We start from the raw sequence: 115343 nt of genomic DNA, 5'->3' as shown, positions 1-115343 counted from the left end.
ACAAGACTTGGTGGCAATGTGCGTCAACGATCTACTGGTAACTGGTGCGGAGCCTTTATTCTTCCTCGACTACTATGCAACAGGTCATTTAAATGTTGACGTTGCTGCCAATGTCGTGACAGGTATTGGTAAAGGCTGTGAACTTGCAGGATGTGCACTCGTCGGCGGTGAAACAGCTGAAATGCCGGGAATGTACGAAGGTGAAGATTACGACCTTGCAGGTTTTTCAGTCGGTGTGGTTGAACACAGCAAAATTATTGATGGCACCAAAGTGAAAGCAGGCGATGTGCTTATCGGTCTAGCTTCAAGTGGTGCGCATTCAAACGGTTACTCATTGCTTCGCAAAATCATTGATGTCAAAAATATTGACTTAAATACCCAAGTAGACGGCAAATTACTCAGTGAAGTGGTGATGGAACCAACTCGTATTTATGTCAAGCCAGTGCTTGAACTATGCAAACAAGTTGATGTGCATGCGATGGCGCATATCACAGGCGGTGGTCTACCAGGCAACGTACCACGTGTTTTACCAGACGGCTTACGTGCAACGATTGATGAAAGCTCTTGGCAATGGCCTACATTGTTCAAACTTTTACAAGCTGAAGGGCAAGTTGAACAATTTGAAATGTATCGCACCTTTAACTGTGGCGTAGGCATGGTCATCGCTGTGGATGCGACTGATGCCGATAAAACCATTGAGATCTTGAATGCGCAAGGCGAATCTGCATGGGAAATTGGTACGATTGAAGCCGACGCCGCATCAGTTAAAGATGCCGATGAAAAAATCCGTGTGGTCTTTCAATAAAATAAAAAATTGGTATTCGTTTTAAGATGAAACGTATTGCAGTTTTGGTTTCAGGAAGCGGTAGTAACCTGCAAGCCTTAATTGATGCCGAACTTCAAGGGCAACTCGGCAAGGGCAAAATAGTTGGTGTACTAAGCAACAAAGCCAATGCTTATGCGCTGACACGCGCCCAACAAGCCAATATTGATACTGCAATCATTTCCCACAAAAACTTTCCTACTCGGGAAAGTTTTGATCAACAGATGCATCAGCAACTGCTCGATTGGGATGTTGATCTCGTGGTTCTTGCTGGATTTATGCGAATCCTATCCAGTGATTTTGTGAGTCAATGGCAAGGTCGGATGCTGAACATCCACCCTTCCCTACTCCCTCACTATAAAGGCATGCACACCCATCAACGAGTGCTCAACACTGGTGACCGTTTTCACGGTTGCACTGTGCATTTTGTCACTGCAGAACTAGATGCAGGTCAAGCCATCATACAAGCTGTTTTAGAGGTTCGACATTCGGATACAGCTGAATCACTCGCTACTCGCATTCATCCTTTAGAACATCAAATCTATCCGCAAGCCGTACAATGGTTTTGTAACGAACAACTCATTTGGTGTGAAAATCAAGCTTATTTCCAAAACAAACCGTTACAAGTGCAACAAATCTTTTGCAGTTCTGATTAATTTCCCCACAAATTACACATAAATCACCTTAAAATTATGCGTATAAACTCTCATTTTCAATAAATTTAACAACTCTTGACATTCAAGTCTTATTTTTGCACTAATGAGTTTTTATTAAATATATATAAATATCAATTTGATATAAAAAAACATTGGCTTTTTCTACATTTTCCTTAGTTTTTTATGAAAGTTCAGTTATAGTAATTACATGAGTGAAACATCACGAATACATAACTTATAAACTCCTCATTAATATTGGTTTTTATAAGCTATTTTAAGTTTAACTTAGGTCTCATGGATTGATGATAATGAAAATCAAGACTCTCACTGCCGCACTTGCATGTGCACTTCCTGTAACTGGCGCTTTCGCAGCAGCACTAGATCGTTCAGGACAATCAGTTTCTGCTTTCTTGCAACCAAATAACTACGCTGAAGCAAGCATCTCAATCTTAGCCCCAACTGTTGAAGGTCGTGAAGCAGGTACATCTACAACTACGCGCGAAATCGATGACATGGCGAAAGACTATGTCTTTGGTGCAGCAGCAATCAAAGTACAGCCTACCAGTAATTTTTCTTTTGGTATTTTGTATGATCAACCTTTTGGAGCTGATGCAAAATATGAAGGTCAAAATATCTTTGTATCTGACAGCACAAATACCATCTTAGGTGCAGATCAACTTGCTGCTATTGGTGCGGCACGAGTTGAATCTGAATTTAATAATTTAACAGCCGCACAAATTGTTGGTGCTGCATTAAATGCTCAAGGTGTTGACTTAACAAGTGCAGCCGGTCAAGCTCAGTATGCTGCAACATTAGCAGCATATAACGCAGGTGGAGCAACAGCTGATACCATCAATACTGCTGTTCGTGCTGCGATTGCACAACAGGTTGCAGCAGGTATCTCTGGTGTAAATGCTTTATTAGGTACTGGTGCAACTGATGTTAAAGTTAAAACAGAAAACTTAAGCTTCTTGTTTGGTTTCCAACCAACCGAGAACTGGAACTTCTACGCAGGTCCAGTTTTCCAACAACTTGAAGGTCGCGTAAGCCTTCGTGGTCAAGCATATAGCCTATATAATGGCTACGATGCAACAATTGGAAAAGAAAATGGTTGGGGTTGGTTGGCTGGTATGGCTTACCAAATTCCAGAGATCGCTTTAAAAGCATCTGTAACTTATCGCTCAGAAATTGATTACGATGCAAATGTTATTGAGTCAATCCCTACATTGCCTGCATTAGCATTATTAGGTAGCTCAGGTGGTGCTGCAGCAGCAGCAATTGCAGCAGCATCTGGTCAGACTGAAATCACTACACCGCAATCTGTTAACCTTGATCTTCAATCAGGCATCATGGCGAACACTGTTGCATTTGCACAAATTCGTTGGGTAGACTGGTCAAACTTCTCGATTCGTCCATACAAATTTGGTTTAGTATCTGAAGCTGTTGGTCCTTTAGTTGGTCGTCCTGACGGCTTTAATCTTGTTGAATACTCAGAAGATCAAATCTCTGCCAATGTTGGTGTAGGTCGTAAACTGAATGATCTATGGTCAGGTAGCGTTTCAGTTGGCTGGGATAGTGGCGCAGGCAATCCTGTTTCAACTTTAGGCCCTACAGAAGGTTACTGGAATGTGGGTCTAGGTGTTCAATATAGCCCTGCACCTAATTATTTTGTACAAGCTGGTGCAAAATACTTCTGGTTGGGTGATGCTCAAGCACAAACAGGCGCTCAATCTGGCGGTGATGAATACGTCGCTGAGTTTGAAGACAACACTGCGATCGCTTATGGCTTAAAACTCGGTTACCGTTTCTAATCACTTGATTTAGAAAAAACCATAAAAAAGGAGCAATTGAATTGCTCCTTTTTCTTTATACTGTGTCCCATACCAAAAAAATCGTTTTAGTTTGGAATATCACGAGCAGAAACAGAGCGAATCGCTTGCTTTAATGCTTCATAACCATTGAGTGCAGGGAACTGTGGAAATTCTGCAATCACATTATCGGGCGCATCGAATAAGAATCCATGATCTGCTTCACCAAGCATCGTAGTATCGTTATACGAATCCCCTGCTGCAATGATTTTATAGTTCAAAGTATGTAGTGCTTTGACAGATTGACGCTTTGGATCAGCTTGACGCAGTTTGTAATCTGTAATCATGCCTTGATCGTTGACTTCAAGCTTATGACAAAAGATCGTTGGCCAACCCAATTGTTTCATCAATGGATGTGCAAATTCATAAAAAGTATCTGACAGAATGATCAATTGAAAATGGGTACGCACCCATTCCACAAACTCTTTTGCACCTTCGAATGGTCCCATCTCAGCAATCACTTCCTGAATATCATGAATACCGAGATTATGTTCTTTTAAAATATTTAAGCGTTGTGTCATTAACACATCATAGTCAGGAATATCACGTGTGGTGGCTTCTAATTCTTTAATGCCTGTCTTTTTTGCAAAGTTGATCCAAATCTCTGGTACCAAAACGCCTTCAAGGTCTAAACAAACGATTTCCATGTATGCTCCAACGTATACGATGATTAAAAATTTGGCGTTAGTTTAACATTAGTCTGCAAAAATGAGATGTCATTTCGGCGCTTTTCTAGCGTCTTTGATTTGTCTAGGCTTGGCTTTACGTCGGCGTTACTTTGTGTGGTTTTCGCATTTTTCTAGTGTATTGCCTTGAATACTCCTATACTAAGCCTCAATAACACCCTATTGATTATTGCAATTATTTTAGAGAAATTTGCCATGAGTTTAGATTTAGATATCGCACAGATTAATAGCGACTTAAATAATGACGCTGAAAAAATCGTTGAATGGGCACTGAGCCTTGATCAAAAAGCAATTATCACCACCAACTTTCGTCCTTTCGAAGCGGTGATCTTACACATGATCACGCAGCGCAAGCCTGACATTCAAGTGGTGTGGATGGATAATGGTTATAACACCGAAACCACCTATAAATATGTCGATGAAATCAGTAAATTATTGAATTTAAATCTCACCACATATCTACCGAAACGATCTCGTGCACATCGTGAAGCAATTGATGGCGAAGTCCCTGCACTTGATGATCCAAAACATCAAGCATTTACTGCCGAAGTAAAGCTAGAGCCATTCGAGCGTGCTTTATCCGAGCTTGCACCTCAAGTTTGGTTTACTGCATTACGTGCAACGGATACCGCTGTTCGTGCCGAGATGGACGCTGTCAGTATCAATTCAGACGGCTTAATCAAAGTTGCTCCTCTACTCAAATGGACATCAAAAGACCTTTGGGAATATATGCAAAAACACAATTTGCCTGATAATGAAGATTATTTTGACCCAACCAAAGGTGAAGAACACCGTGAATGTGGTTTGCATTTAAGCCACTAAGTTCAGTGAAATAGGTCACAAATTTTGTTTGATGAATTTTCTTACATTAAAAGCCACTTGAAGTGGCTTTTTTTATGGTGAATGGTTGGTCTATCAAGCTTTATTGCTATTCACTTTCAATCTGCCTATGCTAGTATGGATAGGTAAAATGGAATTTACTAATAATTCTTAGGGATAGCTTTTTCAGGATATAAGGCGCATAAGTATGAGACCACTCAATCCTATTGATTTTATTTTTTTGTCTTTAGAAAAAAGGCAACAACCGATGCATGTCGGTGGATTATTTTTATTTAAATTACCAGAGAGTGCGCCAACTAGCTTCATTCACGATATTGTTCAGGACATCCGTCGCTCGAAAGCACCACCTGTTGCACCATTTAATCAAGTTCTCAGCGGTCTATTTTGGGATGTCGATCAAGAGTTCGATCTAGATCATCACTTCCGCCATATTTCATTACCTGCACCAGGTCGTATTCGTGAGCTCTTAACCTATATTTCTCAAGAGCATAGTGCCTTGATTGATCGTGCAAAACCACTGTGGACATGCCATATCATCGAAGGGATCGAAGGCAATCGCTTTGCCATGTATTTTAAAATCCATCATGCGATGATTGATGGTGTGGCAGGTATGCGTTTGATTGAAAAGTCACTTTCCCACTCCCCAACGGAAACTATTGTCCCGCCGTGGAGTGTACGAAATAATCAGCTCAAACGCCCTGAACCAAAACCAGTGAATACGATCAAATCAATTGCGAAATTTGCAAAGTCGCAATTCCAAGCTGCGCCCATCGTATCAAAAGAGCTTTATCAAGCATTCACCAAAGAGCGTGGTAAAAATCCTGATTATGTATCAACGTCTCAAGCGCCAGCGTCGATTTTGAATCAACGTGTCAGTTCATCACGCCGTTTTGCAGCGCAGTCTTTTGAGTTGCAACGCTTCCGCAATATTGCGACGTGCTTACACACCACGATTAATGATGTGGTACTTGCCGTTTGCTCGGGTGCGATTCGATCTTATTTATTGTCCATTAATCAACTACCAAAGCGTCCGTTGATTGCTATGGTACCTGCATCGTTACGTTCTGATGATTCGAATACAGGTAATAGCATCACGATGATTTTGGCGAATCTTGCGACTCACAAAGCCAGCCCGCTTGATCGTATTGCCATCATTCAGCGCAGTATGCAAAATGCCAAAGACCGCTTTAAGCGCATGACAACACAGCAAATCTTCAACTACAGTGCGCTAGTCTATGGCCCTGCCGGTGTGAACATGCTGTCTGGTTTGATGCCAAAGAATCAAGCCTTCAATCTCGTGATTTCCAACGTTCCAGGTCCAAAAGAGCCATTATATTGGAATGGTGCGGTACTCGATGCGCTCTATCCTGTATCTATTGTATTGGATGGTCAGGCGCTCAACATTACCATGACAAGTTACTTAGATAAGCTCGAAGTCGGTTTAACAGCCTGCCGTCAAGCTTTACCAAGTATGCAAAACTTGCTTACTTTGCTTGAAGATGAAATCCAAACTTTCGAGCAGATGTGTCAGATTACCTATCAAGATAACTTAAAAACCACAGCTTGAGGAAAATATCACGCTGTTGAGTTGATATCACCTCTATGCAAAAACGCCAGTGATATTTCACTGGCGTTTTTATTAATTGATAACGTATAGCGTTGAGTTGTTCTACTCTATTTTGATTTTTACTTGTGGGAGTATCCTATTCATAGGAGATGATTAAAAATAGAATCAGCAAAGCATCAAAATAATTATTTACGACAACGTGATAGCAGTTGCGAGCATGCCATTTGAATCATTTCTTTAGTCACACGAACTTCTTCGCCTGACTCAGACACCATATAACAACGATTTACACGAGTAAGTTCAATCGCCGTTGCGCCTGTTTTTAATAGCGTTTTCGTTGCACCCATAGTATTCACCTCATTGGCTTTCAAACTCAACTTTTAAAACACTTAAAAGTTGTTTTGCTGGCTAGATTGACGATGATTACAGTATTGAGGAGCGACGATAAAAAGTAAAACTCCAGTTGTAACAAACAATTATCGCAATTTGTTACAGCTTGGAAGATTATGCTAACTCAAGATGATATCGTACTGCTCTTGAGTGTATAAGTTTTCAACTTGGAACTTGATCACACGATCAATAAAATGCTCCAAATCCGCCACAGCAGAAGCCTCTGAGGTCAATAGGCGATCAATCACCATCGGGTGAGCCACAATGGTATAGGCATGCTGCGATTGGTAAGCTCTTGCAAATCGCATAATTTCTCGAAAGATTTCGTAACATACTGTCTCTGCAGTTTTAACGTAACCACGTCCCTGACAAGTCGGACACGACTCGCAAAGCAGATGTTCCAAAGACTCTCGTGTACGCTTACGAGTCATTTCGACCAAACCAAGCTCAGACACCTGAGTAATCTTCGTCTTGGCATGATCGCGCTCAAGCATCTTTTCAAGAAGACGCATCACTTCATCACGATGCGCCTGCTCTTGCATGTCGATAAAATCAATGATGATAATCCCGCCAAGATTACGCAATCGAAGTTGACGAACGATAATCTGCGTTGCTTCAAGATTGGTTTTAAATACCGTATCTTCGAGAGTACGCCCACCAACATATGAGCCTGTATTGACATCAATGGTGGTCATCGCCTCAGTCTGGTCAATCATCAGATAACCACCAGACTTCAGATCAACACGAGTACGTAGCGCTTTTTGAATATCGTCTTCGACGTTATATAACTCGAACAGTGGTTTTTCACCGGGATAATGGTTTAAACGACCTTGCATGGTCGGTACAAATTTTTCGACGAAGTCTTGAAGTTTGGTAAAAATTTCACGTGAATCCACATAGATTTTATGGGTTTCACTATTGGCAAGGTCACGGATCACTCGTTCAGGCAAAGGCAACTCTTCGAAGATCAGCGCAGTTGCTTCAACTTCTTTTTGATTTTTCTGAATAAATTTCCACAGCTTGGCCAAATATGCCATATCTTGGCTGAGTGCTTGCTCAGTGACGCCTTCAGCCGCTGTCCGTACAATCACACTACCGGGTAGCTGATGTTCTGCTTGTAAACGATCAATCATTTCCCTCAAGCGATCACGCTCAGCTTCCTGTTCGATCTTTTGTGATACACCTGTATGGTTGCCAAAAGGCATAAATACCAAATAGCGTGAAGGAATAGAGAGATCGGTAGTCAGGCGAGCACCCTTTGTCCCGAGCATGTCTTTCATGACTTGGACTAAAACGACTTGTCCAGGGTGTAGCATTTCAAAGATATTTGGTGCAGTTTGCGCACGAGGCCACACCATATCATTAATGTGTAAAAAAGCGGTACGTGACTGCCCAATGTCAACAAATGCAGCTTGCATACCCGGCAGTACACGGACAATTTTGCCATTATAAATATTGCCGACTAAACCACGCTTGGCTGTACGCTCAACAAATAGCTCATTCACCGTGCCATTTTCGATGAGTGCCACACGACACTCCATCGGCGTGATATTAATTAATAACTCTTCCGCCATACCCGACCTAAAACCAAAAATAAAGAATAAAAATTAAAACTGGCAAATCTATAAATATCAGTTAAATATCTTGTTGTACCTTTACCAATAACGCCAAGGTTTCATACAAGGGTAAACCGACCACATTGCTATAACTTCCTTCAATACGAGTCACCCAAGCGCCTGCACGTCCCTGAATCGCATAACCCGCCGCTTTATCTTGTGGCTCACCAGTTTGCCAATATTGGCGCATTTCAGTTTCATCTAATACTTTAAAGTAAACTAAGGTGCTTACCGTGTCATGGAAAATTTTGTATTTATTCGCAATCACTACGGTTGTTTTGACTTGATGACTTCGCCCTGAAAGCAATCGCCACATGCGCAGTGCATCATCTTCGTCGTTCGGCTTGGTCAAAATATGCTGATCAATACCAACCGTGGTATCAGCAGCGATCACGATGGCATCTGGAAATTGATTTAAAATATATTGTGCTTTGGCAATCGCAACACGCTGTACATATTGATCGATGTGTTCGTTTAGGTGTTGTGATTCGTCAATATTTGCAGGATAAATTTCAAACTCGACATTAACTTGTTCTAATAATTCTTTACGTCTTGGCGATGCCGAGGCGAGTATCACACGGCTCGCCATTTCTTTAATCCCCAATACACTACTGGCCACAACAATGAGCTACTCAGCAACGTCTGCCAGTGCCGAACTAGGCTCATTTCATTACCTGTCATCACCAACAGTAACCACATCAAAAGTAGATGGAATGCAACGGCTATGACGGTAATTATCCATAGGTTTGTTTCTGTCATGACACGACGTTCACGTGTAAAAAATCGGGCAAAAAATGCAATCATCACAAAACTCATGGCATTTAAACCTAATGGATACTCCATTAATAAGTCTGTAAAAATACCAACTAAAAAAGCAAACCACACACCACACCACGCAGGCTGACACATCACCCAAAAAAACATGACTAGAAGCATAAACATCGGGCGCCAGCCACTTAAAAAATAAGATACTGGATAAACCATGAACACAGATGCAAGGATCACCGAAATGACAATGGCAATCAGAGGATCACGACTTTGAAAATTTTCTTTCTTAGCGAGTGCCATTCGGCTGCTCCTTCGACAATGCTTGGGAAAACAGCACAACAACATTATGACCGCTCGAAAGCTGCGCCGAAGGTTGAATGGTAATATCTGCAAACTCACTCGAAGACGGCACTTCAATATGTTTCACTTTACCAACCAAATATCCTGCTGGATATCGCTCTCCCAAACCTGAGCTGTAGACAAGGTCGCCGACTTTGACATCTGCACTACTTGGCACATATTGCATGACGAGTTCACTATAATCGCCTTTGCCTGACACAATCGAACGCATTCCAGTACGATCCAAACGCACAGACAGAGAACTATCTTTATCAGAAAGCAGCATCACTCGTGCGCTGTGCGGATAAACTGCAATAATCTGCCCCATAATACCTTGATCATCAAGTACAGTTTGACCTTCTTGCAATTGATCACGGCTACCCTTGTTGATGATAATAATGTGATTCAACGGATTGGAATCGACACCGATAATTTCGGTGATCAACATGCGTCCATCAATAATCAAAGGGGTATCAACCAAACCTCGAAGGCGCGTATTTTCAGCAGAAAGCTCTGAAAGTTTTTGTAAGCGAACTTTGGCTTGATCTAGCTCTGCACGAAGTGCAATATTTTCACGGCGTAAGCTTTGCTCAGATTTAAGCTGCAACTTCATCCATTCGCCTGAAAGTACAGGATAATTTGCCAAAGCATAAATTGGGTAATAGCCTACTTTTAACACATCACGAACTGGCTGAATGACTTGTGGGAATCGCCAATTGACAAAAATAGCAACAAAACAGACAACTAAAGCAAGAATAAATGAACGAACAGACGGTGGTTGTCTAGTTAAAATTGTGTGCACCGTCTATTTCCTTATTTGATCTGTGTTAAAGGTCAGAATTTACTCAATGAATAACATTTCATGGTTTGGATTATCAAAGTATTCGAGCACCTTCCCACCACCACGAGCAACACAAGTCAGTGGATCTTCAGCGACCACTACAGGTAAACCTGTTTCTTGTGCAAGCAATTTATCCAAGTTACGTAGTAGTGCGCCACCACCTGTTAAGACGATACCACGCTCGGCAATGTCTGATGACAACTCAGGTGGAGTTTGCTCAAGCGCTGTTTTCACCGCACTGACAATACTTTGTAGTGGATCAGCAATCGCAGACAATACCTCATCAGAATTCATTGTAAAGGAGCGTGGCACACCTTCTGCAAGATTACGTCCTCGCACTTCAATTTCATCTGCTTTACCATCATTAAATGCCATGCCAACTTCTTTTTTGATCTTCTCGGCAGTGGTTTCACCGATTACACAACCATGCGCTTTACGTGCATAATTGATGATGTGCTCATCAAACATATCACCACCGACACGTAGTGAATCTGCGTATACACAGCCTTGCAATGAGATAATGGCAATTTCAGTTGTACCACCACCAATATCGACCACCATCGAACCACAAGCTTGCTCTACAGGCATACCTGCACCGATCGCCGCAGCCATTGGCTCTTCGATCAAGCGCACTTCTTGCGCACCTGCGTTATAGACCGCTTCACGGATTACACGACGTTCCACCAAAGTTGATTTGCATGGCACACATACTACGACTTTAGGGTGATTTGGTAACAACCCTCTTTCATTCACTTTGGTAATGAACTGATGCAACATAGTTTCAGTAACTTCAATATCTGCAATCACACCATCTTTCATCGGACGGATTGCAGAAATATTGGCAGGCGTACGACCAAGCATTTGCTTTGCATCTTCACCCACAGCCGCCACAATTTTTTGTGAACCACTTTGGCGAATTGCCACCACAGTTGGTTCATTTAAAATAATGCCACGTTCAGGCGCATAGATCAGTGTATTGGCAGTTCCAAGATCAATGGCTAAATTCGGGGAAAACCAGCCAAAAATGCGTTTCATAAAAATCACGAGTGTTCTCTGTGCAATCAGGTGAAGATTCAAGATGGCAACTTTAACGAAATGTAATGATTTGAACAAGTCAATCGCTTATTATAACGCACGATATTTTGAAATTTTTTGATAACGGATCAGGTGAACTCATGTCTGCTGACAATGCAAAACATGCTCAAGAGCTCAATGCCGAAACAGTTTCTGCGATTGCAAACCTTGCTCGCCTTTCGCTAGATGACTCGCAATGCGTTGATTATGCACAAAGTTTAAATAAAATCTTGGATATGATGGAAACCATGAAAGGGATCGATACCGAAGGTGTTGAGCCACTGAAAAGCCCATTCGACCATCCTCAACCATTACGTGACGATGTTGTAAGCGAAAGTAATCATCGTGACCAATATCAGGCTGTTGCACCTGAAACACAAGATGGTTTATATGTTGTACCTCGTGTGATTGAATAAAATCGAACAAATAATCACCAATTAAATCCATTTTTTATATTTTTACTGAATTACAGATTGAATATGTTATGACTGACTTACATCGTTTATCTATTCGAGAACTCTCAGAAGGACTCGCTCAAGCCAAGTTCTCCTCTCGAGAATTGACGCAACATTACCTCAACCGCATCGCAAAAATCGACAACCAAGTTCAATCCTATGTCACCGTGACCACTGAACAAGCACTTGCACAAGCAGATGCAGCCGATGCACTGCGTCAAGCAGGCAATGCAACGACACTGACGGGTATCCCGATTGCGCATAAAGACATCTTTTGTACCCAAGGCATCAAAACCACCGCGGGTTCTAAAATACTGGATAACTTTATCTCGCCGTATGATGCAACCGTCGTTGCGAAAGGCAAAGATGCAGGCTTAGTCACACTGGGCAAAGTCAATATGGATGAGTTCGCTATGGGCTCGACCAGTGAATCCTCATATTTTGGCGCAACCAAAAATCCGTGGGCGCTTGATCGTGTTCCGGGTGGCTCATCAGGTGGTTCGGCGGCGGTGATTGCGGCTGATCTTGCACCATTTGCCACGGGCACAGATACAGGCGGTTCGATTCGTCAGCCTGCGTCATTTTGCGGACTGACAGGTTTAAAACCAACTTATGGGCGTGTTTCTCGTTTTGGCATGATCGCTTATGCATCCTCTCTCGATCAAGGCGGTCCAATGGCACGTTCAGCCGAAGACTGCGCCTATTTGATGAATGTCATGGCTGGACACGATGCCAAAGACTCGACTTCGATGGAAAAATCAGTCGATGATTACGTCGCAAATCTCGATAACACAACTTTAAATGGTTTACGCATCGGTATTCCTAAGCAATATTTTAATGTTGATGGCTTATCCAATGATGTCAAAGTGCGTGTTGAAGAATCATTGAAAAAATTAGAAGAACTTGGCGCAATCTTGGTTGAGATCGACCTCAACATGACTGAAGCCTACGTGCCGACCTACTACCTGATCGCCCCTGCGGAAGCCTCATCCAATCTGTCACGTTATGACGGTGTGCGCTACGGTTATCGCTGTGACGAACCGAAAGACATTCTCGATCTGTACAAACGCTCTCGTTCAGAAGGCTTTGGTGCAGAAGTACAACGCCGTATTTTGATTGGTACTTATGCCCTATCAGCAGGCTACTACGATGCGTACTATGTCAAAGCACAAAAAGTCCGCCGCTTAATTCAACAAGATTTCTTAAAAGCCTTTGAAAGTGTCGATGTGATCGCAGCGCCATCTGCGCCAACCACAGCTTATAAAATCGGTGCGGATTTGACTCCTGTGGAAATGTATCTCGGTGATATTTATACCATTGCAGTGAACTTGGCGGGCTTACCTGCGATCAATGCACCTGTTGGTTTTGATCAAGATCAACTTCCTGTTGGTTTACAGTTGATTGGGAATTATTGGTCAGAGTCACAACTGCTTTCCATCGTTCATCAATATCAACAACACACCGACTTCCACACCCAACGTGCGGCGATTGCTGAGGAGAATGCGTAATGGCGAACAATGCTAAAGCAAACAAGCCGAAATCAAATCTTATTGACGGCTGGGAAGTGGTGATCGGGATTGAGATCCACACGCAACTGGCGACCAATTCTAAAATCTTTTCTGGCTCATCAACTGAGTTTGGTCAAGACCCAAATACCCAAGCAAGCCTTGTCGATTTAGCCATGCCGGGTGTGCTACCTGTACTGAATAAAGAAGTGGTCAATCTCGCCATTCGTTTTGGTTTGGGCATAGATGCGTATATCGACCAAGCCTCTGTGTTTGCTCGTAAAAACTACTTCTACCCTGATTCACCAAAAGGCTATCAAATCAGCCAAATGGACAATCCGATCGTCGGCAAAGGTCACATCGACATTCAGCTTGAAGATGGCACTGTGAAGCGCATTGGCGTGACCCGTGCACATTTGGAAGAAGATGCAGGCAAGTCGATTCACGATGCGATTGATGGTATGTCGGGCATTGACCTCAACCGTGCAGGCACACCGCTACTCGAGATCGTATCAGAACCTGATATGCGCTCGGTGGACGAAGCGGTTGCCTACGTCAAAGCAATTCACACTCTTGTGCGTTGGCTTGGCATCTCAGACGGCAACATGGCAGAAGGCTCATTCCGTGCCGACTGTAACGTGTCGCTACGTCGTCCAAATGAGCCATTTGGAACACGTTGTGAACTGAAAAATATCAACTCGTTCCGCTTCATTGAACAAGCCATCAATGTGGAAATCGAGCGTCAAATGGAAATCTTGGAATACGGCGGTACGATCGACCAAGAAACTCGTTTGTTCGATCCAAACAAAATGGAAACTCGCTCAATGCGTTCCAAAGAGGAAGCCAACGACTACCGTTACTTCCCTGATCCAGACTTGTTGCCTGTGGTAATCGCAGATGCACAAATCGAAGCGATCAAATTGGAAATGCCTGAACTACCTGCGGCACGTCGTGAGCGTTTTGTCAGTGAATTTGGTGTGACGGAATACGATGCGCACGTCTTGACGCTATCACGTGAAATGGCGGACTTCTATGAAGCAGTAGTTGTCTCATCAGGTGGTGCCAAGCAAGGTAAAGTCGCTGCTAACTGGGTGATGGGTGAATTCTCAGGTGCATTGAACAAAGCAGGCTTAGAGCTGAGCGAATCGCCTGTATCTGCCGAGCAACTGGGTGGCATGATTGCACGCATCGTCGATAACACGATCAGCGGTAAGATCGCCAAGCAAGTCTTTGGCTATATGTGGGACGAAGGCAAGACTGCCGATGTGATCATTGCGGAAAAAGGCTTGAAGCAAGAAACAGATACAGGTGCGATCGAAGCGATCATCAAGGAGGTCTTGGCTACCAATGAAAAGATGGTTGAGGAATATAAATCTGGTAAAGAGAAAGCTTTCAACGGTCTGGTTGGTCAAGTGATGAAAGCGTCTAAGGGTAAAGCCAACCCCGCTCAAGTGAATGAATTAATGAAGAAATTGATTGGTTGATCTGATCAGTTTTGAAAAAGAAAACCCGTCTTAAGACGGGTTTTTTCTGTATTCACCAGGAAAATTAGGAGCAATTTTTTTTACTAAATTTTCATCAAAATGATAAATATTCGGTTTTAAATCCTCTCCAAAGCCATCTTGGACAGCAAGTGGAGCAAAAGTATTTTCACTACCATATTTACAAATTAGTGTGCCATTTAACTTCAAAAGTTTTTTTCCTAATTCAGGTCTAAAACAAATGTTCAACTTCTTTCTATCTTGTACCGAGGGATATTCCCAAGCATCTTGAACTTCTTCTGATGGTAAATCAAAGAAATGCTTCGCTATCAATTCAGATGTTCTATAAAAATGCTCTATACCTATACCAACTGGTTTACAAAATTCTTCTGCTAAAAAATCTTCAATTTCTATAAGTCTTAAATCATCACTAAAACTTGTCCCAATGCAAACAGCTTTGATAGGTTTAATATTTTCATAAATCATTAAACAGAAAAAATCATTTTCCTTTAGACGAGTTTCAATTATTGCTGTATCAATATCAAACGCTGTATATAATAAACTTTCTTTTGGTTTGTTTAATCGTTGATAAGAGGTAATTAATTCTTTTGGAGCATTCCAAAAATCATTTACAGATTTCAATTCTGAAATATTAGATTGTGAAAGCTTCCTAACTCTATAAAAGTAACTTCCTACAGGATAGGTACGTAAATGAGGCTGCAATATAAAATGATTATCTATCTCAAGAACTTTATATATTTCATCCATTAACTCTTTATCAGAAAGCTTATGTCTCGGTAAAGATCTAAAGTCTCTAATCTTAACCTTAAGCTCTTTTAAATCTATCTTATCTAAATAATCATTAACTTCTGATTTTATCAAATCTAAATTATTAACCATTATCCACCCTATATTTTAATTAAATCAATTTTAAAAACCCATATATTTCAAAATATTAAATATATCACTCATATAAGAGGTGAAATATCAAAAATCTAATATATAATCTATCAAAAAAGTTCACATTAGAAAAAACTCAATTATCAAAAAAATATCCTCCATCACCAAACTTAAAGACTTAGAACGTCTACAACTTTCAAAGTCATTTTGTATGCTTGACTAGCACCCTCACCCAACCCTCTCCCACAGGGAGAGGGTCAAATCATTACCAATTAAATGCTGTCATAAATTGAATATTGGAAGTTCCCTCTCCTTTTAGGAGAGGGTTAGGTAGAGGTATTTAAAAAATAGCGCTTCATAAAGGATAGCTAAAACCACCTAGCTAATTCCCCAAAATCCGCTAAAATCTCCAAAAAATTTTATTACTTCATCCATAACGAACTTAAAAACTTTAGGACAAAATGAAAACCGCCATCCTCACACTTTCTATCCTTGCCTTACTCAGCGCCACCACATTTGCAGAAACTAGCCCCAATGTTCCCGCTAAAGAAGCCAGCCAAAACTTTAAAGCCGCTGGCTTTGCAAAAACCAAACATGGCTGGGAAGATAACTGTGACACAGGTGAAATCACCACATACAAAGACCTCAATGGTGACGGTTTAAGAGACGCAGTTATTTCAGACTACAGCACCATGTGCTATGGCAACACAGGTGTTGGTTACCATATCGTTGCTCAGCAAAACTATTAAAACAATCATCCTTTATAAAAAAGAAGATGGTAATCCATAAGGCAGATTTAAGACACCTTATCCCCTGCTTTTGCACCACTATCAGGTGACACGACAAAGATAGCTTCGCCATTTCCCGCAGCGAGCACCATGCCATTCGATACACCAAAACGCATCTTACGTGGCGCAAGGTTGGCGACCATCACTACCAATTTCCCTTTCAAATCTTCAGGTGCGTATTGACTACGAATGCCACTAAAGACATTGCGTGGCTCAGCTTCGCCGACATTCAAGGTCAGTTGTAGCAGTTTGTCCGAACCTTCAACGATATTTGCATCCATCACTTCTGCAACACGTAAATCAACTTTGAGAAAATCATCAATTTTGATCTGTTCAGCGTCACCGACAACAGTCTCCGTTTTTTGAGTTGCTGCCTTTTCCGCAGTTTTGGCTTTTTTCTTGTCGGCTTTTGCAGGCTCGGTTGCCGCTAATGAGTCTTTAGAATCATCAACCATTGCCGTCACAGCTTTGGCATCGACACGCTGCATCAACGGTTGGAACTGGGTAATTTCGTGATTGGTCAAAATCGTAGTACGTGAAGCAAAATCAAAACTGTCCAATTTTAAGAAATCTTGTACTTGCTGTGCCAAAGTCGGCAACACTGGCGCAAGATAGACTGCAAGCTGACGGAACAAGTTAATCCCGACTGAGCAGACTTCATGGACTTGCTGTTCTTCACCCTCGATCTTCGCCAAAGCCCACGGCTTTTTCTCATCAATATATTGATTAGCACGATCAGCAAGCGCCATGATCTCACGGATTGCCGCTGAAAATTCACGGTCTTCATAACACTTGGCAATCGAGTCACCTGCATCAATAAAGCTTTGGACTAATCCAGTTTCAGCACAGTTGGCAGATAATGTATTGTCAAAATTGGTGTTGATAAATTTGGCACAGCGACTGGCGATATTGACCACTTTACCAACCAAATCCGAGTTCACTTTTTGGACAAAATCATCCAAATTCAAGTCAGAATCTTCAACTTTATCAGACAGTTTTGAGGCAAAGTAATAACGCAAATATTCAGGATTTAAATGCTGTAAATAGGTTTCTGCTTTGATAAATGTGCCACGAGATTTTGACATCTTCTGCCCATTGACGGTGAGGAAACCATTCACAAATAAACCTGTCGGCGTGCGATAGCCTGCACCGTCCAGCATTGCAGGCCAAAATAGCGCATGGAAATAGACAATGTCTTTACCGATAAAATGATAGACTTCGTTTTGTGAATCTTTTTTCCAGTAGTCGTCAAAATTCAGCTCAGGACGCTTCTGTTTTACATAGTTCTCGAAGCTCGACATATAGCCGATCGGCGCATCCACCCACACATAGAAATATTTGTTTGGCGCATCAGGAATCTCAAAACCAAAGTACGGCGCATCACGAGAAATATCCCAATCGTTCAAACCATTTTCAAACCATTCATCCAGTTTATTGGCGATGGATAGCGGTAAACGCCCTTGGTCACGTGTCCATTTTTGCAAGTAATTTGCAAAGTTTGGCAATTTAAAAAAGTAATGATCTGAAGATTTTTCGACTGGCGTTGCACCGCTTAGCGTCGAATGCGGATTGAGCAGTTCTGTAGCGTTATAAGTTGTACCGCAGACTTCACAGGCGTCACCGTATTGATCTTCAGATTTACATTTTGGGCAAGTGCCTTTGATAAAACGATCTGAGAGGAACATGCCTTTTTCAGGATCGAATAACTGGCTGACTGGACGTACAGCGATATTGCCTGCTTCACGATTTTTCAGATAAATCTCTTGTGAACGAACACGGTTGGTGTCGCTATGGGTCGAGTCGTAATGATCAAAATGCACACCAAAACCATCAAAGTCACGGATATGCTCACGCTGAACATTAGCGATCTGTGCTTCGGGTGTGATGCCGTTAGCTTCGGCACGGAGCATGATCGCTGTGCCGTGTGCATCATCAGCGCAGACGTATGTCACATCGTGTCCCATCGCACGCATCGCACGCACCCAAATATCCGCTTGGATATAACCTAGCAAATGCCCCATGTGAATCGGACCGTTGGCATAGGGTAAAGCATTGGTGACGAGGATTTTACGTGCTGACATAGACCACTCTGTTGGCAGAATTTTGGAGTCGTCCATTCTACTGAGCTATGGTGTGCAAAGCAATTGTTCGGGGGATTTGTTATTTCAAACACATAGACTTTTATTCTACTTTTCAACTTTAATTTGAATTTCCATACCATCAGGTAAATCTAAAATCTGATTTGCAATATTTGCTCTACTACGCATACTTTCTACGGAGCTACAAAGAAATAAATTATCCAAAGAAAACCCACCACCTAATACAAATGGTATTTTGGGTACTAACCGATAAAAGCTTGGAATTACGCCATTTTCAATTTGCCACTGATGTGCAATCTTATAGCCAGTTAAGACATCATATTCAGCCAGGATTAACTCAGCCCAATGCTCCAAGTTGTTTGCAACAAACTCGAAGTCACTTGTTTCAGCATCAAAAAGATAGATTTTGTCGTCCTTTACACAAAATTGATTACCAAAAATATCTTCTGCAAAAAAGCAGATACCATCCAAGTCTTTCTGATATTTGTCTTTCCACAAGTCATTTTTATTCCAATCAATTAAGCCGATTTCTTTTTCACTAGCTATTGAAGGAAATATATGTAAAGCACTTTCAAAAGCATAAAATCCATTTTTAACTTTTAACATCTGATGTATTTCTTGTTCTATTAAATCAGAGAAAATCTCATTTGAGTATTTGTTCATTTCTATTAAGGCATCACTACCAATAGAGATTAATGTATTTAAATATGTCATTTTACGAATGATAATAATACGCTTACCCTAAAGATATAACACGCTTAACGCAAAAAACAGCCTTTCGGCTGTTCTTCTACAACATTTCTTTCAACCATCAGCTTAACGCTGATCGAGCGGCACCCAGTCGATCACCCATGCAGATTTCATATTGAGGCTACTATCCGCTGCGATCTTCTTGCGTGTGGTATCGGCAGCTTCACGGCTTTTCGATGGTCCAACCATGATGCGCACGCCTTTGGTGGTTTTACTTTGTGTGACTTTATAACCTTTAGCTTGGAGCTTGGCAGTCACAGCATCGGCATTGGCTTGGTTGGCAGCCAGTGCCACTTGTACCATCCAGTTTTTATCGCCTTCTTCCAGTAGCTGACGAGCTTTTTCAGCCTCTTTGGCTTTTTTCTCATCTTCGGCCTTACGTTTTGCTTCGGCTTCTTTTTTGGCTTTAGCATCTGCTTCGGCCTTCCGCTTTTCCTCAGCTTCTTGCTTTGCCTTTTCCTCAGCGTCAGCTTTGCGTTTTGCTTCTGCTTCTTTTTTGGCTTTTTCGTCAGCTTCTTTCTTCGCCTTAGCATCTGCTTCTGCTTGCCGTTTATCCGCTTCAGCTTTCTTGGCTTTCTCTACTTCATTGGCTTTGCGTTTTGCTTCGGCATCTTGTTTCAGCTTTTCGACCTCTTTGGCTTTTTGCTCAGCGATCTTGGCTTTTTCATCGGCAGTTTTTTGCGCTGCAGCCAGTTTTGATTGTTCGCTTTCGACCAATTCAGGTGGAATATTGTCTGAGCTTTGCATCTGTGCCTGACGCGATGCAAGTAAGGCGGCATGTTCTTCTGCGGCTTTACGCGCGGCATCGGCTTCTGCTTGTTGTTGCATAGCAAGATATTGCGCTGCCAGTTGCTCTTGTTCTGCAACGGCTTTTTCACGGGCTTTACGTTGTTCTTCGAGTAGACGACGTTCGGTTTCCACATCGACAGCTAAAGGTTGCAAGTCGAATTGCTCACCTGTTGCGCTCGCTTCACCGTTTAGATTTTGTTCAACCCTTTGTTCGACAGGTTGTGTCAATGGTGGACGAGTGTCGTCTTGATGTTGACCTTTTAATAAAATTGCTGCCAATAACACGCCGCCACCAAGCAGCACAACGCCGCCAAATAGACGTTGCTTATTATTCATTGCCATCCACCAAACACTCCCAAACGGCTTCTAAAGTATGAAACGAGCCAAATACCACGATCAATTGATCTGATGTGCGCTGTGCGATCGCCTGCAAAAAGCTCTCCTGCACAGTATCCGCCACGACGACGGACTGATCAAACTGCGCCAAATCCTGTTGTAGCCGTGCAATCGGTGCTGCACGTGCCACATCTAATGGCGCAATATACCACTGATGCACATGATTTGATAATAATTTGATCACACCGACAATGTCTTTATCATCGAGCATAGAAAATACCGCATTTACTCGGCGGATTTCAGGATGTAATTGTAAGTATCGTGTTAATTGTTGTGTTAAAAATTCTGCGCCATGTGGATTGTGTGCCACGTCTAAGATGAGTTGTTGCCCTTGATATTCTCGCAGCTCGAAACGTCCTGCGAGCTTCGCCTGCACTAAACCCTGTGCAATCGCATCTTGGGAAATATTTAAACCCGATTGCAAAACCGCCATGATGGCAGCAGCTTGATTGATCTGTGCCAAATGTCCATGTGGCAAGCGCAGCGTCATAGCTGAGGTTGCTAAATGCCAACTATCTGGATCATTACTTTGATCTTCATTGATAAAATAATCTTGATTGAATTGAATCAGCTTGGCATCACATTCTGCGACTTTAACGGCAATCGCTTGAGGTAAATCTTGGCTACTTGCAAAAATCACTGGAACATTTGAACGAATGATTCCTGCTTTTTCAAAAGCGATCTTTTCAATGGTATCACCGAGCCAATCGACGTGATCCAAGCCAATATTGATGATCACCGCCACATCGGTATCAATGATATTCACCACATCAAGCCGACCACCCAAACCAACTTCAAGCACCCAAACATCACAGGCTTGTTGTTTAAAAATATAAAACGCCGCAAGCGTGGTTGCTTCAAAGAAAGAAAGCGTTAGATTGCACTGTTGACGTGCATTTTCTACAGCGACGAAAGCTTCAATGAGTAAAGCATCATCAGCAGGCTGACCATTTAAGCGGACACGTTCATTGAACTGGAAAATATGTGGCGATTGATATAAGCCGACGTTGTAGCCACTTGCTTTGAGGATACTGGCGATCGTAGTTGTGGTTGAGCCTTTACCGTTTGTCCCTGCTACCGTGATGATTTTGGCATTGTTTTGAAGGTTCGGCTTGAGAATCTCTAAAGCTTTAGCGACAGGAAGCACTCGCTCCAAGCCCAAATCAATGGCTGTGACATGAACCGAAGTCCAATAGTCAAGCCATGTCTGTAATGGATCGTGCGCTGTTGGAATATTTAATGTTTGATCAGAATTGGGCTGGCTCAAGGGAGATTCATCAGTTTACTTACGATACGGTAGATTGTATCTCGTAATGCGTGACGATGCACAATTTGATCAATCGCGCCGTGCTCAAGTAAATATTCTGCACGTTGGAATGGCTCATCGAGTTTCTCACGTACCGTTTGTTCGATAACACGCTTGCCCGCAAAGCCGATCATAGCTTTTGGCTCAGCGAGATGCACATCACCAAGCATGGCAAGTGATGCAGTCACGCCACCATAGACAGGATTGGTCATCACCACGATATAGGGAATACTCGCATTATGCAGTCGCTCGATCGCCGCCGAAGTCCGTGCCATCTGCATCAAGGACAACATGCCTTCTTGCATACGTGCCCCGCCTGATGCAGCAAAGCAGATCATCGGTTGTTTGAATTTCAAAGCCAACTCGGCCGCTTGGACGAAACGATCGCCGACCACTGTGCCCATTGACCCACCCATAAATTCAAACTCAAATGCCACCGCAATCATCGGCACGCCATTGACTTGACCTTGCATACTGATCAGGGCTTCTGTTTCACCTGTCTTTTGCTGTGCTTCTTCCATACGCTGTGGGTATGGGCGACTATCCACAAAAGTCAGCGGATCGCCAGCAGAAAACTCTTGCCCGAGCTCTTGATTGACTTGATCAAAAAACCAATTCAAACGGTCACGTGCTTTCATACGCAAATGTTCATCGCACTGCGGACACACATAGGAGTTAAATGACATCGCCGTACGTGTCACCAAGGCATGACATTCTGGACATTCAATGGTCGGCTCGGTAAACAGTGGCTTATTTTTGTTTTCTTCAGGAACTTTTACGCTCGGCACTTCACGCTCAAACCATGAGCTACTTTGTAACAAGCTCTGCTTCTCGTCCTGCTTTTGCTCTTGCTTCACTTCACTCATGTCTACACATCCAAGTTTTGTCCAACCGATTCATTTCACTGCGCTATTTTTAGAAAATGAGTTTATAACTCATCTAAAGCAGCACGTAATTCTTTGACTTTTTCCACCGCTTTGGCACTTGCTTCGCTCGGTGAAAGTGTTGCAAAAGGCTTCACAAATGCACTGCCGACAATCACTGCATCGGCAACCTGCCCCATTGCTTTGGCTGATGCCGCATCACTAATACCAAAGCCGACACCAACTGGTAAATCAGTCACTTGCTTGATCTTGGCAATACGTTCTGCTGCCGACTTGATATCCAATGTCGCTGCACCTGTCACACCTTTGAGCGATACATAATAAATAAAGCCACGCGCTTGTTTCACCACATGGGCAATACGCTCATCGGTCGAGGTCGGTGCGAGGAGAAACACTTGATCCATGTCATGCTTTGCCAAGATCGCATCAAAATCTTGTGCTTCTTCAGGTGGCAAATCCACCAAGATCAAGCCATCAACACCTGCATCATTGGCGATTTCCACAAACTTTTCATAGCCAATCACTTCTACAGGATTCAAATAACCCATCAAAACTACTGGTGTATCTTGATCATTCTGACGGAACTCTTTGACCATTTGGATCGCATCTAAAGTATTGGTACCGCCTGCAATCGCACGCTCTGCAGCCACTGCAATCACTGGACCATCTGCCATCGGGTCAGAAAATGGCAATCCCACTTCCAAAATATCCACACCTGCCGCAACCATGTCATGCAACAAAGGCACAGTGACTGACGGTGTTGGATCACCTGCCATCACATAACTCACCAATGCTTTTTTATTTTCTGCTTGTAACTGTGCAAAACGCTGTGCCAAACGTGACATGAGATTGTATTTCCTACCATTACATCGTGTTGTTGCCATCATAAAGAAAATTCGGCAGAAAGTGCAGTTTTTGCCAAATGTTTTTCATCTTTAAAACTTGGAAAGCATTTTAAAAATTTAAATCCAATCGCTCAATGATACTTTGTACCAAAATTTCAACATGCTTTTTATAAACATTCAATCCATTATTCAATGAATGATTTGCTGTAAAAGCACCTTTTATCCGATTATTGATATGAATTTTGCTTTTTGTTATTTGTAGAAATCTTTAATTTTTTTATACTAGATGGCTATTTTCTAAAGTTTAGCGACAAATGACCGCCACAGAAACTCAAAAAATCCGCCCTAATGCATTGGCACTGTTACCTTTGCTACTGTTTTTAGCATTATTCTTGGGCAGTGGGATTTATCATACTTATCTCGGTACAGACTTCGCCTTTTATCAACTCAAAGCACCTGTTGCTGTTTTACCTGCATTAATTTTGGCTGTTTTTTTAGCACGTAAACCAATCAATCAAGCCATCAATGACTTCTTGGAAGGCGCAAGCCATCCAAATTTAATCTTGATGTTGATGGTGTTCATGCTTGCAGGGGCATTTGCCAATGTCAGTAGCGTGATTGGTAGTGTCGATGCCACGGTTCAATTTGGTTTATCCCTAATTCCTGTACAGTTCGTCTTGCCGATGCTGTTTATCATTTCAGCATTTATTGCTACGGCAATGGGCACGTCGATGGGTACTATTGCTGCCTGCGCACCGATTGCCTTTGGCTTTACTCAGGCGACGGATTTGGCAGTGCCTTTAACGATTGGTGCGGTCATCGGCGGTGCGATGTTTGGAGACAATTTGTCGATGATCTCAGACACGACCATCGCTGCGACACGAAGTCAGAATGTAACGCTTCGAGATAAATTTAAAAGCAACATTTGGATTGCCCTGCCTGCGAGTATCCTAGCGATCGTGATCTATACAGTTATTGGCTTTTCACACCACAATGCGATCGAAGTGAAAGACTTTAACGCATGGTTAATTATTCCCTATTTGGTGGTGTTTTTCTTAGCATTTACCCGCTTGCATGTACTTGCCGTATTGATGGTCGGGATTTTAGTTTCAGGTTTATTTGGCACATTCTTTACCCCTGAATATAGCTTGGTGAAATTCAGCAACTCGATCTATGACGGCTTTGTGAATTTGTTTGAAGTGACTTTGCTTTCGGTATTCTTAGGCGGTTTGTCTGCGATGTTACAAAAGCAAGGTGGTTTAGAATGGTTATTACAACGTATCTATTCCTTTTCAGGAAAGCTTCGTCTAGCTCGTCAACGTGCAGGTGAAGTCAGTATTGCGTTCTTGGTGGTTTTCTCTAACTTGTTCGTGGCAAACAACACAATTGCGATTCTACTTTCGGGTGATGTTGCACGTGAAGTTGCCGCTGAGTATGGCGTCGATCCGAAACGTAGTGCAAGCTTACTCGATATCTTCTCGTGTGTGGTACAAGGTGTCATACCTTATGGCGCACAAATTTTACTGGCAAGCTCGATTGCAAGCATTTCCCCACTCGTTTTGATTGGCAATGTCTATTACTGCTGGATGCTGGCAATCTTTGCCATCTTGGCGATTTTCACAGGATTAGGGAAACCGAAAACCACGGCATCTGCTGCGGTCTAGTTTCACTGCTCATAAAAAAGCACCTTGTCTTAGGTGCTTTTTTTATTGAAATTGGAATCGGTTTCGCTTAACGGCGAATAATCATATTGGTCGCTGTAGCATGCGCATAAATTTTACCCGCCTCATCTCTTAAATACGCCTCTGAAATAATCAAATTTCGTCCGACATTGATGACTTTCCCTTCAGCAATCATCTTGGTGTCATACGGGATTGGACGACACATTTTGATATTCAAATCTGTTGTGCCGTAACCCTCACCTGCACCTACAACAGTATGCGAAGCACAACCCGTCACCGAATCCAAAACCGTTGCTGCAAAGCCACCATGCACACCACCTAAAGGATTGGTGTGGCGTTTATCCGCTTGTGCAGAAAATACCGCACGACCATATTCGACCTCGACAGGTTGCATCGGTATCGTTTCACAGATACTTGGCGCAGGAATCTCGCCACGTGCAAACGCTTGCATGATTTCCAAACCTGTCATTTCTTGAATATTCATCGTTCAATCCTTATCAAATTCGTTTTAACTCACCACATATAGCACAGATTATTTTAGTGTCGTGAAACTGAATGCGACCAGTTAGTTTTTATTTTGATAGTGACTTAATATATTCATCATAAAATCTTGAGCAATACTAGCTTCTTTTCGACTGAATAAACTGCTTTGGTGTCATATCTGACCAGCGTTTGAACGCACGTCCAAAAGCACTTTGATCAGAGTAACCCAGTTGTTGAGCGATTTCAGAAAGGTGCTTTCCTGTAATTAGTAACGACTTCGCACGTTCAAAACGAAATTCATCCAGCAAGGTCTGAAAGTGTAAGTCAAACTGTAAAAGTTGCCGTTGTAATGTTCGTTCTGAGCAAAACATCTTTTCTGCGACAAAGGCTTGAATGGGTTGCTGATCTTGTTGTAGCGATTGCTCCATCAATGTCACCACTTTATGCCGAAATTGCTTGGCACTGAGGTTTTGACTATTTTGCTCAATCGACTGCTGTGCTTGGATGGACAACATTTCATTCAAAGCTTGATCAGATGCAGTACTTTTAATTTCTAAATTACTTTTGGGTACAGTGATGAGATAATATTCAGGGTGAATATCGACTTTGGTTTCAAAGAATTGCTCGTAATGGTGTAGCGCAAACTGAGGCTGATAGCCCAGTGCAATTTTTTCTGGTGGAATCAATTCTTCTTTACGTACGATCAATTGAATATATCGAAATAAAATCGCAATGTTTAACTCATAAAAAACCTGCCACGCCTCAAAGCCACCATGCCATTGAATCGAAAAACACTCTCGATCATCAAAGACCGTCATGTCTTCGATATTGGTCATTTTATAAAGCAATGAATAATATTTCTGAAACAACTCAAACGCTTGTTTTAGATCAATGCTGGTCGATGCCAAATAACCCATGAGCCCAATATCTTGAAGTGCCAAATGCTCTGCCATGACCAAGCCAATAGGTCGCTCAAAATGTACCTGCATGGCTTGCATGATTTGGGTATATTGATCGGCATCAAATTCGTGGCGTTGGTCATCGTGCAAACTCTGTTGAAAGGCACGTACCAGAACATCTTGAACTGATAACTTCTCCCAAGTCAGCTCATAGTGATTCATCACACGTTGCATCAAGCGTAAATATCCGACGATGAGTTTTACAGTCATAACTTGACACTCGAGATTGTACAATGTCGTCATTTGTATAAAATTTGACTTGATCTGTCAAAACATTTTTGAACAATCTCGTCCATAATGACATCATCAAGACAGCAGGAAAATAAAAAATGAATGCACTCGTACAGCATCAAAAGGTTGATCCAGTGGTTCGTACCAACTTGGATTTTAAACTTGACGACATCCCACGTTTTTGGTTTGGTGACGATCCATTCCGTACTCGTATTTTTGATGCGCTGAGCCTAACGTTTCCTGAGGGCGAGCGTTACTTTATCGAGTCGGTTCGACTCTTCCGAGATAAAATTGAAGATCCTGAGCTACAACAAAAGGTCAAAGACTTTATCCGTCAAGAAGCACAGCACGGCATTGCGCATGACAAAATGAATGACTTGATGAAAGAACAAGGCATGCCACTCGATCAGTTTACGACAATGCTTAAAAAGATTTTTAAGTTTGAACTGACTAAACGCTCGCCACAATACAATATTGCCATGACCGCAGCAGCAGAGCATCTTACCGCATTGATGGCACACACATTTTATAACTATAAAGAAACCCTTGAAGATGCACACCCTTATGCACGTGCATTGTTTGCATGGCATTCGATCGAAGAGATGGAACATCGTGACGTTGCATTCGATGTGATGAAACAAGTTGGTGAAGTGCCTGAAACAACACGTAAATTTGCCCTCGCTTTCACGACAGTGATGATGTTTGGCTTCACCATGTATCGTGCCAATATTATGCTCGATCATGATGGCTTTAGTCGCCGTGAACGCTTCAATATGTTCCGTAAAGGCTTACCTTGGTTCTTCGGAAAGCAGGGCATCATGACACGTATGAGAAGCGAATATTTCGATTGGTTTAAGAAAGACTTCCATCCAAACCAACATCCTGTGATTCATCAATATGATGTATGGTTGAAAGTCTATGAAGAAACTGGTGATCCGATCAAAGCTGGACATGCATTTTGGCAAGCAGGCTATTGATCCAGATTTGAACTTTTTATTACTTATTTAGAGTATAGTCTTTTCCTAGAGTACAGCGCTTGATCATCAAGCGCTTTTTTTCTCAAAAACATATGCTAGGCCTTTTTTTAAATCACCACTTGGCATAGTGCTGCTCTAGCACACCATGCACATGATGAAAGGTCACCGACTGATCGGCTGTTTTAAGTCGTCCATCGATGCTGGCAATCCACTGGCTAAATTGACTCGCTGCAATGAAAAGATTGGTATTTTCATAACGTCGCCATGCTGTCGTGACACGCAGATCAATTGCACCATCTAAGCTAAAGATTTTCCAAAGATTGTCGCCTTGCTGTTGAAAAATCACATCATTTAAGGGATAAATTTTGCCATCTATCCATAGGCAGTTTTCATTACCACAGCTTTCATTCACACCACTGGCAAGGTTGATGCCAATTTTTTGACCATTAATCAACGCCTGACTCGAGAGCCAAAACCATTCCGTTTCAGGACGTAAGAACCCGCAACTGTCATCAAGGCTCGCCAAACTTTTATCATCAAAATAAATCTGCGAACCCTCTGGATCATAGAAGTGGCCAGATACCTTGAGCGCCATAGATTTATGAGTAAATGTCCATCCTCGAACCCCTGTCGGACTACACATATACAACGGTTCTGTAGGCACTCGCTGGATGGTTGCTTGGCACAATGTTGCGCCTTTTCGAGTGACTTGAATCTGACGTTGATCGCCTCGTTCTTTCAGCTCAATCTGTAGATCGTGATGCTTAAAAAAGCTCGCATTTTGCATGCGATCGAGGGTTTGCAATTGGGTTTTCCGTGCTAAGGGTTGTAAGCCATGTAGGTCGATAAAACGATCATTCTTTCGATCATAGCAATAATAGAATCCATGCCCTGCCCACGCCAAATCGACAATCGCTAAGCCGATGGTGTAATGCTGATGCTGAATCCCGACAAAACTAAACTTTTTAAAGCGTAACTTGCGACGCCATGCTTGGCTTAAAAAAGGATTTTCATAATCTTGAATATTAAATGACGTTGGCGCTTGCTCAAAACGTCCGAAATGTGGCTGTCCATTGTCTTGGATTAATTTCATTAAACTTTTTCCCTATTTAATGATTGGTGCTGCTGTAGCGATAGTTAATTTGCAATATCAAAATTGATTTCTAATCTACATCACTCGAAATGATGCCTTTTTATCGAGCTAACGATAAGCCCGCACTTGATTCTTCCCATTTTGCTTTGCTTCGTATAAAGCCTTATCTGCTTCAGTAAAAAGCGTTTCATAATCAAAACATCTACTCACTGTACTACTGATGCCAAAACTCGCCTTTGTAGATATTAATTCACTTTTAGATATCTCGATAGAGCTTGATTCCAGTATTTGTCGGCAATTTTCTGCAACATGTATTGCATCGTGCATATTTGTCGAAGGCAATAAAATGGTAAATTCCTCTCCTCCAAATCGAGCAACAATATCACTACTGCGAAAGCTCTTTTTTAATATATCTGCTACCGATTTAATCACTAAGTCCCCACATTGATGACCATATTGATCATTGATCTTCTTAAAGTCATCAATATCGACAATGATCAATGAAATTTCCTGATAGCGGATTTGAGCTTGACGCACTTGTAATTCAACCAATGAATTAAAACCACGTCTGTTTAATAGCTGTGTCAACTCATCTGTCACACTCAGCTTATCTTTATATTGTTCTTTTTCTTTCCAATTTCTTAATGAAATATCAAACAGATATATCGTTAATGCAGCATAGATAATCGTATAGGCCATAGATGCGATCACATACACGCCTGTGCTATTCGGGGGTAGTAAAATATTAGGTTTCAATGCCAAAGCATACGGCATATAGCCTGTGACAATTAAGGTGGCACTCAAAATGTAAATCATGGTGCAAATTGCCACTGCACCATAGACCATTTTTCGAGGAAATAGAATCAAACTTAGCAATGTCGTGCCAAGAAAAATCACACCATTTGCAATATTTAAAATACCTATTGAAATAGGTATCACCATCAAGGCGATTGAATAGTAAATACCAACGACATATGCATAATAATATTGTTGCTTTGGACTATTTTTGAGTTTTAGCCCAAAAAGAAAAAATACCCCATTGATCAATATCAGTGTAGGGAAATACCAAATCCATCGTAATAAGAATTCGGTATTCACCAAAGGGTGACCAATTAACTTGAATTGCGTAATATAAACCGCCAATTCAATAAGTGTGGCGTATAGCAAGACGACCTGAGTTTTCTTTAAATAATCCCATTCTAATAAATTAATAAATGTTCCTTTTATCGGTGCTAACAACTTATCTCGCATGCACAGCCACTCAAGACATATTATTTAATTCCCAAGAATACAGTATGTAGACATGCAAATCAAAAAGCCGAATAAATATAAACACTTTACTGTATTTTTAAAATATTAACTTCACAAGAACACACCCCATAAATTTCAACCCAATACAAATAAAAAAGGGGTGCTCTCTTTCGAGAACACCCCCTGATAGATTTAAATTCTTTTAACGCACTAGTATTTTAAAGATCAACCATTGGAATACCATCAATCTTGGCAACTGTCATTAAATCTTTATCACCACGACCTGACACCGTGGCAATGATGATTTGATCTTTGGACATGGTAGGCGCAAGCTTCGTCACGTATGCCATGGCATGCGCACTTTCCAGCGCAGGGATAATGCCTTCGATCTTGGTCAGATCACGGAAGCCTTGCAATGCTTCGGTATCATTGATGGGCACATAATTCACACGTTGCATATCTTTTAAGAAGCTATGTTCAGGACCAACCCCTGGATAATCCAAACCTGCCGAAATCGAATGGGTTTCGATAATCTGACCTTGTGCATCCGACATGAGATAAGTACGGTTGCCATGTAACACGCCAACATGACCTGCATTGAGTGGTGCAGAATGTTTACCAGTTTCCACGCCATGACCCGCCGCTTCGACACCATAGATCGACACATCGGTATCATTTAAGAATGGATAAAATAATCCCATTGCATTTGAGCCACCACCGACACAAGCAACCAACGCATCAGGCAAACGACCTGCTTGCGCTAAGATTTGCTGTTTTGCTTCACGCCCAATGATCGCTTGGAAATCACGCACTAACTGTGGATATGGGTGTGGTCCTGCGACTGTACCGATCACATAATAAGTCGAATCAACATTGGTGACCCAATCACGCATCGCTTCATTCATGGCATCTTTCAGGGTTTTTGAGCCACTTTCCACAGGCACGACTTCAGCACCAAGCAAACGCATGCGATAGACATTCATTGCTTGGCGTTTAACATCTTCTGACCCCATGAACACCACACATTCCAACCCAAGACGTGCGGCAATCGTTGCCGTTGCTACGCCATGTTGTCCTGCACCCGTTTCAGCGATGATGCGTTTTTTCCCAGACAATTTCGCCAATAAGGCTTGTCCAATGGTATTGTTGACCTTGTGTGAACCCGTGTGGTTTAAGTCTTCACGCTTTAGATAAATCTGCGCACCGCCCAATTCTTTCGACCAACGCTCGGCATAGTACAGCGGACTTGGACGACCAACATAATGCGCCAAATCACGATCAAATTCCGCACGGAACTGTTCATCATCTTTCATGCGCAAATACAATTGTTCCAAATCTTGTAATGCCGCCATCAGCGTTTCAGATACAAATCGACCACCATGAATACCAAAATGCCCTTTTTGATCTGGAAACTGAGTAAAATCGATCTGGCTATTTTGCTTCACATTGTGTTGATCCACGTTGGACTCCTTGCATAAATTGAAAAATGCGTTGTTGATCTTTGATGCCTTTGGCTGATTCTACACCACCGCTGACATCTACGGCATACGGACGAGTCATTTTTATTGCATCTGTAACATTCTCAGGGGTCAAGCCACCTGCCAAAATCACAGGAATATCGAGCTTAGGAAATTTTGTCCAGTCAAATGGCTGTCCAGTGCCGCCTTTGAGCTCAGGATGCCAAGCGTCAAGCAACACTGCACCGGCACCGACCTGATGATATTTTTCAATCTCAGCCACCACATCAAGATCCGCTTTGACTTGAATGGCTTTGTACCAACGTCGTCCAACGCTATTGGCAATGCGCTGACATTCCGCAGGCGATTCATCTCCATGAAATTGAATCAGATCTAACGGAACACTTTGTAGCACGGTTTGTACATCTTCAGTCGTAGCATTCACAAATAAACCCACGATCTGCACATAAGCAGGCACATGCGGTGCGAGATTTTGTGCTTGGCTCGCAGTCACTGCCCGAGGGCTTGGTGGATAAAACACAAAACCCACGGCATCTGCACCAGCATCGACTACACTTTGCACATCTTCTATACGTGTCAATCCGCAAATCTTGGCGCGTACACGTTGCATCATACTCATGGCTAACCTGTGATTTCTTAGAATGGAAAACTAACTTAAAAACTGCCACTTAAAACAGTAACCTAAAAAAGCGTGAGTTTAAAAATTAGCGTCCTATTGTAATGCAAAATCTCAATAGATTTTTTCAGAATCTAAAAACTCTTGGTAATTTTGTTGAGAAAAACCACCTGAACTTTTATAATGTTGCCAATTTGTAACAAGTTGCGATGTTTCTTTTTCAGAATTTAAAAGAGATTCGTCTTAGGGAAATTGGTGAAAGCCCAATACTGCCCCCGCAACGGTAACGATGAAACTGTTATTTTTTCAGTCGATCTCACCACAATGAGCGACTGACACCACTGCAAAGCCCAACTGGCATATTGTGGGAAGGTGTATAGCAATCAAGATGATGAACCATAACCATTTTGATATATCGAAGTCCGGATACCTACTTGCTACCATCTTTAACCCATCATTCACGTGGGGTGAATGTCTGGAGCTTGATATGTTTAAAAACTTCCCTGTTGCGCCATTGGTTGGTGCGATCGCTATTGCCTGTGCAAGTACCACGACATTGGCTGAACAAAGCAATTCACAAGACATTGTAAAACTCGATCCGATCGTCGTTACCGCAACACGTTCTGCGCAAAGCCTAAATACCGTTGCAGCACGTGTTCACGTGATTGACGAAAATACTTTAGCACAGTCACCAATCGCCTCTTTGCCTGATCTATTACAAGCTGAAGCAGCCATAAATATGGTGCAACTTGGTGGTTATGGTCAACAAGCGTCTATTTTTACTCGTGGCGCAGAGTCTGACCAGACTCTAGTGTTGCGTGATGGTGTACGTCTGAATAGCACTTCAGCAGGCATCGCCTCTTTGGGCTTTATTGATACCACTGACATCAAACAAATTGAAATTTTAAAAGGCCCTGCATCGGTTTTATATGGTACAGATGCGATCGGTGGTGTGGTGCAACTCGTCAGTAAGACCCCTGAAAAAAGTGGTGGATTTTTAACTGGTGAATACGGTGAAAATAATACCTATAAAGCCATAATCGGTGCAGATTTGGCTGAAAATGGTTTTTATGCACAAGTCCGTGGACAACGCCTTGAAACCGATGGTACTGCTGTAAAAGAAATTGATAATGCGCCAACAGCCGCTTTTGATCAACGTGGTTTTAGTGCAAAGTTTGGCGTAGAGCGTGAGCAATATGCATCTTCGATCGACTATAGCGACAACCAAGGCAATAGCCAATATGACAGCATGGGTAACATGACTGCACAAGACTTTGACAATGAAATGATCAACCTCAAAGGTCGTGTCAATCTTGGACAAGTTGAAGTAAACGCACGCCTTTCTCAGTTTGAAGACAATATCGAACAGAAAGACCCAAACTGGGCAGGAAGCTATGATTTTGTCCATAGTACCAGCCAAGAAGCAGAGCTTTATGGAAAATGGGATTTTACCACGACACAAAACCTTCTTATTGGTGCAACACACCGCAACAGTGAAGCAGATGTCATCAGCTATGGTTCACCAATTGATGAAAGCGTAGATACCACAGGCTACTATTTACAACATCAGTTCAGCGGTCAAAAGCTCAATACACAAGTCGGTGTACGTGTAGAAGACAATGAAAAATACGGCGAGCATACCGTTGCGCAAGGTGCTATTCGCTATCACTTTACACCTGCAACCAGCATTTATAGCAATATTGGCAGTGCTTTTCGTGCACCAAGTATTAATGATTTATATGCTTATGGTGGCAATCCTGAATTGGAGCCTGAAGAAAGCCTATCTTATGAAATTGGTTTAGATCACAAAATCGCTCAATCTGTACAAACAGGTATTTCGCTGTACCGTACAGAAGTTGATAACTTGATTGACTCGGTTTGTATTGCAGATTGTAGTGGATTTGGAGTCTATCAAAACCAAAATATTAATCAAGCCACGATGGAAGGTGGCGAGGTCTACGCAAAATGGCAAGGGAAAAACTTATTTGCCAATATTGCCTATCATTATGTCCGTACTACGGATGACAATACTGGTGAAGACTTGAGTCGCCGTCCTCGCCAAAGTGCAAGCTTAACCGCAGGTTGGGCTGATGAAATGTATGGTATTTCGAGCACATTGACAGCAAATGATGAGTCGGATAACTCTGCATTTGATGCCGTGCGCATACCTGGACGTCTTCGCATCGACCTACATGCTTATGCCAATGTGAATGATCATTTAAAACTGTTCACTAATGTACAAAATGTCGGTGATAGTAAATATCGTACAGCCTATGGCAGTGGTAGTTATTACATCAATGGCGGTCGATTGGCCTCAATTGGTGCAACACTACGCTATTAAACAGCCATTACAAATTTAGGCAGAGAATAACCATAACAGCCTAAACTCAAAGCCATTTACATGGATAATGACACTCCAGCATTATCCATTTTTTTATACCAACATTGACAACAACTGAAAGTCGAAATCATTGAGGAAAATCATGGGACACAGACTCAGTAAAATCTACACCCGAACAGGCGACACAGGCACCACAGGACTTGGGGATGGCTCACGCACAGCCAAAGATGATCTACGCATTCACACTTTAGGCGACATTGACGAATTAAATGCAGTCGTCGGCGTACTTCGTGCACAGATTCAAAGTAGCGCATTCGATGATGCAGACACTTTTCAAGATTGGGATAAAAAACTGAGCCTGATTCAACACTGGTTATTTGATCTTGGTGGTGAAGTCTGTATTCCCAACTATCAACTGTTACAGCAAAAATGTATTGATTTTTTGGAAAATGACATTGATCAGATGAATGAAAACTTGCCAATGCTCAAAGACTTTATCCTACCGAGTGGTACGCTTGCATGTAGTTATGCACATCAAGCTCGTGCAGTGTGTCGCCGTGCCGAGCGCCAGTTGATTAGCCTTGCACAGCGTGATCAGAATATTCAAGCCACTGCATTACAATTACTCAATCGTTTATCCGATTGGTTTTTTGTTACATCACGCACTTTACAGCACCAGTCAGGTGGTGCAGAAGTGCTGTGGCAAAAAAATATCAATGATCAAATCTAGTCTTTTACACTGTGATTTGATCATGCAAATGCTATGATCAACTGCATATTGTCGTCGATTAAAAAACTTGAGGTGCTATGCAAATCATTGGACATCGTGGCGCACGTGGTGAAGCCCCTGAAAATACTTTGGGTGGTTTTCAGTATTTACATAATCTCGGTATTCGAGCGGTAGAGTTTGATGTACGACTCTCCAAGCAGCAGGAATTGGTGATTATTCATGACGATCACTTTCTCAGAACGACTGGTGTCGATTTAAGTCTTGTCCACGCCTCTGATGATGACATTCAGCAATTAAATCTTGCACATACAATGCCTGACTGGCATCAGCCTGAAGCCTTACCACGATTAGCGCAAGTGATGCAGATTTGCCATGACTTTGATCATATCGAAATTGAAGTCAAGGCCGTCGATACCCAAGATGACGCCGATGAATTGGTTGAATTTTTAGAAACTGCTTTGGAGTATGATGCACATCACGTCACCATTACTAGCTTTGATGTCAAAATCATGACTGCACTGCAACAGCGCCAATTAAAAAACCAGTCAAAATTTCATCGTGGCTTCTTAGTCGAATTTCCGTTCGGTACACATGCGATTGAAACGGCAGTGAATTTTGGCTGCGATCGTATTGGTTGGAAAGATATCCTTGCCACCCAAGCGTTGATTGATTTAAGCCATCAAGCAGGACTGAAAACCAGTGTATGGACGGTCAATGATGTTGAGCGTGCCAAAGCTTTGAGAGATTTTGGCATTCATGGGCTGATTACAGATTTTCCAAAGTTGATGCTCGAACAACTCTAATTTATTCAAGGGCAATCTTTAGCGTTGCTCAGCTTGTATTACGATTTGACGATTTGCATCATAAAAACGAATCCCCTGTGCGGTGATTTCGAATTTTTCTACACGTTTCAATGCGTCCATCAAATCTGCTTCTTGTGCTAAAGCATTATTACATGTTTGATGTCCTGCGCTCGCATCCATCGTAATGGTTCGGTTTGCAACATTGATTTGATATTGCCCAAACAGCGCATTACAGCCTGTGCTACCAATCAATCTCAGACTATTAGATTGCAATAGAATGTTTGGCATTTGGTTGAAATAGAGTGCTTTTTTATATTTTACTTGAGTGATCGTCCACGGAATATCTTGCACACCATCTTTACTTTTGATGATCGGTACAGTGCGTTTCGAGATTTCTAAACGAGTCAGCCCTGTATTTGTTGTTTTAGTGGCTTGTGATTTGCTTTTTGATTGTTGCGGTGCGGATTGACACGCTGTGAGCAAAAATGCCGTCATCAACAAAGTCATTATCGAGAAAACTAGTGCATGTTTGATCGAAGACTTTACATCTTGTTGAGCGGATGCTTGTACTGTCGATAATTTCTGCATTTTTCCTCCAAAAGCGCACGATTAAACAAAAAAATCAATGAATTCAGCATATACCGAAATTATGTAGATTTCATGTAGAGTTTTGACACAAATTCATCATTTTTTATTAGTGTACAACTGTATGCTAATGCTATGATAGTCGCACCAAAAGCTCGACTCGACGTCGAAAGCTTTTACAGATTTTTTGGTGGAAATGGAGAAACCAAATAGATGTCATCTGAAACCATCACGCCTAAAGGCAAAGCGCCGATTAACTGGCCGGGCACCATTGTCTTACTCGGTACACCTTTAGCCGCATTGATCTTGATCCCTCTCTATACCTATTCGCACGACTTTTCAGTTGCTGCATGGGTCAGTTTTGTGTTGCTTTTAGCGATGAGTAGTCTAGGCATTACTGCGGGCTATCACCGTCTTTGGGCGCATCGCACTTATGAAGCTTCATTGCCTGTGCGTATTGCATTGATGATCGCAGGGACTTTTGCGATTCAGAACAGCATCTTGTATTGGTCATCTGGACACCGTGTCCATCATCGTCATGTCGATGATATCGAACGTGATCCGTACTCTGCGAAAAAAGGCTTTTGGTATTCGCACATTGGTTGGATGCTTCGTGACTATCCTAGTGGCGAAACGGATTATAAAAATGTCCCTGACCTGCTCGATGACAAGTTAGTCATGTTTCAGCACAACTACTATATTCCGCTGGTTCTTTTGACCAATCTTGGTATTCCTGCATTGGTCGGTTGGGCTGTAGGCGATCTATGGGGTGTGATGTTGCTTGGCGGTTTATTGCGTTTGATCGCAAGCCATCATGTGACTTTCTTTATCAACTCGCTATGCCATATGTGGGGCAAACGTCCATATACTGATGAAAATACAGCACGTGATAACTTTTGGTTGGCGATTTTCACATGGGGCGAAGGCTATCATAACTACCACCACATCTTCCAATACGACTATCGTAATGGCGTGAAATGGTGGCAATATGATCCAACAAAGTGGCTGATTTGGTCGTTATCTACCGTTGGTCTGACCAAAAACCTGCGTCGTATTCCAAGCTTTAATATCAAGCGTGCTGAGCTTGCCATGAAGTTTAAATATGCAGAGAAAAATTTGGCAATCTTTGGTCATAACGTCAATGAAGACATTGCGCAAATGAAGCTGAAAATTGCTGATGAATACGAAACGTTTACGCACACACTCAATGAATGGGCAAAGCTCAGAGAGCAAGAGTTACAAGCGAAAAAAGTTGCTGTTGCAGAGCGTATTCATCAGATGGATATCAAGCTAAAACAAGAATTCCACGCTGTTGAGCAAAACTTGATTGAACAAAGTCAACGTGTAGAGCTCATGCTTCGTTCATTACGTAAAGAAGCAAAACGTATCTAATAAGCTCACCACCAATTCACTTAAAAGCTTTCTTCGGAAAGCTTTTTTTATTTCCTGACGAGTCGTATTAAAGCTTTCCCACAATACTTACTTTTTTAAAATTGCTATAGTAGTCGTCTTGCTTCAAGGAACTTATCCATGCAATTTGACAATCGCTACGCCACGCTCAGCCCAAAACTATTTCATAAACAGGCTGTAGAAAGTCTACCAAAACCAAAGGCAGGACATTTTAACCATGCTTTGGCTGAGCAGTTGCAATGGACAGAAGCAGAGCAAGCCGATTGGGTCAATATCATCAATGGCACCAATTTACCCAATGAAGCCGATCCCTTAGCAATGGTCTATGCAGGTCATCAGTTTGGACAATGGGCAGGTCAACTGGGTGATGGACGTGGATTACTAATCGGGCAAGCCTTAGATCAAAATCAAAAATTAACTGATTTACATCTCAAAGGTATTGGGCTTACGCCCTACTCTCGCATGGGTGATGGTCGAGCTGTACTACGCTCAGTAATTCGAGAATACCTTGCAGGACATGCGCTACATCATCTGCATGTGCCATCAAGCAATGCGCTTGGTTTTATTTATTCCCATGAATTACAAATCCGTCGTGAGCAATTTGAGCCGTCGGCGATTTTACTACGTACTTCGGATAGTCATATTCGTCTTGGTCATTTTGAGTGGATTAATCAATATCAACCTGATCTATTGCAAGAATTTGCTCAACACTGCTTGGAAAATTATTATCCTGATTGTTTAAACGCTGAATCACCTATACTCGCTATGGCAAAACAAGTGATTGATCGTACCGCTTACATGATCGCAGGTTGGCAGTTGGTCGGCTTTGCGCATGGCGTGATGAACACGGATAATTTGAATATCACAGGCTCGACTTTAGATTTTGGACCGTATGGTTTCATGGAACGATTCCGCCCGAACTGGATTAACAATCATTCGGACAATCAAGGACGCTATACCTATCAAAATCAACCAAGTATTGCCCATTGGAATCTTTGGGTATGGCTGAATAATTTGATTCCCTTAGCCAATACAGAACTAGCAAATGCACAAGATAAAGAACAATTCAAAGCGGATTTAGCCACTTGCCTTGAAGATTTTGAACCTGCATTTCTGAATTATTACCGATCAGGTTTGGCAAAGAAAATGGGCTTGCCACAAGATGATGACCGCTGTTTTGATTGTGGTATGGCATTTTTACGGATTTTACAAGCTGAGCAGTTGGACTATACCAGCAGTTTCCGTCGCCTGACCGATCACGCTTATACTGCCCTTCGAGATGATTGTATTGATACCCGTGCCTTTGATGACTGTCTGAGCATATATCAAGCGATTCGTAAAGATGCCGATCAAAATAGTTTGCAATTGAATATGCAACAACACAATCCAATCTATATTTTGCGCAATCATATGGCGCAACGTGCAATCGAACTGGCGGAAAAAGATGACTTATCCGAAGTTGAGCGTTTATTTACTTTACTGAGCAACCCTTTTGAAAAACAAGCTGAGATTGAACGAGCCGAAGACCTTGCGCCATTGCCAAGTGATCAACCTGAAGTAATGGTGAGTTGTTCATCGTAGATTAATGCGTTTTCAAACGGTGGTTCACCAATATTAACGCTTTTCATCACAAGCCATGTGTATAATCGCTACCACGTCAGCACCGCATTTTATTTCTAGGCTTTGAATGGCTTTCCATCACTCTAGCTTAAATCTACTCTCAACATTCATCATGCTCCTTTGCTTGATGCTCTTTGTATTGAGTGCAGGTGCATGGTGGTTTCTTGATGGGATTTGGGCGTGGTCGGCAGGCTTGTTTTATTTGGCTTATGATGTGTGGCTGATTTTCTTTGTTCTATTTCAAACTCGACATCTCGCCACACAACGTCATATTTTCCCATTCGCTAAAATTACAACTCAAAATTCAATTCAAACCCTAGCTCACAGCACAATCATAAATAACCCAACCATTAGTGTGCTGATTCCTGCACGAAATGAAAGTTTAATTTTACCCAAATGTATTGAAGCGCTTTTTGCACAGCAAGATGTGAAAGCGAAAATCTATATCATTGATGACGGCTCAACCGATCATTCAGCACAATTGCTTGAACAAAAGTACGGACTTGCAACATCGCAAGGCTTAATCCAGTCGACACTACGACAAAACTTATTTGTACTTCGACAAGCTTCTCAAGGCAAGGCGAAAGCACTAAATAGTGCGTTATCCTATATTGACAGCGATCTCATGGTAACACTGGATGCAGATACCGTGATTGCACCAAATGCACTGCAAGCGTTCATAACTGATTTTCAAAACAGTCCGAATCTAGTGGCTTCTGGCGGTGTGCTTAAACCAGTTTGTCGCCCAAATCGTTTTTCAAGATTAGTGAATTGCTTTTTTGAATTTTTTCAGCAGTTTGAATACATCTTTTCTTTCCTCTCTCGTGCCGCATGTTACAAAGCCAATGCCCTACTTTTGGTTTCAGGTGCGTTTGCGATTTACCGTACTGAGGTGTTGAAACAAGTTGGTGGCTTTGATCCTGATAGCATGGTAGAAGATTATGAGTTGAATCACCGTATCTATCGCTATGCCTTAGAGCACGACTTGGACTGGACAGTCGGCATCACAGGACAAGCCTATGGTGTGACTGATGCACCGAATGGTTTTAAAGCTTTTTTCCATCAACGTAAGCGTTGGTTTGGTGGTTTTTTGCAGACACAGTTTGCCTATCTCGATATGATGGCAAATCATAAATATGGTGCGGTCGGTCGCTTGATGCTACCGATGAAGATGTTTGATGCGATTCAGCCTTTTTTAGGATTGAGCGCATTTATTATTCTTGGCATCTTAATTTTTCAAGCGGATTTTACTCAGCCAAATCCTGTGCTTTACGCAATACTTTTGATCATTCTTGGCAAGATGACTTTGGACTTGGTTTATCATTGTTGGGGCATGTGGCTTTATCATCGTTGGACTGAAATTTCTTTGTCATGGAAGGATTTCCCTGCGATTCTGTGTGCAACCATTTTTGCGCCGTTTACCTTTCAAATCGTCAAACTCATGGGCGCAGCTTTGGGTTGGTGGGTATTCCTTACTAATCAAAAAAATTGGCGTGCACAGCGAGAGCTTTAAAGCAAATTATAATAAAACCCATTTAAAACAAATCACTTGAAATTATTCTGCATCCGCTATCGTAATTCGTTATCCTATACGCACATTTTAGGATCACCTATTTTAGGGAAGATTGCCATGGCATTAAAAGCAACCATTTATAAAGCAGATTTAAACATTGCCGATATGGATACCCATACATATAGCGACTTTCAGCTGACTTTGGCATTGCACCCATCTGAAACCATTGAGCGTTTGATGGTGCGGATTTTGGCATATGCACGTTTTGCCGATGAGGCACTAGAGTTTACCAAAGATTTGTTTGAAACCAATGAGCCTGCGCTGTGGCAAAAAGACCTGACAGGTCAGCTGCAAAAATGGATTGAAGTCGGTAGTCCGGATGAAGATAAAGTCAAAAAAGCCAGTGCACGCTGTGATCAAGTCGCGGTGATTACTTATGGCAGTGCCGTCGCAGAATGGTATAAACGCAGTGCCAAACTAAAAACTTTGAAAAATGTCGAAGTGTGGCAACTCTCTGAAAATACCACAGCAGAGATTCAAAAACTCTGCGAGCGCACCATGCAACTACAACTTAACATCATGGATGGTGAATGGACGCTGATGGGCGGTGATAATCAAGTGGTAGTCGAGTGGAAACAGTTGCAGTAATCTGCTGACTAACTGCGCATAATTAACCGCTGATTTTGAAGTTACACGCTTTGCTTTATAATGTTTATTTGCGTCGCCTTTCGGTTTTTCAGACCACATAAACTCGTCGTTAAACTTTAATCACCCACCATCAAGGAAATCGCTATGAAATCTGAATTTCATCAAGGTCGCATCAAACAATACAATGCCGATCGTGGCTTTGGCTTTATTGATGCGCTGGAGCAGGATATTTTCTTTCATATTTCTGATTTTCCTTTGGTAGATGGCGAACCGAAGCGCAATGAACGGGTGAAATTTATCGTGATCGAGAATGAAGATAAGTTGCGCGCGATCCGTATCGAAAGAGTCAAAGACCAATCGGCAAAAGCGAAAAAAACTAGAGTCGTTAAAAATAATACATCGATTACTTCGGCGTTGTTGTCGAATTTTAAGAAGTAGAGAATGGAATGAGCAAGAGTACCTTAGAAAAAGTTGAATTAATGATTGAAACCATTAATAAAATTCATGCTGACTTTTCTCAAGATTACTTTGATACTGGGCGTATTGAAAAGGTCAATTTGTCCAAAACCATTGGTCGTGTTCCTTATCCACACATCACCAAATACCGTTTAAATCTACACGAAAGTATCAACGACTATTTGATCAAAAATAAAACAGGATTTTTATTACAGTATTATTATCGGGTCAAAACGCTGGAAAGCATTGATGACAAAATTGCTCGGTTTTCAGAAAATACAGACCAATATCCTGTAAATAATTGGCTCAACGATATTTTTGGTGCAAGAATCATCGTCAATACTGCCGAAGTCGATGCCATCAGCGAGCAGTTAGATGAATGGCAAGAAAAGTACGGCTTAAAAAATTGGTATTACCGTGATAAAGACGGCTATCGAGGACTACATATTTACTTTAAAAACAAATCGAATTTTTACTTCCCATGGGAGTTGCAAGTGTGGGATGAAAAAGATGAACTCAGTAATATTGAAACTCATGAAAAATATAAACGGACGTTTGTTTAAAAAATCTTAATTATTTTGTTAAAATATTAAGTAAATCTACACCTTTTCTCATATCTAAAGGAGAAATACGATGTTTGTCTTCAAACTCAGTGCGATAGCTTTGAACTTTCCACATCCATGCCTCAGATATGGAGTAGTCAGGATAATATGAAATCCAGATTAAATAATCCCATTCATAATTTTTAGCTTGTGGGACTTTAGTTATTTTACTCCCTTTTTTACCACTTGGGCGTGTACCTTTAACCTGATATTTCAGACCTTGATAGATAAAATCATGCCCACGTTGAACACTTGTAGAGTTCTGCATGATTTGACTATAAGTCGCATCATCAATACCTAATAATTTTGCAGCATCATATTCAGATATTACTGATGTAATAGAGGGAACATTGCCAAAGACTTGTTCCCACTCTAATGCTATTTGAATTAGACGCTGGCGAAGGGTCTGCATCTTACCCAACCGAATCATCCAAATTCGGACCTAACCACCGTTTCGCCTCATCCAAAGTCCAGCCTTTACGCTGTGCATAATCCTCAAGCTGATCTTGCGAGATTTTACCGACATTGAAGTATTCACTCTGCGCATGTGAGTAATAGAATCCACTCACGCTTGATGGTGGAATCATTGCGAAATGTTCGGTCAGTTGCGTACCGATCTGATTCGTCGAATCTAACCAGTCGAACAACACCGCTTTTTCCGAATGTTCAGGGCAAGCAGGATAGCCCGGTGCAGGGCGAATCCCAACGTACTTTTCTTTGATCAAGGCTTCATTATCAAGGTTTTCATCCGCTTGATAGCCCCAATAGTCTTTACGAATCAATTCATGCAAATGCTCAGCAAAAGCCTCGGCAAAACGATCACCCAAAGACTGCGCTAGAATCGCCGAATAATCATCACCTTTGGCTTTGTATTCATTCGCCATCTCTTCCACACCGAAGACCGACACCGTAAAGCCACCCAAGTGATCTGTTTGATTGTCAGATGTGCTGATAAAATCTGCCAAAGACAAGTTCGGTTTACCGGTCACTTTATCCGACTGCTGACGCAGATGTTCAAAGCGGTGCGTGACATTACCCGCTTCATCATAGACCGACACGGTGTCTTTACCAGTACGTTTGGCTGGATGAATGCCAAATACTGCACGAGCATCAAAACGATTATTCTCGATAATGTCTTTGAGCATGGTTTGCGCTTGATTGTACAAGTCAGTTGCAGCTTCGCCAACCACTTCATCTTGTAGAATTTTTGGAAATTTCCCTGCTAAACTCCATGAAATAAAGAACGGTGTCCAATCGAAATACGGTACCAATTTTTCTAATGGATAGTTAGTAATAGTCTGTTGCCCGATGAAGTTTGGCTTCGGCGGTACATAGGCATCCCATTCAATTTTCAAACCATTTTCCACAGATTCTGCATAAGACAGTTTGGCGGCTTTCGGTTGTTTATTGGCGAGACGCTCACGGATTTTTGCATATTCTTGGCGTTGTTCCTCGATATATGCCCCTCGCATTTCTTTGGACAACAATGTGGTTGCTACACCGACCGCGCGAGAAGCATCAGCGACGTAGATCACCGCATCATTTTGATATTGTGGTTCGATCTTGACTGCGGTATGTGCTTTAGACGTGGTTGCACCACCGATCAATAATGGCAAATGAAAGTTTTTACGTTGCATTTCTTTGGCAACGAAAACCATTTCATCCAAACTTGGCGTGATCAAACCTGACAAGCCGATGATGTCACATTTCTCATCAATCGCAGTTTGTAGAATTTTTTCCGCAGGCACCATCACACCGAGGTCAACGATGTCATAGCCATTACAGCCCAAGACCACGCCAACGATATTTTTACCAATATCGTGTACATCGCCTTTGACCGTCGCCATCAGCACTTTACCTTTGGACTGCCCTTCTTCTTTTTCTGCTTCGATGTAGGGATTCAGCCATGCCACCGCTTGTTTCATCACACGTGCCGATTTCACCACTTGCGGGAGGAACATTTTGCCCGAGCCGAACAGGTCGCCAACCACATTCATACCGTCCATCAATGGTCCTTCGATCACATCGAGAGGACGTTTAGATTTGAGGCGTGCTTCTTCGGTATCTTCATCAATAAAGCTGGTAATACCTTTAACTAGTGCATATTCAAGACGTTTTTCCACGGGTTGATTGCGCCATTCAAGGTTTTCTGCTTCTTTGGTCGCACCGCCTTGTCCACGATATTTTTCCGCCACTTCAAGTAGTTTTTCAGTTGCTTGCTGACCCGACTCGCCTTGATTTTGGTTGAGGATCACATCTTCAACCGCATCTTTAAGCTCTGGGGAAATTTCGTCATAGATCGCCATCTGCCCAGCGTTGACGATGCCCATGGTCATGCCTTGCTTAATCGCATAGTACAAGAATACCGAGTGAATCGCCTCACGCACAGGCTCATTACCACGGAATGAGAACGATACATTCGACACACCGCCAGAGATCATTGCATTCGGTAGGTTCTGCTTAATCCAACCTGTGGCTTCGATAAAATCCACGGCATAATTATTATGCTCTTCAATCCCTGTTGCGACTGCAAACACGTTCGGGTCAAAGATAATATCTTCCGATGGGAAGCCCACATCATTGACCAAAACGTCATAAGAACGCTGACAAATTTCTTTCTTGCGCTGTGCCGTATCTGCCTGACCATCTTCATCGAATGCCATGACAATAATCGCTGCACCGTACTGACGGCATAGACGGGCTTTTTCCACAAACTCATCATAGCCTTCTTTTAAGGAAATCGAGTTCACCACAGCTTTACCTTGTACGCACTTCAAGCCTGCTTCGATAATCTCCCATTTCGAGGAGTCAATCATGATCGGTACACGTGATATTTCAGGTTCTGACGCAACCAAATTGAGAAAATGCACCATGGCATTTTCTGAATCGAGCATGCCTTCATCCATGTTGATGTCGATGATCTGCGCACCTGCTTCGACTTGTTGCTGTGCAACTTCCAGTGCTTCAGCGAAGTTTTCTTCACGGATTAAACGTAAAAATTTCTTTGAGCCTGTGACGTTGGTTCGCTCCCCAACATTGACGAATAATGAATCATCATAAATATTAAACGGCTCTAAACCGCTCAAGCGACACGCAGGCTTGATGTCAGGAATTTGGCGAGGTGCAATGCCTTTGACCGCATTGGCAATCGCACGGATATGATCAGGTGTCGTTCCACAGCAACCGCCTGTGATATTGATCAAGCCACTTTCAGCAAATTCTTTCAGGAATGCTGCGGTCTGCTCAGGCGTTTCATCATATTCACCAAAAGCATTCGGCAAGCCTGCATTCGGGTGCGCAGAGACAAAAGTATCCGCCACATCAGCAATGGTTTTGACGTGTGGACGCATCGCATCGGCACCGAGCGCACAGTTAAAGCCAATTGACAATAAATCGCCATGACGAACAGAGTTCCAAAAGGCTTCCGCCGTTTGACCTGTCAAAGTCCGTCCAGATGCGTCAGTGATCGTGCCCGAAATCATCATTGGTAACTCACGACCAATTTGTTTAAAGACTTCTTTGACTGCAAAAATCGCTGCTTTACAGTTCAAGGTATCGAACACGGTTTCGATCAGGATAATATCCGCACCACCTTCAATTAAGGCTTGCGTTGCTTCGATATAATTTTCTTTTAATTCATCAAAGGTGATATTCCGAAACGCAGGATCATTGACATTCGGCGAAATCGAGCAAGTACGAGAAGTCGGTCCAAGCACTCCTGCGACAAAGCGAGGCTTATCAGGTGTGGAGTATTTTTCACAGGCAGCTTTCGCAAGACGAGCGGCTTCACGGTTAATCTCAGGCACGAGATCTTCCATGTGATAATCCGACATCGACACACGTGTACCGTTAAAGCTGTTGGTTTCGATAATGTCCGCACCTGCATCGAGGTACGCTTCATGTATGCCTTGAATAATCTGCGGTTGCGTCAGGACTAATAAGTCATTATTACCCTTGAGATCGGATGCCCAGTCTGCAAAACGCTCACCACGATAGTCTTCTTCTTCGAGCTTATGACGCTGAATCATAGTACCCATCGCACCATCAATAATCAGAATACGCTTGGCAAGAAGTTCTTTTAAAATTGCAGTTTGAGGTGAAGCCTGTAGTGCAGGATTGGACATGCAAATCGCTCGCTAAAATTAACTGTAACAAACCGTTAAGTTTAACAGAAAATCACCCGCTTGCGCAGACTTGCAACTGACGGAACAGTCCTAAACACATCGTGAAATAGGCGTGAATAATGATTTAAAAATTGGATAGCAATTTGAAAAAACAAATTTTTAGAAACAGTTTTTGGGAAATCGCTTTTAAAAAAGCTTTTTGAAAATAAAAGGAAATAAAGAAATGGTGCCGGCACACGGATTCGAACTGTGGACCTACTGATTACAAGTCAGTTGCTCTACCAACTGAGCTATGCCGGCATGGTGAATATGTACTTATGCTCTAAATAAAGCATCGTCATATATTCATTATTGTGCCGTGCATTTTATCTATTTTGTGATTTCGGTCAAGTCGATTTTTTAGAAATTCATCCACCTTGTGATTAGTTTGACAATTTTTAGATTTCAATTGTGCAATTCGTCGAGTTCAGATTACACTTGATCCAATGCAAAATCTTGAAATGGAATAATCCCATATGAGTGCAGAAGCACATGCTTTTAGCCTAGTTTCCCCTGTTGTCCTGCTTGCTGCCGCTGTGATTGCTGTACCAATTTTTAAGAAAATTGGTCTAGGTTCTGTGCTTGGTTATCTTATTGCAGGTTTGATTATCGGCCCATTTGGTTTTGCCTTTTTCTCTGATCCCAATGCGATTATCCATGTCGCCGAGCTTGGCGTGGTGATGTATTTATTTATCATTGGCTTGGAGATGCGACCAACGCATCTATGGAGTTTGCGCCGTGAGATCTTTGGCTTAGGCACATTACAGATTTGCTTGGCGGCTTTGGCACTGACAGGTGTAGGCTTGGCATTTGGTTTCTCTTGGCAAGTTGCCTTTGTCGGTGGTGCAGGCTTTGTGCTGACATCAACAGCAATCGTGATGCAACTACTTGGTGATCGGGGCGATATCAGCCAACCTCGTGGTCAAAAGATTATTGCCATTTTACTGTTTGAAGATTTATTGATTGTCCCTTTACTCGCTATTGTTGCTTTCTTGTCCCCTATACAAGTCGTGGAAAGCACTGCCGATCGCCTACAAGGTATAGGTATTGCGATTGCAGCAATTGTTGGCTTGATTGTCGCAGGCTATTGGCTACTCAATCCATTATTCCGTTTACTTGCAGCTGCGAAAGCACGTGAAGTCATGACTGCGGCAGCTTTACTTGTGGTACTTGGTGCAGCATTGCTCATGCAAGTCAGTGGCTTGTCGATGGCAATGGGTGCTTTCTTAGCAGGCGTATTATTATCAGAATCCACTTTTCGTCATCAGATCGAAGCAGATATTGAACCATTCCGTGGCATCTTGCTTGGTCTGTTCTTCTTAGGTGTTGGTATGTCGCTCGACTTGTCCGTTGTTGCGAACAACTGGCAACTGATCATCGGTGGTGTGATTGCGTTGATGGTGGTCAAATCATTAGTGATCTACATCGTCGCAAGACTGACCAAAGCCAATCATTATGATGCGCTTGATCGCGCTCTAGTCATGGCTCAAGGTGGTGAGTTTGCCTTTGTACTGTTTGCCGCTGCAGCAGGTGCAAAAGTGATTGATGCAACTGTGCAATCGAATATGACTGCCATTGTCGTGATCTCAATGGTCTTGACCCCTATTATTGGTATTCTGTTTAAACGCTTTACCATCAGCAAAGATGAACAATCCCTCGAAGGTGTCCGTATTGCTGAAGGCTTGTCAGGGAGTGTGTTACTGATTGGCTTTGGGCGATTTGGTCAAGTCACCAGTCAACTTCTATTGGCACGTGGTGTTGATGTGACGATTATCGACTCAAACATCAACATGATCCAAAGTGCCGAGCGTTTTGGTTTTAAAATCTATTATGGTGACGGCGCACGATTGGATATTTTACATGCTTCAGGAGCTGAAACAGCCGAAGCAATTGTAGTCTGTGTCGATGACAAAGACACCACCAATAAAATTGTCGATCTGGTACAAGATGAATTTCCATTGGCGAAATTGATGGTGCGCTCTTATGACCGTGAACATTCTCTGCATCTGGTCAAACAAAATGTCGATTTCATCATGCGAGAAACGTTTGAATCTGCGATGAGCTTTGGCGAAGCAGTTTTAAAACAGCTAGGCTTAGATGAGCATGACGTTGCAGAAATCAGCGAAAATATCCGTGAGCGTGATCAAGAGCGTTTTGAAACTGAAATTGCAGCGGATGATGTCAACGCAGGTGTAGGTATGCAATATACACAAAGCAAACCACGACCAACTGCGCCATTGGTCAAACCAAAACAAGATTCAAAATTGCTCAATGAGTCTGAATTAGCCCCTTCGAAACAAAACAATTAAGTCATCAAAAAATGGTAATCACCCATACAAAAAGCCAAGCAACTTTCTGCTTGGCTTTTTGCTTTAATCAACTCAAATTCATTTCAATTAACATTTATAAAAATTAAAAATCATTTTTCAGTACCACACGATAGCGAGCCTTACCATCTCGTACATGCTGAATCGCTGCATTAATATCTGACATGGCAAACTCCTCCACGATTGGCGAAATATCTTTACGTGCTGCAAATTCCATCATGGTACGAAGCTGTACTGGCGAGCCTGTCGGTGAACCTGCTACACCCTTTTCCCCTGAGATCAAAGCAAAAGCCTGAATATCTAAAGGCTTGAGCACCGCACCGACCACATGCAATTTACCTTGTGGTTTCAGCAAGCCAAGATATGCATTCCAATCCAGTGGCACATTCACAGTAGAAACGATCAAATCTAAACTACCAATAGCTTTTTTAAAAGCTTTTGGATCAGTGGAATCGAGAATATGATGCGCTCCCATCTCTTTAATCGCATCATATTTATCAGGATTTGAACTGAAGGCAGTCACTTCACAACCCCATGCGTTAAAAAAGCTCAATGCCATATGACCTAGACCACCTACGCCAACCACACCGATTTTATGTGACGCATTAATACCATGCTGTAGCAAAGGTTGAAATACGGTAATACCACCACAGAGCAAAGGCCCAGCTTTCGCCAAATCTACACCATCTGGCATTGGAATTACCCATTGCCACTGCGCACGGACTTTGTCGGCAAATCCACCCATATGCCCTGCAATCGTCGGTTGCGCTTTGGCACAAACATTGGCATGTCCGCCGATACATGGATTACAATGTTGACAAGATTCTGCTGTCCAACCAACACCAACCATTTGCCCAATACTTAAGCCTTTACAATCTTCACCCAGTGCAACGATTTCGCCGATAATTTCATGCCCTGCAACCACTGGATATTGACTAAAGCCCCATTCATTATCAATCACCGACAGGTCAGAATGGCAGATACCGCAGTAATGCACTTTGACTTCCACTTCATCATTTTTCAGTGCGCCTGCATCGTAGTCATAACGCTCAAGTGTTGCACCGATTTGCTGTGCCGCATAGGCACGAATGGTATTGTTACTCATCAATGATGCTCCGATTGATTTTGATTAAATTCTATTTTTTAGCAAATTTTTAAAATATGCTTTTTACATAAGATTTATATTAACAATGCTGTGCTTAGAAATTGGCATAAAATTGTTGTGATCGTGAAAATGATTTGAACTGTCATACTGCTAATCTCCAATAAAAAAGCCACCTGATGGTGACTTTCTTTAAGCGCTCAAATCAGTGATATGCGATTACGCCAGTGTTGCGACAACAGCTTCGCCCATTTCTTTGGTACCAATTTTTTTCATACCATCTGACATGATATCTGCTGTACGTAAGCCTTGATCCAATACTGTACCTACAGCATCTTCGATCGCTTTTGCCGCAGCTTCTTCACGGAAAGTATAGCGTAGCATCATTGCCACAGACAGAATCGTTGCCAATGGATTTGCCACGTTCTGACCTGCAATATCAGGTGCAGAACCGTGACACGGCTCATACATACCCTTACCATTTTCATCGAGTGAAGCTGACGGCAACATACCGATTGAACCTGTCAACATCGCCGCTTCATCAGACAAAATGTCACCGAACAAGTTACCTGTAACCATCACATCAAACTGCTTCGGGGCACGTACCAATTGCATTGCCGCATTATCAACATACATATGCGAGAGCTGAATATTTGGATAGTCTGCTTGTTGCATATCCGTCAAAGTTTGCTTCCACAGCTCTGTAACTTCAAGTACATTGGCTTTATCGACTGAGCAGACTTTTCCGCCACGCAGTCCAGCCATTTCAAAGGCAACTTTAGCGATACGTTTAATTTCTGACTCTGCGTAAACATCAGTGTTATAGCCTTGCTTTTCGCCATTTTCGAGTTCACGAATACCCCGTGGTTGACCGAAATAAATACCACCAGTCAACTCACGCACGATGAGAATATCTAAGCCTGCAACGATTTCAGGTTTTAGACTTGAAGCATCAGCAAGCTGTGGATACAAAATCGCAGGACGTAAATTCGCAAATAAATTCAATTCACTGCGAATTTTAAGTAAGCCACGTTCAGGGCGAATCGAACGCTCAATACTATCCCACTTGGGACCACCGACAGCGCCAAGTAGAATCGCATCGGCTTTTTTTGCTTGCTCACTGGTCACCGCAGGATACGGCTCGCCATGTGCATCAATCGCAGAGCCACCGAGCAAACCATGCTCCCAAGTGAATCCCAAATTGAATTTTTGATTGATCGCAGTTAAAACTTGTTCTGCTGACGCAACGATCTCTGGACCGATGCCATCACCAGCCAGAATTAAAATATGTTTAGACATGTTTTCGTCCACAACGATTGAGTTTAAAAAATAATTTCTAAATTGCTTTTGGAAACTAAATGTTTTTGAAAATTACAGGATAAAATTCCAAGATTAAATACCTTGCTCTACAAACTCACCAAGCCCAGTAAGCACGTCATAACTACGGCAAAAACGACGAATCGCAATCTCATCTTGTTGCAAATCCACACAAAGCTTACCCGGTGCGGCAACAGACAGGAGTGACTGTCCAACCTCATCACGTTGACGGTACATCTGTAGCTGATAACGATGATTGGCTTGGAAATTGTGAATCAAGTGAAAGCGTTCCGCACGTTCTACCGATACAGGATAGAATCGTACAGCAATCTCATGATCGCCCTCAGTGATCGACAAAGCATACTCATGAGTTGGTGAAAAGACTGAACCTTCGATTCGCACCAAACCCTGCTCAATCGCAGTTGCAGTTGGGCGTTTCGTTTCTTCATCAATCACAGCAACATCATCAATCCGCTCGAAGTCGCAACCGAGCTTGGCACCACATGAAAGTTTCGTGACGCCCTTACTTTCAACAACACTTTGTAGGATTTTATATCCATCTACGACTTGAGCGGAATTTTGGCAAGCAGCTAAGCACACTACCATCATTCCGAGCGCACCAATCCGAGTCGCACTTGTCATAGAAACCTTACTCATCTTTCGTTAGGACAAACTAATAATATTTGTCACATATTAACAAGTTGTGACGGAGATAGCTACGCTGTTTCAAGTCAGCTTTGTAAAGCATATTGATTCTTTTAAAAAAGTTACAATTCCTTAAAAATCCACGGTCGAGTTTGTTTGATCTGATTCTCAAAAGCATGAATGTCATCTTCAGCCTGCAAGGTCAAACCAATATCATCCAAACCATTGAGCAAACAATGCTTACGGAATGAATCGACTTCAAACTTAAACGCCTGACCTGACGGTGTACGGACTTCTTGCGCATCCAAATCTACCGTTAACTGGTAGCCTTCATTGGCTTCGCATTCTTTAAACAATTGATCGACTTCTTGCTCTGTTAAAATCACAGGCAACATGCCATTTTTAAAACTATTGTTAAAGAAAATATCAGCAAAACTTGGCGCAATCACGGTACGAAAACCATATTCACTGAGTGCCCACGGTGCATGCTCACGACTCGAACCACAACCAAAATTGGTACGTGCCAATAGAATGGTTGAGCCCTGATAGCGTGGCTGATTCAAGACAAAATCAGGATTTTTCGGACGCTTATTAATATCTTGACCAAGATAGCCTTCGTCCATATAACGCAATTCATCAAATAAATTGTCACCAAAACCAGTACGTTTGATCGACTTCAAAAATTGCTTTGGAATAATCAAATCGGTATCGACATTGGCACGATCTAAAGGCGTGACGATACCTTGTTCAACTGTATATTTTTGCATGTTTTACCCTACAGAATTTATTCACTTTAAATCTCCCCTAGCCCCTCTTTTATTAAAGAGGGGAACTCCCTCCTTTACAAAGGTGAGCAGTGCTGCTACGCAAGAGGGGGATTCTAGAACGTTCTCACATCAACAAAATGACCTGCGATCGCAGCCGCTGCTGCCATCGCTGGACTGACGAGATGCGTACGCCCACCATTACCTTGACGACCTTCAAAGTTACGGTTCGAAGTTGAGGCGCAGTGTTCACCCGATTGCAATTTGTCGGCATTCATCGCCAAGCACATTGAGCACCCTGGCTCACGCCATTCAAAACCTGCTTCAACAAAGATTTTATCCAGACCTTCTGCTTCAGCTTGTTTTTTCACAATCCCTGAACCTGGGACGATCATTGCTTGCTTCAAGGTTGGCGACACTTTACGCCCTTTAACCACTTCTGCTGCTGCACGAATATCTTCAATTCGAGAGTTGGTGCATGAGCCAATAAAGACACGATCTAACTGAATATCCGCAAGCGCCTGACCTTCGTTCAAGCCCATATATTGATAGGCACGTGTCCAGTCTTTGCGCTGTACGTCATCTTTGGCTTGTTGCAACGTCGGTACGTTTTGCGTCACAGGAATCACCATCTCAGGTGACGTACCCCAAGACACTTGTGGTTCGATATCTTCACCTTGCATTACGATCACTGTATCGAATACCGCATTGTCATCTGAATGTAAGTTGCCCCAATATTCTACGGCTTGATCCCACTGTTCGCCTTGCGGTGCATATGGACGACCTTTGACATAATTAATGGTTTCTTGATCGACAGCGACCAAGCCAACGCGTGCGCCCGCTTCGATCGCCATATTGCAGACCGTCATACGTCCTTCGATCGTCATATCACGGAATACTTGACCGCCAAACTCCATCGCATGACCTGTACCACCAGCAGTACCGATCTTGGCAATAATCGCTAAGACCACATCTTTTGGTGTCACGCCTTTGCCCAACTGACCATCGACACGGATCAGCATATTTTTCATTTTCTTTTGTACTAAGCATTGTGTGGCAAGCACATGCTCAACTTCCGACGTCCCGATACCATGTGCCAAACAACCCAATGCACCATGCGTTGCCGTATGTGAATCACCACACACCACGGTCATACCAGGTAAGACCAAACCTTGCTCAGGTCCGATCACATGCACAATACCTTGACGTTCATCATTGATTTTAAACTCAACGATATTGAAGGTCGCACAGTTATCATCCAAAGTCTGCACTTGAATCCGTGATGTATCATCTTTGATCCCTGCAATCCCTTCTGCACGCTCTTTGATCGACGTAGGCACATTGTGATCAGGTGTCGCAATATTGGCACTCAAACGCCACGGCTGACGCCCAGCAAGTTGCAAGCCTTCGAATGCCTGCGGTGAAGTCACTTCATGCAAAAGATGACGATCAATATAAATCAAACTCGAGCCGTCATCTCTTTGTTTAACCAAGTGGTCATCCCACAACTTGTCATATAAGGTTTTGCCTGCCATTTTGAAGCCTCCAACTGCGCCACGATTTGGACTGGGTGTAAAAATAAGAAAAGAATTGTACATCTATATATGAATTATACTGCAAAAATTATATAAAACTAATTTATCATTTTTATAAATTTAATAACTTTTTGGAATTATTTTATCGCAAAAAATTTCTGCTTCAAACGTCTTGATTAGAAATCTTTTAAGCCTAAGCTTGAGCACTGTTTGAATTGATGTTGCTCTCATCCGTGAAGTTGCAGGTATTCGATGGAAAGGCAAAAGCTTGGTGAATATACAAATTAATCAACTTATCTCGTGAACCGATGGAACGCTGATAGTAACTTGAATTTAACAGCAGACACGCCCCAAAAGTCAGCGACCAAACATATGAAGAGTAATCCCGAATCGAGATTTCATAATTCATTTCTTTGAGATATTGTTCGATCATATCTCGAATCGCCATGATGCGTTCTTGGCGAATCTGATACAACTCATCAAAAGTCGCATTGGAATGAATCACCGTCATGGTGAGTTGTTCTTCGATCTGATGCAAAATAATCGCTTTCTTTGGATCATTCAAATGATAGAGCATATAGCGTGGAATATATTCTTTAATGTTATTGCTATATTGCTTGGAGATGGCGAGGACATTGCTTTCATTTTCGATGATGAGGTGCATTAGTAATTCATTCTTGCTGGCAAAATGCTTATACAACGTACCTTTGGCAAGATCGAGCTCTTTGGCAATTTCATCCAATGTGAAGTTTTGGTTTTCCAATAACAAGCTTTCCGCAACACGTAAAATCTGCTGCTGTCGCTCTTTGTACATGGCTTGACGTTGTAACTTCATCACAATCCAAAACTTGTCCTATTCCCTGCCTAATATACCTTTTTTTGCTGTACAGTTGTAGCGTTAATCGCACCGTTAATCATAGAGTTGAATGTTTACCCATCACGCTGAATGAGTAGTCTTTTTGGTTTTAAGCGTCCAACAGCATTCACTTCTGCAAGCCCTAAACATTGCCCATTGGAAAATACCAATACACCATCTGACTCAGGAAATTCCACGCTACTTTCTTGACCATTATTAAAATATTTGACTCGCTCTAGTGGAAGCTCTAACTTAGGCAAGCCCTCAACAGCGGCATAGCTTGGTAGCAACAAATCTTCACGAGCGGCTTCATCTAGACTTTCCAAATATTCAATGGTCATATGCTCATCAAGCTGAAAATGCCCTGTTTGAATCCGATGTAGCTTAGTCAAATGTCCAACCGTACCCATCGCTTTGGCAATATCCTCACCCAAAACACGAATATAAGTCCCTTTAGAACAGGTCACATCAAGGGAAATGCTCTGCTCGGTAAAGCTGAGTAATTTAATTTGTGAAATTCTGACTGGACGAGCAGGACGCTCGATCTCAATGCCCTGCCGAGCAAGTTCATATAAAGGACGACCATCTTTTTTTAATGCAGAATACATCGGCGGAATTTGTGTAGTTTCACCATCAAACTGCTTTAAGATTTTCGAAATCGAATCTTCTGTTAAGAGAGGAATAGCTTGAGATTCAACCACTTCACCTTCCACATCACCTGTACTGGTCGCCGTTCCAAGCTGAATCGTGGTTTGGTAACGCTTATCTGCATCCAATAAATAATGTGAAAACTTTGTCGCTTCACCTAAACAAATCGGAAGTAACCCCGTCGCCAATGGATCTAATGCACCTGTATGCCCTGCTTTCTGTGCACGGTATAGCCAACGGACTTTTTGCAATGCCGCATTTGAGCTGATATTTAGCGGTTTATTCAGTAGAAAAACACCATCAATATGGCGACGTACATTTTTAGACATATGAGCTGATCAAGACTTGCTTTTAAAATTATGAATTTTAATATTCTAGCAAAAGCAGTTTCATTTCGTCGGATTTTATTTTTTAATGCATGACAGCCAAGTTAGCTTATGTTAGTTTATTTTTCGAAAACGCACACTTATGGACAAAATGTGTATGCTAAATTTTCGCAAGGATTCGGTTTTTATAATTTTGCCAATCATTTTCATTCTATTGATTGGCGGTGCTTTGCTATGGTTAAAATCAGGTGATGAAAACAATAGCAACGCAGAACAACAACAAAATGAATCCTCAAGTACTTCTTCAAATCAATTCGATCCAACCAATCCAAACGCGACATCTACTGGCAATGCACAATATAGCAGTGCAAGCCAACAAGATATCGAAGTCGATTGTAAGATGAACTTAAATGCAAGCCAGCGCCTGATCATCAATGAACAAACCAAAAACTGTTTTGAATTTTTTATCACCCAATATGGTGAAAAAAATATTGACCAAATCAAAGCTGATTTTGAAAAATATATAAAAGCCAATTATCAAGAACCCGCACTTTCACAAATTCTAGATTTGTGGTCACGCTATATGGACTATCGTGAGCAATTAGGCAAGCTTCAACCGCCGTCGAGCAACGCCAACAGTGCAAAATACTATCGTGAAGTTTATGAGAAGCAGCAAAACCTTCGCAAAACATATTTCTCTCGTGAGGAGATCGAGGGCTTATTTGGTGAAGAAAATCTCTACCATGAATACACGCTCAAACGCATGGAAGTAATGGAAAATAAATCACTGAGTGAAGCAGAAAAAGCCAAACAATTAAAATCATTATTCGATCAACTCCCTGCCGACTGGAAAGAAAATCTTGAGCAAATGAATAAACTCGAAGATTTACGCTCACTCACAGCAGACCTCAAAGCACGCAATGCAAGCCCTCAAGAGATTCGACAAATGCGCTTAAATCTCGTCGGTGCAGAAGCGACTGAACGACTTGAAGCACTCGATACACAGCGTAGCCAATGGCAACAACAAGTGACAAGCTACCTCTCAGAACGTGAAACGATTATGCAAAGTGGTCTGAGTGACAGTGCCAAAACAGCGGCGATTAATGACTTAAAGCAACAGCAATTCAGCTCAGAGCAAGATCGTTTGCGTCTGAATACTTTTGAAACCATTCATGATCAAGGAGGCAAACTACCATTTAACTAATTCGCTTAAACACTAAGCTTAACTAGGCAGTTTTATCAAACATGCAGAGATGAACTATTTTTTGATGAGTTCAATTATCTAAATCATGTTATAGACCTTGCTTAAGCATTGCGACAGATCGACTAACCGACTACATGATGTAGCCTACGATCACGCACAGGGAATACGCATTTCAAGGACACATATTTAAGGAATAAATATGAAAATGTTAAAAAGTAAAAAGTTAGCAACGATTGCATCTCTTGCTTTGGGGCTAGCATTCGCAAACATCAGCCATAGTGCGGTGAACACACCAAATGTAAAAGCAACTGGCACTTATGCCAAGACGAAATATCCTATTCTTTTTGTACACGGTATGTTTGGTTTTGACCGTCTAGGTGGCAGTACATTTGGTATGGATTACTTCTATCAAGTATTACCCGACCTCGCACGTAATGGTGCAACGACTTATGCTGCTCAAGTATCACCATTAGAGTCTACCGAGATTCGCGGCGAACAACTATTGAGCCAAGTCGAAGAAGTATTGGCAATCACAGGGCAAAGCAAGCTCAACTTGATCGGTCACTCACATGGTGGACCAACCATTCGTTATATAGAAATCGTCAAACCACAATATGTCGCTTCATTAACAGGTGTGGGTGGTACATTCCGTGGTTCGAAAGTTGCTGATCTTGCACTCAGTAACAGCGGTGGGAGTGCTTTTATTTCTGCGGTAAGTGATTATTTACTTGGACCAGTCATCACTTGGGCATCAGACAATACTAACCTACCAATCAACATGAATCGCTCGCTTCAATCTATCAGTGTTGCAGGCTCTACCGCATTTAACAATGCACATCCAACACCTGCACTTGCAAGCTCCTGTAGTCAAAGTGGTGCGAGTTCAAGCAATGGTCGTTACTACTATTCATGGACTGGTACATCACAATTAACCAACGCATTTGACCTATTGGATGTTGGTGTGTCTACACTTGCACCTTTGGTATATGGTAGCTTGGATAACGATGGACTTGTACCACGTTGTAGCGCACGTTTTGGTAAGGTGATTCGTGACAACTACAGCTACACCCATCTTGATGAAGTCAATATGGTGCTTGGCATGCGCAGTTGGTTCTCACCTGACCCAGTTACACTGTATCGCCAACATGCAAACCGCTTAAAACTTCAAGGTTTGTAAGTTTAAAGTTGTCGTTTAAAGTTTTGAGCACCTCTAAACCCCATCTTGTGACATTGGTGGGGTTTAACTTTGAAGAATTAAGTGACAATTATTGTTAATTGAAATGCGAATAAAACATGGATAATTTAGTATTTTTATTCAATAAACCTCAAAATCCATCTCACCGATAAACTTAATTTATTGTTTTTTTTAAAATTTATTTACTTAAAATATTTTTTTGTATAATTGCACACTAACGAGTTGAATACGAATATTTTTCAGTGCTAATCTTTTTTCGCTTTAAAAACAATATTGATTACTTGGAAGTACATACAATAAATCGCTCTATGGATAGATTGCAGATCACCGCAAATGAATCATTGTGACAATGAATCAATGAAGCGCAATTATTGTTCAAGGAAATGAAAGAATAATAGAGGACATTATTCGATGAAACTTAGCTCGATGAAACCTAGTTCAATGAAACTTAGTTCGATGAAGTTTAACGCTCTGAAAGGATTGGCAACAGCAGGTTTGCTTAGCGCAATGGTATCAATTACCACGCATGCAGCAAGCACCCACCCTATGCAAGTCACTGCTGATAAGGTTACCTCTAGCTATGCAAAAACCAAATATCCAATGGTTTTTGCACATGGTTGGCTTGGTTGGCAACGTATTGGTAATGAAAGTTTCAATATTGACTATTGGTATCAGATTCTTCCTGATCTTGCACGTAATGGCGGTTCTGTCTTTGCAGCGCAAATGTCACCTGCCAACACCACTGCATTCCGTGGTGAACAGCTACTCTCTCAAGTCGAAGAAGTCATGGCGATCACTGGTTCAGACAAAGTCAACTTGATTGGTCACTCACATGGCGGACCAACTGTGCAATATGTTGCCGCAGTAAAGCCTGAATATATTGCATCAGTTACTGGGGTTGCAGGTACATATCGTGGTTCACGAGTTGCAGATAAAATCCAAAGCAATGAAATCTCCCGCACAGCATTCAATATCTTAGGTGACTATATCGTTGCACCGTTACTAACTTGGGCGCAAGCAAATCCAGATATTCCTGTAGACTTCGATGCGTCGATGAAATCTCTAACTGAAGTTGAGTCAGCTCATTTCAATCAACAATACCCAACGACTGCGCTCGCTTCAAGCTGTAATGAAAGTGGTGCCAAAGTGGATCGTGGAATCTATTATTACTCTTGGACTGGTGTTGCACAAACCACCAACATCCTTGATATTGATACCATCTTGATGCAACTTGGACCATTAGCTTATGGCAATAAAGACAATGATGGTATGGTCGCACGTTGTAGTACTCATCTTGGTCATGTGATCCGTGACAACTACAAACTGAATCACACTGATCTTGCAAACTTGATGTTTGGTTTGACTGGTTTGTTTGCTCCTGATCCAGTTGGTTTATACCGTCAACATGCAAACCGCTTAAAGCTTCAAGGTTTGTAATAAACAAAATTTTTAGGCATAAAAAAATGCGCCAAACATGGCGCATTTTTTTCACTCTAAAACAGCGATTATACTTCTGTTTTACGAGCAGGTAACTTTTCACGAATACGTGCAGCTTTACCAGTAAGACCACGTAGGTAGTAAAGTTTCGCACGACGAACGTCACCACGACGTTTCACTTCGATTTTTGCAACAACTGGTGAATGTGTTTGGAAAACACGCTCAACACCAACACCGCTCGAAATCTTACGCACTGTGAAAGATGAGTTTAAACCACGGTTTTTCTTCGCAATGACGATACCTTCGTATGCCTGAAGACGTTCACGGTTACCCTCTTTTACTTTTACAGATACGACAACTGTATCACCTGGTGCAAACGCAGGGATATCAGATTTCAATTGAGCATTTTCAACTGCTTGAACTAAAGGATGTTTGCCACTCATTGTGGGAATCTCCAATATGCGAACGCAATATTTCCATGTTTAAAATAAATATTGTTTCGCTGGGGACAGAGGCTATTCGCATATCAACCCGTTTATCTAAACCTTAAAGTTTGATTTTTTATGAAGTCAAAACTTTAAAGCGCACATTTATGATTCTGAAGAATCAATTCGAAGCATAGCTTCTCATCTCCTTACGGAACACTCGTTCCTCAGGACAACGATTATCAATCGTTGTTATTCCTCGCTCATTTTAAGCCATTTTTCTTGCTGCTTGCTCAGTTTCGCTTGTTCGACCAATTCTGGACGACGCTCAAGTGTACGCTGATAACGCTGCAAAAACCGCCATTTCTCAATGTTGCCATGATGACCAGACTTGAGTACTGCTGGTACATCTAAGCCTTCGAAATGATCAGGCTTGGTATATTGTGGGCAATCTAAAAGACCATCCACAAAAGAATCTTGCAAAGCAGATTGTTCATCCGACATCACATTCGGTAATCGCCGAATTACACTATCGAGTAATACCATCGCAGGAAGCTCACCACCCGATAAGACATAATCTCCAATCGACCATTCTTGATCGACATAACGCTGGATCAAACGCTCATCTACCCCTTCATAACGTCCGCAAAGCACAATCAAACCATCATAGTTGACAAATTGCTGTACTGCGACCTCACTCAGAGTCTGCCCTTGCGGTGACATATACACCACTGGGACAATGGTACATCCTGCTTGCTGCGCAAGCTGTTTGGCATGATTAATCGCTTTTGCCAAAGGCTCAGCCCTCATCACCATACCAGGACCACCGCCAAATGGACGTTCATCCACTCGTTTATAGTTGCCCTCTGCAAAATCTCGTGGGTTAATACAAGTGACTTGTACTTGCTCACGTTTTGCTGCACGCCCGCTAATACCAAATGCGGTGATCGCTTCAAACATCTCGGGAAATAATGTAATCACTGCAAACCACATCAGAGATTCCTCATTTCCAGTTTAAAATTAATATCTATTACGATATTAATAATCTACGCCCCAATTGACGTAAATACGACCTGCTTCAATATCAACCCGTTGAACCACATCTTTATGCCACGGAATCATCCGCTCCTCAGCGTCAATGCTCTCAGGTGTTGCGTGAACCACCATGACATCATTTGCGCCAGTTTCAAACAGCTCATGAATCTTGCCAAGATTAACTTCATTCTCAGAATCATCTAAACCAAGCACCGTCAGACCTTTCAGATCATTCCAGTAGTATTCATCCATACCTGCTTGAGGCAATTGTGATTTGGAAACCCAAATCTCAGCACCGATTATCTGCTCCGCTACCGTGCGATCACTCACACCTTTGAGCGAAACCACCAAACCTTTGCCCTGTGTTTTCCAACGTTTTACATCTACTGTCTGCCAACCTGTCTTGGTTTGGATATACCAAGGAAGATAGTCAAACATATTGCTCAATGGATCAGTCTTCGAAAAGACCCAAAGCCAACCATTTAATCCATACGGCGAACGTAGCTGTCCGATCTGGATACGATCTTCAGGCACATCCTGCACGGTGGTTTGATTCATCTATTAAGCAGTCGCTGCTTGTTTTGCAATCGCAGCAACACGCTCAGAAGGTTGTGCACCTTGAGCTACCCAGTGTGCATAACGGTCTGCATCCAAACGGATTTTTTCTGCTTGACCTTGTGCAGTTGGGTTAAAGAAGCCAATACGCTCGATAAAACGACCATCACGTGCATTGCGACTATCTGTCACAATTACTTGATAGAACGGACGTTTTTTAGCGCCACCACGGGCTAAACGAATTACGACCATGTCATACTCTCTACTAAAAAGTGTTCTTAAAAAAGAAGCCTTTTGATACACGAGGCATCAAAAGGCAGATATTTTAAGCGATAACGTAAATTTTATAAAGGGGTTTCGTCAGATTTTCTCTTTCTATTCAATTTTACCCAAACCGATTAGCGACCGTCCCAGTTTGTCGTCGCTGATGGCGTACAACTTCCACCTTTTGTCCAGCACTTTTCTCCACGATGATTCAACTGAACTATACCATCACCTGTTTGATTAGCACTTGGCTTAGGCGTGGCACTTATCGTCCAACTTCTTCCACCAGCAGGAATATTTAAACTTATTCCATACTGCGCAGTGCCTGTTGCAGGATAGTTTTTCGTTGTTGCACTATTACTCAATGTCGCCCCAGTGAAAGTACCTCTAGCCATTTTATAATTCGCTAGGTTTCTTGCCTCCTGCAACATTTCATTTTGCACATCAACACGGTTTGTTTTAACAATATAGTTTTTATAAGATGGGTAAGCAATAGCTGCCAGAATACCCAAAACCGCTATGGCGATTAGCAACTCTATGATCGTATAACCCTGATGATTAGTTACCATTCCTGAGCTCCATTCGCATCTGTACCACAACCTACAAAAGTTACGAGTGTTGCACTTTTATTTTTACAACGCACCCCACCACTCGTTAGCAAATAATTAAAACTCTGCGCATCTGCTGTTGCAGCTCTTATTGCATAACCCCGACCACGTGCACCATTAGCACTCAGTGCCAAAGTAGGTGCATTTAAATCCCGAATGGTAATAACATATTTAACAGCTGTTCCCGTAGAACCTACTGGGATATTAACTGTAGCTGCCGTTACACCAGTTGTCCCATAGATCGAAGTTGCATCAAAAGCACGATAGGTAAAATTTCTTGATTTATGTCGCTCCAACTGCTCTGCTAACTTCAAAATTTCCTGCTCAGCCAATGATGCCGATGCCTTTCTTGTGTAAGCGAGATAGCTAGGGAAAGCAATAGCTGCAACTATAGATATAATTACAACTACCACCATCACCTCAATCAAGGTAAACCCACCAACTTGACTATGCTGATTATGTTTTTTACGCATCATCATACTCCGTTAATCTGTACCCTGAATGTTCTTTTCATACCAACGCACTGGATTCAAAATCACATTAGAAATCCATTCTCCTTTTGGCGCACCTTTCTGATTAAGTAAAGCGAATTTTTTACAGTTTTCACCTTTACATTCTCCATCTAACGGATCACCAATTGGCACAAATACCGAACCAACAATACCACTCGCCACGACATTATCTGAATCATAGCCTGTGACAATGGTTGAATCAGTACACTTACCATACGGCAGACAGAACTGCTGTATTACCGTTTCGCCGATCACCCGTGTACTACATGGATTATTACTTGCCATGACCTTACCGTCTGGATCATATACAGGTACGATTAACCGATTGGTGATTGCTAATGGCTCATCCTCAAAAGCTTTCATTCCACCTAAACTCGCCCCGCTTACCCGCGCACCAGAAGCGACTGTAGACAATGAACGATACCAACCATGTTTTGTAGATGACGTCGCAGGGAAGAACAACGATGTCAACGCACCAGATACATTCTGCGGATCCTTTTGTAGCTGAGTCATTGCGATGTTTTCAGACTTCAAGGTTGGTGAGCCAGTGATTAATGTCTTTTGTGAAAAGTCATGATCAATAATGCCATACACATTATTATCAGGGCGAGCCGTCATCGCCGATACTGGCAACATTCCTTCCCGGCCTACTGCTGGCGTAACATCAAGTGGCGTACTACGATCCCCAGATGCAATGCCAAGTACAATAAAGCGATTTGTACCATCAATATGGAACGTTACTGTAGGTGGTTGAAAGAATCTAGGCTGGTCACCATTGGTCCGATCCGTCGTCGCACCCAACTCAGCCATGCGTACAACACGTTTCCCAAAGTTGGCCGCAGTTGTACCACTGGTATTATTCAAATCCGCACGGAACAATTGTCCACCTAAATCACCAAAATACAAGTGATCAACCAAACCATCCCCATCACGATCCAAGGTACTGATACGGCTTGGAATACTGTGGGTAATATTGGCATTATTGGTATCAGAACCACTACTACTTGTCCACCACAAGCGTGCACCTGTAGTTGCATCAATCATATATACTGCATTACCTTTGGCAGTGGTTTTACTTCCATTCACATTATTACACGTTGTGTCAGGATAATCTGTATTACTATTCGAAGCAGAACCTAGTTTGAAGCGTGGATTTTCATAACACATATCATAACCACCTCCAACAAATAGAACTCGCTTAATTTCACCACCATAACGCACATTTGCAACAACAGGTTTCGACCAAGTTTGCCCCATTCGTGAATAGTTTGATTGGTCAGCACCGACACGGAACAAGAGCTTAGGCGAACTTGGGCTTAAGACATTAAGACCATAATAGCTGCTACCACCCATGCGCATACCACCATAGACATTCATTTGCTTCGCCGCTACAGTCGATCCATCCTGAGTTGAACTTGTCACTTTATAAGACGCATCAGAGATCCAAGTACTATCCATTCCTGATACTAGGCTACCACCTTCACCTTTACGCAAAGCATTCGCATTTGTAGAATTCAAGATATCTGCTGGAACAAAGACCATTTGTTCAACACCAGTGTCCGCATTTACTATACGTATACCACCTTCTGCACTACCATAAAGTACAGACTGCGTACGTGCATCGGTCAAATCCCCATACTCATCCAAGGTACCGCTATAAGTTAACTGCACTGGGAATGAATGCACACTCCCCCCCATCGAGATAAATGGAGTTGCAGGTGATGTAAGTGTCGTCGGCAAGGCTGTAGTCGATGTCAAATCTAAATCATAACCAAGATAATTGAGTAATCTTAGTTTTAAATTAAGCGGAAAATCTTTTAGAGTTGCCTGTGTCGCAAAGGCATTCAACACCCCATTATTATCAGCTACAGGTCGAACAGGAACCGAAAGTAAAGTACCACTTGTTTGCTTCACAACACTTCCGCTACTCACACTAGCAATATCGGTAAACAATGGGCGTGTTTGAAAAGTTGTGCTCGTTGGCATCAATAGCCGTGCATATGCCCCACCCTTGCGAACTTCACCATTATCAACGCTTGATGACGTATTCCAATTATCTTTAGTGTTTTTATTTAATGCGCCTTTGGTATCAAAAACGGAAGTCGAACCATATTTCAACTGTCCACCAACGATACTATATTTCTTCAAATTACCCGTCCACACCATGATTGGAGTTGCTGGGTTGGGTTCAAGTGCACGCAAGTAACCATGCTCTTGAAAGCTCGAAGGATCTAGAGAGTCAACTGGTACTGCAACCGCACCAGTTGCCAATGGATCAATAGGCGCTTTTGATAAATTATTAATAAAGTCAATGACACTATTCGTAACCCCCTCTGAAGTTTGGGTTGTATAAAAACCGCCATTACCATAACCTGGATTTGCAACTGTATAACCTGATGTACCTGTTGGGGAGCAAGCATCATCTGAAGTTCGGTCATTTTGTGTTCTAGAGCTCAAACGACACGCATTCTGCACATCACTACTTGCTGACAGGTTGGTAAAATCAGAACCAAAACCTACAAATGCAGTCTGAATTGAAACTCCAGCAGGGTTTGTATCTTTATTATAAAGTTTTTTTGCAAACTCCCCCATACAAGCCCAACCCGAATCATTCGTAGTATTAGTCAGACCACCCGTACAATTAAAGTTTGCACCAAGCGTCCCCAAGGCTGCTTTCATTAACGACGTTGACTTTGAATTACTTGAACTATTCGGAACACCATCAGACAAAAAGTAAACCCCTTGTCCATCACAACTCACGCGATCAGCCACAGCTGGTAAAGGCGAAATATAATTTGTCGTCGTCTTTGTACTACTGGCTGAACTAGAGAAACCTGAATCACCACTATTATTCACTTGTTGTTCTATTTTGGTATAAACACCATTCGATAATGTTAAGTTCGATACGTTTGGCATCGCACTCAATGCAGACCATCCATCACTACGACAGGATTGCGTTCCATTATCAAAATCCGTCGATCTTAATGAATCACAACGATAATAAGTTGTTATCTCTGAACCATAGACTGGAGTTGCAACCACATTATCCCCACGGTAAGGCTGACTTCTCCAAGAGTCATATCTTTCATAACATCTTACTGGGTCTACATTTGTTCTTAAGTATGGATAGTTACTAGGACATGTATACCTTAAGACTGGACGCGTTGTTTCACTTTTATACACATCCACTTGAATATCAGCAACACCAACTGTATTCGTCCCCATCAGATATGCAGCTGCCTCTGCGTACGCATGAGCCGAAGGCGTCCCTCCAGATGCTGTGAGATCTTTTACCGCTGTTTTTAAGGCTTCTCGATGCGTTGATCCAACTGCACCTAATTTTTCTGCAGGCACAAGGATTTGACCACTTCGACCATCACCATTCGCAGAATAATTTCCCAAACCGACTCGCACACTCTGCAAGACTGGATTAGAGCTATTCAAAAACTCGAACATCCCATCCTTAAGATTTGTCAACCGATCGAAACCAGCCACCGCACCATTAGAGTCTTTACAATAGCGCCGTGAATATGGTCTTTGAGTTGTGCTGCCATAACTTCCAGTACCATGAAGATAGGTATTACCATAATAATTATAATAACAACTTGGATTATCAAAATACGCCATCGAACCTGATGTATCGAGCATCATGATAATGGTTTTTTTACCAGCAGACGGTGCTGCGTAGATTTGCATATCTGTCGCCTCTGCGACTGAGCTAATACAGAGCAAACCACCCATGAATGCGCTACAAGCCGCAGCCAACCGGTTAAAACTCGTCGGTTTAGCCTTTGTCGCAGTGGAGGCTACTTTATTTAATGATTTCATTTTCATTTACCTCTATATTTCACTGAGCTGTTCAATCCAGTCTTGCAAATAGAACTCTTGCATTTGACTATTCACGGGGACACCTAAGTTTGCTAAACATTGCGCCACAGTCACAAATCCTGCTGTAGCTGAGTCTGTATTGTCATTAAGTCGCGTTCGCACGCAGGCTTGCGCATCAGCTTGGTTTGCCGCAAATACTGGGAAGATCGCTGTCGTCGTAATTCGAATCCGTTGTTTCACAGTACCAGTCTGTGTAATTTGCCCCTCTGACTCATTATTACCCTGAGTCAAAAAATCTCCAGGCAATGAGTTCGCTGGTGGATCTACTGGTATTTTCACAGACACTTGCGTCACTACCGCCTCACGGCTACTACCAAAGTCAGCACTTAAATCACAAAAAGCAGCCGCTGGGCCTTCAGCAGTAATGGCACCACCAGCACCCACCCGAGCCACAGCCATACTGATCGTATTCGCAAGTCGTAACGACGAAGTAGGGCGATAGCAAAATATATACTCTTTCCCTTGTTCAACTTTACTATCTTCAATAGCAAATCCAATTACACTCCCCAAATTACGAATTGTACCTACATTTTGATTTTGCAAACCATTGATTGGCGCATCAGCAGACTGACTAAGGAGCTGATTTGTTTGCGCATTTGTTGCAATATTTAATGTAGTCATAGCTGTGCGAATAGCGAACACACCTACTATAGTCAGCATCAAAAGTACAATCATCACAACAATTAATGTTGAACCCTTTTGATTGGATAACTTCGTAGCATCAGTAATCATTGTGACACCCCCAATCCATTTCGGAAAGTAACGTTAGTAGAATACATCCTACGCATATATCGGGTAGTTTGATCTGTTGGAGTTACTGCACCATCTAAGAATGGAAAACTCTGCGTTAAATCGATTTCTTTACTTGCAGTACTATCTCGAGAGCGAACCAACACATTGACTTTTACAGATATAATTCGAGGAACTTCCGTGCCTGCCAACCTTGCAGCGTTAGCTGTCGCACGATACTGCGCCAAGGTATAATATGCAAACGTATTATTTCCTATTCGAGTTCCAAGATAAAAGCGTAACTGATCCACTCGAGGCATAATCATTTCCCCCGCATTTCCAGTCGCAAAACCCGTAATTGAAACTGCCCCAGTATCAGGAGTATTTGCATCGCAAGCTAAAACCAAATCATTAGCTCCTGCACCAGTGGTGGTATCTCTTCGAAGAAAGTATCTTTGGATCACATAATCACCTGCATCAACCAACTCCCCTTCGCAATTCACACGATTATCTGGAGAGATATATTGAATGGTTAACTGATCACTATTACCCGAAACATTTGATGCGCCTGCACTATGACTCAACAAACCAGCTGCCACTGAAGCCAAAGGCAAATTCGCTCCAGTCACACCACTAGATAAAACAACCCCCCCCATATTCGTCTGATCAGTTAACACTAACGCATTGGTATTGTTATAGTTCGCCATACGAATATCCCGAGCAAGATACTCTAGACCAAACACCCCACTATCCTGTAATTCAGCACTCGCATCCTGCATTCTCGTTGTAATAATGCCACCAGTAAAGAGTTGTAACGCCGCAGCGCTTACAATTAGACCTATTGCTAAAGCAACTATTAATTCAACCAAGGTAAAACCTTTTTGATCTATATCTATTCTTATAGCCACCATATCAATATGCCTCCATCATGACGCACTTCGCTCCAGCAACATACACACCATTTGCCCCCATACACTGCGCAAAAGTTGTTGCTTGTAACTGAGTGTCATCCCATGCAGCAAAAAGACACTGTCTTCGACCACTTGTTCCTGGACAACCCACCATTGTCATCTGTATTCCTACATTCTGTGCCGCTCTTGCTGACACGAAAGCATCAAAAGTCGCCATTTGCGCAGGCGTACAAGTTTGATTTAAACAAGTTCTAGGTGCAACTGTTGTCGGAGTTATCCCTACATAAGACTGCACAGCTGCTGGGTAGCTCCCCTGCCCGCTCTCATTTGCTCGAATACTTTCAGTCAAACCACGCATTACTAGAATTGCTTGAGATTTCACTAATGCTTCGCCACTTGCATCCACTGCTCTAAGTTGCAAGGCTGTGTAACCAAGAACCCCCAAGGCCAAAACAATGAGCGCTACCAGCACCTCTACCAAACCAACACCTTTTTGTATTTTATAATTAAGCATTAGCAGGTCCCCTCTCGCATATCAACTGCACCCAAGACAGCCACTCGAATTTCACGCTCTTTCCCAGCTAGACAAAACTCCGTGCTACCAGCTGTTCGAACCGATCCTGTTGGATTAAAGACATATTCCTCAGCCCCAGAAACATCAACACCTTGAGAAATTTGCACAAGAACCACACGATTCTCAGCGATGAAATCCGCCGCCGTTGCAGATGGTATTGCATTAGTCACACAAGCTGTTTCTGATACTGTTGCACCAGAGCTATCTCGATCAGAACAAACGATTACACTATTTTTTAATGCAGCTGCACGACTTCTACCCTCTCTAAGCCCTGTCAGCATTTGCTTAGCGCTTTGGTTTAGTCGGTACGACTCCATGTAATCAGCAAAACTTGGAACTGCAATAGAGGCTATAATTGCAGCAATTGCAATCGTTACCATCATTTCAATTAATGTAAAACCTTTACTTGGCATGATATGCCTCTTAAATCCTATTACCCCAATACAAAGATAATACAATAAGCTCGTCAAGAAATACATTTCTTGATTAATGGCTGATTTTGAAGATAAAAGGCAAAAAGCCAACTGACATCAGCTGGCTTGAAAATTAATACTTAGAAATAGCTAAAATGACTGTGATAACAAATTGATCACCAAGCTTCCAAATTTATGCTTCAATCACTTTGATTCGAAGCTCTTTAGGCAAACTAAAAGTGATATGTTCTTCTTGCCCTGCAAGCTCTTCAGGAGAGGTTGCCCCCCATTCCTGCAAGCGATCAAGGACTTGTTTGATCAAAATTTCAGGTGCAGACGCCCCTGCAGTCACACCAATCTTATTATTTTTATCAAACCACACTTGGCGCATTTCATCTGCATTATCTATGAGAAATGCTTTTTTCCCCATACGCTCAGCAAGCTCACGCAAACGGTTTGAGTTTGATGAGTTTGGTGAACCGACCACCAAAACCACATCGCACTGCTCTGCAAGATCACGCACTGCATCTTGACGGTTTTGCGTGGCATAGCAAATATCATCTTTTCGAGGCCCTTGAATCAGCGGATATTTTGCACGCAATGCCTCAATGACTTTCGATGTGTCATCAATAGATAAGGTCGTTTGGGTAACAAATGCCAATTTCTCAGGGTCATTCACTTGAAGCTGCGCAACATCCTGCTCATCTTCAACCAAATAAATCTGCCCACCATATTTGACATCAAACTGACCCATCGTCCCCTCAACTTCAGGATGACCATGATGACCAATTAAGATAGCTTCCATACCCTCACGAGAATACTTCAGCACTTCCAAATGAACTTTAGTCACCAGCGGACAAGTTGCGTCAAATACTTTGAGCTGACGATGCTCAGCTTCTTGCTGAACTGCTTTAGATACGCCATGCGCACTAAAGATGACAATCGCATCATCAGGCACCTGATCAAGCTCATCAACAAAGATCGCACCACGTTGCTTTAAGTCATCAACAACAAATTTATTATGAACCACCTCATGACGCACATAGATTGGCGCACCAAAGCATTCTAGTGCGCGATTGACGATCGCAATGGCACGATCAACACCTGCACAAAAGCCTCGAGGATTCGCCAAAAGTATTTGCATGATTCACCTAGTCACTAGAATTATTTGCTGATTTCATCAATTTTAGCTGATCGCAATGTCAATTTAATTGCGTCAAATTACTGCAATGTGGGTTTAGTTTCGAAAGACATTCTACTACAATCTCCACTATAAATATGATACAGGAAAATTTCGCATGTCGGGTTTACTTTTTGTGGTTGCCGCTGCATCTGGCACAGGCAAAACTTCACTGGTAAAAGCATTACTCGATCGCACGAGCAATCTACATGTGTCTGTATCACACACCACTCGCCCGAAACGCAATGGTGAGTTGGATGGCATTCATTATCATTTTATTGAAAAAGACAGCTTTACTGCGCAAATCGAGCAAGGTGGATTTATCGAATATGCCGAAGTATTTGGCAATTATTACGGCACATCACAGCGCACCGTTGAAGAACAACTCAAGCAAGGTCATGACGTGTTGCTAGAAATTGACTGGCAAGGCGCATCTCAAGTCCGTAAACTATTCCCAAAATCAATTCAAATTTTCATTCTTCCGCCAAGTCAGTACGATCTACGCCAACGCCTTTCCAATCGTGGTACAGATAGCGTAGAGGTGATTGAACATCGCCTGAGTTGTGCCGTTTCTGACATGCAACAATATGTCAATTTTGACTATATTATTATCAATGATTCTTTTGATCGCGCTTTGCATGAGCTAGAATCAGTCATTACTGCGAATCGCATGACCCTCACCCAACAAGCCAATCGCCATAGCGATTTAATTCAAAATCTACTTACTCCTCAAGTTAAATAAAGTACTTCAATTGCCTGCCAAAAACTTAAGTTCAAACATTCAGCTTGAGTCACCGCATCAATTTGGCTATAATTTGCGACTATTTTAAATTTGAATATTACAGGGCAGATCATGGCACGCGTAACTGTTGAAGATTGCTTAGAAAATGTAGACAACCGTTTTGAGTTGGTTTTGGTTGCAAGCAAACGTGCCCGTCAAATCGCACGTCAAGGCGTAGAGCCGACTGTAGAATGGGATAATGACAAACCTTCTGTAGTTGCACTTCGTGAAATCGCTGAAGGTCATATCAATAAAGATATCTTAAAGCAACGTGATCAAGACCTTGAGCACAACCAGTTTGATATGGCGCTCTCAACCGATGCAATCAACCTAGACAACTTTAGCTTTTAACTCTAGTTTCTAAGTTTTAGCTTTTCAGCTTTGACCTCTAAAGTCGCAATTGTTTATCCGTTTTTAAAAGCCAATGCCTAAGTTGCATTGGTTTTTTATTTTATGATTTGAAATTCATATTTTTTTACTTATACCGCTTTTGATGAACAGATTTTCGTTTCAAACTTGACTCCTCTCAGCAATTTCACAGCATTGTTCAAATCGAAACAAAGCCTTAAATTACAGCCGACATAATAGACAATTTAGCAAAAAATATTTGACAACTCAGACGTTTTGCTTTTCATTATAGGGTGAGTAATTTTTTGCAAAAAATCAGCTTTTAGGATCCATCTTTTATGCCAGGTGATGCCGTCAGCCATGCCAAGCAACAGCTCCAATCCATCATTACACCGTACTTATCCCCCGATAAAGTAGCCGCAGTGATGGAGGCAAGTGACTTCGCAGATGAAGCACATGCAGGAGTGACGCGAAAAAGCGGTGAGCCATATATTCTCCATCCGATTGCGGTGGCGTGTTTACTTGCCCATATGCGCATGGATGCAGATACACTTATGGCTGCTCTCTTACATGATGTCATCGAAGATACTGAAGTCAATAAAGAACAAATTACCGAACGTTTTAATGCCACTGTGGCACATTTGGTTGATGGTGTAACAAAACTCACCAGTTCGAGTGACAAGCAATACAACAAAGCCGCTTCATTCCGCAAATTTTTGCAAGCGACCTTACACGATCCACGTGTCATTATTATTAAACTGTCTGATCGTTATCATAATATGACGACATTAGATGCTTTGCGTCCTGATAAACGTGAGCGCATCGCACGTGAAACTTTTGATATTTATGTGCCAATGGCTCGCCTTGTCGGCATGAACGAAATGGGGGACTGGCTCGAAGACCTCTGTTATCAAAATCTTGATATCGACATGTACGCCAGCATTCAGCAAGCCCTCGCAGACACCAAACTCAAACGACAAGAATATCAAAACTTTTGGGAAGAAAAGCTCAATCAAATCCTTAGCGACAACAACATTCAAGGTCGCATCAAAAAGAAAAATAATAATACCAAGCTCTTGCGCCACTTTATTAAAAACAAGCTTGACCTTAATCAGCTCACACACAGCCATACTTTTGACATTATTTTGCAACGTGTGCAAGATTGCGATGATTTAGTCAAATTAATGACTGCACAATTTACCACACTCAGCTATACCGACCATATTCGTCGCCCTATGCCTGGCGGTAATCAAGCATTATTATTAGAACTGCAAGGCGAAAAGACCTTTTTAAGCTTAAATATTCAAACCGAGTTAATGCGAAAAACTGCTCGCTTTGGCATGGTACTTGGTGAGGCCGCACCGCAAACATGTCGCTCAGCCATTCAAGCATCGCTACAAAGCTTAAATGATTTGATTGATGAAAATTGTGCAAAAACAACATTCAACGACCTGCTCGATTATTTACATCAAGAAAAAATCATCGCTTATACCCCACACGGTCATATTCACGAACTTCCTCGTGGTGCAACGGCTGTTGATTTTGCTTATGCCGCCAGTTTGTTCTTAGGCAACCATGCGGTAGGCTGTAAAATCAATGGTACGCAAAAACCACTTTCTACACCGATTCTGAATAGTCAAGTCGTCGAAATTATTACTGATGTACTTGCTACGCCAAATCCTGATTGGCTCAGCTTTATCAACACACAAAAAGCACGTCGTGCTATTCAAAACATTTTACGCGATCAAGATTTTGATGAGCAGATCTTGATTGGTCAACAAGCTTTGAATCGTGCGCTACGCATGTTTAACGACTCGATTGATCAACTTTCAGATAAAGACTGGCAATGCTTATTGGAATGGCGTCATCTTGAAACCAAAGAAGCTTTGTACGAGCAAATCGCAGTTGGCGATCTTTTACCGCAATTGGTTGCCAATCGCCTGCATCATCAACAATCAACAAAAGATGATAATACACTGATTCTAATTCAAGGTACTGAAGGCGTTGAAGTGAAATACGGACATTGTTGCAATCCTGTCTTTGGCGATCAAATCATGGGGCATCTTACTCGTCGTGGTTTAATCGTACATCGCACCAAATGCAACAATCTATTGCAAGAGCAACACAAGCACCCTGAAAACATCATGCCACTTTCATGGTATGATCAAAATCCTGAAGGCGCACGATTCAACGCTTATCTTGCGATTGATGAATCATTGAATGATGAACAAACCTCAGAGGCGATCTATCGTGCACGCAAAGCCAACGCAGGGGTTGAATCTGTTCTACACGAAAGCAATGCCACTTACTTTAATATCGTGGTGAATGATCGTCGCCATCTTGCAAGCATTATTCGCGAATTACGTATGACACTGAATTTCCCGAAAATTACCCGATTACTTATGCCTTTTGCCAATCATCAAACTGCAAAAGTCAGTTAAATAGTTTCGCATTACATTTAATTTATTAATTTTAGGAGACACACTCCCATGTCACGACAAGTTATCCATACCGAACATGCACCTGCTGCGATTGGCACATATTCTCAAGCGATCTTGGTGGATAGTACACTATACCTTTCAGGGCAAATTGGCTTAGATCCATATAGCATGGAACTTGTGGATGGGATTGAAGCGCAAATCCGTCGTGTATTTGACAATATCAAAGCTGTTTGCACTGCCGCCGATGCAAGTTTGGCGGATATTGCGAAGTTAAACATTTTCCTCACTGACCTTTCTCATTTTCAACTGGTTAATCAGATCATGGGGGAATACTTTGCACAGCCTTACCCTGCTCGTGCAGCACTCGGCGTTGCAAGCCTTCCAAAGGGCGCTCTCGTTGAAATGGATGGTATCGTTTGTATTAATAAATAAACCAGTTAACTCCACTAAAGATCACAAACTTTCGATAAAAAATAAGTTTTTGATCTTTTTTTTCGATTAAAATTAACATGAAAAACAATCAAACTTGTTGACAAACGATAACAATTATCAATAATATTACTTATCCAATTTACACATCAGGTTTGTTCGATGTACGTTTGTTTATGCCGTGGTATTACCGACCAAGATATCAAAAATGCGATGCAAAATGGCGCAGAAAGCATTCGTGACGTCCGTGAAATGCTTGATCTTGGTACGTGTTGTGGGCGTTGCGTTCCTGAAGCAAAAGCGATTATTTCTGAAGAACTTGCGGAAATCGCAGTACGAATCTCTGTTGCAGCTTAACACGATTTAGAAGCAACCATTACAACCAAATAAATAATCAAAATCACAAACTACTCCTCCCCCGCCATGACTCAAGGCGGGTTTATTTTTATCACCATTTTGTGACCTTTAGCTTGCTGATGCTGAGCTTTGTTCACAGCCATATTCATTTTTATTCTCATTTGCTGTTCTAAAAAGTCCTCGCACCGTAGCTTTGAAACGCTTAGACTATTTATAAATTAAGATTTTGAAGTTTTCTATATTTTGGAGTGGTGATATGCAAGGCAGTAAGCAAGTCATTCAGCAGTTGAACCAAGTGCTTTTTCATGAGTTGACTGCAATCAATCAGTATTTTTTGCATTCACGCATGTTTAACGACTGGGGTATCGAAGGTCTCGGCGAAGCGGAATATAAAGAATCAATCCGTCAGATGAAGCATGCGGATAAAGTCATTGAGCGCATTCTGTTCTTAGAAGGTCTTCCAAACCTACAACATCTCGGCAAGCTCTATATTGGACAACATACCGAAGAAGTGTTGAAATGTGATGTACGCAAAGCCAAAGAAAATATCGAAGCGTTACAATCTGCGGTCAAAATGGCTGAGCAAGAGATGGATTATGTTACTCGTGATTTACTTCGTAGCATCTTAGAAAAAGACGAAGACTATCTCGACTGGGCAGATACACAGCTTGATCTGATCGGAAAAGTCGGTATTGAGAACTTTATTCAGAAGAATATGGAAGAAGAATAATTTTTCATTTGCTCAAAAAAATCCCGCTGAATGCGGGATTTTTTATGTGCTATAACAGCTAATTTCAATGTTATTTCCATGGTCGAAGATCGACGATTTTAACCACTTCGCCTTTTTCTTTATTGATGAGCACAACCATATCCCGCATTGGAGCAGACAGCCCAACCCATGAATCTGCTTGTGGATATTTTTTAACCACCTTATCTACCTTGCTTTTATCATTATAGTGCTCAAGAAACTTTATAGGTAATGCACTAAACTGCATACGCAATTTTGCACTCGATAGATTTGTATAATAAATAGGATAACGACTCGCTGTACTTTGCGATGAGGAATGTAGCAATGCTTGCATTGTTGGTTTCAGGTCGGCATTTAAACTCACGTATTGGGGCTTAAACAAAGAAGGTTTTTGATACTCAGGTTTTGCCTGTTCAATATTTTTCGTTTCTATTTCGCTATTCTTTATAACTGTAAATGTAGCTGTATCATAAACAATCCATACTGGACGCCCTTCCGCAATACTATAAATACCATAACCTAAAGCACTTAATTGCAAAATAACAACCGTAGCTAAATCAAATTTTAATGTCTTCTTACCCTCTTTATAGACCAACAATCCCAACAAAGGCCCCAAAATAACATCAATAACTACCAACATTAAAAAGAGCTGTGTTACCCCCAAGGCTTTTCCTAAAGGTGTTGGATACCAAATCAGGAAAACTAAACCAACTACCAATAAAGCAATAGCGATGGAGACAGATAAATGACCTAGGAAAAACTTTAAACGCTTGGACATATTTTTATAATTCTCAATTCCTTAAAACTATAACTCTAAATACCACTAAGGCAAAATTACACAAGACACGCCATTTGGCAGATTACACTCGATCGTTGCTCCACCTGGATGTTTAGCTATTGCTGTGATTTTTTGCATAGTATCTAATGTCCAACCCGAGGCATCTGTAACCGATTCACAAGCTTTAATCACTGGAGAATTCGGATCAGTACCATCTGTTTGATCAAATAGTGCATATGCAACTGAATTACTGTAACCTTTTGCTTCATACATACAAGCTCGATTCGCTGACAAAGCTGCATGTTTATTATAAGCAGGAATCGCTATTGCCGCCAAAATACCAAGAATAGCAACTGTAATCATTAATTCAATAAGTGTAAATCCTTTTATACTATACATGTCACACTCCCCAAATCATTATGATAATTTGTAACGCAAAAATCATACCAAAAAAATAATATTAAAAATCAATAGGTAGAATATCTTATAGATGTCTTTTTTTGTCAGTATTTACCCTTATCTGATATTAAGTTGTTTTATGAAAAATTTGAATAAAAAAACCTTAACACAAGGTTAAGGCTTTTTTGTATCTAATCAAAATTAACTCAATGTACAAGTCGCACCTTTTTCCAAATCACAAGTAACCGATGTTTTATTACCATTTCGGATAGTTCCTACAACATCATCACCTACAGCAGTAGGAGTAGTAATGTTTGAACATGCACTAATTGTTGGTGCTGTAATTGTTGGACCACCAGTCGAACCGAACATTGGATCTAAGAAGGTTGCCATCGCAGTATTTGCATAAGCTTTTGTTTCAGCCAAGCATGACTTATCAGACGCATTACGTGTATAGTTCTGATAAGCAGGAATCGCAATTGCTGCCAAGATACCGATGATCGCTACAACAATCATCAATTCGATAAGTGTAAAACCCTTTTGAACGTTCATATTGTTCTCCCTAGAGAATATGTTTGATTTGTTACTTAGTTAGCTAGTTTAGCTATGTTATAAATATTGCATAAGTTGTGCCAACTTTATGCTAATTCAGATTTATATTATAAAACAAACTCTTAAACAACCCATTTTTTAAATTATTTGTAGCTCCGTGATTTTTATCACATTTTATTTGCAATGGATTGACAATATTTGTCACTATTTGGCTTTTTTGATTGTATCTATCGGCTTATAAAAGCTTCGGCATATCTGACAATTCATTACCTTTCGGATCAACTTTTTGTTCTGAATCTTTACTTTCATGTTGAATATAGAATTGATGCAAGGTTTCACCCAGTTGCTCGACCGCATGACAGATGCCATCGGCGAATTGGTGTTTCTTAAAGAATGGTAGCATCGACTGACAGATTGTTTGCCAATATTCATCAGTGACCGCTTGGTGAATGCCTCGATCTGCCACAATCTCGACATCATGATCACAGAGATTGAGATAGATCAGTACGCCACTATTATATTCGGTGTCCCACACTCGATGCTCGGCAAAGAGTTGCTCGGCACGTTGCTGACAGTTGTACTGAAATGCCACGTCACTGGATAAGCTTCCCTCAACGATCACTTGGATTTCACCACGATGTCCATGCTCTGCATCTCGAATGCTATCTGCGATTTGCTGTGCTTGAATGGGATTAATCACGCTTTTACTGGATTTAAAATAAAACACGTGCTTCAACCATCGTTTTAAACTTGGCTGTGCTTGGCTTTGACTGTGTCGTGTGGTGAAGATTGTTTCATCATCTACGTGTTTGATCGTGCTGTCCACAATCGTGTTATTTTGCGTTGTTTGTTTTACCATGAGCCTGATGCTCCTCCACCGCCAAAGCTACCACCACCCCCACTGTAGCCCCCACCACCAAATCCACCGCCACTGCTTCCGCCTCCTCCACGACCTCCACCGCTCAAGAATGCTTGGAAAAGAATTTGTGCAAGCGAGCTAATCACGAGGAAAAACATGCCAAAACCAAGTGCCAAGCTCATGGTTAAACCAATACCATTCACCATACCCAATGCTGTGCCTGCGACACCTGCACCGAGTGCTGAGATTTTCCGACCGAACCATGCCGATGCGATCACCGCACCTACGAGTATAAACAGTGAAAATCCAAAAGTATTTTGCTGTGCTTGCTGTTGCTGATGGGCTTCGGCTTGACGTTGTTTGAGTTCTTCAGCCGCTTGTTGTGCCACTTCAGGGTCTTGACTGAGGATACGATCTATTTCCCCCAAAGCGTCATTTAAGCCTTGTGCATATTGCTGTTGTTGGAATTGTGGCTTGATCTGATTTTGAATAATACGATGGGTAATAATGTCTGGGAGCACGCCTTCCAAGCCGTAGCCTGTCAAGATCTGAATGCGTCGATCATTCAGCGCTACGACAATGAGCAAACCATTATCACGCTCGGCTGAGCCTAACTTCCACTCATCAGCGACACGCATACCGTATTGAAAAATATCTTCTTGTCCCGTGCTAGGGACGATAACGATGCCAACCTGCGCCTTACCTTGTTGGTAGATATTTTGAATCTTTTGCGTCAGCTGTGCGTTTTCAGCCGAACTTAACACATTGGATTGATCAATGATCGGTGCATTGAGCTGTGCAGGTAGTTCACGTTGAACGATACTTTCATCAGGTGATGCTGTATCGGTTGCAGTTGCTGTCGTTGATGCACTGTTTTGTTGGTTATCGCTTTGTTGATTTACTTGTTGACTACTTTTTGATTGATTATTTTGCTGATTAATCTGTGGAATCGCTTGATGATCTTTTAAGACTTTTCCTGCAACAATAATTTCTTCAACATCGCTATCAATAGCAACTGCTTCTTCCGCATAGCTATTTTGCGATGATAACGCTGTGAATAAAATGCTTAAGCACAGTACAAAGCATACAAGAACAATCTTCCATGCCACTGTATTGGATTGTTGAAGCCACACCCGAATAGCCATCTTTTAAATAATCCAATTGAATTGAATCACTAACGAATTATTCAAAACTAACCGTTGGCGCAGTTGAAGCACCTGCATCTGCTTTAAAGTTTGGCTTGGTATCCATGCCAATCACTTTTGCGGTCATCATTTGCGGGAACTGGCGTGCATAGCTATTAAAGTCTTGCACACTACTGATATAGCGATTACGTGCTACAGCGATACGGTTTTCCGTGCCTTCGAGTTGGACTTGTAAGGCTTGGAATTGTTCATTGGCTTTCAGATCAGGATAATTTTCTGATACTGCGATCAAGCGAGATAATGCACCTGTCAGTTGCGCCTGTGCTTGTTGGTATTTTTCAAAAAGTGCAGGATCGTTCAGCACTTCCGCATCGACTTTTAGCCCTGCAACATTCGAGCGAGCCTGCGTGACTTCAGTTAATACTTTTTCTTCATGTGCAGCATAACCTTTCACCACATTCACCAAATTTGGCACAAGATCGGCACGGCGTTGATATTGGTTTTCCACCTCAGACCATGACGCAGTGACCGATTCATCTTTGATTTGCAAAGTGTTGTAGCCACAGCCTGTTAAGCTTAGACTCGCCACCAAAGCAGTTGCCGTCATTGTTTTTTTTAATGCATTCATAAGACTACCCGAATTGTTCATTAATTTTCTTGAGTTATCTCAGTGTATCAATTCAAAATGATTTTTCTATTTCAATTTGTATTTTTTCAAAATATCACATGCAAAAAAGCCCACTGAGGTGAGCTTTCTTTGAGAGATAATCACTGTTGCAACAATTGCTTAAACGTCTAAATAATCCAAAATGCCTTCTGCAGCTTGACGACCTTCCCAAATCGCAGTCACGACAAGATCAGAACCACGCACCATATCGCCACCAGCGAAGATTTTTGGATTCGATGTTTGGAATTTATACGTTTGCTCTTCCGCAGCCAATACACGCCCAGAACCATCTAAGTCAATTTTCACATCAGCAAACCAATCCGCAGGACTTGGACGGAAACCAAATGCAAGCAATACTGCATCTGCAGGCAAGATTTCTTCTGAATTTGGTACAGGCTCAGGACTACGACGACCACGACTATCAGGCTCGCCAAGTTGAGTCGTGACTACTTTCACACCAGTGACTTTGCCATTTTCACCAACAATTTCAATCGGTTGACGGTTAAACAAGAAGTTTACACCCTCTTCACGTGCATTTTTCACTTCACGTACCGAACCCGGCATATTCGCTTCATCACGGCGATATGCACAGCTCACCGACGCTGCATTTTGACGGATCGATGTACGGTTACAATCCATCGCCGTATCACCACCACCAAGCACGATGACTTTTTTGCCTTCAACACTGACATATTCGCTTGGATCAGTTTCCCACCCTTGGCAACGATTGACATTGGCGATCAAGAAATCCAGTGCATCATACACGCCATTCAAGTCTTCACCTGGGAAGCCACCTTTCATATAGGTATATGTCCCCATGCCCATGAATACGGCATCGTATTCCGTAAGCAATTGGTCAATGGTCACATCTTTACCAATTTCAGTATTCAAACGGAATTCCATGCCCATGCCTGTGAAAATCTCACGGCGACGCTTCATCACGTCTTTTTCCATTTTGAATTCTGGAATACCAAAAGTCAGAAGACCGCCAATCTCAGGACGCTTATCAAACAAAACTGGCTTCACGCCGTTACGCACCAAAATATCAGCACAACCCAGACCCGCAGGACCAGCACCGATAATGGCAACTTTTTTATCTGTCCACTTCACCTGTGACATATCTGGACGCCAGCCAAGTGCAAAGGCGGTGTCATTGATATATTTTTCAGCATTACCAATCGTGACAGCACCAAAGCCGTCATTCAATGTACATGCACCCTCACACAGGCGATCTTGCGGACAAACACGACCACACACTTCGGGTAAGGTATTGGTTTGGTGGCACAATTCTGCCGCTTGGAAAATACGACCCTCAGCAATCAATTTCAACCAGTTCGGAATGTAGTTATGTACTGGACATTTCCATTCGCAATATGGATTACCACATTCAAGGCAGCGGTGGCTTTGATTCGCTGCTACTTCTGCCGTGAATGGCTTATAAATTTCCACAAACTCTGCTTTGCGGACAGTAATATCCTTTTTATCTGGATCTTGACGAGGAACATCCAAAAATTGAAAGCTATTATTTAGGCGCTCTGCCATGTTTCTCTCCGTGGGTAGATGCAGTGGTCACAACTATTTGCTTGTGCGACCTTGCATCTGCCTATTCAATGCAGTGTTATTGTGGGTCAGCTTGTGTGGTTTTCAGCAAGGTTAGCAAGTTTGCCGCTTTTGGTTTAACGAGCCAAAATTTACGGCTGTAATAGTCAAACTCATTGCGAATCTTGTATCCCCACGCACTACCTGTTTCTTGGATATGCTCATCGAGAATCTTCATCAAGAACTGTTGATGCTCTTCCATTGATTCTGTTGAGATACGGGTCAAGTCGATCAACTCATGGTTGTAGTAATCGACAAAATCGTTATCCAAGTCAAGCACATACGCAAAACCACCTGTCATCCCTGCACCAAAGTTGTGACCAACTTTACCCAGTACAGTGACGATACCGCCTGTCATATATTCACAGCAATGGTCGCCAGCACCCTCAATGACCGCAAACGCACCTGAGTTACGTACGCCAAAACGCTCGCCTGCTGTACCCGCAGCAAATAACTTACCGCCAGTTGCACCATATAAACAGGTATTACCAATGATCGCTGTTTCCTGAGTTTGGAATGGTGAGCCTTTTGGTGGGAAGATCGACACTCGACCACCTGCCATGCCTTTACCGACATAGTCATTGGCATCACCTTCAAGCTTGATATGCAGACCACCCGCATTCCAAACACCCAAAGACTGTCCTGCTGTACCTTGCAATTTTAATGTGACAGGCGCATTACTCATGCCCAAATTGCCATGACGTTTTGCAATTTCACCTGACAAACGTGCCCCGATCGAACGGTTGCAGTTACCTACAGTGTAGTAGAACTCACCACCTTGACAGTTTTCAATCGAAGGCAACATGTCCTTGACCATTTCTTCTGCAAGCAAGCCTTTATCATGTGGTGCATTGCCCTGCACTTCACAGTATTGCGCCTTGCCATCTGCATCAGGATGCGACTCAAGCAATGGCTTTAAGTTCAAATGCTGTTGTCGCTCGGTTTCACCCGGTAAGATTTCCAACAAATCCACACGCCCGATTAAATCTTTCAATGAACGAACACCAAGCGCTGCAAGCAATTCCCGTGTTTCTTCTGCAATGAAGCGGAAGAAGTTAATCAACATCTCAGGTTCACCAATATAGTGCTCCTGACGCAAGTGATCTTGTTGAGTTGCGACACCTGTTGCACAGTTATTCAAATGGCAAATACGTAGATATTTACAACCAAGTGCGATCATTGGTGTAGAACCAAAGCCGAAGCTTTCCGCACCAAGAATTGCCGCTTTAATCACGTCTAAGCCAGTTTTCAAGCCACCATCAGTTTGCACACGTACTTTGCCACGCAAATCATTGACACGTAATGCTTGATGCGCTTCACTCAAACCAAGTTCCCACGGAGAACCCGCATGGTGGATTGATGAAATCGGTGATGCTGCAGTACCGCCGTCATAACCTGAAATGGTAATGAAATCGGCATAGGCTTTCGCCACACCCGCAGCAATCGTACCCACACCCGGCTCAGACACCAATTTCACTGAAACCATCGCACTTGGATTGACTTGTTTTAAGTCAAAAATCAACTGTGATAAGTCTTCAATCGAATAAATATCATGATGCGGCGGTGGTGAAATCAAGGTCACACCCGGTACTGAATAACGCAAACGTGCAATTAAGCCATTCACTTTACCACCTGGTAACTGACCACCCTCACCCGGTTTTGCACCCTGTGCTACTTTGATCTGCAACACTTCCGCAGATGACAAATACGCAGGCGTCACACCAAAACGACCAGAAGCAATCTGTTTGATTTTAGAGTTACGGATCGTGCCATAACGTGCAGGATCTTCACCGCCCTCACCTGAGTTCGAACGACCACCGATGGTATTCATCGCAATCGCAATCGCTTCATGCGCTTCAGGCGATAACGCACCCAAAGACATGCCCGCAGAGTCAAAGCGTGGCAAGATGTCTTCCACTGCCTCAACTTCGTCCACAGAAATTGAATTGTCAGTTTTTAACTTGAATAAATCACGAATCGTCGCCACTGGACGAGTGTTTACAAGGTTTGCATACTCTTTAAAATCTTCGTATTTTCCTGAGCGCACTGATTTGTGCAATGCATTGATCACATCAGGGTTAAAGGCATGATATTCCTTACCAAAGACAAACTTCAGCATACCACCTTGATCAATTGGCTTACGTGCTTTCCACGCCAAATCAGCCAGTTTCTTCTGATCATTTTCAAGATCGGCAAATGTCGCACCTTCAATACGGCTTGGGACACCAATAAAGCAAGTATCCACCACTTCTTTAGACAGACCAACCGCTTCAAACAATTGACCACCACGATACGAAGCCACGGTAGAAATACCCATTTTCGACAAGACTTTCAACAAGCCTTTATCAATACCTTTACGGAAGTTCGCTTGTGCTTGGATTGGATCGCCAAGTAGTTCACCTTTAGCAATCAAATCATTGATCACATCATGTGCAAGGTATGGATAGATCGCTGTTGCACCGAAGCCTAAAAGCACAGCGAATTGATGAGGACCGCGTGCCACACCTGTTTCCACCACGATATTAGCATCGGTACGTAAACCTTGCTGAATCAAGTAGTGGTGTACAGCACCAGTTACCAATACTGAATTGGCAGGCAGGTAACCTTCACGGATATTTTTATCCGAAAGAATCAAAATCGACTTGCCATCACGAATCGCTTGAGCTGACTCTTCACAGATACGTTTTATGGAAACGCCAAGTCCCTCAGACTCAGGATAGTTCAAATCAATTTCAGCTTGACCATAACCTTCACGTACAAGCGTACGAATCAAATGCATTTTTGAATTTGATAAGACAGGGCTAGAGATGATCAAACGATCTGCATGATCAGGGCTCTGTTCAAAGACATTTTGTTCACGTCCAAGACAAGTTTCTAATGACATCACGATTGATTCACGTAGTGGATCAATTGGCGGATTGGTCACCTGAGCAAACTGCTGACGGAAATAGTCTGACACATGACGCACTTGACGTGACAATACTGCCATTGGCGTATCATCACCCATTGAACCAACAGCTTCTTGACCACTTTCAGCGATTGGACGAAGTAACTGATCACGCTCTTCAAACGTCACCATAAACATTTTTTGTGCAGCTTTAAGTGCGTCACCTGTTAATCCTTTTTCAATTAGACTTTCTTCAAGCTGAACATCACCTTGCAACTTCAACGAACGATCACGCAACCATTCACGATATGGACGCATTTTTTTCAGGTGGTTGTTCACTTCTTTGGTATCTAGCACATTGCCAGTCACTGTATCGATCGCCAAGATTTGACCTGGACCGACACGACCTTTAGAAATCACATCTTCAGGTGCATAATCCCAGACACCGATTTCAGATGCCAAAGTGATATAACCATTTTTAGTAATGACCCAACGTGCTGGGCGCAAACCATTTCGATCAAGCATACAGATCGCATGGCGACCATCTTGAATCACTAGGCCCGCAGGACCATCCCAAGCTTCCATGTGTTTTGAATTAAACTCATAAAACGCACGTAAATCCGCATCCAAAGTTTCAACATTTTGCCATGCAGGTGGTACCAGCATACGAAGCGCACGGAACAAGTCCATGCCACCACCGACGAGGATTTCAAGCATATTATCTAAGCTCGAAGAGTCAGAACCAGTACGATTGACAATCGGTTTGAGATCTAACAAACCTGGAAGTAATGGGTTTTCAAACTTTGGTGTACGAGCCAATGCCCAGTTACGGTTCGCTGTAATGGTATTAATTTCACCATTGTGCGCCAAGTAACGGAAAGGCTGTGCCAACGGCCAACGTGGCAATGTATTTGTAGAGAAGCGTTGATGGAACACCACAATATGCGACTCTAAACGACGATCTGCTAAATCAGTATAAAAATCAGCAATCGCTTCAGGCATCATCAAGCCCTTATAGCTGATGACTGTCGATGCAAGTGTCGTAATATAAAAAGATGTATCGCTTTCTAAGCGTTGTTCAGCACGGCGACGTGCCAAAAATAGTTTACGATTAAACTCGTCTTCTGCCAAAGCTTGTGGATTATTCACCAAAATCTGGGCAAAAGCAGGCATTGAGCGAAGTGCAATTTCACCCAAAATATCTGGATTAGTCGGTACAGCACGCCACGTCGCAACAGTCAAATCCGCAGCTTCGATCTCTTCATTGAGAATTTTTTTCGCATGCTCTGCCAATGCAGGATCAAGATTTAAAAAGACGGTACCAACCGCAAAGATCTCGCTAAGCTCTACACCCAGTTTTTGTGCTTCTTCACGGAAAAACTGTTTTGGCATCGCCAAGAGTAAACCACAGCCGTCACCCGTCTTACCATCCGCTGCAATCCCGCCACGGTGGGTCATACAGCTCAAACTATGAATGGCTGTTTCCACCAGATGATGGCTCTGTTTGCCTTGCATATGTGCAATCAAACCAAAACCACAATTGTCTTTAAATTCATGCGGCTGATACAACCCTTTCGGTTGATCAGTGGGAGCTACAGTATTGAGCGATGGCATGTGCATAGCGTACCCTTCTAACTTCAAGATGACTCAATTGCTAAGTCAATAAACCAAAATTTCAAAAACCAAATCATTGTAAATACTTAAGAAGCAGTACAAATGTTTGATCACAACCCCAAGCCACTAAAGCCGTAAACAACCAAACTGAAATGACCGAGTCAAAACACTGTGATAACCACATGGTCAAATGTCTAGCGACGCATTTTCTCATTGAACAGGCAAGTATTGCAAACCTTCATTTGCAAGTTGATGTTTTTAGTGAGTAGGAGTATTTGTGCAGATTAAACCAATTCTGCAACGATCAATTTTATGACGATTCACACAATTAATAAAGCAAAAAATATGCCGTATAACACACATAAATACTATCTAATAAACATAGACTTACAAAACTTAAAATTATTTCTCGCACCAAAATAAAGCAATATATCGCACCAAATAAGAGCTACAGTAGATTGTTCAAAATAATGCTCCATTTTATTACACTAAAATGGATCTATAATCTCTACCGGCATTTTTCGTTCAGCACCATTTGAATTCTGATTTGAAGTTGGTGCACTTGTCGGATTTTGACCAGGCTTCACTTGCGAATGTTCAGTATCAGAGCTTTGTACTTCACCAGATTCATCTGTACGCTGAATCGTGGTCGTCGTTCCGCCTAATGACTGTGTAGCAAATGTTGACTCAGCGGTTGCTTGAGGCGCAACTTCTCTAACTTTTGGTACCGCTGCACGAGTTAACAAAATCGATTGGAGCTTGGTCGTCGAATTATTCTCATCACTCCCAAGATCATTCACCATATCTGCATACGCATTAAATTTCTCAGGCAACACTTTGACACTTTTTGGTAAACCAAAACTGACTTTTTGCGCCTCTTCAATTGCACCTTGTGTATTCTTAAACACACCATAGGTCAAAACATACTGCACATTATTATTCTTTTGATCATCTAAGCGGAAATAATGAAATTGACCTCGATCTTCACGACCATCCAAATAAGAGCGTATGACATCCTCTTCAGCAACTTTTAATAACTGTAATGTCCAAACATTTTTATTTTCAGCAATAAATGCCGACCCACGAAACTCGGGCTCGTGATCACCTGCGAGTGCATTTCGTTTTAACAAATCAATCGGTGGAACTTCTTCTTGAAAAGTACCAATTTTTTTATCTAAAAGCACTGATTGCTGCTGAGTGACACTTTGTTCTTGCTCATTTTTTACTTCAATAGGCGTTAGCTCTTTGGTCTGCCTCTCTTTAGATTGCATGATCCAAAAGATAAAAATCAACACTAAACACGCAACACCCAAACTTAACCAAATTGCCTGTTTTACATCCTGCCAAATTTTCGCCCTATTGATCATCTTTTCACCTGTTATGCAACCAAGTTATCTTGAATTGACTGAATCAATTGCGATTGCTCAAAATCTTTAGTAATCACCGCCTCACCCAAGCACTTCAATAAAACCAGACGAAGCTGACCATTTAATACTTTTTTATCATGCGCCATATACCCCAAAAACTCATCAATAGGAATCTTCGGACTTGCAATTGGCAGATTAGCTTGAATCAATACATCTTTTACACGAGCGACATCTTCTGTTGAAATCCACCCTAGTTGCTCAGATAACGATGCCGCCATCACCATACCTGTCGCCACAGCCTCTCCATGCAGCCAATTCCCATAGCCCATATAGGATTCTATAGCATGCCCATAGGTATGACCTAAATTCAGTAGCGCTCGTTCACCTTTTTCGGTTTCATCATTCGCTACAATTCGCGCCTTATGCGCACAACACCGATAAACTGCTTCAGCAAGAACTTCACGATCTCGATCTAGCAATTTCGACATATTTTGCTCAAGCCAAATTAAAAACTCAACATCACCCAATAGCGCATATTTAATAACTTCAGCCAGACCTGCAGATAACTCACGATCAGGCAACGTATCAAGTACAGCCATATCCGCAATCACAGCTTCTGGCTGCTTAAATGCACCGATCATGTTCTTTCCAAGTGGGTGGTTTATACCAGTTTTTCCCCCAACACTTGAGTCTACCTGCGAAAGCAAGGTGGTTGGAATCTGAATAAAATTGACACCACGTTGAAAAGACGCTGCCGCATAACCCGCCATATCGCCAATCACACCACCACCCAATGCCACCACTGTACAATCTCGGTTAAAATTAGCCTCTAGCAACGCATCAAAAATAAGATGTAAATGTTGAAAGTCTTTGTATTTTTCACCATCAGGTAAAATACACGTTGCAACCGTTCTACCCATCATCTGAAACTGCTTTAGATAATGTGCTAAATAAAGTTCGGCAACAGTGGTATTGGTGACAATCATCACCTGTTGTGACTGAATATATTGATCTAATAATTTTGAGCCATCTAGCTGATGACCAATAAAAATCGGATAGCGACGATCGCCCAACTCAACAAATAAGGTTTGCATGAATCACTTTCATTTCTAACAATTTAAAACTAAACGCTATGGTAACGGATTTTCAAGAATTAGTTGTAAAATCTTTTGCGCTAAATCACGCGCGGAGCCTTGGTGCGTTTCAACAACAAAATGCGCCACTTCTCGATATAGTGGATCACGCTCTGCTAAAAGGCTTTTTAATTTTTGTTCAGGATTTTCAACTTGTAATAATGGTCGATTACGATCTCTATAAGTGCGCATCAACTGTAGATCAACCGAAGTCATTAAATAAATAGTAATGCCACGATGATGTAGATGCTGACGATTTTCAGGTTGAGTGACTGCACCACCACCTGTAGCAAGGACTAAATTTTTTTTATTGGTTAAGTCAGCAATGACATTTTTTTCACGCAATCGGAAACCAAGCTCACCTTCCTTTTCAAAAATCCAAGGAATGTTGGCACCTGTACGTGCTTCGATCTCATGATCACTATCCATAAAGTCGCGACCCAGCAGTTCTGCTAAGTGGCGACCTATGGTGGTTTTTCCTGCGCCCATCGGACCGACCAAATAAATATTTGGTAAATCCTGCGCATCTTTATGACTACTACTCAACAAACACCTTCAGTGTTGTAAATCGTTATTACATATAGTTTAACGATTTACCGTGCTATTGTCAGTGACTATTCGTGGTGTGACAAAAATCAATAACTCATTGCGGTTATCAATCTTCGATGTAGTTTTAAACAAATTACCCACCACAGGCAGATCACCAAAGAACGGAACTTTAGTCACACTACTACCATTTTCAGTTTCAAATACACCACCAAGCACCACAGTTTCACCGTTATTAATCAATACATTCGTATTGATTTGGTTCACATTGATTGCAACACCATCTGGAGTAATCTCTCCTCGAGTATCTTTAGATATGTTTAATTGCATACCAACCTTTCCATCAGGAGTAATACTCGGCGTTACTTCAAGCAAAAGAACAGCTTCCTCAAAATCTGTTTTCGTTCCTTCCTGAGATACTGTTTGATAAGGAATCTGAACACCTGATTTAATTGTTGCCTTTTGTTTATCAGCTGCTAATACCTTCGGTGTAGACACAATCTCTGTCAACCCATCAGCCTCAGAAGCAGAAAGCTCCAAATCCAACATAAAGTCTGACAAACTAATCAAACCGAACGCAATTTTTCCTGCTGCATTCTCGACACCCAAATCGACATTTAGATTATCAGGCCTTTCAATCGTATACTCATACACCCCAGTATCACGATCTAATTTCGGAGTCTTAAGATCCCATAATGTCTGATCACTACCACCAACTAACAAATCATTGTTTTTAGTGACACCTTGCGACAATATACCCCATTTAACGCCCATTTCTTTACTGAATTGATTCGTAGCACGCACAACCCGCGCTTCAATCATTACCTGTTTTACAGGCACATCAATGAGTTCAATCATTTTGCGAATCTCATCAATTTTTTGCGCTGTGTCATTCACAATCAAAGTGTTAGTCCGAATATCACTAGATACTGATCCTCTTGGAGTAAGCATACTACCTGCAAATTCATTATTTGCTTGATTACTTGTTGCAGAACCATTTAGTGAGTTATTTGAACCTGATGTTCCATTCAATCCACTTCTACTTTTTGCTTCAGTGATTAGTTTTTCAATATCAGCCACTTTCGCATAATTCAGCTTAATATAATCAGTTTGAATTGGTGCAAGCTTAATACTTTGTGCGATTGCTTTCGCCTCTTCCTCTTCCGCTTTGATCAGCTCTGCAACAGGTGCAATCCAAATCACGTTGCCGTTACGACGCTTGTCGAGGTTTTTGCTTTTGAGAATAATATCAAGTGCTTGATCCCAAGGCACATCTTTTAAGCGAATGGTGATTTGGCCTTGCACAGTATCAGCAGCCACCATATTGACATTGGTAAAGTCGGCAAGTAACTGCAATACACGACGCACTTCAATATCTTGGAAGTCTAATGAGATTTTTTTGCCGTTATAGGTTTGTGGTGCACGGATCATCGACACTGATGAATTATCTACAGGACGTTTCACGCTAATGGTCAATTTATCTTCAGCTTGGTACGCCATATACTCATAGCTACCACTTGGCTGAATCACAATAACACCATTACTGCCCTCATTATAAGCATCAATGGTATTCACAGGCGTCGCAAAATCACCAACATTTAAGCGGCGAGCCAAATGTGCAGGTACTTTTGTACCAAGCATCCGTACGACAACCTTACTACCTTGTTGTTGTACATCTACTGGTGAGTGCGCACTACCTAGCTCAATATTCACCAAACCCTCGCCTTGCGCACCACGCTCAAAACCAATATTGGTCAATCCTAGATTTTGTTGAGTAGAAGCTTGTGCAATATTTGATGGCAAAGATACATTTTCACGAACTTCAGGTGCCACTTTGAGAATAAATGTATTGCCCTCGGTACGTGTTGTAAAAGCACCATGATCTTTAAGATTAATCGTTAAGCGAGAGCGCTCAGCATCTTCAAGCACATCTACACTGCCAACTTCTGTAGTATTAACAGCAACATTGCTCCCAACAGAATTCGTCGCACCCTCAAAGTCAAGAATTAAACGAGATGGCGACTCCAATTGATACGCTTTTGGCTGTACTGGCAAGCCATTAAACATCACTCGAAGTTCTGTACCTTGATCAGCCGTCGACATTGGTACAACCTGTGTAATTGCCACTTGAGCACTAACAACTTGAACCACCCCGTATGCCACAGCGGACATTGCAAATCTTTTCATGGTGAGTTGCATATTCATTACAGACCCCATTTCACCCACTAATTTCATTATATTCATTTCTTAATCTTCCCTTATCAAGTTTCACCATGCAAAATCAAAGTACGCGGACGCTCAATAAAGCCATCCTGTCCGTCTGGCACTATTTCTAATAGTGAGATTTGATTTGGATTAATAGCAATAATACGACCATGGTTTTTACCCATATAACTTCCAATTTGCACCTTCTCAATCTCTCCTGCTGGAGATTGAATGAGAGCGACAATACGACCAGAAGCATTTGTCATTGTCCCTTTCATCAACAACTCTTCAAGCGTGTACTCTTCAAGAGGTTGTGTTGGTCGAGCCAAATTTGGATAAACGCGCTTCCCTGCCATGACCCGAAGCTCACGTGCAATACTGGTCGGGACAAATGGACTCTTTGTGCCAAAACTTGAATAAGAATAACTTGGCACAGGGGTAAATACTGGCGGTGGCTCAATCGGCAACGGTGTTGCATTGCGAATTTCGTCCATTTTAGTGTGTACTTCATCGACACGTGACTCACAACCAGCCAAGGCGAGTATCGATGCAACAACTAATGTTGATTTAATCAGAGCGCTTTGATTTCTCATTTTTTCAGCTCCTCATTTTTTTCATCCGCAATTTCAAGCTCAGACATGTAGCGATAGGTTTTCGCCTTAGCTTCCATCTTCAGCTGTGGCACTTCACTACCTGCACCTTTTTCAGTGCTTACCGTGAAGTCATGCAAAGTCACAATACGAGGCAATGCCGCAACAGAACTTACAAAAGCGCCCATGCTGTGGTAATTACCATGAACTTGCATATCGATTGGTAATTCAATAAAGATCTCTTGTTTCACTTCAGGTTGTAGCTTAATGTTTTTAAACTCAAGACCTGAAGACACACCCGCCATATTGATATCTTCAACCAAGCCTGGAATTTCAGTCTCTTTCGGAAGTTGCTCAAGCTGTTGATTGAATTGCACTTCCATTAATTCCACTTGCTGTTTGTATTGCAACAAGTTACGCAGTTTCGAATCTTTATCACGAAACTCATTGAGCAGATTCGCTTCTTGCGCTTCAGCATTGGCAATATCTTCACGAACGCCCTTAATCGCTAGAAAGTATGCTGCAATTAATATCAACAGCAGAATAAACACATATACCGTCACTTTAACCGATGTTGGCCAAGCGCCGATATTCTCCATATCCATTTGTTGTAGCTGTTGAACATATCGTTCAAAAGAAAAGCCTTTTTTCTTGGTTGGCTCAAACTCATCCATTTGATTTACATTATTATCTAAACTCATGGCGACACCTTCATTTCTTCAGGCATGGTATCCGTCGATACTGTGCTGTATTCATCCAAGTCCACAGTCACATCAAACACGCCATAAGCATCTTCTTCACGTGGGAGCACTGCACCTTGTTGTACTGGCTTAGCTTCCACCGCCTCAAAAGAGTTCATAAATGCATTTCTAAACCAGGGTGATGCATCTAGGTTCCGCAAAAAGTCTGAGACCACATTTGGATCTTGCGCCTTACCTTTTAATGTAAATTTATTTTCTTTACGAGAAAACTCCGTCACATACATATTTGATGGCGTAAGTTTTGCCAACTCATCAAAGACATGCACAATTACAGGACGCACACCTTGCAAGTCTTGAATCAGCTTCATACGCTCAACAATCTGCTCTTTACGCTCTTGCAAGCCATCCAGTTCTTTTAACTGACGATCTAATTGTTGATTGGCAGCCACTACGGTCTGATTGGCATCATTTTGATCTTGCAATTGATTGTTAAAAAACAACCAAATCAATCCCGACAACACTACCCCAAGCAATGCAACAGCACCGCTAATTGCAAAAAATTCTTTTTTTCGCTGCTCTCGAAGCGCTTCACGCCATGGCAGCAGGTTTATTTTAGCCATTAATCAAAACTCCTTAACGCCAAGCCACATGCCACCAACAATGATGACGCATTACGTTCTATTTTTTTTGCGTCAACTTGAGGCGCATACCCCATTCTTAAAAACGGATTCGCTAGGGTTACACGGTAGCCCAAGTTATCTTGTAAAAGTTTCGACAACCCAGGAATTTGCGCACCACCACCTGCAAGTAAGAGGTGATCGATTTCAGAATATTGTGACGATGAAAAGAAGAATTGTAATGAACGCGCGGCTTGTTGTGCTAACCCATCCATAAACGGATAAAGCACTTCAGTTTCATAATCATCAGGCAAATTACGTTCTTCCTTGGCATACATAGCTTCTTCCAAGCCAAGCCCATAACGCTGCTGAATTTCATGTGTTAGCTGTTTGCCACCAAAGCTTTGCTCACGACTATAAATAACTTCGCCTTGATTCAAAACTGTAAGCGTAGTTTGCGAATGACCTATATCCAATACGCCAACCAACTTCGTTCCAATCGGCAAACTATCTGAAAGCAAAGCATATGCTCGCTCCAATGCATAAGAGTCGACATCCATGACCTTCGGCTTTAATCCAGCCAACTCAATCACTTCAGAGCGATTTTCAACATTTTCACTACGAGTTGCAACTAACAGGACATCAACACGATTAGGATTTTTTTCATTAATTCTAATAATTTCAAAATCTAGACTAACTTCATCTAATGGGTACGGAATATATTGTTCTGCATCCATACGGATCTGAACCTCACGTTCATCATCCCCCATGTCAGCATCCATTTCGATGACTTTGGTGATAACCGTAACTGTAGGTACAGCAGCAGCAACTTCCTTGGTACTTGGATTCGCAAGATTATAGACACGCTCTAAAATTTCACCCACATTTTCCGCTTGCATGATGTTTTTATCCAACACATCATTCTCAGCCAAAGGCAGTGTCCCAAACGCTTCAACTTGATACTTTCCATCTTTACGACCAAGCTGAATAAGCTTTACAGAAGTAGAACCAATGTCTACACCTATAACACCCCTTGATGATTTAGAATTTAGCTTCAACACCATTCTATTCCCTATTGTTTTTTATCCCCATGTTGGATTATGCACTATTTTTTTTACAGTGAGTAGCATTTTGTTACTAACAATATTGAGAGCTAACAGCTATACTTACTATGTTCCAACATACCCCAATTACCCATTAAAACCTACTTATTATGAAAATGCTATCCTCTCAGGGAAAGATTCATCCTTTTTTTGCAATCTTGATTTTAATCCTGCTTGTTATCCCGATGGCATTCTATGGCATGTATCTTTATATTGCGCCATCGCTTCCAAATATGAGTAGCTTGCAAAAAGCCCCACTGGAAAAACCACTGCAGATTTATACCAAAGATGACGTACTCATTGCAGAATTTGGCGATCGACTTTCGATTCCTGTGAAGTATGAAGATATTCCACAAGATATGATTTATGCATTTCTTGCTGCAGAAGATTCAGCATTTTTTGAACACAGTGGCGTGAGTTTAAAAGGACTTGGCCGTGCTGTCAGCGAAACCGTCAGTGGCGCATCACAAACTGGTGGCTCAACCATTACGATGCAGGTGGCTAAAAATTATTACTTATCTCCTGAACGCACACTGCGTCGTAAATTGACTGAGATTTTTTTAGCACGAAAAATTGAACAAAATCTAACTAAAGAAGAAATCCTCACTTTATATGTCAATAAAATTTTCTTAGGAAAAAACGCTTACGGTATTCAAGCCGCTGCACGAATTTATTACAACAAAAGCTTAGAACAACTTACTCTGGCTGAAAAAGCCATGATTGCTGGCTTACCCAAAGCACCCTCAAAATACAATCCAGTTGCCAATCCTGAACGTGCTCTTGAACGACGCAACTGGATTTTAGGACGTATGTTGCAACTCGGTTATATCAACCAAAAGCAATACGAGATTGCAATTGCCGAGCCGATTCGACTCAAGCTCCTAGATCGAAAAGTTCAAACCAAATATCCTTATCTTGCAGAACTGACTCGCCGTGAATTGGTAGATCGCTTTGGCAAACATGTCATTAACTCAGGATTTAAAGTCTATACCACTGTCACGAGCTACCGCCAAGAAACAGCCGAAGAAGCTGTCCGAGATGGACTAGAAGCTTATGATCGCCGTCATGGCTGGCGTGGTGCGGAAGCGCATGACAAACCATTAAAAGACTTTTTTATCGTCGGCGACATGCACCCTGCCCAAGTTATTAAAGTGAATAATAGTAGCTTTGAAGCAATGCTCAAAGATGGCAAAACGGTCACGATCCCTTGGTCTGGTATGAATTGGGTGCGCCTATATCGTAATGCCAACAATCCAGGACCCGCCGCAGGAAATGCTTCGCAAATCGTCAAAGTCAATGATATTGTTCGACTTCGCCCTAATGCGGATAAAAGCGCTTGGCGCTTAACACAGATTCCAAAAGTACAAGGGCAGTTGGTGGCGATCAACCCAAACAATGGCGCACTCGAAGCCGTCGTTGGTGGCTATAATTTTTATTATTCAAAATTCAACCGCGCAACCCAAGGCTGGCGTCAACCAGGATCTACCATTAAGCCTTTCGTATATGCGCTTGCACTTGAACGCGGCATGACACCATACACGATGGTAGACGACAACCCAATTCGCATTGGAAAATGGTCTCCTCGCAACTCAGATGGTCGTTACCTCGGACGTATTACTTTGCGCCGTGCTTTATACCTCTCTCGAAATACGGTTTCTGTCAGATTGCTACAAAATGTAGGCATTGAGCGCACACGCCAATTTTTGATGGATATTGGTCTACATGATGATCAAATTCCACGCAACTATACTATCGCTCTTGGTACACCACAGGTCTTACCGCTTCAAATGGCAACAGGCTATGCAGCGTTTGCTAATGGTGGCTATCGAGTACAGCCCTATTTTATTGACCGTATTGAAGACGTTTTTGGTGAAACAATATTTAAGGCAGATCCTGCATACGCATGTATCAGCTGTGTTTCTGATTCATCGGGCACAAAAGCGGAAGTAGAGGTCGACGAGAATAATCTCGTTGCAGAAGAAGTTACTGAGATCACCAATGATTCATCTGGTAAAATTACCAATAATCAAACGATTGTACCAACCACCACACAAAGTAATCAATTTACAGGTCAATATCGCCAAGCCGATCGTATTTTAAAATCAAGCTCAGCTTTTGATATGGCTAACATTTTACGTGATGTTATCCAACATGGTACTGGACGTGCAGCGTTACGCATTGGTCGAAGTGATTTGGGCGGGAAAACTGGTACCACCAATGATGCAAAAGATGCTTGGTTTGCAGGATTTAATGGTAACTTAGTTGCTGTCGCATGGGTTGGCTTTGATGCTCCAAGCACATTAGGACGTCGTGAATACGGTGGCGTTGCTGCACTACCGATTTGGATCAACTTTATGGCAGGTGCTTTGAAAAATGAGCCACACGCATGGGTGAAATTAGATAAAAACGCAGATGACACAGTTAGCGAATTATTCGATCAAACTGGAAATCTTGCAGAAGCACGTCGTCAGCAACGTGAAACACCACCGCTTGCTCGACCACTTTATCGTCCTGCACCGCAAACCACGTTAGATTCATTAATTGCACGCTTTCAACAAGACTTCCAAGACGATGTGACAGATCAACCACTGACTACAGAAAGTGACGCACCTCCTGCGCTAAATTTACCGAATACACCAATTCAAGCACCGTCAACGCAAGCAACACCGCCAAATAACTCAGGTAATGCTTCGCCATCAACTAGCACGCCTGCTCCACAACAAAATAACGGCAATAACGCTCAAGCAAATCCAAATAGTATCTTCTAATCAGGATTTAATTTTCCCTCAAACAGTAAAAAGCCCATTCATATGAATGGGCTTTTTAATATCAATCGCTTATTTGACGCTTAGCTTATTTACTACCTGCTTCTGCATCTGGTTTAAAGCTCGCAATCGCTTTATCAATATTGCCACCGTTTTGCTGTACGTTTGCTTTAAACTGGTCACGGAAAGTCAACGCCATATCAATACCACTTACATTGATGTTGCGGATTTTCCATTGATTATTTTTGTCGATCAACTGGAAGCTTACTGGAATCTTATTGCCATTATTGGCTTTAAAATCCATTGTGACTACAGGATATTTTGCACCAGTATTACGATATGGACGCAATGTATAACCTTCATTATTATACTGCGCCAAACCTTTGGCATAGGTCTTAATTACGCTATCACGGAAGTTTTTGGTAAAACGACCACGTTGCTCTGCCGTACTGTATTGATTTGAATAGTATTGCCCCATCACTAGACGAGAAAAACCTTGCACATCAACATGTGGTTCAATATTTTGCGCCACGATTTTGTTGATCACAGTATTATTATTAAGGTTTGCTTTGTTTTGCTTCAGCTCAACAATTAGCTTATCAGAAATACGTTTTACGAAGTCTGATGGTGCTTCTGATGGTGCAGCAAAAGCCATTGAACTCGCCATCATACCTGCGAGTGACAAACTTAATGTCGCTGTTTTTATTGTCATTGCTTTTGCTGTAACTGCTTCTTTAGCAACTGCTTTCATGAAAGTCATGTTCATTCACTCCTAACTATTCATCACTCATCGATAAATGATGGTTCATCTTGACTCGTTGTCGGCTCAGTAGCCGCTTGATTATTTGATTGACTCGCAGTTGCTTCAACTGCTGTATCCTCACTTACCACATCTTCACTTGAACTCTCTGTGCTAGTAGACTTCGACTGTGAAGAGCCTGTAATAAACTTATTCACCAAGTCTTCAATTTCAACAGTACCTTGAGTTTGTGTTTCAGGGAAACTGCCACCTTGTGGGATATAGGTAAATGCACCACCTGGCTCAATCTTGAGATACTTCTCACCGATAATGCCGTTGGTTGCGACCTTTATATAAGCATCTTGATCGATAGTCGTGATGTTCTTCATGTTATCAATAAGTTGCTTTTCCATTACCTTTTGTTGCTCAGGTGATGCTTCTGTATAGTCATAGCTATATTTCAGATCTTCCATCGCATTGGCTTCAACTTGCTTAAATTGTTCAGCATTAAAGGTGGTGAGTGATTTATCCATCGCAATGGTCACGACTGCGCGATGTGATAATGGATCAAGTTCAATCTTGCTGACTTGCCCAACTTTAACACCACTAATAGTCACCTTGGCACGTTCTTTCAAGCCACTAATATTGTCGATCTTGGCACTCAGGTTGTAGCTTTCACCCATGGTGCTCCCTGCCAAACCACTGACACGCATCGCCAATAAAAATAATGCTGCTGCAAATAAAATTACAAATATTCCAACGGCCAGTTCAACTGTACGTGTTTTCATCATAAACCTCCGAACATGACCGCAGTCAACACAAAATCAAATCCTAAAACACAGAGCGACGAATACACTACTGTACGTGTCATCGCTGTTGCAATTCCTTCAGGTGTCGGCTCGCAAGCATAACCTTGATAGACTGCAATCCACGTACAAATCACTGCAAACACAATGCTCTTGATAATAGTGCCATTAAAGACATCTTTCCAAAACACCACAGAGGACTGCATGCTATTCCAAAATGAGCCTTCATCCGAGCCCAAGAAATCTACACCAACAAATTTTCCACCCAAAATACCAACGGCAGCAAAAATCACGGTCAACATCGGCAAGCTAAAAATACCTGCCCAAAGACGTGGTGAAACGATTTGCTTTAATGGATCAACACCGATCATTTCCATACTGGCAAGCTGTTCAGTTTGCTTCATTGAGCCAATTTCTGCAGTCAATGCCGAACCTGCACGACCTGCAAATAATAATGCAGCAACTACAGGGGCAAGCTCACGAAGTAAAGTCAACGCCACCGCTGTACCAAGCATGGCTTCGCTACCAAAGGTGACTAAGATACTGTACATCTGCAAACCAAGCACTGCACCGATGAATAAACCAGAAACCGTAATGATCAATAAAGACAATACGCCAACACGGTACATCTGATAAATAAATAGCTTTACGCCTTTCCAAGTTGGTAAAGACATCAGCACTTGGATCAACATCATCGCTGCATAGCCGATACCTTGCACTCGACCGATCAAGCGACGACCTAAAGTCGCAACTGCGTTCATTGCGCACCTCCAAGTTTGATGGTATCAGGCATACGACTAAACTGATAATCCACAGGACCTTCAACTGAACCTGTTAAGAACTGCTGTACAAAAGGTGATGAATGGTGTCGCAACTGTTCCGCTGTACCCTCACCTTGCACTTTTCCCTCAGCAACTACGTAGATATAATCCGCAATTGACAAGGTTTCTTCGACATCATGCGACACGATGATCGTAGTCAAATCCAACGCTTCACTTAAAGAGCGAATAAGTCTCGTCAATACACCCATCACGATCGGATCTTGTCCTGCGAATGGTTCATCATACATAATCAGCTCAGGATCAAGCGCAATCGCTCTTGCCAATGCCACACGACGATTCATACCACCTGAAAGCTCTGACGGCATCAAATATTCTGCACCACGCAGTCCAACCGACTCGAGCTTTTGCGATATTCGATCTTGGATCGCTGATTCAGACATTTGACGGTGTGCACGAATAGGGAAAGCGACATTTTCAAACACGGTCATGTCTGTAAATAATGCACCACTTTGAAAAAGCATGCCCATACGAGCACGTGCATCAAACAATTCCTTGCGTGACATTTTGGCAATATCCTGCCCATCAAGCAAAATCTGACCTTGATCAGGTTTAAGCTGTCCGCCAATCAATCTTAATAAAGTGGTTTTACCTGTACCTGATGGCCCCATAATCGCAGTAATTTTGCCACGAGCGATCTGCATATCGATACCATCATAGATCACTCGATCGCCACGTTGAAAGCTCAGGTTTTTTACTTCGATCAATGCCACATCATTCGCTGGCATAGATGACTCCATATATTTTTTATCCTTGAGGAAAGTGGTGATTCTACAGAAATATAGCCAAATTAGCGTTATAGTTTTGCTAAAAATTAATCTTTAAATTCAGTATCTGTTTCTTTTACAGTATCTATCGTGTGGGCGTGCATGGATGCAGTCGACTGATGCGACTGTTTATAGACTTGTGCACCCAAAAAGAGTGCATTAATCATCACCAAAAATACGAATAAATATGGCACAAGCCAACCCATCACCAATAAAAGTTAATCAATTCACATTTGAATACTATTGCGTGACAATTGTACACCCATTTATTACATTTGAGCAATAAAAAAGCACATCTTTCGATGTGCTGTTTTTATTTAAAAATCAATTATATATTTGAGTTGATTATTGCTTTGTCCATTTACGGATACTGTCCGAGCCGAAACTCGATCCGTTGCCTTTATAACGACGCTCACGACCTTCTTGTGAAAAACGCTTTTCAGTATTGTCATGTTGACCAAAGCGACGACCTTCCGAACGCTCACCATCTTGACGGCGTGCGCGATCATTTGAGAATTCACGACGTTCACCACGGTTGTCATCACGACCAAAATCACGTTTTGGACGGTCATTATAACTTGGACGTTCGCCACCGAAGTCACGCTTTGGACGATCACCACCAAAATCACGTTTCGGGCGGTCGTTAAAATTGCGTTCACCACGATCAGAACGATCGCCAAACTTACGCTCGCCATCAAAACGACGACCTTCTGAACGCTCTGGACGATCTCCAAAATCACGTTTTGGACGATCATTATAACTTGGGCGGTCACCACCGAAGTCACGTTTTGGACGATCACCGCCAAAATCACGACCACCACGCTCTGAACGATCACCGAACTTACGCTCGCCATCAAAACGACGACCCTCGCCACGGTTGTCGCCACCACGTCCACCACGATCAGAGAAACGCTTTTCTGAACGAGGTTGGTAATCTTTGCGGTTACCACGGTTATCATCTTCATGCGACTTGAATTCTGAACGAGGACGCTCAGAACGTGGCTTTCCAGCAAAGTCAGCATTCGCCACGACATCATTGATATAGTCATTGTGTGACTTACGTGGGCCTGAACGCTCTTCACGTTTGAAATGACCTTCGCCTTCGATACGACGCTTGCCACCGCCAAAACCACGATCACGATCTCCGCCAAAGCTACGACCACCACGATCGCCACCAAAACCACGATCACCACGTCCGCCGCCACGACGTCCGTCAGATTTTCCGCCTTTACGGCTTGGACGTGCTGGTGGTGGAGATGGCTCTAAGCCTTCGATTTCAGACACATTCAAACGAGTTTCTAAATATTCTTCGAGGGCACGGATTTTACCACGCTCACGATAAGTCGCCAAAGTCACCGCTTGACCAGTACGACCTGCACGACCAGTACGACCTACACGGTGTACATAGTCTTCATTTTTCATTGGTAAACCAAAGTTAATGACATGCGAAATGGTTGGGACGTCCAAACCACGTGCTGCAACATCAGTTGCCACCAAGATACGTGCTTTACCTTCACGAATGCTACGCAAACGGCGGTTACGTACAGATTGTGGCATTGCACCGTGTAGCGCAACCACAGAAAGACCAGACTCTGCCAACTCTTCAGCCAACATATCGGTATCTTCTTGAGTTGAAGCAAACACGACCGCTTGATCTAAAGTTTCATCATTTAACCAATGCGTAAGTAATTTTTTCTTGTGCTCAAAACCATCTGTCCAATGCAATGTTTGTGTCACATCAGTATTGGTTGTATGACCAGTTTCGATCGCAATACGCTCAGGCGAATTCATCATGCGTTCTGCAAGTGAAATAATACGATCTGCAAACGTCGCAGAGAACATCAAAGTTTGTTCACGGTTGCCTGCAAGATCGCTAATCGCTTCTAGATCTTCAGAGAAGCCAAGATCCAACATACGATCTGCTTCATCAACGATCAACGCATTCACTTTATCGAGTTTGATTTGACGACGATTCACCAAGTCTAAAAGACGACCTGGGGTCGCAACAACCACTTGTGCACCTTTCAGCTGTTGAATTTGTTTTGCAAATGGCATACCGCCCATGATTGCAGCAACACGAACACCTTTCATCTTACGAACGAATGCAATCGCATCTTGGCAGACTTGTTGTGCCAATTCACGTGTTGGACAAAGTACCAAAATCGCAGGTGTAGTCACAGCACGCATACGCTCTTTGAATGGCACCAATGTATCTTGTTCAGATAACGCATTGAGCGTTGGTAATAAGAATGCTGCAGTTTTGCCCGAACCTGTTTGGCTCGATACCAATAAATCTTTACCTTCTATTGCCGCTGGAATCGACTGTTCTTGTACAGGCGTCGGTGTCGTAAAACCTAAGTCTTGTAGTGCAAGTTGTAATGACTCTGCGAGAGGAAAATCAGCAAAAGTTTTGCTCATAGAGAATTTCACCGAGTATTCGGCGCTCCAATTCTAAAATATTTAATTCAATACATCGGCATAAAGGCGACAAAACAGCATCTACAACAAAGCAATTAACTCTGCTTAATTGGCTGTGACAAGTTCCGATTTGAGACGATGTGGTCTATAAACGCACACATGTTTACGAGCGCAACCTGAATAATCGCAGTATGCGATTCGGCGCGAAGGGACGTCCTCTCTTTGGACAAAACGCGCAGACTAGGTAAATATAGATAAATGTTCAGGTAATGAACGGAAGATTCGTGCGTGGGCGCATTCTATCAGCATTTATTTTAAAAAGATAGATTTATTTCACATATTGATTTTTGGGCGATATTATTCGCTCGACAACGCCATTAACTACCTTGCTGTAATAAATTCTGATACAACACCGCAATCATATCAGAACGACTAATTATTCCGAGAATTTTGCGATCTTCACCAACCACAGGCAAATAATTAAAAGACTTTTCTACAAAGTACGGAATCAAATCAGCAATGTTTTGTTCAGGTTTGACCATCACCACTTGACGGTGCATGATTTGCTTAACCTGATCTTTCCACGGACTGCGAATCTCTGAGGTATTACGAAACCATTCCACTACATCAGATAATGCTAGCGTCCCGACCAATTGGTGTGCCTCATCCAAGACTGGCAGGCTCATAATATTCATTTGTTTAAAGCGGTCTAAGGCATGCAGGATTTCGTCATCGGCATTAATATAAATCACATCTTTGCTCATGATATCTGCACAACGCCCTTCCAATGATAAACGATGATTGGCATGTTGCTGTGCTTCTAAAATCAAGCTTTCGAGATCATATTGGCTAATGTCGAGCAACTCGGTATGTTGCTCCAAAGCATATTCAATATCTTCAGGTTGAATGGTGACTTTTTGCGTTGGTGTCGGATCACTGGAGCGTTGATTGATCTGTGCGGGCTGTGGATATTGCCGACCAATCATGCGATTAAAAAACAAAGCAAATGCAATCAATAAAACCGAATTAAGCAATACAGGATACAGCACAAAATAATAGCCAAGCTGATGCACTGTATCACCACCAAGCACCGCCGTAATCGCCACGGCTCCACTTGGCGGATGAAGTGAATCTGTGGTCATCATTAAAAATATCGACAACCCCACTGCAATACTAAAGGCAAAAGTCAGGTCAGTAATCCATAGACCGCAACTCACCCCGACGATCGCCGCAATCACATTCCCTACGATCATATTCCACGGCTGTGCCAGCGGACTACTCGACACCGCAAAAAGTAAAACAGACGACGCGCCCATCGGTGCGATATACCACGCATTGATGCCGTCTAGCGCATACCAACTGATCAGTGATGAGATTGCCAAACCAATGAGCGCACCAATCCCGCTCAAGCCTCTTTCTTTAAAGGAAAGCACTTTAAAATTGGGTTTAAGAATTTCAATCCATGAGTGTGATGAAGCGGACACGATGCAACCTTAACGAACAAAATGCTCGCTCAGTATAGTCAAATTCTGCTTAGAGATGTATTTGACTTACAGCTTATCTTTATCAGCGTTTTTGATCGTAATGAATAGCTATATAGACGCATTTATACAGATTTCTCATTCAGATAACGCCAATAGCGTTTTGGTACGCATTGCACATGGAGCTTGATATTCTGCCGTTCTTTGATGTTAATACTCTGAAAATAATCCTTCCACAATTGATCATACAGCACCTCTTGATCATCTAGATCAATCAGAAACTGCTGACTTCCGCCAACCTCTTTTTGCGCATCAATGGTCTGTGCGGATAAATCGACTTCTTGTACTTGATCTAAATCGTAATAAATCCCGAAGTGTCTTTTTTCATCATAAATCAACCAACGCTGATCCTGATAACGATTGCGAAAATGGCGCTGTATTAACGGCAATACATTAAAATCAGGTGCAATCAAACTCAAAAATAAGCCGTCACTGCTTTTCTTAAAACGAACAAAAGCTTCCATACGATGCTTTTCTCGTCCCACTTTTTTCGCCCACTGTGCAATGGCAAGCACACTAGGATGAGTATAATTTTTCTCAAGAGAGTGAATCTGTTGGGTCTGTGCATGTCGAAAAATATAAATGCAGTAATTAAAAATATGCTGATAGGCATCCGTATTTTCAGCCAAAAACGCATAATACAACTGTCGAAGCGCATTGTTTGAAAGCTTGTTTTTTAACGCATTCCAAACACGTTGTGCATGGACATCCTGACTTGCCACCTCGATCGACACATTAAATAAATTGTCCTGCAACGAATGCCGAGCAGTCGTATTTTGATGTGTGTCAAAAGCATGAATCTCAACCTGATATTCTCGAAATTGAAATGCTCGAAACACACAGCACAGCAATCCTGTCAGTGTGCCATCAAAGCAATAAATCGGTCGTTCACTTGTCATGATTGTGATCCACCATCTCTTCATGCCTCATCAATTCTGTCCCAATAAAAAAAGTATCTCCTCCTGAGAAGCACTGCTTCGCAAGTAGGGAGGTTGGGAGAGATTGAAGTTCTCCATATCAAAACCCAAGACTGAGTTGTGGCGTAAGCTGTTTGACGTATTTGGAATTGCCTTTTTCCACGATCTGCTGACGAATCTGTTGTGGTTGTAGCTCTTTTTGAAAGCTTGGACTATCTTCACAGCGGATAAAATATTGCGCTCGGCTGTATGCCACACCAAGTTTTTTCAACAAATCATTATGAATTTTACCAAAACGACGTGCTTGGACGATTTTCTGCGCCGATTTCACGCCAATACCAGGAACACGTAAAATCATCCGATAATCAGCACGATTCAAATCCACTGGAAAAGATTCAGGATGACGTAATGCCCAACTGAGCTTTGGATCAATATCCAAATCCAAATGCGGATGCTTTTCATCGACGATTTCATTGGCGTCAAAACCATAAAAGCGCATCAACCAATCACTTTGATAGAGTCGATTTTCACGCAGTAAAGGCGGTGCCGAACCGACCGCAGGCAAAGTGTTATTTTCCTGATTAATCGGGATATAACCTGAGTAATAAACTCGCTTGAGCTGAAAGGTTTTGTAGTGATGATCCGCCATCAGCAGCACATCTTGATCAGTTTCTTGATGTGCGCCAACTACCATCTGCGTAGTCTGTCCCGCAGGCACATACTTCGGCACATGCTTGATGATCTGCCGTTCGTCTTTAAGCTGAATCAGACGATCTCGCACTAAGCCTAAATCTTTCTGCACCTCTTGATGTGATTTTTCTGGTGCGAATTGTTTCAAGCCAATTTCTGTCGGCATTTCTAGGTTAATGCTCATGCGATCGGCATACAATCCTGCTTCATGAATCAGCTCTGGTAAAGCACCGGGGATGGTTTTTAGATGAATATAACCGTTGAAATTTTCTTCCAAGCGCAACTTTTTCACCACTTGCATCATGCGTTCCATAGTGTAGTCCGCCGATTTAAAAATCCCTGAACTGAGAAACAGTCCTTCGATATAATTACGACGATAAAAATTAATGGTTAGATCAACTACTTCTTGCACAGTGAAAGCGGCTCTTTTCACATCATTGGAACGACGAGAAACACAATAGGCACAGTCATAAATACAAACATTGCTAAATAGAATTTTCAGCAAAGAAACACAGCGCCCATCTTCGGTGAAGGTATGACAAATGCCTGATTGACTGGCATCACCTAAGCCTTTATTTTGATTTTTACGCTGACTGCCACTCGATGAACACGACACGTCATACTTTGCCGCATCAGCGAGGATTTGTAGTTTTTCACGGATTCGATCTGACATTTCATCACACCCTTATGCACATCAACCTTTGAAATTAAATTAGCATGCGATGACATATCAGTTAAGATAGAAACTACGGCATTGCGACGCAATATGACGTGACAAATTCACCATTCACGCTTTGGAATATCCATGCAAAAAACGGAACTCCTTCTCCTCGTTCTAAGCGCTCTGGCGGCTTTGTTGCATGGCATGAGTGGCTTTGGCTTCCCGATGATGAGTACAGCAGCTTTGGCAATGTTTTATCCACTCAAGTACGCTATTGCTTTGGTTGCGATTCCTTGCATTATCCTTAATATCAGCCTGCTTCGGGCGGGTGCAAGCCACCCATTTATTCATTATTTAAAACGATATTCAGGACTGATTGTGAGTAGCTTGGTCGGAAGCTTCATAGGTGTCAGCCTATTATTATATGTCAGCGAAGCTTATCTCAAGCTGTTGATGGGCACAGTGATTTTGCTATATATCGCTGATCAATTTCGCACTACGCCGATTCAACTCTCGCACTCGATGCCCAACATGACGCTATTCGGTGGTTTAGCAGGCATCATCGGTGGTGCAACCAATGCGATGGCGCCCTTTCTGATGATGTACTTACTCAGCACAAAGCATCAAAAAAACGATGTAGTGATCATTAGCAACATGAGCTTCCTTGCTAGCAAATTGGTACAACTCGTCATGCTTACGCCAATTATTCTGACCTTTCAAACCACACAACTTTACCTGTTAATTTTGATCACCATTACCGCTTTAATCTTCGTTTATGTAGGCAGTCGAATTCGTGGGAGAATGTCGCAGTCTGCATTTAACATGATGATCTTTATTGCACTTGGATTGCTCGGCATGAATGCAATTTGGCAAGGTTTTCAACAGCTCTAATCATCATCTACAACTCAAAATCATAAACTCAAAACAATCAACCTAGACCACAGACCAATCATCAAGCCTTTGAGCCTTAAACCTATTCCCCTATCCATTGGTATAATTTACCGCAGACTTGGTGCGAATTATGCTTGAATCATATTGAATAGGGACATTCTATGAACGTCAAAAATTTAGAAACACCCACCAACGTATTTCCCAAAAATACATTGCGTGGTTGGATTATTATCGCCATCGCTGCATTCGTTTCCTTTGGGCTTTATCAGGTCTTACCTTATGATGACAATGCAAACAAAGGGCTAAGCTTACTGTTGTTTATTGCGATACTTTGGCTCACCGAAGCTTTACACATCACCATTACCGCATTACTTATCCCTGTACTTGCTGTGGCATTAGGTATGCCGAGTGATACAGGCGGAGAACTGAGCGCCATCACCACCAAAACTGCGTTAAGCACTTTTGCCGATCCGATTATTTTCCTATTCTTTGGTGGCTTCGCTCTTGCAACTGCACTACACGTCCAAAAGCTCGATCGCAAAATCGCCATGTGGATTATCTCCATGTCGGGAGGCAATCTCGGTATTGCAATCTTAGCGATCTGTGCTGTCACAGCCATTTTGTCGATGTGGATTTCTAATACCGCAACCGCTGCAATGATGCTTCCGCTTGCATTAGGACTACTTTCTCACTTTGATGTTGAAAAAGAGCGCAAGACTTTTGTCTTCATTCTCTTAGCCATTGCATATTCAGCAAGCATCGGTGGTCTAGGCTCGATCGTCGGCTCACCACCGAATGCCATTGCTGCCAAAGCGTTGAATTATGATTTTGCCGATTGGATGAAAGTCGGTTTGCCGATGATGTTGCTGATCTTGCCTGCAATGCTATTTAGTCTATACATCATGTTGCGCCCGAAACTCAATCGTCGTGTCGAGTTCAATGCCGAAGTCATTCCGTGGAATCGTGAACGCATTTTGACGATGGCGCTCTTTGTCGTTACAGCAACTGCTTGGATTATGGGTAAAAAAATCAGTGATACTTTTGGCATTAGTCAACCTGACAGTTGGATTGCGGTATTTGCTGCATGTATGGTGGTGATCCTCGGTGTCGCAACATGGAAGAACATCGCTGAAAATACAGATTGGGGCGTACTCATGCTATTTGGTGGAGGTTTGACGCTTAGTGCGATCCTCAAAGATTCAGGCTCGTCACTGGTACTCGGGCAAACCCTTGCCGATGTACTTGGCGATACCTCACCTTTTATTGTGATTACGATCGTCGCTGCCTTTATCGTATTTCTCACCGAATTCACCAGTAATACCGCATCGGCAGCCCTACTCGTCCCTGTATTTGCTGTGATCGGTGATCAAATGGGTTTACCAAAAGAGATCTTAGTCATCGTGATTGGTATTGGCGCATCATGTGCATTTATGCTTCCTGTTGCCACGCCACCAAATGCCATCGTATTTGGTACTGGGCACATTAAACAAAGTGAAATGATGCGGGTTGGCTTCATACTCAATATCTTCTGTATCGCCATCGTGTCGATGTTTATTTATTGGTTTTTTATCTAGCCTATCCAAAAGTTAGATCACTTGATTTGTTTTAGAAAAAGTGCTTCGGCACTTTTTCTGTTTTGTCATCGTGGAATCCTTTGCCACGTCCCTTGAAAATCCTTATACTTAAGCACAATTTTTTCTTATATTTTTAATGGATGCCACATGAGTCGCGCCATCTCGCATATTGATACCTTTCAAGGGCTGATCTTAGCTTTACAAAACTTTTGGGCAGAACAAGGCTGTGTCGTCCTGCAACCCTACGATTTAGAAATGGGCGCAGGCACATTCCATACCGCAACATTCTTGCGTGCTCTTGGTCCTGAAACATGGAATGCCGCTTATGTACAGCCGTCACGCCGTCCAAAAGACGGACGCTATGGAGAAAACCCAAACCGCTTACAGCATTATTATCAGTTCCAAGTGGTATTGAAGCCAAATCCAAGCAATATCCAACAGCTGTACTTGGACTCACTCAAAGCCATCGGTATCGACACTTTGACCCATGATGTACGTTTTGTTGAAGACAACTGGGAATCTCCAACGCTCGGCGCATGGGGCTTAGGTTGGGAAGTGTGGCTTAACGGCATGGAAGTGACGCAGTTCACCTACTTCCAACAAGTCGGCGGTGTCGAATGCTACCCTGTGACTGGCGAAATCACTTATGGCCTTGAGCGTCTTGCGATGTATTTGCAAGGGGTTGATTCAGTCTATGATTTGGTGTGGACGAAAGGTCAATTCGGCACAGTGACCTATGGCGATGTGTTCCATCAAAACGAAGTAGAACAATCAACCTATAACTTTGAACAAGCGCCAGTCGATAAATTATTTGAATTGTTTGATTTCCATGAATCTGAATCCAACCGTTTGATGCAAGCTGAGTTGCCACTGCCTGCTTATGAGCAAGTGGTCAAAGCATCACATACCTTTAACTTGCTTGATGCACGTGGCGCAATCTCTGTCACTGAACGTCAGCGTTATATTCTCCGTGTTCGTACTTTGGCACGTGCCATTGCACAAAGCTATGTGCAATCTCGTGCAAAACTGGGCTTCCCAATGGCTGAGCCACATTTGCGTGATGAAGTCTTGGCGCAGTTAAAAGCACAAGCTGAAGCAGACACAGCTGAAAAAGCGAAGGAGAAGAACTAATGCAAAAGCACACTGTATTATTTGAATTAGGCTGTGAAGAACTGCCACCAAAGAGCTTAAAAACACTCCGTGATGCTTTAAAAAATGAAGTCGAAAAAGGCTTAAACGATGCAGGGCTTGGTTTTGACAGCATTAATGCTTATGCTGCGCCACGTCGTTTGGCATTAAAAATTAACCAAATCGAAGCACAGCAAGCCGATAGCCAAAAGCGCTTTGACGGTCCTGCGGTACAAGCAGCGTATGATGCCGAAGGCAAGCCGACGAAAGCCCTTGAAGGCTTCTTACGTGGGCAAGGCATCACTGCCGATCAAGTTTCGACTTTTAATGCAGGCAAAGTCGAAAAAGTCTGTTATTTCAAAGACATCAAAGGTCAAAGCCTTGATGCGCTTTTGCCAAATATTCTACAAAATGCGCTCGATAATCTACCAATTGCCAAGCGTATGCGCTCAGCGGCAAGCCGTACCGAATTTGTCCGTCCTGTGCAGTGGGTGGTCTTGCTTAAAGATGCGCAAATTATCGAAGCAACTATTCAAGACATTCAAACCAATAATCAAACTTTCGGGCATCGTTTCCATGCACCAGAGTCGATTACGCTTGCTCATGCCAATGATTATCTCGATGCGCTGCGTAATGCCAAAGTGATTGCTGACTTTGAAGAACGTCAAGCGATGATTGACAACCAAATCAAAGCCCTTGCTGATGAAGTGAATGCGATTGCCATCGTTCCAGCGGATTTACGTGATGAAGTGACGGCATTGGTGGAGTTTCCTGTTGCGCTTCGTGCCAGCTTTGAAGAACGCTATTTGGCAGTACCACAAGAAGCCTTGATCACCACCATGCAGGACAATCAAAAATATTTCTGTTTGGTCGATGGTCATAACAAACTGCAACCGTACTTCATTACCGTATCGAATATTGAATCGAAAGATCCAACCCAGATCATCGAGGGTAATGAAAAAGTAGTCCGCCCACGTTTGTCTGATGCAGAATTCTTTTTCCTACAAGATCAGAAACAACCGCTTGCCAGTCGTAAAGACAAGCTGAAAAATATGGTGTTCCAAGCACAACTCGGCACACTTTGGGAAAAAACTGAACGTGTAGCAAAGCTGTCTGTAGCACTGTGTCAATTTACAGGTGCATCACCACTCGATGCGGAAAAAGCAGCGTTCTTGTCGAAATGTGACCTCACCTCTGAATTGGTCGGTGAATTCCCAGAACTGCAAGGCATTGCAGGAACCTATTATGCTCGCCTCGAAGGTGAGAATGACGAAGTCGCTGATGCACTGGGTGAGCAATATTTACCGAAGTTTGCAGGTGATGCATTACCGCAATCTAAAACAGGTACTACCCTTGCACTTGCCGATCGCATGGTGACTTTGGTGGGTATTTTTGGTATCGGTCAAGCGCCAACGGGTTCAAAAGATCCATTTGCACTGCGTCGTTCTGCGATTGGCATTCTGCGCTTAATCATTGAAAATGAACTGGATATTAGCCTAGAAACCTTAGTCAATCTTGCGCTTGCTGGATATGGCGATGTGATCAAAGATCATGACAAAACCCGTGCTGATGCAGTGACTTTCTTAGAAGGTCGCTACCGTGCCAAGTACGAAGACCAAGGTGTGGATATCGATGTGATCCAAGCAGTTCAAGCACTTTCTCCAAAGTCACCGCTTGATTTTGACCAACGCATCAAAGCGGTGAATCATTTCCGCACTTTAGATGAAGCCAGTGCATTGGCTGCAGCCAATAAGCGTGTGGCAAATATCTTGGCAAAAGAAACTATTGCAGAAAGTACAGTGAGTGAAGCCACGTTAGTTGAGTCTGCCGAAAAAGACCTTTATCAAACGCTGAAAACTTTGACTGCTGAAGTTCAACCATTACTCAATAATCGTAACTACACTGAAGCCCTGTCAAAGCTTGCTGCACTTCGCACACCGATCGACGCATTCTTTGACAATGTCATGGTGATGGCAGATGATCCAGTGCAGAAAGCCAATCGTTTGGCGCTATTAGCACAGCTTCGTGGATTATTCTTGAGTGTTGCGGATATTTCTATTTTGCAAAGTTAATCTTTCATTTTATTGAAAAAATAAATAAACCCTGCTATTAAATGAGTGGGGTTTATTTTGGGAAAAATGATGAGCGTACTATCACAAGCGCAACGTATTCATGAGTTTTTAAAGGCGAGTCCTTTACAAAAATTTAAAGCCAAAGACATTGCCACAGGCATCATTGAGATGTTTCCTGAGGATTATGTAGAAAAACGAGAAAATCCACGGTTTCAAAATGAAGATGATTTTATTAATCAAGTATCTGCTGAAATTGGTGCTCAAAAAGACAATATTTTGAATGTTTCACCATACATACATATTCAAGACAAACCTCGTCCACGTGTTTTTTGGTATGATCCAAATACTATGTATCAAAATCATGTGCAATTACAAACAGAAGATGAAGTCATTTTAGAAACAGATGACTTAGATATTCCGCAAATCAATCAAATATCCAATCTAGACTATACTGAGCATGACCTCTATCCCATCTTAATTCAATTTTTAAAATCCGAAATAGGGCTATATTGTTTAAGAATCAATGAAAAAACGTCATCCAATTCACGTGGACAAAATGGCAATCAATGGTTACACCCTGATATTGTCGCTATGCAACCATTAGACAAAACATGGCATGAATTTATCAAAACCTGTGTCAAACATGGTTCTGGTCAGAATGTGCGCTTATGGTCATTTGAAGTAAAGAAAGAGCTCACTAGTGCAAATATTCGAAGTAGTTACTTTCAAGCTGTAAGTAATTCCAGTTGGGCACATGAGGGGTATTTAGTTGCGACCTCTATCTCAAATCAAGATACTGAAGAAGAACTAAGAATGCTATCTGCGCTTCATGGTATCGGCGTGATTTTACTCAATCCTGAAAATCCAACAGAAAGTGAAATCTTATTGCCTGCCAAGCGTAGGCAAGATGCAGACTGGCAAACCATTAATCGTATTTTAAAGGAGAATAAAGACTTTAAGCATTTTATTGATTTAGTTGCCAATTACTTTCAGTCAGGACGTCTATATTCAGAAAATTGGAACAGATAATCGGAAAGCTACATCAACAATTACTATTAGTTAACACTCTGCAATATTTATGGCAGAAAAAATCTTTAATCTTGCTTATTACTTACCATTAGTGAACGAAGCCTACACACTACATTGATTTTAAGAGGTTAAAGTAGGCAACGTCGAAAATATCGAGTAATGATCTATGAAACAACTTAAACTAATTCTTGCGATTTCTACGGCTTTGGCAACAGGTTCAGTATTTGCCGACACAGCGAAACATGCTGTAGATGCATCTGTAAAAACACCACATACAAGCACTTCTGCAAATGTATCAGTGAAAACACCTAATATTCTACAAAAAGTAGGTGACACGACTAAAAATGTCGTAGGAAAAGTTGGTGAAACAACCTCTAATACCGCTTCAAAAGTTGGTACAGCGACTAAAGGCACTATTAACAGTGGTGTAAATACTGTAGGTGATACTTCTAAGAAAGTATTCAATACAACAAAAGAGATCACGTCTAAAACAGCTGATAAAGCAAAATCAAAAGCATCTGATGTAAAAGTTGGCGCAAAATCAGTGACGAAGAAAACTGTGAATGGAACAAAATCAGTTGCAAACACAGTAAAAGACAAAGCAGTTGATACTAAAGATGCTGTAAAATCAAAAGTATCAAATGCAACAACTGGCTCGACAAGCATCGGTGTTAATGCTGAAGTCAATGGTCACGTAGGTCACCAACACTAAGCATGACAAACTCAAAAACCGAGCTCTATGCTCGGTTTTTTTACGCTTACATCTCTATCTTCTAAATAGCATTTTTACTTCAAACCCACAAACTAAAACCCCCCACCTTTTGGTGGGGGGTTTTGAAATTAAAAGCTGGCGATGACTTACTCTCACATGGGTAACCCCACA

The 115343-nt window shown here is 42.2% G+C and carries 103 protein-coding genes, 1 tRNA gene, 2 pseudogenes and 1 riboswitch (1 of these 107 running past the window's edge); of the genes and pseudogenes, 37 read left to right on the top strand and 69 right to left on the bottom strand.

What is annotated here, in order from left to right; all coding sequences use genetic code 11:
* The 3 genes from purM to MKI79_RS04465 form a co-directional block, all read left to right on the top strand.
* Positions 1-805, top strand: partial view of a phosphoribosylformylglycinamidine cyclo-ligase gene (gene purM / locus MKI79_RS04475; protein WP_241570865.1) — the 3' portion only. Its footprint begins 278 nt before the window's first position; the window shows 805 of its 1083 coding nt (coding positions 279-1083); its start codon lies beyond the left edge, outside the window; the stop codon is at positions 803-805.
* Between the two features lie 26 nt (positions 806-831).
* On the top strand, positions 832-1479 hold the full coding sequence (purN, locus tag MKI79_RS04470; protein WP_241570864.1) for a phosphoribosylglycinamide formyltransferase: 648 nt from the start codon (positions 832-834) through the stop codon (positions 1477-1479).
* A gap of 308 nt (positions 1480-1787) precedes the next feature.
* Positions 1788-3290, top strand: a complete 1503-nt coding sequence (locus MKI79_RS04465) for a long-chain fatty acid transporter (protein WP_241570863.1) — start codon at positions 1788-1790, stop codon at positions 3288-3290.
* Between the two features lie 86 nt (positions 3291-3376).
* On the opposite strand, the gene thrH is transcribed toward MKI79_RS04465, so the two are convergent.
* On the bottom strand, positions 3377-3994 hold the full coding sequence (gene thrH / locus MKI79_RS04460; RefSeq protein ID WP_241570862.1) for a bifunctional phosphoserine phosphatase/homoserine phosphotransferase ThrH: 618 nt from the start codon (positions 3992-3994) through the stop codon (positions 3377-3379).
* Between the two features lie 234 nt (positions 3995-4228).
* On the opposite strand from thrH, the gene MKI79_RS04455 reads away from it, so the two are divergent.
* Positions 4229-4855 carry a phosphoadenosine phosphosulfate reductase domain-containing protein gene (locus MKI79_RS04455; RefSeq protein ID WP_241570861.1) on the top strand — a complete coding sequence of 209 codons (627 nt, stop codon included), beginning with the start codon at positions 4229-4231 and terminating at the stop codon, positions 4853-4855.
* 205 nt (positions 4856-5060) lie between these two features.
* Complete coding sequence (locus MKI79_RS04450; protein WP_241570860.1) at positions 5061-6440, top strand: WS/DGAT/MGAT family O-acyltransferase; 1380 nt, start codon at positions 5061-5063, stop codon at positions 6438-6440.
* Positions 6441-6625: 185 nt separating this feature from the next.
* On the opposite strand, the gene MKI79_RS04445 is transcribed toward MKI79_RS04450, so the two are convergent.
* From MKI79_RS04445 to MKI79_RS04420, 6 genes are all read right to left on the bottom strand, one after another.
* Positions 6626-6787: a PA1571 family protein gene (locus MKI79_RS04445; RefSeq protein ID WP_241570859.1), complete on the bottom strand. Its 162-nt coding sequence runs from the start codon at positions 6785-6787 to the stop codon at positions 6626-6628.
* A gap of 162 nt (positions 6788-6949) precedes the next feature.
* Positions 6950-8404, bottom strand: coding sequence for a ribonuclease G (gene rng, locus MKI79_RS04440; RefSeq protein ID WP_241570858.1), 1455 nt, complete (start codon positions 8402-8404; stop codon positions 6950-6952).
* Between the two features lie 61 nt (positions 8405-8465).
* The gene (locus MKI79_RS04435) at positions 8466-9035 is read right to left on the bottom strand and encodes a Maf family protein (RefSeq protein WP_241570857.1); all 570 of its coding nucleotides are present in this window, start codon (positions 9033-9035) and stop codon (positions 8466-8468) included.
* Positions 9020-9514, bottom strand: a complete 495-nt coding sequence (gene mreD, locus MKI79_RS04430; RefSeq protein ID WP_241570856.1) for a rod shape-determining protein MreD — start codon at positions 9512-9514, stop codon at positions 9020-9022. The genes MKI79_RS04435 and mreD overlap by 16 nt, the downstream gene beginning before the upstream one ends.
* The gene (mreC, locus tag MKI79_RS04425; protein ID WP_241570855.1) at positions 9501-10355 is read right to left on the bottom strand and encodes a rod shape-determining protein MreC; all 855 of its coding nucleotides are present in this window, start codon (positions 10353-10355) and stop codon (positions 9501-9503) included. Before mreC ends, mreD begins: the two co-directional genes overlap by 14 nt.
* Before the next feature lie 39 nt (positions 10356-10394).
* On the bottom strand, positions 10395-11429 hold the full coding sequence (locus tag MKI79_RS04420; protein ID WP_241570854.1) for a rod shape-determining protein: 1035 nt from the start codon (positions 11427-11429) through the stop codon (positions 10395-10397).
* A 140-nt stretch (positions 11430-11569) separates the two neighbouring features.
* On the opposite strand from MKI79_RS04420, the gene gatC reads away from it, so the two are divergent.
* The 3 genes from gatC (at position 11570) to gatB (ending at position 14912) form a co-directional block, all read left to right on the top strand.
* Complete coding sequence (gene gatC / locus MKI79_RS04415) at positions 11570-11884, top strand: Asp-tRNA(Asn)/Glu-tRNA(Gln) amidotransferase subunit GatC (RefSeq protein ID WP_241570853.1); 315 nt, start codon at positions 11570-11572, stop codon at positions 11882-11884.
* Positions 11885-11952: 68 nt separating this feature from the next.
* Complete coding sequence (gene gatA / locus MKI79_RS04410) at positions 11953-13431, top strand: Asp-tRNA(Asn)/Glu-tRNA(Gln) amidotransferase subunit GatA (RefSeq protein WP_241570852.1); 1479 nt, start codon at positions 11953-11955, stop codon at positions 13429-13431.
* Complete coding sequence (gene gatB / locus MKI79_RS04405; protein WP_241570851.1) at positions 13431-14912, top strand: Asp-tRNA(Asn)/Glu-tRNA(Gln) amidotransferase subunit GatB; 1482 nt, start codon at positions 13431-13433, stop codon at positions 14910-14912. Before gatA ends, gatB begins: the two co-directional genes overlap by 1 nt.
* A gap of 30 nt (positions 14913-14942) precedes the next feature.
* Here gatB and MKI79_RS04400 read toward each other — a convergent pair whose 3' ends face one another.
* The gene (locus tag MKI79_RS04400; RefSeq protein ID WP_241570850.1) at positions 14943-15809 is read right to left on the bottom strand and encodes a hypothetical protein; all 867 of its coding nucleotides are present in this window, start codon (positions 15807-15809) and stop codon (positions 14943-14945) included.
* A gap of 461 nt (positions 15810-16270) precedes the next feature.
* Between MKI79_RS04400 and MKI79_RS04395 the strand changes: the two are divergent.
* Positions 16271-16549, top strand: a pseudogene (locus tag MKI79_RS04395) (hypothetical protein); the annotation flags it as partial.
* A gap of 56 nt (positions 16550-16605) precedes the next feature.
* Here MKI79_RS04395 and metG read toward each other — a convergent pair.
* The 6 genes from metG to trpA all read right to left on the bottom strand — a co-directional run bounded on the left by metG (position 16606) and on the right by trpA (position 23666).
* Positions 16606-18678: a methionine--tRNA ligase gene (gene metG / locus MKI79_RS04390; protein ID WP_241570909.1), complete on the bottom strand. Its 2073-nt coding sequence runs from the start codon at positions 18676-18678 to the stop codon at positions 16606-16608.
* Positions 18679-18783: 105 nt separating this feature from the next.
* Positions 18784-19410 carry an SMI1/KNR4 family protein gene (locus MKI79_RS04385; protein WP_241570849.1) on the bottom strand — a complete coding sequence of 209 codons (627 nt, stop codon included), beginning with the start codon at positions 19408-19410 and terminating at the stop codon, positions 18784-18786.
* A 102-nt stretch (positions 19411-19512) separates the two neighbouring features.
* Complete coding sequence (locus MKI79_RS04380) at positions 19513-20577, bottom strand: SPOR domain-containing protein (RefSeq protein ID WP_241570848.1); 1065 nt, start codon at positions 20575-20577, stop codon at positions 19513-19515.
* On the bottom strand, positions 20564-21898 hold the full coding sequence (gene folC, locus MKI79_RS04375) for a bifunctional tetrahydrofolate synthase/dihydrofolate synthase (protein ID WP_241570847.1): 1335 nt from the start codon (positions 21896-21898) through the stop codon (positions 20564-20566). The genes MKI79_RS04380 and folC overlap by 14 nt, the downstream gene beginning before the upstream one ends.
* The gene (gene accD / locus MKI79_RS04370; protein WP_241570846.1) at positions 21895-22803 is read right to left on the bottom strand and encodes an acetyl-CoA carboxylase, carboxyltransferase subunit beta; all 909 of its coding nucleotides are present in this window, start codon (positions 22801-22803) and stop codon (positions 21895-21897) included. Before accD ends, folC begins: the two co-directional genes overlap by 4 nt.
* A 62-nt stretch (positions 22804-22865) precedes the next feature.
* Positions 22866-23666 carry a tryptophan synthase subunit alpha gene (gene trpA, locus MKI79_RS04365; RefSeq protein ID WP_241570845.1) on the bottom strand — a complete coding sequence of 267 codons (801 nt, stop codon included), beginning with the start codon at positions 23664-23666 and terminating at the stop codon, positions 22866-22868.
* 314 nt (positions 23667-23980) lie between these two features.
* Here trpA and MKI79_RS04360 point away from each other — a divergent pair, with 314 nt between their 5' ends.
* Complete coding sequence (locus MKI79_RS04360) at positions 23981-25330, top strand: Na+/H+ antiporter NhaC family protein (RefSeq protein WP_241570844.1); 1350 nt, start codon at positions 23981-23983, stop codon at positions 25328-25330.
* Positions 25331-25397: 67 nt separating this feature from the next.
* Here MKI79_RS04360 and MKI79_RS04355 read toward each other — a convergent pair whose 3' ends face one another.
* Positions 25398-25832 carry a PaaI family thioesterase gene (locus MKI79_RS04355; RefSeq protein ID WP_241570843.1) on the bottom strand — a complete coding sequence of 145 codons (435 nt, stop codon included), beginning with the start codon at positions 25830-25832 and terminating at the stop codon, positions 25398-25400.
* Positions 25833-25968: 136 nt separating this feature from the next.
* Positions 25969-27000, bottom strand: coding sequence for a helix-turn-helix domain-containing protein (locus MKI79_RS04350; protein WP_241570842.1), 1032 nt, complete (start codon positions 26998-27000; stop codon positions 25969-25971).
* Positions 27001-27119: 119 nt separating this feature from the next.
* On the opposite strand from MKI79_RS04350, the gene MKI79_RS04345 reads away from it, so the two are divergent.
* Positions 27120-27998 carry a metal-dependent hydrolase gene (locus MKI79_RS04345; RefSeq protein WP_241570841.1) on the top strand — a complete coding sequence of 293 codons (879 nt, stop codon included), beginning with the start codon at positions 27120-27122 and terminating at the stop codon, positions 27996-27998.
* A 112-nt stretch (positions 27999-28110) separates the two neighbouring features.
* Here the strand turns inward: MKI79_RS04345 and MKI79_RS04340 are convergent, their stop codons facing one another.
* The 4 genes from MKI79_RS04340 to MKI79_RS04325 form a co-directional block, all read right to left on the bottom strand.
* Entirely contained in the window at positions 28111-29091 is a 981-nt protein-coding gene (locus MKI79_RS04340; RefSeq protein WP_241570840.1) for a DUF2804 domain-containing protein, read from the bottom strand.
* A gap of 108 nt (positions 29092-29199) precedes the next feature.
* Entirely contained in the window at positions 29200-30342 is a 1143-nt protein-coding gene (locus tag MKI79_RS04335; protein ID WP_241570839.1) for a GGDEF domain-containing protein, read from the bottom strand.
* Positions 30343-30560: 218 nt separating this feature from the next.
* Positions 30561-31802 (bottom strand): tryptophan synthase subunit beta, encoded by a 1242-nt coding sequence (gene trpB / locus MKI79_RS04330; protein ID WP_241570838.1) that lies wholly within the window; start codon positions 31800-31802, stop codon positions 30561-30563.
* Complete coding sequence (locus tag MKI79_RS04325) at positions 31774-32439, bottom strand: phosphoribosylanthranilate isomerase (protein ID WP_241570837.1); 666 nt, start codon at positions 32437-32439, stop codon at positions 31774-31776. Before MKI79_RS04325 ends, trpB begins: the two co-directional genes overlap by 29 nt.
* Before the next feature lie 181 nt (positions 32440-32620).
* A riboswitch (cobalamin riboswitch) is annotated at positions 32621-32888 on the top strand.
* 35 nt (positions 32889-32923) lie between these two features.
* On the opposite strand from MKI79_RS04325, the gene MKI79_RS04320 reads away from it, so the two are divergent.
* The 3 genes from MKI79_RS04320 (at position 32924) to MKI79_RS04310 (ending at position 36310) form a co-directional block, all read left to right on the top strand.
* Positions 32924-34777, top strand: coding sequence for a TonB-dependent receptor plug domain-containing protein (locus tag MKI79_RS04320; RefSeq protein WP_241570836.1), 1854 nt, complete (start codon positions 32924-32926; stop codon positions 34775-34777).
* A 142-nt stretch (positions 34778-34919) separates the two neighbouring features.
* Positions 34920-35507, top strand: a complete 588-nt coding sequence (locus MKI79_RS04315; protein ID WP_241570835.1) for a cob(I)yrinic acid a,c-diamide adenosyltransferase — start codon at positions 34920-34922, stop codon at positions 35505-35507.
* A gap of 77 nt (positions 35508-35584) precedes the next feature.
* A complete protein-coding gene (locus MKI79_RS04310; protein WP_241570834.1) occupies positions 35585-36310 on the top strand; it encodes a glycerophosphodiester phosphodiesterase in 726 nt (241 codons plus the stop codon).
* 18 nt (positions 36311-36328) lie between these two features.
* Here the strand turns inward: MKI79_RS04310 and MKI79_RS04305 are convergent, their stop codons facing one another.
* On the bottom strand, positions 36329-36898 hold the full coding sequence (locus tag MKI79_RS04305; protein WP_241570833.1) for an META domain-containing protein: 570 nt from the start codon (positions 36896-36898) through the stop codon (positions 36329-36331).
* Positions 36899-37108: 210 nt separating this feature from the next.
* Between MKI79_RS04305 and MKI79_RS04300 the strand changes: the two genes are divergently transcribed.
* From MKI79_RS04300 to MKI79_RS04275, 6 genes are all read left to right on the top strand, one after another.
* Positions 37109-38287, top strand: coding sequence for an acyl-CoA desaturase (locus MKI79_RS04300; RefSeq protein WP_241570832.1), 1179 nt, complete (start codon positions 37109-37111; stop codon positions 38285-38287).
* 138 nt (positions 38288-38425) lie between these two features.
* Positions 38426-39886: a protein adenylyltransferase SelO gene (locus MKI79_RS04295; protein ID WP_241570831.1), complete on the top strand. Its 1461-nt coding sequence runs from the start codon at positions 38426-38428 to the stop codon at positions 39884-39886.
* Positions 39887-39992: 106 nt separating this feature from the next.
* Positions 39993-41438 (top strand): glycosyltransferase family 2 protein, encoded by a 1446-nt coding sequence (locus MKI79_RS04290; protein ID WP_241570830.1) that lies wholly within the window; start codon positions 39993-39995, stop codon positions 41436-41438.
* Between the two features lie 117 nt (positions 41439-41555).
* Positions 41556-42086, top strand: a complete 531-nt coding sequence (locus tag MKI79_RS04285; protein WP_241570829.1) for a YaeQ family protein — start codon at positions 41556-41558, stop codon at positions 42084-42086.
* A 144-nt stretch (positions 42087-42230) separates the two neighbouring features.
* Entirely contained in the window at positions 42231-42524 is a 294-nt protein-coding gene (locus MKI79_RS04280; RefSeq protein WP_241570828.1) for a cold-shock protein, read from the top strand.
* 8 nt (positions 42525-42532) lie between these two features.
* Complete coding sequence (locus MKI79_RS04275; protein ID WP_241570827.1) at positions 42533-43105, top strand: nucleotidyltransferase family protein; 573 nt, start codon at positions 42533-42535, stop codon at positions 43103-43105.
* Between the two features lie 10 nt (positions 43106-43115).
* Here MKI79_RS04275 and MKI79_RS04270 read toward each other — a convergent pair whose 3' ends face one another.
* From MKI79_RS04270 to MKI79_RS04260, 3 genes are all read right to left on the bottom strand, one after another.
* Positions 43116-43565 (bottom strand): hypothetical protein, encoded by a 450-nt coding sequence (locus MKI79_RS04270; protein ID WP_241570826.1) that lies wholly within the window; start codon positions 43563-43565, stop codon positions 43116-43118.
* A complete protein-coding gene (metH, locus tag MKI79_RS04265; protein WP_241570825.1) occupies positions 43558-47268 on the bottom strand; it encodes a methionine synthase in 3711 nt (1236 codons plus the stop codon). The genes MKI79_RS04270 and metH overlap by 8 nt, the downstream gene beginning before the upstream one ends.
* A 224-nt stretch (positions 47269-47492) precedes the next feature.
* A tRNA-Thr gene (locus MKI79_RS04260) sits at positions 47493-47568 on the bottom strand.
* A gap of 215 nt (positions 47569-47783) precedes the next feature.
* Here MKI79_RS04260 and MKI79_RS04255 point away from each other — a divergent pair.
* Positions 47784-49616 carry a monovalent cation:proton antiporter-2 (CPA2) family protein gene (locus tag MKI79_RS04255; RefSeq protein ID WP_241570824.1) on the top strand — a complete coding sequence of 611 codons (1833 nt, stop codon included), beginning with the start codon at positions 47784-47786 and terminating at the stop codon, positions 49614-49616.
* A gap of 103 nt (positions 49617-49719) precedes the next feature.
* Here the strand turns inward: MKI79_RS04255 and ahr are convergent, their stop codons facing one another.
* The 7 genes from ahr to truB form a co-directional block, all read right to left on the bottom strand.
* Positions 49720-50739, bottom strand: coding sequence for an NADPH-dependent aldehyde reductase Ahr (ahr, locus tag MKI79_RS04250; RefSeq protein ID WP_241570823.1), 1020 nt, complete (start codon positions 50737-50739; stop codon positions 49720-49722).
* A 216-nt stretch (positions 50740-50955) separates the two neighbouring features.
* Positions 50956-52035 carry a 3-isopropylmalate dehydrogenase gene (gene leuB, locus MKI79_RS04245; protein ID WP_241570822.1) on the bottom strand — a complete coding sequence of 360 codons (1080 nt, stop codon included), beginning with the start codon at positions 52033-52035 and terminating at the stop codon, positions 50956-50958.
* 93 nt (positions 52036-52128) lie between these two features.
* Complete coding sequence (locus MKI79_RS04240) at positions 52129-52695, bottom strand: hypothetical protein (protein WP_241570821.1); 567 nt, start codon at positions 52693-52695, stop codon at positions 52129-52131.
* A gap of 125 nt (positions 52696-52820) precedes the next feature.
* Positions 52821-53465 carry a 3-isopropylmalate dehydratase small subunit gene (gene leuD / locus MKI79_RS04235; RefSeq protein WP_241570820.1) on the bottom strand — a complete coding sequence of 215 codons (645 nt, stop codon included), beginning with the start codon at positions 53463-53465 and terminating at the stop codon, positions 52821-52823.
* A 113-nt stretch (positions 53466-53578) separates the two neighbouring features.
* Positions 53579-54997, bottom strand: coding sequence for a 3-isopropylmalate dehydratase large subunit (gene leuC, locus MKI79_RS04230; RefSeq protein ID WP_241570819.1), 1419 nt, complete (start codon positions 54995-54997; stop codon positions 53579-53581).
* 193 nt (positions 54998-55190) lie between these two features.
* On the bottom strand, positions 55191-55832 hold the full coding sequence (locus MKI79_RS04225; protein ID WP_241570818.1) for a TetR/AcrR family transcriptional regulator: 642 nt from the start codon (positions 55830-55832) through the stop codon (positions 55191-55193).
* A 95-nt stretch (positions 55833-55927) separates the two neighbouring features.
* A complete protein-coding gene (gene truB / locus MKI79_RS04220; RefSeq protein WP_241570817.1) occupies positions 55928-56830 on the bottom strand; it encodes a tRNA pseudouridine(55) synthase TruB in 903 nt (300 codons plus the stop codon).
* Between the two features lie 154 nt (positions 56831-56984).
* On the opposite strand from truB, the gene MKI79_RS04215 reads away from it, so the two are divergent.
* The 3 genes from MKI79_RS04215 to MKI79_RS04205 all read left to right on the top strand — a co-directional run bounded on the left by MKI79_RS04215 (position 56985) and on the right by MKI79_RS04205 (position 60663).
* Entirely contained in the window at positions 56985-58031 is a 1047-nt protein-coding gene (locus tag MKI79_RS04215; RefSeq protein WP_241570816.1) for a lipase secretion chaperone, read from the top strand.
* 199 nt (positions 58032-58230) lie between these two features.
* Positions 58231-59208 (top strand): lipase family alpha/beta hydrolase, encoded by a 978-nt coding sequence (locus MKI79_RS04210; RefSeq protein WP_407651546.1) that lies wholly within the window; start codon positions 58231-58233, stop codon positions 59206-59208.
* A gap of 525 nt (positions 59209-59733) precedes the next feature.
* The gene (locus MKI79_RS04205) at positions 59734-60663 is read left to right on the top strand and encodes an esterase/lipase family protein (RefSeq protein WP_407651551.1); all 930 of its coding nucleotides are present in this window, start codon (positions 59734-59736) and stop codon (positions 60661-60663) included.
* Positions 60664-60731: 68 nt separating this feature from the next.
* Here MKI79_RS04205 and rplS read toward each other — a convergent pair whose 3' ends face one another.
* The 13 genes and pseudogenes from rplS to ispH all read right to left on the bottom strand — a co-directional run bounded on the left by rplS (position 60732) and on the right by ispH (position 71721).
* On the bottom strand, positions 60732-61106 hold the full coding sequence (gene rplS / locus MKI79_RS04200) for a 50S ribosomal protein L19 (protein WP_241570815.1): 375 nt from the start codon (positions 61104-61106) through the stop codon (positions 60732-60734).
* A gap of 234 nt (positions 61107-61340) precedes the next feature.
* Positions 61341-62081: a tRNA (guanosine(37)-N1)-methyltransferase TrmD gene (trmD, locus tag MKI79_RS04195; protein WP_241570814.1), complete on the bottom strand. Its 741-nt coding sequence runs from the start codon at positions 62079-62081 to the stop codon at positions 61341-61343.
* A gap of 45 nt (positions 62082-62126) precedes the next feature.
* Complete coding sequence (gene rimM, locus MKI79_RS04190) at positions 62127-62681, bottom strand: ribosome maturation factor RimM (RefSeq protein ID WP_241570813.1); 555 nt, start codon at positions 62679-62681, stop codon at positions 62127-62129.
* Between the two features lie 3 nt (positions 62682-62684).
* Entirely contained in the window at positions 62685-62930 is a 246-nt protein-coding gene (gene rpsP / locus MKI79_RS04185; protein WP_241570812.1) for a 30S ribosomal protein S16, read from the bottom strand.
* 146 nt (positions 62931-63076) lie between these two features.
* On the bottom strand, positions 63077-63511 hold the full coding sequence (locus MKI79_RS04180; RefSeq protein ID WP_241570811.1) for a type IV pilin protein: 435 nt from the start codon (positions 63509-63511) through the stop codon (positions 63077-63079).
* Entirely contained in the window at positions 63505-64023 is a 519-nt protein-coding gene (locus MKI79_RS04175; protein ID WP_241570810.1) for a prepilin-type N-terminal cleavage/methylation domain-containing protein, read from the bottom strand. The genes MKI79_RS04180 and MKI79_RS04175 overlap by 7 nt, the downstream gene beginning before the upstream one ends.
* 12 nt (positions 64024-64035) lie before the next feature.
* Positions 64036-67803, bottom strand: a complete 3768-nt coding sequence (locus MKI79_RS04170; RefSeq protein WP_407651550.1) for a pilus assembly protein — start codon at positions 67801-67803, stop codon at positions 64036-64038.
* Between the two features lie 99 nt (positions 67804-67902).
* Entirely contained in the window at positions 67903-68682 is a 780-nt protein-coding gene (locus MKI79_RS04165; protein ID WP_241570808.1) for a pilus assembly PilX family protein, read from the bottom strand.
* The gene (locus tag MKI79_RS04160) at positions 68679-69590 is read right to left on the bottom strand and encodes a PilW family protein (RefSeq protein WP_241570807.1); all 912 of its coding nucleotides are present in this window, start codon (positions 69588-69590) and stop codon (positions 68679-68681) included. The genes MKI79_RS04165 and MKI79_RS04160 overlap by 4 nt, the downstream gene beginning before the upstream one ends.
* Position 69591: 1 nt before the next feature.
* On the bottom strand, positions 69592-70104 hold the full coding sequence (gene pilV, locus MKI79_RS04155; RefSeq protein WP_241570806.1) for a type IV pilus modification protein PilV: 513 nt from the start codon (positions 70102-70104) through the stop codon (positions 69592-69594).
* Positions 70104-70481, bottom strand: coding sequence for a GspH/FimT family pseudopilin (locus MKI79_RS04150; protein WP_241570805.1), 378 nt, complete (start codon positions 70479-70481; stop codon positions 70104-70106). The genes pilV and MKI79_RS04150 overlap by 1 nt, the downstream gene beginning before the upstream one ends.
* 24 nt (positions 70482-70505) lie before the next feature.
* Positions 70506-70577, bottom strand: a pseudogene (locus MKI79_RS11735) (prepilin-type N-terminal cleavage/methylation domain-containing protein); the annotation flags it as partial.
* Between the two features lie 193 nt (positions 70578-70770).
* On the bottom strand, positions 70771-71721 hold the full coding sequence (ispH, locus tag MKI79_RS04145; protein WP_241570804.1) for a 4-hydroxy-3-methylbut-2-enyl diphosphate reductase: 951 nt from the start codon (positions 71719-71721) through the stop codon (positions 70771-70773).
* A gap of 154 nt (positions 71722-71875) precedes the next feature.
* Between ispH and gmk the strand changes: the two genes are divergently transcribed.
* The 6 genes from gmk (at position 71876) to bfr (ending at position 76843) form a co-directional block, all read left to right on the top strand.
* On the top strand, positions 71876-72499 hold the full coding sequence (gene gmk, locus MKI79_RS04140; protein ID WP_241570803.1) for a guanylate kinase: 624 nt from the start codon (positions 71876-71878) through the stop codon (positions 72497-72499).
* Between the two features lie 111 nt (positions 72500-72610).
* The gene (gene rpoZ / locus MKI79_RS04135; RefSeq protein WP_241570802.1) at positions 72611-72889 is read left to right on the top strand and encodes a DNA-directed RNA polymerase subunit omega; all 279 of its coding nucleotides are present in this window, start codon (positions 72611-72613) and stop codon (positions 72887-72889) included.
* A gap of 335 nt (positions 72890-73224) precedes the next feature.
* Positions 73225-75327 carry a RelA/SpoT family protein gene (locus tag MKI79_RS04130; RefSeq protein ID WP_241570801.1) on the top strand — a complete coding sequence of 701 codons (2103 nt, stop codon included), beginning with the start codon at positions 73225-73227 and terminating at the stop codon, positions 75325-75327.
* 48 nt (positions 75328-75375) lie between these two features.
* Positions 75376-75759 carry a RidA family protein gene (locus tag MKI79_RS04125; RefSeq protein WP_241570800.1) on the top strand — a complete coding sequence of 128 codons (384 nt, stop codon included), beginning with the start codon at positions 75376-75378 and terminating at the stop codon, positions 75757-75759.
* A gap of 159 nt (positions 75760-75918) precedes the next feature.
* Positions 75919-76113 (top strand): bacterioferritin-associated ferredoxin, encoded by a 195-nt coding sequence (locus MKI79_RS04120; RefSeq protein WP_241570799.1) that lies wholly within the window; start codon positions 75919-75921, stop codon positions 76111-76113.
* A gap of 256 nt (positions 76114-76369) precedes the next feature.
* A complete protein-coding gene (gene bfr / locus MKI79_RS04115; protein ID WP_241570798.1) occupies positions 76370-76843 on the top strand; it encodes a heteropolymeric bacterioferritin subunit Bfr in 474 nt (157 codons plus the stop codon).
* A 70-nt stretch (positions 76844-76913) separates the two neighbouring features.
* Here bfr and tfpZ read toward each other — a convergent pair whose 3' ends face one another.
* The 16 genes from tfpZ to MKI79_RS04035 all read right to left on the bottom strand — a co-directional run bounded on the left by tfpZ (position 76914) and on the right by MKI79_RS04035 (position 95581).
* On the bottom strand, positions 76914-77639 hold the full coding sequence (gene tfpZ, locus MKI79_RS04110) for a TfpX/TfpZ family type IV pilin accessory protein (protein WP_241570797.1): 726 nt from the start codon (positions 77637-77639) through the stop codon (positions 76914-76916).
* Positions 77640-77684: 45 nt separating this feature from the next.
* Entirely contained in the window at positions 77685-78038 is a 354-nt protein-coding gene (locus MKI79_RS11695; protein WP_322111811.1) for a pilin, read from the bottom strand.
* Between the two features lie 201 nt (positions 78039-78239).
* Positions 78240-78590 (bottom strand): prepilin-type N-terminal cleavage/methylation domain-containing protein, encoded by a 351-nt coding sequence (locus MKI79_RS11655; RefSeq protein WP_274619063.1) that lies wholly within the window; start codon positions 78588-78590, stop codon positions 78240-78242.
* A 235-nt stretch (positions 78591-78825) separates the two neighbouring features.
* The gene (locus tag MKI79_RS04095) at positions 78826-79449 is read right to left on the bottom strand and encodes a TPM domain-containing protein (RefSeq protein ID WP_241570796.1); all 624 of its coding nucleotides are present in this window, start codon (positions 79447-79449) and stop codon (positions 78826-78828) included.
* Positions 79443-80594 carry a TPM domain-containing protein gene (locus tag MKI79_RS04090; protein ID WP_241570795.1) on the bottom strand — a complete coding sequence of 384 codons (1152 nt, stop codon included), beginning with the start codon at positions 80592-80594 and terminating at the stop codon, positions 79443-79445. The genes MKI79_RS04095 and MKI79_RS04090 overlap by 7 nt, the downstream gene beginning before the upstream one ends.
* Positions 80595-80631: 37 nt before the next feature.
* Positions 80632-81222 carry a LemA family protein gene (locus tag MKI79_RS04085; protein WP_241570794.1) on the bottom strand — a complete coding sequence of 197 codons (591 nt, stop codon included), beginning with the start codon at positions 81220-81222 and terminating at the stop codon, positions 80632-80634.
* Positions 81223-81381: 159 nt separating this feature from the next.
* Positions 81382-82803 carry an FAD-dependent oxidoreductase gene (locus MKI79_RS04080; RefSeq protein ID WP_241570793.1) on the bottom strand — a complete coding sequence of 474 codons (1422 nt, stop codon included), beginning with the start codon at positions 82801-82803 and terminating at the stop codon, positions 81382-81384.
* A gap of 76 nt (positions 82804-82879) precedes the next feature.
* The gene (gene gltB, locus MKI79_RS04075; RefSeq protein ID WP_241570906.1) at positions 82880-87361 is read right to left on the bottom strand and encodes a glutamate synthase large subunit; all 4482 of its coding nucleotides are present in this window, start codon (positions 87359-87361) and stop codon (positions 82880-82882) included.
* A gap of 488 nt (positions 87362-87849) precedes the next feature.
* On the bottom strand, positions 87850-88728 hold the full coding sequence (locus tag MKI79_RS04070; protein WP_241570792.1) for a hypothetical protein: 879 nt from the start codon (positions 88726-88728) through the stop codon (positions 87850-87852).
* Between the two features lie 11 nt (positions 88729-88739).
* Positions 88740-89822: a 3-dehydroquinate synthase gene (gene aroB, locus MKI79_RS04065; RefSeq protein WP_241570791.1), complete on the bottom strand. Its 1083-nt coding sequence runs from the start codon at positions 89820-89822 to the stop codon at positions 88740-88742.
* 36 nt (positions 89823-89858) lie between these two features.
* Positions 89859-90407, bottom strand: coding sequence for a shikimate kinase AroK (aroK, locus tag MKI79_RS04060; protein ID WP_274619062.1), 549 nt, complete (start codon positions 90405-90407; stop codon positions 89859-89861).
* A gap of 39 nt (positions 90408-90446) precedes the next feature.
* Entirely contained in the window at positions 90447-92606 is a 2160-nt protein-coding gene (gene pilQ, locus MKI79_RS04055; protein WP_407651549.1) for a type IV pilus secretin PilQ, read from the bottom strand.
* Between the two features lie 62 nt (positions 92607-92668).
* On the bottom strand, positions 92669-93205 hold the full coding sequence (locus MKI79_RS04050) for a pilus assembly protein PilP (protein ID WP_241570790.1): 537 nt from the start codon (positions 93203-93205) through the stop codon (positions 92669-92671).
* Entirely contained in the window at positions 93202-93903 is a 702-nt protein-coding gene (locus tag MKI79_RS04045; protein ID WP_241570789.1) for a type IV pilus inner membrane component PilO, read from the bottom strand. Before MKI79_RS04045 ends, MKI79_RS04050 begins: the two co-directional genes overlap by 4 nt.
* Positions 93900-94523, bottom strand: a complete 624-nt coding sequence (locus MKI79_RS04040) for a PilN domain-containing protein (RefSeq protein ID WP_241570788.1) — start codon at positions 94521-94523, stop codon at positions 93900-93902. The genes MKI79_RS04045 and MKI79_RS04040 overlap by 4 nt, the downstream gene beginning before the upstream one ends.
* On the bottom strand, positions 94523-95581 hold the full coding sequence (locus MKI79_RS04035; protein ID WP_241570903.1) for a pilus assembly protein PilM: 1059 nt from the start codon (positions 95579-95581) through the stop codon (positions 94523-94525). The genes MKI79_RS04040 and MKI79_RS04035 overlap by 1 nt, the downstream gene beginning before the upstream one ends.
* A gap of 152 nt (positions 95582-95733) precedes the next feature.
* Here MKI79_RS04035 and MKI79_RS04030 point away from each other — a divergent pair, with 152 nt between their 5' ends.
* Positions 95734-98391 (top strand): penicillin-binding protein 1A, encoded by a 2658-nt coding sequence (locus tag MKI79_RS04030; RefSeq protein WP_241570787.1) that lies wholly within the window; start codon positions 95734-95736, stop codon positions 98389-98391.
* An 85-nt stretch (positions 98392-98476) separates the two neighbouring features.
* Here the strand turns inward: MKI79_RS04030 and MKI79_RS04025 are convergent, their stop codons facing one another.
* The 9 genes from MKI79_RS04025 to MKI79_RS03985 form a co-directional block, all read right to left on the bottom strand.
* On the bottom strand, positions 98477-99139 hold the full coding sequence (locus MKI79_RS04025; protein WP_241570902.1) for an MlaC/ttg2D family ABC transporter substrate-binding protein: 663 nt from the start codon (positions 99137-99139) through the stop codon (positions 98477-98479).
* 32 nt (positions 99140-99171) lie between these two features.
* The gene (locus tag MKI79_RS04020; protein WP_241570786.1) at positions 99172-99915 is read right to left on the bottom strand and encodes an MlaD family protein; all 744 of its coding nucleotides are present in this window, start codon (positions 99913-99915) and stop codon (positions 99172-99174) included.
* Positions 99915-100694 carry a lipid asymmetry maintenance ABC transporter permease subunit MlaE gene (gene mlaE / locus MKI79_RS04015; protein ID WP_241570785.1) on the bottom strand — a complete coding sequence of 260 codons (780 nt, stop codon included), beginning with the start codon at positions 100692-100694 and terminating at the stop codon, positions 99915-99917. The genes MKI79_RS04020 and mlaE overlap by 1 nt, the downstream gene beginning before the upstream one ends.
* Positions 100691-101500, bottom strand: coding sequence for an ABC transporter ATP-binding protein (locus MKI79_RS04010; RefSeq protein ID WP_241570784.1), 810 nt, complete (start codon positions 101498-101500; stop codon positions 100691-100693). The genes mlaE and MKI79_RS04010 overlap by 4 nt, the downstream gene beginning before the upstream one ends.
* Positions 101501-101586: 86 nt before the next feature.
* Complete coding sequence (locus MKI79_RS04005; RefSeq protein ID WP_241570783.1) at positions 101587-101733, bottom strand: hypothetical protein; 147 nt, start codon at positions 101731-101733, stop codon at positions 101587-101589.
* Between the two features lie 151 nt (positions 101734-101884).
* The gene (locus tag MKI79_RS04000) at positions 101885-103957 is read right to left on the bottom strand and encodes a DEAD/DEAH box helicase (RefSeq protein ID WP_241570782.1); all 2073 of its coding nucleotides are present in this window, start codon (positions 103955-103957) and stop codon (positions 101885-101887) included.
* Between the two features lie 377 nt (positions 103958-104334).
* Positions 104335-105441: an HPP family protein gene (locus tag MKI79_RS03995; RefSeq protein ID WP_241570781.1), complete on the bottom strand. Its 1107-nt coding sequence runs from the start codon at positions 105439-105441 to the stop codon at positions 104335-104337.
* A gap of 122 nt (positions 105442-105563) precedes the next feature.
* Positions 105564-106397 (bottom strand): TIGR03915 family putative DNA repair protein, encoded by an 834-nt coding sequence (locus tag MKI79_RS03990; protein ID WP_241570780.1) that lies wholly within the window; start codon positions 106395-106397, stop codon positions 105564-105566.
* Positions 106398-106515: 118 nt separating this feature from the next.
* Positions 106516-107778, bottom strand: a complete 1263-nt coding sequence (locus MKI79_RS03985; protein WP_241570779.1) for a putative DNA modification/repair radical SAM protein — start codon at positions 107776-107778, stop codon at positions 106516-106518.
* A 132-nt stretch (positions 107779-107910) separates the two neighbouring features.
* Between MKI79_RS03985 and MKI79_RS03980 the strand changes: the two genes are divergently transcribed.
* From MKI79_RS03980 to MKI79_RS03955, 6 genes are all read left to right on the top strand, one after another.
* Positions 107911-108657, top strand: coding sequence for a sulfite exporter TauE/SafE family protein (locus MKI79_RS03980; RefSeq protein ID WP_241570778.1), 747 nt, complete (start codon positions 107911-107913; stop codon positions 108655-108657).
* A 161-nt stretch (positions 108658-108818) separates the two neighbouring features.
* Positions 108819-110231 carry an SLC13 family permease gene (locus tag MKI79_RS03975; protein ID WP_241570777.1) on the top strand — a complete coding sequence of 471 codons (1413 nt, stop codon included), beginning with the start codon at positions 108819-108821 and terminating at the stop codon, positions 110229-110231.
* Between the two features lie 147 nt (positions 110232-110378).
* Positions 110379-111362: a glycine--tRNA ligase subunit alpha gene (gene glyQ, locus MKI79_RS03970; protein ID WP_241570776.1), complete on the top strand. Its 984-nt coding sequence runs from the start codon at positions 110379-110381 to the stop codon at positions 111360-111362.
* Positions 111362-113431, top strand: a complete 2070-nt coding sequence (gene glyS / locus MKI79_RS03965; protein ID WP_241570775.1) for a glycine--tRNA ligase subunit beta — start codon at positions 111362-111364, stop codon at positions 113429-113431. Before glyQ ends, glyS begins: the two co-directional genes overlap by 1 nt.
* 69 nt (positions 113432-113500) lie before the next feature.
* Positions 113501-114460 carry a COG2958 family protein gene (locus MKI79_RS03960; RefSeq protein WP_241570774.1) on the top strand — a complete coding sequence of 320 codons (960 nt, stop codon included), beginning with the start codon at positions 113501-113503 and terminating at the stop codon, positions 114458-114460.
* Between the two features lie 166 nt (positions 114461-114626).
* Positions 114627-115172, top strand: a complete 546-nt coding sequence (locus MKI79_RS03955; protein ID WP_241570773.1) for a hypothetical protein — start codon at positions 114627-114629, stop codon at positions 115170-115172.
* The last annotated feature ends 171 nt before the right edge of the window (positions 115173-115343 follow it).

The organism is Acinetobacter sedimenti, assembly GCF_022601685.1.
Taxonomy (GTDB): Bacteria; Pseudomonadota; Gammaproteobacteria; order Pseudomonadales; family Moraxellaceae; genus Acinetobacter; species Acinetobacter sedimenti.
This window is presented reverse-complemented; position numbering and strand designations above follow the sequence as displayed.

Excerpts from the sequence above, each read along its gene's own strand:
- purN (WP_241570864.1), top strand. The coding sequence starts at position 832 with ATGAAACGTATTGCAGTTTTGGTTTCAGGAAGCGGTAGTAACCTGCAA.
- MKI79_RS04465 (WP_241570863.1), top strand. The coding sequence starts at position 1,788 with ATGAAAATCAAGACTCTCACTGCCGCACTTGCATGTGCACTTCCTGTA.
- thrH (WP_241570862.1), bottom strand. The coding sequence starts at position 3,994 with ATGGAAATCGTTTGTTTAGACCTTGAAGGCGTTTTGGTACCAGAGATT.
- MKI79_RS04455 (WP_241570861.1), top strand. The coding sequence starts at position 4,229 with ATGAGTTTAGATTTAGATATCGCACAGATTAATAGCGACTTAAATAAT.
- MKI79_RS04450 (WP_241570860.1), top strand. The coding sequence starts at position 5,061 with ATGAGACCACTCAATCCTATTGATTTTATTTTTTTGTCTTTAGAAAAA.
- MKI79_RS04445 (WP_241570859.1), bottom strand. The coding sequence starts at position 6,787 with ATGGGTGCAACGAAAACGCTATTAAAAACAGGCGCAACGGCGATTGAA.
- rng (WP_241570858.1), bottom strand. The coding sequence starts at position 8,404 with ATGGCGGAAGAGTTATTAATTAATATCACGCCGATGGAGTGTCGTGTG.
- MKI79_RS04435 (WP_241570857.1), bottom strand. The coding sequence starts at position 9,035 with ATGGCGAGCCGTGTGATACTCGCCTCGGCATCGCCAAGACGTAAAGAA.
- mreD (WP_241570856.1), bottom strand. The coding sequence starts at position 9,514 with ATGGCACTCGCTAAGAAAGAAAATTTTCAAAGTCGTGATCCTCTGATT.
- MKI79_RS04420 (WP_241570854.1), bottom strand. The coding sequence starts at position 11,429 with ATGAAACGCATTTTTGGCTGGTTTTCCCCGAATTTAGCCATTGATCTT.
- gatC (WP_241570853.1), top strand. The coding sequence starts at position 11,570 with ATGTCTGCTGACAATGCAAAACATGCTCAAGAGCTCAATGCCGAAACA.
- gatA (WP_241570852.1), top strand. The coding sequence starts at position 11,953 with ATGACTGACTTACATCGTTTATCTATTCGAGAACTCTCAGAAGGACTC.
- gatB (WP_241570851.1), top strand. The coding sequence starts at position 13,431 with ATGGCGAACAATGCTAAAGCAAACAAGCCGAAATCAAATCTTATTGAC.
- MKI79_RS04400 (WP_241570850.1), bottom strand. The coding sequence starts at position 15,809 with ATGGTTAATAATTTAGATTTGATAAAATCAGAAGTTAATGATTATTTA.
- metG (WP_241570909.1), bottom strand. The coding sequence starts at position 18,678 with ATGTCAGCACGTAAAATCCTCGTCACCAATGCTTTACCCTATGCCAAC.
- MKI79_RS04385 (WP_241570849.1), bottom strand. The coding sequence starts at position 19,410 with ATGACATATTTAAATACATTAATCTCTATTGGTAGTGATGCCTTAATA.
- MKI79_RS04380 (WP_241570848.1), bottom strand. The coding sequence starts at position 20,577 with ATGGCAATGAATAATAAGCAACGTCTATTTGGCGGCGTTGTGCTGCTT.
- accD (WP_241570846.1), bottom strand. The coding sequence starts at position 22,803 with ATGAGTGAAGTGAAGCAAGAGCAAAAGCAGGACGAGAAGCAGAGCTTG.
- trpA (WP_241570845.1), bottom strand. The coding sequence starts at position 23,666 with ATGTCACGTTTGGCACAGCGTTTTGCACAGTTACAAGCAGAAAATAAA.
- MKI79_RS04360 (WP_241570844.1), top strand. The coding sequence starts at position 23,981 with ATGACCGCCACAGAAACTCAAAAAATCCGCCCTAATGCATTGGCACTG.
- MKI79_RS04355 (WP_241570843.1), bottom strand. The coding sequence starts at position 25,832 with ATGAATATTCAAGAAATGACAGGTTTGGAAATCATGCAAGCGTTTGCA.
- MKI79_RS04350 (WP_241570842.1), bottom strand. The coding sequence starts at position 27,000 with ATGACTGTAAAACTCATCGTCGGATATTTACGCTTGATGCAACGTGTG.
- MKI79_RS04345 (WP_241570841.1), top strand. The coding sequence starts at position 27,120 with ATGAATGCACTCGTACAGCATCAAAAGGTTGATCCAGTGGTTCGTACC.
- MKI79_RS04340 (WP_241570840.1), bottom strand. The coding sequence starts at position 29,091 with ATGAAATTAATCCAAGACAATGGACAGCCACATTTCGGACGTTTTGAG.
- MKI79_RS04335 (WP_241570839.1), bottom strand. The coding sequence starts at position 30,342 with ATGCGAGATAAGTTGTTAGCACCGATAAAAGGAACATTTATTAATTTA.
- MKI79_RS04325 (WP_241570837.1), bottom strand. The coding sequence starts at position 32,439 with ATGAGTATGATGCAACGTGTACGCGCCAAGATTTGCGGATTGACACGT.
- MKI79_RS04320 (WP_241570836.1), top strand. The coding sequence starts at position 32,924 with ATGTTTAAAAACTTCCCTGTTGCGCCATTGGTTGGTGCGATCGCTATT.
- MKI79_RS04315 (WP_241570835.1), top strand. The coding sequence starts at position 34,920 with ATGGGACACAGACTCAGTAAAATCTACACCCGAACAGGCGACACAGGC.
- MKI79_RS04310 (WP_241570834.1), top strand. The coding sequence starts at position 35,585 with ATGCAAATCATTGGACATCGTGGCGCACGTGGTGAAGCCCCTGAAAAT.
- MKI79_RS04305 (WP_241570833.1), bottom strand. The coding sequence starts at position 36,898 with ATGCAGAAATTATCGACAGTACAAGCATCCGCTCAACAAGATGTAAAG.
- MKI79_RS04300 (WP_241570832.1), top strand. The coding sequence starts at position 37,109 with ATGTCATCTGAAACCATCACGCCTAAAGGCAAAGCGCCGATTAACTGG.
- MKI79_RS04295 (WP_241570831.1), top strand. The coding sequence starts at position 38,426 with ATGCAATTTGACAATCGCTACGCCACGCTCAGCCCAAAACTATTTCAT.
- MKI79_RS04290 (WP_241570830.1), top strand. The coding sequence starts at position 39,993 with ATGGCTTTCCATCACTCTAGCTTAAATCTACTCTCAACATTCATCATG.
- MKI79_RS04285 (WP_241570829.1), top strand. The coding sequence starts at position 41,556 with ATGGCATTAAAAGCAACCATTTATAAAGCAGATTTAAACATTGCCGAT.
- MKI79_RS04280 (WP_241570828.1), top strand. The coding sequence starts at position 42,231 with ATGAAATCTGAATTTCATCAAGGTCGCATCAAACAATACAATGCCGAT.
- MKI79_RS04275 (WP_241570827.1), top strand. The coding sequence starts at position 42,533 with ATGAGCAAGAGTACCTTAGAAAAAGTTGAATTAATGATTGAAACCATT.
- metH (WP_241570825.1), bottom strand. The coding sequence starts at position 47,268 with ATGTCCAATCCTGCACTACAGGCTTCACCTCAAACTGCAATTTTAAAA.
- MKI79_RS04255 (WP_241570824.1), top strand. The coding sequence starts at position 47,784 with ATGAGTGCAGAAGCACATGCTTTTAGCCTAGTTTCCCCTGTTGTCCTG.
- ahr (WP_241570823.1), bottom strand. The coding sequence starts at position 50,739 with ATGAGTAACAATACCATTCGTGCCTATGCGGCACAGCAAATCGGTGCA.
- leuB (WP_241570822.1), bottom strand. The coding sequence starts at position 52,035 with ATGTCTAAACATATTTTAATTCTGGCTGGTGATGGCATCGGTCCAGAG.
- MKI79_RS04240 (WP_241570821.1), bottom strand. The coding sequence starts at position 52,695 with ATGACAAGTGCGACTCGGATTGGTGCGCTCGGAATGATGGTAGTGTGC.
- leuD (WP_241570820.1), bottom strand. The coding sequence starts at position 53,465 with ATGCAAAAATATACAGTTGAACAAGGTATCGTCACGCCTTTAGATCGT.
- leuC (WP_241570819.1), bottom strand. The coding sequence starts at position 54,997 with ATGGCAGGCAAAACCTTATATGACAAGTTGTGGGATGACCACTTGGTT.
- MKI79_RS04225 (WP_241570818.1), bottom strand. The coding sequence starts at position 55,832 with ATGAAGTTACAACGTCAAGCCATGTACAAAGAGCGACAGCAGCAGATT.
- truB (WP_241570817.1), bottom strand. The coding sequence starts at position 56,830 with ATGTCTAAAAATGTACGTCGCCATATTGATGGTGTTTTTCTACTGAAT.
- MKI79_RS04215 (WP_241570816.1), top strand. The coding sequence starts at position 56,985 with ATGCTAAATTTTCGCAAGGATTCGGTTTTTATAATTTTGCCAATCATT.
- MKI79_RS04210 (WP_407651546.1), top strand. The coding sequence starts at position 58,231 with ATGAAAATGTTAAAAAGTAAAAAGTTAGCAACGATTGCATCTCTTGCT.
- MKI79_RS04205 (WP_407651551.1), top strand. The coding sequence starts at position 59,734 with ATGGTATCAATTACCACGCATGCAGCAAGCACCCACCCTATGCAAGTC.
- rplS (WP_241570815.1), bottom strand. The coding sequence starts at position 61,106 with ATGAGTGGCAAACATCCTTTAGTTCAAGCAGTTGAAAATGCTCAATTG.
- trmD (WP_241570814.1), bottom strand. The coding sequence starts at position 62,081 with ATGTGGTTTGCAGTGATTACATTATTTCCCGAGATGTTTGAAGCGATC.
- rimM (WP_241570813.1), bottom strand. The coding sequence starts at position 62,681 with ATGAATCAAACCACCGTGCAGGATGTGCCTGAAGATCGTATCCAGATC.
- rpsP (WP_241570812.1), bottom strand. The coding sequence starts at position 62,930 with ATGGTCGTAATTCGTTTAGCCCGTGGTGGCGCTAAAAAACGTCCGTTC.
- MKI79_RS04180 (WP_241570811.1), bottom strand. The coding sequence starts at position 63,511 with ATGGTAACTAATCATCAGGGTTATACGATCATAGAGTTGCTAATCGCC.
- MKI79_RS04175 (WP_241570810.1), bottom strand. The coding sequence starts at position 64,023 with ATGCGTAAAAAACATAATCAGCATAGTCAAGTTGGTGGGTTTACCTTG.
- MKI79_RS04170 (WP_407651550.1), bottom strand. The coding sequence starts at position 67,803 with ATGGGTGGTTTGCTCTGTATTAGCTCAGTCGCAGAGGCGACAGATATG.
- MKI79_RS04165 (WP_241570808.1), bottom strand. The coding sequence starts at position 68,682 with ATGATTACTGATGCTACGAAGTTATCCAATCAAAAGGGTTCAACATTA.
- MKI79_RS04160 (WP_241570807.1), bottom strand. The coding sequence starts at position 69,590 with ATGGTGGCTATAAGAATAGATATAGATCAAAAAGGTTTTACCTTGGTT.
- pilV (WP_241570806.1), bottom strand. The coding sequence starts at position 70,104 with ATGCTTAATTATAAAATACAAAAAGGTGTTGGTTTGGTAGAGGTGCTG.
- MKI79_RS04150 (WP_241570805.1), bottom strand. The coding sequence starts at position 70,481 with ATGGAGTCGTACCGACTAAACCAAAGCGCTAAGCAAATGCTGACAGGG.
- ispH (WP_241570804.1), bottom strand. The coding sequence starts at position 71,721 with ATGCAAATACTTTTGGCGAATCCTCGAGGCTTTTGTGCAGGTGTTGAT.
- gmk (WP_241570803.1), top strand. The coding sequence starts at position 71,876 with ATGTCGGGTTTACTTTTTGTGGTTGCCGCTGCATCTGGCACAGGCAAA.
- rpoZ (WP_241570802.1), top strand. The coding sequence starts at position 72,611 with ATGGCACGCGTAACTGTTGAAGATTGCTTAGAAAATGTAGACAACCGT.
- MKI79_RS04130 (WP_241570801.1), top strand. The coding sequence starts at position 73,225 with ATGCCAGGTGATGCCGTCAGCCATGCCAAGCAACAGCTCCAATCCATC.
- MKI79_RS04125 (WP_241570800.1), top strand. The coding sequence starts at position 75,376 with ATGTCACGACAAGTTATCCATACCGAACATGCACCTGCTGCGATTGGC.
- MKI79_RS04120 (WP_241570799.1), top strand. The coding sequence starts at position 75,919 with ATGTACGTTTGTTTATGCCGTGGTATTACCGACCAAGATATCAAAAAT.
- bfr (WP_241570798.1), top strand. The coding sequence starts at position 76,370 with ATGCAAGGCAGTAAGCAAGTCATTCAGCAGTTGAACCAAGTGCTTTTT.
- tfpZ (WP_241570797.1), bottom strand. The coding sequence starts at position 77,639 with ATGTCCAAGCGTTTAAAGTTTTTCCTAGGTCATTTATCTGTCTCCATC.
- MKI79_RS11695 (WP_322111811.1), bottom strand. The coding sequence starts at position 78,038 with ATGTATAGTATAAAAGGATTTACACTTATTGAATTAATGATTACAGTT.
- MKI79_RS11655 (WP_274619063.1), bottom strand. The coding sequence starts at position 78,590 with ATGAACGTTCAAAAGGGTTTTACACTTATCGAATTGATGATTGTTGTA.
- MKI79_RS04095 (WP_241570796.1), bottom strand. The coding sequence starts at position 79,449 with ATGGTAAAACAAACAACGCAAAATAACACGATTGTGGACAGCACGATC.
- MKI79_RS04090 (WP_241570795.1), bottom strand. The coding sequence starts at position 80,594 with ATGGCTATTCGGGTGTGGCTTCAACAATCCAATACAGTGGCATGGAAG.
- MKI79_RS04085 (WP_241570794.1), bottom strand. The coding sequence starts at position 81,222 with ATGAATGCATTAAAAAAAACAATGACGGCAACTGCTTTGGTGGCGAGT.
- MKI79_RS04080 (WP_241570793.1), bottom strand. The coding sequence starts at position 82,803 with ATGGCAGAGCGCCTAAATAATAGCTTTCAATTTTTGGATGTTCCTCGT.
- gltB (WP_241570906.1), bottom strand. The coding sequence starts at position 87,361 with ATGCCATCGCTCAATACTGTAGCTCCCACTGATCAACCGAAAGGGTTG.
- MKI79_RS04070 (WP_241570792.1), bottom strand. The coding sequence starts at position 88,728 with ATGATCAATAGGGCGAAAATTTGGCAGGATGTAAAACAGGCAATTTGG.
- aroB (WP_241570791.1), bottom strand. The coding sequence starts at position 89,822 with ATGCAAACCTTATTTGTTGAGTTGGGCGATCGTCGCTATCCGATTTTT.
- pilQ (WP_407651549.1), bottom strand. The coding sequence starts at position 92,606 with ATGCAACTCACCATGAAAAGATTTGCAATGTCCGCTGTGGCATACGGG.
- MKI79_RS04050 (WP_241570790.1), bottom strand. The coding sequence starts at position 93,205 with ATGAGAAATCAAAGCGCTCTGATTAAATCAACATTAGTTGTTGCATCG.
- MKI79_RS04045 (WP_241570789.1), bottom strand. The coding sequence starts at position 93,903 with ATGAGTTTAGATAATAATGTAAATCAAATGGATGAGTTTGAGCCAACC.
- MKI79_RS04040 (WP_241570788.1), bottom strand. The coding sequence starts at position 94,523 with ATGGCTAAAATAAACCTGCTGCCATGGCGTGAAGCGCTTCGAGAGCAG.
- MKI79_RS04030 (WP_241570787.1), top strand. The coding sequence starts at position 95,734 with ATGAAAATGCTATCCTCTCAGGGAAAGATTCATCCTTTTTTTGCAATC.
- MKI79_RS04025 (WP_241570902.1), bottom strand. The coding sequence starts at position 99,139 with ATGAAAGCAGTTGCTAAAGAAGCAGTTACAGCAAAAGCAATGACAATA.
- MKI79_RS04020 (WP_241570786.1), bottom strand. The coding sequence starts at position 99,915 with ATGAAAACACGTACAGTTGAACTGGCCGTTGGAATATTTGTAATTTTA.
- mlaE (WP_241570785.1), bottom strand. The coding sequence starts at position 100,694 with ATGAACGCAGTTGCGACTTTAGGTCGTCGCTTGATCGGTCGAGTGCAA.
- MKI79_RS04010 (WP_241570784.1), bottom strand. The coding sequence starts at position 101,500 with ATGCCAGCGAATGATGTGGCATTGATCGAAGTAAAAAACCTGAGCTTT.
- MKI79_RS04000 (WP_241570782.1), bottom strand. The coding sequence starts at position 103,957 with ATGAGCAAAACTTTTGCTGATTTTCCTCTCGCAGAGTCATTACAACTT.
- MKI79_RS03990 (WP_241570780.1), bottom strand. The coding sequence starts at position 106,397 with ATGACAAGTGAACGACCGATTTATTGCTTTGATGGCACACTGACAGGA.
- MKI79_RS03985 (WP_241570779.1), bottom strand. The coding sequence starts at position 107,778 with ATGTCAGATCGAATCCGTGAAAAACTACAAATCCTCGCTGATGCGGCA.
- MKI79_RS03980 (WP_241570778.1), top strand. The coding sequence starts at position 107,911 with ATGCAAAAAACGGAACTCCTTCTCCTCGTTCTAAGCGCTCTGGCGGCT.
- MKI79_RS03975 (WP_241570777.1), top strand. The coding sequence starts at position 108,819 with ATGAACGTCAAAAATTTAGAAACACCCACCAACGTATTTCCCAAAAAT.
- glyQ (WP_241570776.1), top strand. The coding sequence starts at position 110,379 with ATGAGTCGCGCCATCTCGCATATTGATACCTTTCAAGGGCTGATCTTA.
- glyS (WP_241570775.1), top strand. The coding sequence starts at position 111,362 with ATGCAAAAGCACACTGTATTATTTGAATTAGGCTGTGAAGAACTGCCA.
- MKI79_RS03960 (WP_241570774.1), top strand. The coding sequence starts at position 113,501 with ATGAGCGTACTATCACAAGCGCAACGTATTCATGAGTTTTTAAAGGCG.
- MKI79_RS03955 (WP_241570773.1), top strand. The coding sequence starts at position 114,627 with ATGAAACAACTTAAACTAATTCTTGCGATTTCTACGGCTTTGGCAACA.